This is a genomic window from Kitasatospora sp. NPDC092948, assembly GCF_044754805.1.
Lineage (GTDB): Bacteria > Actinomycetota > Actinomycetes > Streptomycetales > Streptomycetaceae > Kitasatospora.
The window spans coordinates 167,076-282,418 of record NZ_JBIVPU010000007.1 but is presented as its reverse complement, the minus strand read 5'-3'; the positions used below and the strand labels follow the sequence as shown (position 1 = coordinate 282,418).

At 73.0% G+C, this 115,343-nt stretch carries 95 protein-coding genes and 1 pseudogene (2 of these 96 cut by a window edge); 49 read left to right on the top strand and 47 right to left on the bottom strand.

Annotation, left to right across the window (positions count from 1 at the left end; all coding sequences use genetic code 11):
- A protein-coding gene (locus ACIQF6_RS22680) for a beta-N-acetylglucosaminidase domain-containing protein (protein ID WP_400897725.1) crosses the window boundary here: on the bottom strand, positions 1–3,638 show its 5' portion. It extends 175 nt beyond the left edge of the window; 3,638 of the gene's 3,813 nt are visible here — the first part of the coding sequence; it begins with the start codon at positions 3,636–3,638; the stop codon falls past the left edge of the window.
- A 365-nt stretch (positions 3,639–4,003) separates the two neighbouring features.
- Between ACIQF6_RS22680 and malQ the strand changes: the two genes are divergently transcribed.
- On the top strand, positions 4,004–6,154 hold the full coding sequence (gene malQ, locus ACIQF6_RS22675) for a 4-alpha-glucanotransferase (protein ID WP_400897723.1): 2,151 nt from the start codon (positions 4,004–4,006) through the stop codon (positions 6,152–6,154).
- A gap of 21 nt (positions 6,155–6,175) precedes the next feature.
- Positions 6,176–6,394: a hypothetical protein gene (locus ACIQF6_RS22670; protein WP_400897721.1), complete on the top strand. Its 219-nt coding sequence runs from the start codon at positions 6,176–6,178 to the stop codon at positions 6,392–6,394.
- Positions 6,395–6,549: 155 nt separating this feature from the next.
- Here the strand turns inward: ACIQF6_RS22670 and ACIQF6_RS22665 are convergent, their stop codons facing one another.
- Entirely contained in the window at positions 6,550–6,702 is a 153-nt protein-coding gene (locus ACIQF6_RS22665) for a hypothetical protein (RefSeq protein ID WP_400897719.1), read from the bottom strand.
- Between the two features lie 21 nt (positions 6,703–6,723).
- Positions 6,724–7,569, bottom strand: a complete 846-nt coding sequence (locus ACIQF6_RS22660; RefSeq protein ID WP_400897717.1) for an alpha/beta fold hydrolase — start codon at positions 7,567–7,569, stop codon at positions 6,724–6,726.
- Positions 7,570–7,636: 67 nt separating this feature from the next.
- Here ACIQF6_RS22660 and ACIQF6_RS22655 point away from each other — a divergent pair, with 67 nt between their 5' ends.
- Positions 7,637–8,152 carry a cysteine hydrolase family protein gene (locus ACIQF6_RS22655; RefSeq protein ID WP_400897715.1) on the top strand — a complete coding sequence of 172 codons (516 nt, stop codon included), beginning with the start codon at positions 7,637–7,639 and terminating at the stop codon, positions 8,150–8,152.
- A gap of 7 nt (positions 8,153–8,159) precedes the next feature.
- On the opposite strand, the gene ACIQF6_RS22650 is transcribed toward ACIQF6_RS22655, so the two are convergent.
- From ACIQF6_RS22650 to ACIQF6_RS22605, 10 genes are all read right to left on the bottom strand, one after another.
- Positions 8,160–8,549, bottom strand: coding sequence for a PPOX class F420-dependent oxidoreductase (locus ACIQF6_RS22650; protein WP_400897713.1), 390 nt, complete (start codon positions 8,547–8,549; stop codon positions 8,160–8,162).
- Positions 8,546–10,063, bottom strand: coding sequence for an FAD-dependent monooxygenase (locus ACIQF6_RS22645; protein WP_400897711.1), 1,518 nt, complete (start codon positions 10,061–10,063; stop codon positions 8,546–8,548). Before ACIQF6_RS22645 ends, ACIQF6_RS22650 begins: the two co-directional genes overlap by 4 nt.
- Complete coding sequence (locus tag ACIQF6_RS22640; RefSeq protein ID WP_400897709.1) at positions 10,060–11,643, bottom strand: MFS transporter; 1,584 nt, start codon at positions 11,641–11,643, stop codon at positions 10,060–10,062. The genes ACIQF6_RS22645 and ACIQF6_RS22640 overlap by 4 nt, the downstream gene beginning before the upstream one ends.
- Positions 11,644–11,696: 53 nt before the next feature.
- Positions 11,697–12,734 carry a 3-oxoacyl-[acyl-carrier-protein] synthase III C-terminal domain-containing protein gene (locus ACIQF6_RS22635; protein ID WP_400897707.1) on the bottom strand — a complete coding sequence of 346 codons (1,038 nt, stop codon included), beginning with the start codon at positions 12,732–12,734 and terminating at the stop codon, positions 11,697–11,699.
- Between the two features lies 1 nt (position 12,735).
- The gene (locus ACIQF6_RS22630; RefSeq protein WP_400897705.1) at positions 12,736–13,425 is read right to left on the bottom strand and encodes an HAD family hydrolase; all 690 of its coding nucleotides are present in this window, start codon (positions 13,423–13,425) and stop codon (positions 12,736–12,738) included.
- 2 nt (positions 13,426–13,427) lie between these two features.
- The gene (locus tag ACIQF6_RS22625; protein WP_400897835.1) at positions 13,428–14,393 is read right to left on the bottom strand and encodes an aldo/keto reductase; all 966 of its coding nucleotides are present in this window, start codon (positions 14,391–14,393) and stop codon (positions 13,428–13,430) included.
- Between the two features lie 70 nt (positions 14,394–14,463).
- The gene (locus ACIQF6_RS22620) at positions 14,464–15,699 is read right to left on the bottom strand and encodes a beta-ketoacyl-[acyl-carrier-protein] synthase family protein (RefSeq protein WP_400897703.1); all 1,236 of its coding nucleotides are present in this window, start codon (positions 15,697–15,699) and stop codon (positions 14,464–14,466) included.
- The gene (locus tag ACIQF6_RS22615; RefSeq protein ID WP_400897701.1) at positions 15,699–15,935 is read right to left on the bottom strand and encodes an acyl carrier protein; all 237 of its coding nucleotides are present in this window, start codon (positions 15,933–15,935) and stop codon (positions 15,699–15,701) included. Before ACIQF6_RS22615 ends, ACIQF6_RS22620 begins: the two co-directional genes overlap by 1 nt.
- A 13-nt stretch (positions 15,936–15,948) precedes the next feature.
- Complete coding sequence (locus ACIQF6_RS22610) at positions 15,949–17,004, bottom strand: beta-ketoacyl-ACP synthase III (RefSeq protein ID WP_400897699.1); 1,056 nt, start codon at positions 17,002–17,004, stop codon at positions 15,949–15,951.
- Positions 17,001–17,990, bottom strand: a complete 990-nt coding sequence (locus tag ACIQF6_RS22605; RefSeq protein WP_400897697.1) for an AfsA-related hotdog domain-containing protein — start codon at positions 17,988–17,990, stop codon at positions 17,001–17,003. The genes ACIQF6_RS22610 and ACIQF6_RS22605 overlap by 4 nt, the downstream gene beginning before the upstream one ends.
- Positions 17,991–18,317: 327 nt before the next feature.
- Between ACIQF6_RS22605 and ACIQF6_RS22600 the strand changes: the two genes are divergently transcribed.
- Together ACIQF6_RS22600 and ACIQF6_RS22595 are read left to right on the top strand one after the other, a co-directional pair.
- Entirely contained in the window at positions 18,318–21,614 is a 3,297-nt protein-coding gene (locus ACIQF6_RS22600; RefSeq protein WP_400897695.1) for a BTAD domain-containing putative transcriptional regulator, read from the top strand.
- 47 nt (positions 21,615–21,661) lie between these two features.
- Positions 21,662–22,978, top strand: a complete 1,317-nt coding sequence (locus ACIQF6_RS22595) for an MFS transporter (protein ID WP_400897693.1) — start codon at positions 21,662–21,664, stop codon at positions 22,976–22,978.
- A 19-nt stretch (positions 22,979–22,997) separates the two neighbouring features.
- Here the strand turns inward: ACIQF6_RS22595 and ACIQF6_RS22590 are convergent, their stop codons facing one another.
- From ACIQF6_RS22590 to ACIQF6_RS22580, 3 genes are read right to left on the bottom strand one after another with little or no spacing between them, the layout of a single operon-like run.
- A complete protein-coding gene (locus ACIQF6_RS22590) occupies positions 22,998–23,684 on the bottom strand; it encodes an FAD:protein FMN transferase (protein WP_400897833.1) in 687 nt (228 codons plus the stop codon).
- A 23-nt stretch (positions 23,685–23,707) separates the two neighbouring features.
- A complete protein-coding gene (locus tag ACIQF6_RS22585) occupies positions 23,708–24,202 on the bottom strand; it encodes an FMN-binding protein (protein ID WP_400897690.1) in 495 nt (164 codons plus the stop codon).
- Positions 24,203–24,216: 14 nt separating this feature from the next.
- Positions 24,217–25,575, bottom strand: a complete 1,359-nt coding sequence (locus tag ACIQF6_RS22580) for a ferric reductase-like transmembrane domain-containing protein (RefSeq protein WP_400897688.1) — start codon at positions 25,573–25,575, stop codon at positions 24,217–24,219.
- Between the two features lie 180 nt (positions 25,576–25,755).
- Here ACIQF6_RS22580 and ACIQF6_RS22575 point away from each other — a divergent pair, with 180 nt between their 5' ends.
- A complete protein-coding gene (locus ACIQF6_RS22575) occupies positions 25,756–26,460 on the top strand; it encodes a response regulator transcription factor (RefSeq protein WP_400897686.1) in 705 nt (234 codons plus the stop codon).
- A complete protein-coding gene (locus tag ACIQF6_RS22570) occupies positions 26,457–27,917 on the top strand; it encodes a sensor histidine kinase (protein WP_400897684.1) in 1,461 nt (486 codons plus the stop codon). The genes ACIQF6_RS22575 and ACIQF6_RS22570 overlap by 4 nt, the downstream gene beginning before the upstream one ends.
- A gap of 247 nt (positions 27,918–28,164) precedes the next feature.
- Here ACIQF6_RS22570 and pepN read toward each other — a convergent pair whose 3' ends face one another.
- Positions 28,165–30,729, bottom strand: a complete 2,565-nt coding sequence (pepN, locus tag ACIQF6_RS22565; RefSeq protein ID WP_400897682.1) for an aminopeptidase N — start codon at positions 30,727–30,729, stop codon at positions 28,165–28,167.
- A 159-nt stretch (positions 30,730–30,888) separates the two neighbouring features.
- Here pepN and ACIQF6_RS22560 point away from each other — a divergent pair, with 159 nt between their 5' ends.
- From ACIQF6_RS22560 to ACIQF6_RS22535, 6 genes are all read left to right on the top strand, one after another.
- Positions 30,889–32,058: an ROK family protein gene (locus ACIQF6_RS22560; protein ID WP_400897680.1), complete on the top strand. Its 1,170-nt coding sequence runs from the start codon at positions 30,889–30,891 to the stop codon at positions 32,056–32,058.
- A gap of 180 nt (positions 32,059–32,238) precedes the next feature.
- Positions 32,239–33,333: a substrate-binding domain-containing protein gene (locus ACIQF6_RS22555; protein ID WP_400897678.1), complete on the top strand. Its 1,095-nt coding sequence runs from the start codon at positions 32,239–32,241 to the stop codon at positions 33,331–33,333.
- 141 nt (positions 33,334–33,474) lie between these two features.
- Positions 33,475–34,263, top strand: coding sequence for an ATP-binding cassette domain-containing protein (locus ACIQF6_RS22550; RefSeq protein ID WP_400897676.1), 789 nt, complete (start codon positions 33,475–33,477; stop codon positions 34,261–34,263).
- Positions 34,260–35,516 (top strand): sugar ABC transporter permease, encoded by a 1,257-nt coding sequence (locus ACIQF6_RS22545; RefSeq protein WP_400897674.1) that lies wholly within the window; start codon positions 34,260–34,262, stop codon positions 35,514–35,516. The genes ACIQF6_RS22550 and ACIQF6_RS22545 overlap by 4 nt, the downstream gene beginning before the upstream one ends.
- Before the next feature lie 203 nt (positions 35,517–35,719).
- Positions 35,720–37,621, top strand: coding sequence for a 1-deoxy-D-xylulose-5-phosphate synthase (gene dxs, locus ACIQF6_RS22540; RefSeq protein WP_400897672.1), 1,902 nt, complete (start codon positions 35,720–35,722; stop codon positions 37,619–37,621).
- A 135-nt stretch (positions 37,622–37,756) separates the two neighbouring features.
- Positions 37,757–39,268, top strand: coding sequence for an ArnT family glycosyltransferase (locus ACIQF6_RS22535; RefSeq protein WP_400897670.1), 1,512 nt, complete (start codon positions 37,757–37,759; stop codon positions 39,266–39,268).
- A gap of 406 nt (positions 39,269–39,674) precedes the next feature.
- Here ACIQF6_RS22535 and ACIQF6_RS22530 read toward each other — a convergent pair whose 3' ends face one another.
- The 6 genes from ACIQF6_RS22530 to ACIQF6_RS22505 form a co-directional block, all read right to left on the bottom strand.
- Complete coding sequence (locus tag ACIQF6_RS22530; RefSeq protein ID WP_400897668.1) at positions 39,675–40,253, bottom strand: alpha/beta fold hydrolase; 579 nt, start codon at positions 40,251–40,253, stop codon at positions 39,675–39,677.
- A 107-nt stretch (positions 40,254–40,360) separates the two neighbouring features.
- Positions 40,361–42,487, bottom strand: a complete 2,127-nt coding sequence (locus ACIQF6_RS22525; RefSeq protein WP_400897666.1) for a 3-hydroxyacyl-CoA dehydrogenase NAD-binding domain-containing protein — start codon at positions 42,485–42,487, stop codon at positions 40,361–40,363.
- Positions 42,488–42,489: 2 nt separating this feature from the next.
- Positions 42,490–43,707: a thiolase family protein gene (locus ACIQF6_RS22520; RefSeq protein WP_400897664.1), complete on the bottom strand. Its 1,218-nt coding sequence runs from the start codon at positions 43,705–43,707 to the stop codon at positions 42,490–42,492.
- 263 nt (positions 43,708–43,970) lie between these two features.
- Positions 43,971–45,206 (bottom strand): HRDC domain-containing protein, encoded by a 1,236-nt coding sequence (locus ACIQF6_RS22515; protein WP_400897662.1) that lies wholly within the window; start codon positions 45,204–45,206, stop codon positions 43,971–43,973.
- 167 nt (positions 45,207–45,373) lie between these two features.
- Positions 45,374–46,102 (bottom strand): LuxR C-terminal-related transcriptional regulator, encoded by a 729-nt coding sequence (locus ACIQF6_RS22510; RefSeq protein ID WP_400897659.1) that lies wholly within the window; start codon positions 46,100–46,102, stop codon positions 45,374–45,376.
- A 384-nt stretch (positions 46,103–46,486) separates the two neighbouring features.
- Complete coding sequence (locus tag ACIQF6_RS22505) at positions 46,487–47,140, bottom strand: DUF3000 domain-containing protein (protein ID WP_400897657.1); 654 nt, start codon at positions 47,138–47,140, stop codon at positions 46,487–46,489.
- 175 nt (positions 47,141–47,315) lie between these two features.
- On the opposite strand from ACIQF6_RS22505, the gene hemE reads away from it, so the two are divergent.
- On the top strand, positions 47,316–48,395 hold the full coding sequence (hemE, locus tag ACIQF6_RS22500) for a uroporphyrinogen decarboxylase (protein WP_400897655.1): 1,080 nt from the start codon (positions 47,316–47,318) through the stop codon (positions 48,393–48,395).
- A 64-nt stretch (positions 48,396–48,459) separates the two neighbouring features.
- Here hemE and ACIQF6_RS22495 read toward each other — a convergent pair whose 3' ends face one another.
- Positions 48,460–49,437, bottom strand: coding sequence for a DUF4349 domain-containing protein (locus ACIQF6_RS22495; RefSeq protein ID WP_400897653.1), 978 nt, complete (start codon positions 49,435–49,437; stop codon positions 48,460–48,462).
- Positions 49,438–49,623: 186 nt separating this feature from the next.
- On the opposite strand from ACIQF6_RS22495, the gene hemG reads away from it, so the two are divergent.
- Together hemG and hemQ are read left to right on the top strand one after the other, a co-directional pair.
- Entirely contained in the window at positions 49,624–51,024 is a 1,401-nt protein-coding gene (gene hemG / locus ACIQF6_RS22490) for a protoporphyrinogen oxidase (protein WP_400897651.1), read from the top strand.
- Positions 51,021–51,731: a hydrogen peroxide-dependent heme synthase gene (gene hemQ / locus ACIQF6_RS22485; RefSeq protein ID WP_400897649.1), complete on the top strand. Its 711-nt coding sequence runs from the start codon at positions 51,021–51,023 to the stop codon at positions 51,729–51,731. The genes hemG and hemQ overlap by 4 nt, the downstream gene beginning before the upstream one ends.
- A gap of 94 nt (positions 51,732–51,825) precedes the next feature.
- On the opposite strand, the gene ACIQF6_RS22480 is transcribed toward hemQ, so the two are convergent.
- The 4 genes and pseudogenes from ACIQF6_RS22480 to ACIQF6_RS22465 all read right to left on the bottom strand — a co-directional run bounded on the left by ACIQF6_RS22480 (position 51,826) and on the right by ACIQF6_RS22465 (position 55,646).
- Positions 51,826–52,293 (bottom strand): hypothetical protein, encoded by a 468-nt coding sequence (locus tag ACIQF6_RS22480; RefSeq protein ID WP_400897647.1) that lies wholly within the window; start codon positions 52,291–52,293, stop codon positions 51,826–51,828.
- 81 nt (positions 52,294–52,374) lie between these two features.
- Entirely contained in the window at positions 52,375–53,139 is a 765-nt protein-coding gene (locus ACIQF6_RS22475; RefSeq protein ID WP_400897646.1) for a TIGR04222 domain-containing membrane protein, read from the bottom strand.
- Between the two features lie 80 nt (positions 53,140–53,219).
- Positions 53,220–54,275, bottom strand: coding sequence for a TIGR04222 domain-containing membrane protein (locus tag ACIQF6_RS22470; RefSeq protein ID WP_400897644.1), 1,056 nt, complete (start codon positions 54,273–54,275; stop codon positions 53,220–53,222).
- Between the two features lie 92 nt (positions 54,276–54,367).
- Positions 54,368–55,646, bottom strand: a pseudogene (locus ACIQF6_RS22465) (DUF692 domain-containing protein).
- A 199-nt stretch (positions 55,647–55,845) separates the two neighbouring features.
- On the opposite strand from ACIQF6_RS22465, the gene ACIQF6_RS22460 reads away from it, so the two are divergent.
- On the top strand, positions 55,846–56,757 hold the full coding sequence (locus ACIQF6_RS22460; RefSeq protein ID WP_400897642.1) for a GNAT family N-acetyltransferase: 912 nt from the start codon (positions 55,846–55,848) through the stop codon (positions 56,755–56,757).
- 24 nt (positions 56,758–56,781) lie between these two features.
- Here the strand turns inward: ACIQF6_RS22460 and ACIQF6_RS22455 are convergent, their stop codons facing one another.
- The 5 genes from ACIQF6_RS22455 to ACIQF6_RS22435 all read right to left on the bottom strand — a co-directional run bounded on the left by ACIQF6_RS22455 (position 56,782) and on the right by ACIQF6_RS22435 (position 62,254).
- Positions 56,782–58,845, bottom strand: a complete 2,064-nt coding sequence (locus ACIQF6_RS22455) for a restriction endonuclease (protein WP_400897640.1) — start codon at positions 58,843–58,845, stop codon at positions 56,782–56,784.
- 97 nt (positions 58,846–58,942) lie between these two features.
- The gene (msrB, locus tag ACIQF6_RS22450; protein WP_400897639.1) at positions 58,943–59,347 is read right to left on the bottom strand and encodes a peptide-methionine (R)-S-oxide reductase MsrB; all 405 of its coding nucleotides are present in this window, start codon (positions 59,345–59,347) and stop codon (positions 58,943–58,945) included.
- Positions 59,348–59,374: 27 nt separating this feature from the next.
- Positions 59,375–60,781: a UDP-N-acetylmuramate--L-alanine ligase gene (gene murC / locus ACIQF6_RS22445; protein ID WP_400897638.1), complete on the bottom strand. Its 1,407-nt coding sequence runs from the start codon at positions 60,779–60,781 to the stop codon at positions 59,375–59,377.
- Positions 60,782–60,880: 99 nt separating this feature from the next.
- Complete coding sequence (locus tag ACIQF6_RS22440) at positions 60,881–61,345, bottom strand: indole-3-glycerol phosphate synthase (protein ID WP_400897831.1); 465 nt, start codon at positions 61,343–61,345, stop codon at positions 60,881–60,883.
- 132 nt (positions 61,346–61,477) lie between these two features.
- Positions 61,478–62,254: a pyrimidine reductase family protein gene (locus ACIQF6_RS22435; protein ID WP_400897637.1), complete on the bottom strand. Its 777-nt coding sequence runs from the start codon at positions 62,252–62,254 to the stop codon at positions 61,478–61,480.
- Between the two features lie 128 nt (positions 62,255–62,382).
- Here ACIQF6_RS22435 and zapE point away from each other — a divergent pair, with 128 nt between their 5' ends.
- From zapE to ACIQF6_RS22415, 4 genes are all read left to right on the top strand, one after another.
- Positions 62,383–63,396, top strand: a complete 1,014-nt coding sequence (gene zapE, locus ACIQF6_RS22430) for a cell division protein ZapE (protein WP_400897636.1) — start codon at positions 62,383–62,385, stop codon at positions 63,394–63,396.
- 99 nt (positions 63,397–63,495) lie between these two features.
- Entirely contained in the window at positions 63,496–65,586 is a 2,091-nt protein-coding gene (gene uvrB, locus ACIQF6_RS22425) for an excinuclease ABC subunit UvrB (RefSeq protein WP_400897635.1), read from the top strand.
- 178 nt (positions 65,587–65,764) lie between these two features.
- The gene (locus tag ACIQF6_RS22420; protein ID WP_400897634.1) at positions 65,765–66,346 is read left to right on the top strand and encodes a TerD family protein; all 582 of its coding nucleotides are present in this window, start codon (positions 65,765–65,767) and stop codon (positions 66,344–66,346) included.
- A 215-nt stretch (positions 66,347–66,561) separates the two neighbouring features.
- Entirely contained in the window at positions 66,562–67,545 is a 984-nt protein-coding gene (locus ACIQF6_RS22415) for a TerC family protein (RefSeq protein ID WP_400897633.1), read from the top strand.
- A 55-nt stretch (positions 67,546–67,600) separates the two neighbouring features.
- On the opposite strand, the gene ACIQF6_RS22410 is transcribed toward ACIQF6_RS22415, so the two are convergent.
- Positions 67,601–68,254 (bottom strand): MBL fold metallo-hydrolase, encoded by a 654-nt coding sequence (locus ACIQF6_RS22410; RefSeq protein ID WP_400897632.1) that lies wholly within the window; start codon positions 68,252–68,254, stop codon positions 67,601–67,603.
- Positions 68,255–68,302: 48 nt separating this feature from the next.
- Positions 68,303–69,055: a maleylpyruvate isomerase family mycothiol-dependent enzyme gene (locus ACIQF6_RS22405; RefSeq protein ID WP_400897631.1), complete on the bottom strand. Its 753-nt coding sequence runs from the start codon at positions 69,053–69,055 to the stop codon at positions 68,303–68,305.
- A 237-nt stretch (positions 69,056–69,292) separates the two neighbouring features.
- Between ACIQF6_RS22405 and uvrA the strand changes: the two genes are divergently transcribed.
- From uvrA to ACIQF6_RS22340, 13 genes are all read left to right on the top strand, one after another.
- Positions 69,293–72,169, top strand: a complete 2,877-nt coding sequence (gene uvrA / locus ACIQF6_RS22400) for an excinuclease ABC subunit UvrA (RefSeq protein ID WP_400897630.1) — start codon at positions 69,293–69,295, stop codon at positions 72,167–72,169.
- Between the two features lie 105 nt (positions 72,170–72,274).
- Positions 72,275–72,688, top strand: a complete 414-nt coding sequence (locus ACIQF6_RS22395; protein ID WP_400897629.1) for a Rieske (2Fe-2S) protein — start codon at positions 72,275–72,277, stop codon at positions 72,686–72,688.
- Positions 72,689–72,721: 33 nt separating this feature from the next.
- The gene (locus ACIQF6_RS22390; RefSeq protein WP_400897628.1) at positions 72,722–73,483 is read left to right on the top strand and encodes a hyaluronoglucosaminidase; all 762 of its coding nucleotides are present in this window, start codon (positions 72,722–72,724) and stop codon (positions 73,481–73,483) included.
- 16 nt (positions 73,484–73,499) lie between these two features.
- The gene (locus ACIQF6_RS22385; protein ID WP_400897627.1) at positions 73,500–73,652 is read left to right on the top strand and encodes a hypothetical protein; all 153 of its coding nucleotides are present in this window, start codon (positions 73,500–73,502) and stop codon (positions 73,650–73,652) included.
- A gap of 45 nt (positions 73,653–73,697) precedes the next feature.
- Positions 73,698–75,701, top strand: coding sequence for an excinuclease ABC subunit UvrC (uvrC, locus tag ACIQF6_RS22380; protein ID WP_400897626.1), 2,004 nt, complete (start codon positions 73,698–73,700; stop codon positions 75,699–75,701).
- Positions 75,698–76,582, top strand: coding sequence for an RNase adapter RapZ (gene rapZ, locus ACIQF6_RS22375; RefSeq protein ID WP_400897625.1), 885 nt, complete (start codon positions 75,698–75,700; stop codon positions 76,580–76,582). Before uvrC ends, rapZ begins: the two co-directional genes overlap by 4 nt.
- Positions 76,583–76,720: 138 nt before the next feature.
- A complete protein-coding gene (yvcK, locus tag ACIQF6_RS22370; protein WP_400897624.1) occupies positions 76,721–77,701 on the top strand; it encodes a uridine diphosphate-N-acetylglucosamine-binding protein YvcK in 981 nt (326 codons plus the stop codon).
- Positions 77,692–78,672 (top strand): DNA-binding protein WhiA, encoded by a 981-nt coding sequence (gene whiA, locus ACIQF6_RS22365; RefSeq protein ID WP_100589697.1) that lies wholly within the window; start codon positions 77,692–77,694, stop codon positions 78,670–78,672. Before yvcK ends, whiA begins: the two co-directional genes overlap by 10 nt.
- A 231-nt stretch (positions 78,673–78,903) precedes the next feature.
- Positions 78,904–79,911, top strand: coding sequence for a type I glyceraldehyde-3-phosphate dehydrogenase (gap, locus tag ACIQF6_RS22360; protein WP_400897623.1), 1,008 nt, complete (start codon positions 78,904–78,906; stop codon positions 79,909–79,911).
- Between the two features lie 166 nt (positions 79,912–80,077).
- Positions 80,078–81,283: a phosphoglycerate kinase gene (locus ACIQF6_RS22355; RefSeq protein ID WP_400897622.1), complete on the top strand. Its 1,206-nt coding sequence runs from the start codon at positions 80,078–80,080 to the stop codon at positions 81,281–81,283.
- A 7-nt stretch (positions 81,284–81,290) separates the two neighbouring features.
- Positions 81,291–82,076, top strand: a complete 786-nt coding sequence (gene tpiA / locus ACIQF6_RS22350) for a triose-phosphate isomerase (RefSeq protein WP_400897621.1) — start codon at positions 81,291–81,293, stop codon at positions 82,074–82,076.
- A gap of 88 nt (positions 82,077–82,164) precedes the next feature.
- Complete coding sequence (gene secG, locus ACIQF6_RS22345) at positions 82,165–82,401, top strand: preprotein translocase subunit SecG (RefSeq protein WP_100589701.1); 237 nt, start codon at positions 82,165–82,167, stop codon at positions 82,399–82,401.
- Between the two features lie 141 nt (positions 82,402–82,542).
- Positions 82,543–82,878 (top strand): RNA polymerase-binding protein RbpA, encoded by a 336-nt coding sequence (locus tag ACIQF6_RS22340; protein WP_073814874.1) that lies wholly within the window; start codon positions 82,543–82,545, stop codon positions 82,876–82,878.
- A 430-nt stretch (positions 82,879–83,308) separates the two neighbouring features.
- Here ACIQF6_RS22340 and pgl read toward each other — a convergent pair whose 3' ends face one another.
- From pgl to tkt, 5 genes are all read right to left on the bottom strand, one after another.
- Complete coding sequence (pgl, locus tag ACIQF6_RS22335) at positions 83,309–84,028, bottom strand: 6-phosphogluconolactonase (RefSeq protein ID WP_400897620.1); 720 nt, start codon at positions 84,026–84,028, stop codon at positions 83,309–83,311.
- Positions 84,025–85,083, bottom strand: coding sequence for a glucose-6-phosphate dehydrogenase assembly protein OpcA (opcA, locus tag ACIQF6_RS22330; protein WP_400897619.1), 1,059 nt, complete (start codon positions 85,081–85,083; stop codon positions 84,025–84,027). Before opcA ends, pgl begins: the two co-directional genes overlap by 4 nt.
- On the bottom strand, positions 85,080–86,639 hold the full coding sequence (zwf, locus tag ACIQF6_RS22325) for a glucose-6-phosphate dehydrogenase (RefSeq protein WP_400897829.1): 1,560 nt from the start codon (positions 86,637–86,639) through the stop codon (positions 85,080–85,082). The genes opcA and zwf overlap by 4 nt, the downstream gene beginning before the upstream one ends.
- A gap of 68 nt (positions 86,640–86,707) precedes the next feature.
- Positions 86,708–87,841, bottom strand: a complete 1,134-nt coding sequence (gene tal / locus ACIQF6_RS22320) for a transaldolase (RefSeq protein WP_400897618.1) — start codon at positions 87,839–87,841, stop codon at positions 86,708–86,710.
- 97 nt (positions 87,842–87,938) lie between these two features.
- A complete protein-coding gene (tkt, locus tag ACIQF6_RS22315) occupies positions 87,939–90,035 on the bottom strand; it encodes a transketolase (RefSeq protein ID WP_400897617.1) in 2,097 nt (698 codons plus the stop codon).
- 402 nt (positions 90,036–90,437) lie between these two features.
- Here tkt and ACIQF6_RS22310 point away from each other — a divergent pair, with 402 nt between their 5' ends.
- On the top strand, positions 90,438–91,379 hold the full coding sequence (locus ACIQF6_RS22310; protein WP_400897616.1) for a heme o synthase: 942 nt from the start codon (positions 90,438–90,440) through the stop codon (positions 91,377–91,379).
- Between the two features lie 27 nt (positions 91,380–91,406).
- Here ACIQF6_RS22310 and ACIQF6_RS22305 read toward each other — a convergent pair whose 3' ends face one another.
- Positions 91,407–92,051, bottom strand: a complete 645-nt coding sequence (locus ACIQF6_RS22305) for a DUF2461 domain-containing protein (protein WP_400897615.1) — start codon at positions 92,049–92,051, stop codon at positions 91,407–91,409.
- A gap of 126 nt (positions 92,052–92,177) precedes the next feature.
- Here ACIQF6_RS22305 and ACIQF6_RS22300 point away from each other — a divergent pair, with 126 nt between their 5' ends.
- From ACIQF6_RS22300 to ACIQF6_RS22290, 3 genes are read left to right on the top strand one after another with little or no spacing between them, the layout of a single operon-like run.
- Positions 92,178–92,765 (top strand): hypothetical protein, encoded by a 588-nt coding sequence (locus ACIQF6_RS22300; protein ID WP_400897614.1) that lies wholly within the window; start codon positions 92,178–92,180, stop codon positions 92,763–92,765.
- Complete coding sequence (locus ACIQF6_RS22295; protein ID WP_400897612.1) at positions 92,762–94,003, top strand: FAD-dependent monooxygenase; 1,242 nt, start codon at positions 92,762–92,764, stop codon at positions 94,001–94,003. Before ACIQF6_RS22300 ends, ACIQF6_RS22295 begins: the two co-directional genes overlap by 4 nt.
- Positions 94,004–94,012: 9 nt before the next feature.
- Positions 94,013–94,345 carry a hypothetical protein gene (locus tag ACIQF6_RS22290; protein WP_400897610.1) on the top strand — a complete coding sequence of 111 codons (333 nt, stop codon included), beginning with the start codon at positions 94,013–94,015 and terminating at the stop codon, positions 94,343–94,345.
- A 73-nt stretch (positions 94,346–94,418) separates the two neighbouring features.
- Here ACIQF6_RS22290 and ACIQF6_RS22285 read toward each other — a convergent pair whose 3' ends face one another.
- A complete protein-coding gene (locus tag ACIQF6_RS22285; protein ID WP_400897608.1) occupies positions 94,419–95,372 on the bottom strand; it encodes a heme A synthase in 954 nt (317 codons plus the stop codon).
- Between the two features lie 235 nt (positions 95,373–95,607).
- Here ACIQF6_RS22285 and ACIQF6_RS22280 point away from each other — a divergent pair, with 235 nt between their 5' ends.
- Entirely contained in the window at positions 95,608–96,909 is a 1,302-nt protein-coding gene (locus ACIQF6_RS22280; protein ID WP_400897606.1) for a choice-of-anchor A family protein, read from the top strand.
- A gap of 53 nt (positions 96,910–96,962) precedes the next feature.
- On the opposite strand, the gene ACIQF6_RS22275 is transcribed toward ACIQF6_RS22280, so the two are convergent.
- Entirely contained in the window at positions 96,963–97,733 is a 771-nt protein-coding gene (locus ACIQF6_RS22275; RefSeq protein ID WP_400897603.1) for an ABC transporter permease, read from the bottom strand.
- Positions 97,730–98,647, bottom strand: coding sequence for an ABC transporter ATP-binding protein (locus ACIQF6_RS22270; RefSeq protein WP_400897601.1), 918 nt, complete (start codon positions 98,645–98,647; stop codon positions 97,730–97,732). The genes ACIQF6_RS22275 and ACIQF6_RS22270 overlap by 4 nt, the downstream gene beginning before the upstream one ends.
- Positions 98,648–98,828: 181 nt before the next feature.
- Here ACIQF6_RS22270 and ACIQF6_RS22265 point away from each other — a divergent pair, with 181 nt between their 5' ends.
- The 8 genes from ACIQF6_RS22265 (at position 98,829) to ACIQF6_RS22230 (ending at position 105,577) form a co-directional block, all read left to right on the top strand.
- Complete coding sequence (locus tag ACIQF6_RS22265) at positions 98,829–99,629, top strand: helix-turn-helix transcriptional regulator (protein ID WP_400897599.1); 801 nt, start codon at positions 98,829–98,831, stop codon at positions 99,627–99,629.
- The gene (gene sufB / locus ACIQF6_RS22260) at positions 99,626–101,038 is read left to right on the top strand and encodes a Fe-S cluster assembly protein SufB (protein ID WP_400897597.1); all 1,413 of its coding nucleotides are present in this window, start codon (positions 99,626–99,628) and stop codon (positions 101,036–101,038) included. The genes ACIQF6_RS22265 and sufB overlap by 4 nt, the downstream gene beginning before the upstream one ends.
- Positions 101,039–101,097: 59 nt before the next feature.
- On the top strand, positions 101,098–102,330 hold the full coding sequence (gene sufD / locus ACIQF6_RS22255) for a Fe-S cluster assembly protein SufD (protein WP_400897595.1): 1,233 nt from the start codon (positions 101,098–101,100) through the stop codon (positions 102,328–102,330).
- Positions 102,327–102,650 carry a non-heme iron oxygenase ferredoxin subunit gene (locus tag ACIQF6_RS22250; protein WP_400897593.1) on the top strand — a complete coding sequence of 108 codons (324 nt, stop codon included), beginning with the start codon at positions 102,327–102,329 and terminating at the stop codon, positions 102,648–102,650. The genes sufD and ACIQF6_RS22250 overlap by 4 nt, the downstream gene beginning before the upstream one ends.
- 7 nt (positions 102,651–102,657) lie before the next feature.
- Positions 102,658–103,422 (top strand): Fe-S cluster assembly ATPase SufC, encoded by a 765-nt coding sequence (gene sufC / locus ACIQF6_RS22245; protein WP_400897591.1) that lies wholly within the window; start codon positions 102,658–102,660, stop codon positions 103,420–103,422.
- Positions 103,419–104,681: a cysteine desulfurase gene (locus tag ACIQF6_RS22240; protein WP_400897589.1), complete on the top strand. Its 1,263-nt coding sequence runs from the start codon at positions 103,419–103,421 to the stop codon at positions 104,679–104,681. Before sufC ends, ACIQF6_RS22240 begins: the two co-directional genes overlap by 4 nt.
- Positions 104,682–104,690: 9 nt before the next feature.
- Positions 104,691–105,146, top strand: a complete 456-nt coding sequence (sufU, locus tag ACIQF6_RS22235; RefSeq protein WP_380339440.1) for a Fe-S cluster assembly sulfur transfer protein SufU — start codon at positions 104,691–104,693, stop codon at positions 105,144–105,146.
- 143 nt (positions 105,147–105,289) lie between these two features.
- Complete coding sequence (locus ACIQF6_RS22230; protein WP_051055973.1) at positions 105,290–105,577, top strand: metal-sulfur cluster assembly factor; 288 nt, start codon at positions 105,290–105,292, stop codon at positions 105,575–105,577.
- A gap of 279 nt (positions 105,578–105,856) precedes the next feature.
- Here ACIQF6_RS22230 and ACIQF6_RS22225 read toward each other — a convergent pair whose 3' ends face one another.
- Complete coding sequence (locus ACIQF6_RS22225; RefSeq protein ID WP_400897586.1) at positions 105,857–108,667, bottom strand: endonuclease/exonuclease/phosphatase family protein; 2,811 nt, start codon at positions 108,665–108,667, stop codon at positions 105,857–105,859.
- Positions 108,668–109,445: 778 nt separating this feature from the next.
- Positions 109,446–110,771 carry an MFS transporter gene (locus tag ACIQF6_RS22220; protein WP_400897585.1) on the bottom strand — a complete coding sequence of 442 codons (1,326 nt, stop codon included), beginning with the start codon at positions 110,769–110,771 and terminating at the stop codon, positions 109,446–109,448.
- 354 nt (positions 110,772–111,125) lie between these two features.
- Here ACIQF6_RS22220 and ACIQF6_RS22215 point away from each other — a divergent pair, with 354 nt between their 5' ends.
- Positions 111,126–112,709, top strand: coding sequence for a hypothetical protein (locus ACIQF6_RS22215; RefSeq protein ID WP_400897583.1), 1,584 nt, complete (start codon positions 111,126–111,128; stop codon positions 112,707–112,709).
- Between the two features lie 177 nt (positions 112,710–112,886).
- Entirely contained in the window at positions 112,887–113,993 is a 1,107-nt protein-coding gene (locus tag ACIQF6_RS22210) for a hypothetical protein (RefSeq protein ID WP_400897581.1), read from the top strand.
- A gap of 324 nt (positions 113,994–114,317) precedes the next feature.
- Here ACIQF6_RS22210 and ACIQF6_RS22205 read toward each other — a convergent pair whose 3' ends face one another.
- A protein-coding gene (locus tag ACIQF6_RS22205) for a PucR family transcriptional regulator (protein ID WP_400897579.1) crosses the window boundary here: on the bottom strand, positions 114,318–115,343 show its 3' portion. Its footprint extends 570 nt past the window's final position; 1,026 of the gene's 1,596 nt are visible here — the last part of the coding sequence; its start codon lies off the right edge, out of view; the stop codon is at positions 114,318–114,320.

The following is a 115,343-nucleotide window of genomic DNA, read 5'->3' as shown; positions in this document are numbered from 1 at the left end:
GAGGTCTGCACCCGATAGCGGGAGGCGTACGCGGCGCCCCAGTGCAGCACCGCCGTGCCCAGTCGGGTCGGCTGCGACAGCCGCAGCTGCACCCAGGCGTCGTCCTTCGCGGGGGCCGTCCAGGAGGTCGCCGGGTCGCCGTCGGCGATCGCCGAGGCCGGGGTCTTCCCGCTGTCGTCGCCCGAGGAGGACGCGGCGGCCGTCCGGGCCAGGTCCGGGCCGCCGGTCGGCGGGACCACGTGCACCTGGAGCTCCTGGCGGACCGTCAGGCCGCCCGCGGTGAACACCACCGGCACCCGGTAGGTGCCCGACGGGGTGTCGGCGGCCGCCGACACCTGCACCGGGGCGCTCGCCCGGCCGCCGCGCGGCACCGTCACGGTCGGCGCCGGCGTCACCGTCAGGCCCTTGGCGGCCGCCGGGACCTCGGCGTTCAACTGGCCGGTCAACGCGTCCGGGCGGCCCGACTCCACGGTGGCCCGGGTCTGCGTCGGCGCGGCGGCGCCCGCCACCACGTCCAGCGTCGGATCGGCCAGCGACACCCGGGCCGCGGGGACGTCCGCGTACCACGGGATCACCTGGTTGACCACCGGGGCCTCGCCGCCGGGCCGCCACACCAGGCGGAACGCGTCCACCTGGCTGCCGTCGGCGCGCAGCTCGTTGTAGCCGGGGTGGACCTGGCCGAGATCGACCCATCCGCCGTCCGGGTGACGCACCTGCATGGTCGCCTCGGCGCGAACCGTCGGGTCGGTCAGCACCGTCAGCCGGTCCAGCGGGCGGGCCGCGCCCAGCTCCACGGTCAGCGGGGCGTCGCCGGGGACGGGCGCGGCCGCCGCCCGGTACGCCGAGTCCGGGTCGCCCGACAGTACCGCGTCCGGCGAGGAGCCGGGCGCCGCGGGCGGGCCGCTCACCTCGGCGTCCACCACACCCGGCGCGCCGGCGGTGAACTCGCGCACCGCGACCGCGGTCTTCTGCCCGCCGGTGGCGCGCAGCCGCACCGCCTTGGCGACCGCGCCCGCCGGGGCGTTCGCGATCACCGTCCGCTGGTCGTGCACCGTCGCCAGCTGCTGCCAGCCGCCCGAGCCGCTGAAGTACTCCAGCACCCCGTCGTGCAGGTAGTCGTCGGCGGCCGAGGACGCGTCGGGGTCGTCGCCCTGCCCGCCCATCAGCACCGTCACCGTGCCCAGCGGCTTCGCGGTGCCCAGGTCCAGGCCGAAGCTGTCGCCGACCTGCGGCGGCGCCGACGACCAGTAGAAGGTCTGCGCGGAGCCGTCCGTCATCAGCGCCGGGCCGTGGTCGTGCGCGGTGCCCATGGTGGTGGTCGGGGAGGCCCCGGCGGTGATGCCCGCCCAGGTGTCGGCGGCCTTCACCGCCCGGTCCAGGAACGGGTCCAGCACGCCCTTGCCGACCGTCACCGGGTTCTGCTCCAGCGCCGAGCGCTGTCGGCCCAGCTCCAGCCGGGCCTGCCAGGCCGCCGCGCCGTCGCCGGCGTGCTGCGCGAGCAGCATGTCCAGTGCGGCCCGGCCCGCCGCGCCGTACGCCGCCAGCCGGGACAGCCACGGCGCGGCGTCCGCGGCCAGCGGGTCGGCGGCCAGCGTCCTCGGGGCGTCGGCCATCACCGTGAACGCGTCGCGCAGCGGCTGCGCCGCCTCCCGCAGCCGCGCCTGGTCGACCGGCGCGCCCGAGGCCGGCTCCGCGGCCGCCCAGAACCGGTCCACCAGCGGCGCCAGGTACGCCGACTCCTTGCCGCCGAGCGCCGAGGACGCGCTGTTGCCGGCCAGCGCCGCCACTGCGGCCTGCTGCGCCGGGCCGGCGGTCAGCAGCCGCAGCGCCGAGGACAGCGACCGGTCCGGCAGGTACCCGGCCGGCTGCCAGCCGAAGTCCGCGGCGGTGGCCAGCGGGATCCGGGACGCCACCGGCTGGCTCATCGCCGAGGTCAGCAGCACCGCGGAGTGCTGAGCCACCTCGGCCTCCCGGCCGTCGTAGCCGCCCAGGAACAGCCGGTCCGGCGCGGAGTCGTTCACCGGGTAGTTGTCCAGCGTCACCAGCGGGCGGTGGAACAGGTCGGCGGTCTCGTCGAGCTGGCCGCCCGTCACCTTCTTGGCGATCGCCGCGCCGCCGCTCCACACCACCTGCACGTCGGCGGGCAGCGCGGCCGCCAGCGCCGACCGGTACGGCGTCGCGCCCTGCTTCTGGAACTCCGTCGGCACCACCGACAGTGGCGCCAGCTCCGGGTGCGGCGCCACCAGCCGCTTCTGCACCGCCGCCACCACCGCGGCCTGCGCCTTCGCCGCCGACGCCGGGCCGGTGCCGAACTTCCGGCGGTCCGCGCCGCAGTGCCACTCGTCGTAGGAGACGTTCGCGAACTCCAACTGGAAGGCCCGGAAGCCCAGTTGACGCAGACCGTCGAGCTTGGCGACCAGCGCGTCCAGATCCTTGCCGGAGGAGAAGCAGAACGACTGCCCCGGGTTCACCGAGTACGCCAGCGTGACGTGGTTGTCCCGGGCCCGGCCCGCCAGCTCGGTCAACTCCCGCACCTGCTCGGCCGGGTACGGCTCGCGCCAGCGCCGCGAACGGAACGGGTCGCCGCCCGGCGCGTACAGGAAGAAGTTCTGCTTGGTGTGGCCCAGGAAGTCGATCGTCGCCAGCCGCTGCTCGGCGCTCCACGGCTCCCCGTAGAACGACTCGGCGGTGCCGCGCACCGGGGCGCCGCTCGGCCAGTCCCGCACCAGCACGCCGGGGAAGCCCCTGTCGCCCGCCGCGCCCTGCCCCTGCCCGGGGTCGATCGGGGCGAGCAGCTGCGCCAGGCTCTGCGTCGCGTAGAACGTGCCCTCGCCGTCGATGCCCGCCAGCACCACCGCGCCGTACGCGCCGCCCGCGGTGGGCAGCTGACCCGTCGCCAGCAGGTGGCCGCCCGAGGGCAGGCCGGCCAGCGCCGGCACCTCGGTGTCCTTCAGGCCCGCCGCCACCGCGAGGGCGCGCAGCGCCCGGTCGGTCGGGCCGCCCGCGCCCTCGTGCGGGCCGCCCACGAACACCACCAGCGAACCGGCCGCCGGAGTCTCGGGGGCCTCCGGAACCGTCACCACCTCGGCCGCGCCGGCCCGGTGCAGCAGTGTGCGCACCGCGTCCACCGCGGCCCGGTCCGCGCCGTCCGCCAGCACCACCGTCACCTGCCCGGGCACCGCCACCGGCTTGCCGCCCGGCCGTATCTGCTGCGGGCGCGGGAAGATCTGCGGGGCCGTCAGCGAACCCAGCGGCAGCGGCGCCTCGGCCACGGCCGGAGCGTCCCCGGCCCCGGCGGACACCGCCGGCCGGCCGCCCGGCTCCGCCGCGAAACCCTGCGCCGGGATCAGCAGCCCGCCGACCACGGCCGCCGCCGACAGCGTCGCCGCCAGCCGCAGCGCACTGCCGCGCCGGCCGGTCCGCCGCTCGGCCCGCACCGAGGCCAGCAGCGGGTCCGTGCCCTTGATGTCCGCGATGAAGCGGTCGGCGGCCTGCGGAGCGAGCTGACGGGCCGTCCGGGCCGCCGTCCGGCGCGCCGCCAGCGCGGCCGGGTGGTACAGCACCTCGCGCAGCGCCGCGCTCTGCTCCAGTTGTTGCCGCAACCGACGCCCTGCCGCCACCGACACCCGCGCCTGCACCGGAGCCTCCTCGCCCGAAACGCCCAGCTCACCGGCCCCCACTGCCCGCCCCGGCCCCCCACGGCCATCCGGCCCGACCAGCCCATCAGCTCTCCGCGTCCCTGTCAACGCCCCTGACAGCTATGTCCGTTATCGACCGGTATCGCCGTCGCCCCGAACGCCCCGACGACACCCCGACGATGACGGGGCGACACCCGGGGAGCGGATCGGCCCGGCCCGGCGGGGCCGCGGCCCGCGGCAACCGGCCGACGGCACGTTCACCCGTCCGGTGGCGGCGGCCCGCCGTGTCGGTCGGGGTCGGCGGGCGGGCGCGCGGGTAGGACTGTGGCTGTTGCGTTCGGGAGTCCGAGGACGGAGTGCGCTGGGTGGCCGCATACCTTGACCGTGAGCAGGTGGGGACCGAACAGGTGCCGGCGGAGGACAACCCGGCCGCGCCACCGGAACTGCTGGCACTGGCCCACGCGTACGGGGTGGACACCAGCTACGACGCCGGGGCCGGGCCGGTGCAGGTCGGGCCGCGCACCCTGAGCGCGGTGCTGGCCGCGCTGGGGGTGGACGCGGCGACGCCCGAACTCGCCGCCGAGGCGCTGGAGCGGCACCGCGCCGAGCAGGCCCGGCGGCTGCTGCCGCCCACCGTGGTCGCCTGGCAGGGCCGGCGCACCGCGCTCGACCTGCCGGCGGACGCCGAGGTGCGGGTGGAACTGGAGGACGGCGGCGCCTGGGAGCTGGCGCACGACCACTCCTGGTGGCTGCCGGAGGACGTCCCGCTCGGCCGGCACACCCTGCACGTGACGGCGGGCGAACGGCAGGGCCGCGCCGCGCTGATCGTCGCCCCGCCCCGCATCCCCGAACCGCAGCAGCGCGGCTGGGGCTTCCTCGCCCAGCTGTACTCGGTGCTCGGCGAGCAGTCCTGGGGCATGGGCGACCTCGCCGACCTGGCCGAACTCGCCCAGTGGGCGGGCGCCGAACTCGGCGCGGCCTTCCTGCAGATCAACCCGCTGCACGCGGGCATGCCCGGCACGCCCTCCGACCCGTCCCCGTACCGGCCGTCCTCCCGGCGCTTCGCCGACCCCGTGCACCTGCGGATCGAGGCGATCCCCGAGTACACCCGCCATCAGGAGGTCCGCGACCTGACCCACCGCGCCCGGCTGCTGCGCGAGGAGGTGCTGGAGCACGACGCGCTGATCGACCGCGACGCGGTCCGGGCGCTCAAGCAGCAGGCCCTGGAACTGCTGCACACCGTCCCGCGCGGCGTCGGCCGGGAGGCCGCGTACCGGGCGTTCGTCCGCCGCGAGGGCGAGTGGCTGGAGCGGTACGCGGTGTGGAACGCGCTGGCGGAGGTGCACGGCGCCGCCTGGCACTCCTGGCCGAAGGGCCTGCGGCACCCGGCCGACCCCCACGTGGCCGCCGAGAAGGCCGCCCTGGCGGACCGGGTCGAGTTCCACCGCTGGCAGGCCTGGCTGGTCGACGAACAGCTGCATGCCGCCCAGCGCGCCGCCACCGACGCCGGCATGCCGCTCGGCCTGATCCACGACCTCGCCGTCGGCGTCCACCCCGACGGCGCCGACGCCTGGGCGCTGCAGGACGTCCTCGCCACCGGCATCTCCACCGGCGCCCCGCCCGACGCGTTCAACGCCCACGGCCAGGACTGGGGTCTGCCGCCGTGGCGCCCCGACGCGCTCGCCGAGGCCGGCTACGCCCCGTACGCCGAACTGCTGCGGGCCGCCGCCCGGCACGCCGGCGCGATCCGGATCGACCACGTGATGGGCCTGTTCCGGCTCTGGTGGGTGCCGGTCGGCGCGCGGCCCACCGAAGGCGCCTACGTGCACTACGACGCGGAGGCGATGCTCGCCGTCCTCGCCCTGGAGGCGCACCGGGCCGGCACCGCCGTGATCGGCGAGGACCTCGGCACCGTCGAGCCCGGCGTGCGCGAACGGCTCGCCGAGCACGGCGTGCTCGGCACCTCGGTGCTCTGGTTCGAACGCGACTGGCACGCCGGCGGCACCGTCCTGCCCCCCGAACGCTGGCGGGCCGGCTGCCTCGCCACCCTCACCACCCACGACCTGCCCAGCACCGCCGCCCGGCTCACCGGCGACCACGTCGCGCTGCGCCACCAGCTCGGCCTGCTGGCCCACCCGCTGGCCGAGGAGCAGCACGCCGCCGCCGCCGAACTCGCCGACTGGCAGCGCGAGCTGGTCCGCCTCGGCCTGCTCGCCGACGGCGCGCCCGTCACCCCCGAGGCGCTGTACGCCTACCTGCTGGCCACGCCCGCCCGGCTGGTCGGCGTCTGGCTGCCCGACACCGTCGGCGACCCGCGCCCGCAGAACCTCCCCGGCACCTGGGACCAGTACCCCAACTGGCGGCTCCCGGTCGCCGACGCCGCCGGAACGCCCCGCACCCTCGACCGGATCGCCGCCGCCCCCGGCGCCGCCGCCGTCGCCCGGACGCTCGCTCCGCTGAGGGCTCCGGAGGCGGGACACGCCGACAGGCGCACCCCGCCGGGCGAGCCGCTGTAGGGGGCCGGTACCTTGGGAAACGTGGACAAGAGGAACGCAATGCGCGCCGGTGCGGTCACCGCGGCGGCCACGCTGATGATGCTGATGTCGTCGCCCGCCATGGCGCTCGTACGCGACGACGGCGACGACCCGGGCCCCGGTCTGAGCGTCGGCCAGACCCTGGGCCTGTTTGTCGCCCTCCCGATCGTCTCCTTCCTGGTGATCGCGGGCCTCTGCATGATCCCGGGCAAGAAGAAGTAATCCCGCGCAAGGCCGCTGCGCGCACCCCGCCGGGTGCGTGGAACGGCGGGGCCCCAGTGCCCCCGGGACGGAACACCGGACGCCCGGCGCTCCTCGGAGCGCCGGGCGTTCCGTCGTCCCCGGATTCGGGTCGGACGCGCGTCCCGCGAGGGTTCTCAGCGGGCGGCGGGCCCGGCGGGGATGCGCAGCGAGAACAGTTCGGTGAGGATCTCGCCCATGCTCGGGACCGGCCGGGGCGCGTCGGGGGCGGGCCGCGGCGGCGCGGGGGCGGCCTGCGGCGGGGTGGCGGGGCGAGGGTGGATCGGCATCGGAGGGTCCTTCCGGAGGAGTCAGTCGAGGCCGCGGAGGTGGTCGAGGACCAGCCGGTGGATCAGCTCGGACCACTGCGGAGGGAAGTGGTGGCCCAGGCCGGCGATCTCGGCCAGCCGGGCGTGCGGGACGGCCCGGTGCAGGGCCCGGCCGTGCGGCAGTGGGAAGACCGGGTCGTGGTGGCCGTGCACCACCAGGACGGGGGCGGCGACCGCGGGCAGCCGGGGCAGCAGCGAGGGCGCCCGGTCGAGGGCGCGCAGGTGGCGGAAGGTCGTGCTGGGGGCGGCCGCGCGCTGTTCGGCGCGTTCCACCAGGGTCCGCCAGTAGGGCTCGTCGAACGGGGCGCCGGGGCCGACCAGGACGCGCCAGCAGGCCAGTGCGGACTCGATCCGCTGCTGCGGGGTGGTGGGCGGATCGGCGGCGGTGGCGGCGGTCCAGTCGAGCATCGGGGCCAGCTGGCCGGGCAGGCCGCTGTGCCGGGCCGGGTCGGGGGAGGTGGAGAGCAGCACCAGGGAGCGGACCAGTTCGGGCCGGTCCAGGGCGAGCAGTTGGGCGGCCACCCCGCCCAGCGACTGGGCGACCACGTGCACCGGGCGCAGGCCCCGGCCGGTGATGACGTCGGCCGCGTCGGCGGCCAACTCGCCGATCTCGTAGTCCTGTTCGGACTTGGCGGAGCGGCCGGTGTCGCGGTGGTCGTAGCGGACGACGTGGTAGCCGGCGGCCACGAACAGGCGGCAGAGCAGGTCCGGCCAGACGATGCCCTGGGCGGCTCCGCCGGCGATCAGCAGGACCGTCGGACCGGCCGGATCGCCGAAGGACTCGGTCCACAGCCGCAGTCCGCTCCGATTCGGGATGAAACGTTCCATAACGCCTTCGCCGCCGCCGGTTCTGTTAGGGTGCCGATCAATTGACTGCGTTGTTGGGGAGGCTCGCATGTCCGGCGCACGCACCGCGCTCGTCCTGATCGATCTTCAGCACTGGATCGTCGGCATGCCGTGGGCGCCGACCGGCGGATCCGCCGTGGTGGCCGCCTGCGCCGCACTGCGCGAGAGCTTCGCCGCGGCCGATCCCGAGAGCGTGGTGCTGGTCCGCTACCTGCGGGCCGACGGCCGGGACGGCGGCGCCGGCGCGCCCGCCAACCAGCTGGTCCCCGCGCTCGCACCGCGACCGGGCGAGCACCTGGTCACCAAGCACGGGCTGGACGCCTTCGAGGGCACCGACCTGCACGCCCGGCTGCAGGGCCTCGGCGTCACCCGCGTGGTGGTCGCCGGGCTGTCCACCGCGCACGGAGTGGCCGCCACTGCCGCGCGGGCGGTGGCCCTGGGCTACGAGACGGTGGTCGCCGAGGACGCCACCGCCAGCCAGAGCGCGGCCGAGCACCGGCACGCCCTCGCCCGGCTCGCCGGGCTCGGCGTGCTGACCGGACCGGTCGAGCACGCCGCGCCCTGACGCGCCGTCACTGGCTGCTGGTGGCAACCGGCTTGATCACGTACACCACGCGGTGCTCGGCGTCGTGCGGCGGCCCGTCGAACTTCATGCCGTACCGGTCGGCCAGGGTCAGGAAGAACGCGCCGGTGGAGTCGTCGTCGATCCGCTCCACCGTGCCGCGCACCTCCACGTACCGGTAGGGCTGCTCCGGGTCGTTGATCGAGATGGCGACCTGCGGGTTGGCCAGCACGTTGCGGTACTTGTACCGGGTCTTGGTGTTGGTGAAGTACACGTACTCGCCGTCCCAGCTGAACCACATCGGGTTGACCTGCGGGACGCCGTCGGGCCGGATGGTCGCCAGGTGCGCGAACAGCGGGCGCTCCAGCAGGTCGCGGTGACTGTCGGGGATGATGCTCATGCTTCCACCTTGATCAGTTGACGGTTCGGTGCCGGCGCGGCGGGCGCGGGCAGAGGACGGAACAGCTCGGCGAGCCGGGCCGCGATCGGGCCGGGCGCCCGGTCCACCCGGTCCACGTACCCATCGGGGCGGACCAGAACCAGCGCCTCGCCGCGGCGCTGACGGCCCATCACCTTGATGTCGAGCACCTCGGCCAGCTGCTCCCGGTGCCGCTCCAGCAGGGACCGCACCTCGGGGCGGTCCTGGCCGTAGACCAGCAGGGTGTAGCGCAGGTCGTCGAGCTCGCCGCGCAGCGGCAGCGGCACCATGGTGCCGGAGCGGTAACCGGCCAGCGGACGCTCGGCGCCCCGCGCGGGGCGGTAACGGGTGCGCAGGCCGGCCAGCCACGGGATGTACGCCAGGTCGAACAGCCGCAGGGCGGAGGCCAGTCGCAGCGTGTTGTCGCGCAGTGCGACCTGCCAGCCCTTGCGGAGCAGCCAGATCCTGGTCTGCACGTCGGCCTGCTTGACCACGGCCCGGGCGACCTGGCCGCGCTCGTCGGCGTAGGTGTCCAGCAGGTCCTCGGTGGCCCGGCCGTGCCACACCAGGGCCAGCTTCCAGGCCAGGTTGTGGGCGTCGGTGACGCCGGTGTTCAGGCCCTGGCCGCCGGCCGGGCTGTGGATGTGCGCGGCGTCGCCGATCAGGAAGGTCCGGTCGACCCTGGTGCGGTCGGCGTGCCGGGCGTGCACCGAGAAGACGCTGATCCACTCCGGGTCGCTGAGCGCGATGCCGCCGGGCCCGCGCTCGTCGACCAGGGCCTGCACGGCCGCCAGGTCGATGTCCTCCTGGGTGAGGCCGGCCGGGGCGGAGGTGAAGATCCGCCACCGGCCGCCGGGCAGGCCGCAGGTGACCAGGATGCCGCGCGGGGAGCAGAAGTAGTGCGTCATCCGGTGGTCGAGCTCGGTGTCCACCGTGACGTCGGCGACCACGAAGCGCAGCTCGTAGGTGGAGCCCTCGAAGCCGATGCCGAGCCGGCCGCGGACCCGGCTGCTCGCGCCGTCGGCGCCGATCAGGTAGGCGAACTCCTCGACCCGTTCGGTCCCGTCGGGGTACCGCAGGGTGGCCCGCACCCGGTCGTCGAGCTGCTCGAAGTCGAGCAGTTCGGTGCTCCACTCGGCGCCGCCGCCGACCGATTCGAGGTTGCGCCGCAGCAGCTCCTCGACGTCGGGCTGACGGCAGATCAGCGGCTGCGTCGCCGGACGGTACCGCAGGTTCGCGATCACCTTGCCGTCCGAGTAGTAGCGCATCTGCGACTGCGGCAGCGCCCGTTCGGCGAGCAGGTCGTCGCCGCCGACCCGGCGGAGCAGCTCCAGGGTGCGCGGCCACAGGCCGAGCGCCTTGGAGAGCGTGCTCGGGCCGTCCGCCTTGTCCACGCAGCGGTTGGGGACGCCGCGCCGGGTCAGTTCGGTGGCGATCGCCAGGCCGGCCGGGCCGGATCCGGCGATCAGCACCGGGAGGGTCTGGGCGGAGCTCATCGGCCGGCCTCCACCGGGGTCGGGAGCTCGATGTCCTCAACCGGGGCGACGTCGGCCGCGGGGCGCTCGCGCAGCATCACGCCGACCACCACCGCGCTGACCGCGCAGATCACGGTGACCGTCCACAGCACGGTGTGCAGGCCGCCGGTGTAGCTGCCGGTCAGCATGCCGAGGAAGTCGGTGCGGCCCTGGCCGGTCAGGCCGTCGGCGGCGCCCGTCAGGTTGCCGCTGACCACCTGGTTGGCGAGGGCGCCGGGTTCGGCGCCGGCCGGGCCGGCGGCCGACGACAGGCCGTCGGCGATCCGGTTGCCGGTCGAGTTGAGCAGCACCGCGCCCATCACGGCGATGGCGATCGCCTCGCCCGCCAGTCGCATGGTGTTGAACATGCCCGCGGCGGCGCCGGCCTGGGCGGGCTCCACCGAGGTGATCGCCACGCCGTCGACCAGGCCGGCGGTCACGCCCATCGCGGTGCCGAGCAGCAGCAGCGGGCCGACCAGCGAACCCACCGAGGAGTGCGCGTCGATGACGGTCAGCCAGAGCGCGCCGACCGCGGCCAGCACCAGGCTGCCGCCGAGCACCAGGCGGGTGGACAGGCCCTGCTTGACGAGCCGGCTGATCAGCAGCGGCATCACCAGCACCGGCAGGGTGAGCAGCATCATGGTGGCGCCGGCGCCGTCGGTGCCCATGCCGGAGACCGAGGTGAAGTAGGTGGGCAGCAGCACCAGCAGGCAGACGAAGCCGAAGGAGAGCGCGACCGGGATCAGCGAGACCGCCATGAACCGGGGGTGGCGGAACAGCGCGAGGTTGAACATCGCCTGCTCCTGGCGGCTCTCGACGACGACGAACAGCGCCATCAGGGCGAGCGCGGCGACGAACAGCGCCAGCGTGACCGGGTCGGCCCAGCCCTGCTCGGGGCCCTTGACGATGCCGAACATCAGGCAGAACAGGCTGAGCGTGAAGGTCACCGTGCCGGCCCAGTCCACCTTGGTGGCCGCCGGGTTGCGGGACTCCTGGATCAGCGGCACCGCGATCAGCACCAGCACCGAGATCACCAGGTGCGAGACGAACACCGACCGCCAGCCGAAGGCGTTGACCAGCAGACCGGCCGAGGACGGGCCGAGCGCCAGGCCGGCGCCGGCCGAGGAGCCGAGGATCGCGAAGGCCCGGCCGAGCGCGGGGCCCTCGAAGGTGGTGGCGAGGATCGCGGCGCCGGAGGTCATCACGGCGGCCGCGCCGATCCCGGCGAAGGTGCGGGCCACGTCCAGCACCAGGATGTCCGAGGTGACCGCGCTGACCAGGGTGGACAGGGCGAACAGCACGGTGCCGCCGGCGAACAGGCGGCGCCGGCCGAAGATGTCGGCCAGCGAGCCGCAGGCCAGCATGAAGCAGGCGAACGCCAGGTTGTAGGCGTTCACCACCCACTGCAGCGGGGCGAGTTGGACGTGCAACTCGGTGGAGATCTGCGGCAGCGCGACCGAGCTGCCGGTCAGCGACGCCGGGAGGACCAGGACGGCCAGGCAGACCGCGACCAGAGTGATCGTCGGGTGGCTGCGCCGCGCCGACGGGGGAGCCGAGCTCATGGGTGATGCCTTTCGAATGGGTGTCGCGTGAAGTCGGGAGGGGGAGCGGGGGATCAGCCGGCGGGCCGGGCGACCACCGCGCAGGTGAAGCCGAAGCCGCCGCCCGCGGAGATCGCCAGCGCGATCTCGCCGGGGGCCAGCAGCTCCTGCTCGACGATCGCGGCCAGGTTGGCGGGCAGGTCTCCGGCGCCCAAGTGGCCGGTGTGGGTGCCCAGTTCGACGATCTCGGCCTTGGTGAGGCCCTCGACCGCCGGGTGGTAGGTCTCCCGGCGGACCTTGATGCCGACCCGGGGCAGGGCCAGCAGCCGGATCCGGGAGTCGTCGAGCTCGATGCCGGCCTCGGTCAGGCTCTCGGTGACGACCTGCTGGAGGGCGGCGTGCACCCCCTGGTAGAAGCCGTCCAGGCCGTTGTCGGTGATGTACGCCTTCTTGGTGCGCCGGACGTCGATCCGGTCGCTGATCGCCCGGGTGACCGGGGTGAACGGGTCCCGCCCGCGGTGCAGGCCCTCGGCCGCGGAGACCGCCGCGCTGGACAGGCCCAGCAGGGTCAGCTCGTCCGCCGCGTCGTCGCGGTGGTGCAGCAGCAGCGCGGTGGCGCCGTCGCCGTAGAAGACGCCGTAGTCGCCGGCCCAGCGGTCGAAGCCCTCGTCCGGGAACCGGTCGCCGGTGGTGACCAGCGCCGCCCCGACCGACGGGTCGGCGAGCAGCCGGGCGGCCGCGGCCTCCAGGACGGTGCCGCCGCCGTTGCACATCACCTGGACGCCCAGCGGCACGCCGGAGACGGCGCCGAGCCGGTGGGCGACGTAGTGCGCGGGCGACCAGAAGTCGTGGCCCTGGTGGTGGATCCAGGCGTGCGCGGTGAACCCGAGCCGGGAGCCCTCCCAGCCGGCCGCGGCGAGCGCCCGCTCGGCCGCGGCGACCGCCATGTCGGGCGCCGACTCCTCGACGGCGACCGGCACTTCGGCGACGCCGGTGTTCAGCACGTCCTCGTCGGTGATCCGGCCGCGCTGCACGGCGTCCGCCGCGGTCTCGACGGTCGTGGGCAGCCAGCTCCTGACCGCCCGGATTCCCAGTCCGTTGCCGAGTCGCACTTCAGTTCCCCCTGGTGGTGAAGGCAGATGTGGTGAGGGCGGGTGTGCCGATCCCCGGCAGCCGGCGCCAGCCGGACGCGGCCGGGTGGCCGGTCAGCACCGGGTCGTCGCCGACGATCCCGGGCCGGCCGACGGCGAGCAGCAGCGGCAGGTCGCTGGCGTGGTCGCCGTACGCGGCGCAGTCCTCGGGCGCCGCGCCCAGGTGGGCCATCAGATCGCGGGCGGCCTGCGCCTTGCCCTCGCCGATGGCGGTGGAGAGCACCTCGCCGGTGTAGCGGCCGTCCACCACCTCGGGGGTGGTGCACAGCACGTGGGCGCCGCCGAGGTGTTCGGCGACCGGGTCGAGGCAGGCCCGGAACGAGCCGGAGACCAGCGCCACGGCGCAGCCCTCGGCCCGCAGCCGCGCCAGTTCCCGCACGGCCGGCTCGTGCAGCAGCCCGCCGGCGGCCAGCCGCTCGGCGAACCAGCGGCGGCCGGTCTCGGCCAACTCGGCCTCGGAGAAGCCCCGGTAGGCCCGGTAGTAGCGGCGGTTGGTCTCCTCCCGGGGGACCCCGGCGGCCGCGAGCGCGGTCAGCTCGTCCTCCACCGCGCGGTGCTCGGCGGGGAGGGCGAACTCCAGGAAGGAGAACATGGACTTGACGGTGATCAGCGTCTCGTCGACGTCGAAGAAGGCGATCGCGGTCCCGGTCACCGTCAGTACCTGCTTCCCATAGCGGCCGGAACGGTGTCCAGCGCCGTCAGGTCCTCGGCGGTCAGCACCACGTCGGCGGCGGCGGTGTTCTCCCGCAGGTAACGGGAGTTCTTGGTGCCGGGGATCGGCACCACGTGCTCGCCCTGGGCCAGCGTCCAGGCGATCGCCACCTGCGCGGGGGTGGCGGAACGCCGGTCGGCGACCTCCCGGATCACGTCCACGATCCGCTGGTTCGCGGCCATCGCGTCCCGGCGGAAGCGCGGGCTGACGGACCGGAAGTCGCTCTCCTCGAACTGGCTGGCGTGCAGGGTACCGGTCAGGAAGCCGCGGCCGAGCGGGGCGAACGGCACGAACGCCGCGCCCGCCGAGGCGCACCAGCCGACGATGCCGCCGCCCTCGCCCGCCAGGGCGTCGCGGGTCCACAGCGAAAGCTCCGACTGGACCGCCGCGACCGGGTGGAGGGCGTGCGCCTCCCGGGCCTGCTCCACCGTCACCTCGGAGAGGCCCAGGTGGCGCACCTTGCCCGCGGCGACCAGTTCCGCCATCGCGCCCCAGGTCTCCGCCAGCGGCACCGCGGGGTCGAGCCGGTGCACGTAGTACAGGTCGATGACGTCCGTGCCGAGCCGGCGCAGGCTCGCCTCGACGGCGCCGCGCAGGTACGCCGGGGAGGCGTCGCGGTGTGCCCGACGGGCCTCCAGGTCGTCCATGACCAGGCCGAACTTGGTGGCGACCACCACCTCGTCGCGGCGCCCGGCGACGGCCCGGCCGAGCAGGCTCTCGTTGTGGCCGGCGCCGTACAGGTCGGCGGTGTCCAGCATGGTCACGCCGAGGTCGAGCGCCTCGTTGATCACCTCGACGGAGCGCCGGTCGTCGCGCTCCGACTCCTGGTAGAGCCAGCTCATGCCCATGCAGCCGAGGCCGACCGCGCCGACGTCGAGCCCGGTCTTCCCCAGGCTCCTGCGCCGAATCATCCGTCAGTTCCTTTCCGTGTCAGGTGTTTCCGTGCCGCCGCGCCGCGCCGCGGTGTCCGGCCGGGCCTCAGGCCGCAGCGAGGACCAGGGCGGCGTTGTGGCCGCCGAAGCCGAGCGAGGTGCTCACCGCGACCTCCAGCGGGGCGGCGGCCTGCTGCCCGGTGACCAGGGCCAGGTCGATCTCCGGATCGACCGTCTCCAGGTTGGCCGTGGGCGGGACGACGCCGTCGCGCAGGGCGAGCGCGGTGAACGCCGCCTCGACCGCGCCGGCCGCCGCCAGCGGGTGCCCGGTGACGCCCTTGGTCGAGGTGACCAGCGGGCGGTCGCCCAGCACCCGGCGCAGCAGCCGCGCCTCGGTGACGTCGCCGATCGGCGTCGAGGTGCCGTGCGCGTTGACGTGGTCCACGTCCTGCGGGGCGATCCCGGCGTCGGCCAGGGCGGCCCGCAGGGCGCGCTCCATGCCGGCGCCGGTCGGGTCGGGCGTGGTGGCGTGGTGGGCGTCGGTGGACGCGCCGAAGCCGATCACCTCGGCGTAGCGCGCGGCGCCGCGGGCCCGGGCGTCGGTTGTGCGCTCCAGCACCAGGATTCCGGCGCCCTCGCCGGCGACGAAGCCGTCCCGGCCGGCGTCGAAGGGCCGGGAGGCGGTCAGCGGGTCCTCGCGGCGGCCGGACAGGCCGCCCATCCGCTGGAGCCCGGTGATGGTGCCGGGGGTGAGCGCCGATTCGGAGCCGCCCGCCAGCACGACGTCGCAGATCCCGGCCCGCAGCAGGTCGCGGGCCAGCCCGATGGCGTTCGAACCGGAGGCGCAGGCGGTCGCGGTGACCATGCTCGGCCCCAACGCCCGGCAGTCGATGGCCAGATGACCGGCCAGCATGTTCGACATGCCCATCGGGACGGTCAGCGGGGAGACCTGGGACGGGCTCTCCTCCAGCAGGGTCCGGTGCTGGCGCTCCCAGGTGGTCGTGCCGCCCAGCGAGTTGCCGACGATCACGCCGACCCGGGTGCCGTCCCAGGTCTCCGGGTCGAGCCCGGCGTCGGCCAGCGCCTCCCGGGCGGCCACCACGGCCAGCTGGGTGAACCGGTCGAGCCGCCAGGCGGTGCTGCGGCCGAGCAGTTCCCCGGCGTCGAAGTCGGGCACCCGGCAGCTGAAGTCGACCGGGAGGCCGTCCAGTTCGGGGTCGCGGGTGGCGGTGGGCCGGCCGGACCGGACCCGGTCCCAGCTGGCCCGGACGCCGATCCCGGCGGCGGTCACCAGGCCGAGCCCGGTGATCGACACCCCGAAGCGTTCGGTGGAGGGTGTCATCAGAGCTGGTCGCCGCTCTGCTCGATCATCGCGACGGCCTTCTCGATGGTGGTGTCCGCGGTGAGCGCCCAGTCGTCGAGGTCGATCCCGAAGGCCTTGTTGATGACCATGGTGAGTTCGATCAGGGCCAGCGAGTCCAGCTTGAGGTCCTGGAACGAGGTGTCCTCGGTGACCTGGTCGGCGGCGATGCCGAGGTGGGTGCCGAGCAGTTCGGTGAGCTTGTCCTGGGTGTTCATGGGGTTGCCTCTCTCAGATCCGGGCGCCGGCCGCCGGGCCGGTCAGGGTTCGGTCGGTCAGGCCCGGCAGCGGGCGGACCGTCAGTTCGGGGAGGACCAGGCCGGTCGCGCCCCAGGTGAGTCCGCCGCCGAAGCCGCAGAGCAGGGTCCGCTGGCCGGCGGCGAGTTCGCCGGAGTGGACGGCGTCCACCAGGGCCAGCGGGACGGAGGCCGCGACCGTGTTGCCGACCCGGTCGAGGTTGACCACGATCCGTTCGGCGGTCAGGCCGAGTTCGCCGCCGACGGCGGTCAGGATCCGGACGTTCGCCTGGTGCGCGACCAGCCGGTCCACCGCGTCCAGCGGCCAGCCGATCCGTTCGGCCAGCCGGCGCGAGGAGTCGGCCATCCGGGTCACCGCGTTGCGGAACACCGGGCGGCCCTGCATCGCGAAGTACAGGTCGTCCCGGTCGGTCAGGCTCGCGGCGGGCTGCGCGGAGCCGCCGCCGGGGACGGTGATCAGGTCGGCCTGGCTGCCGTCGCTGCCCAGGTCGAAGCCGAGCAGCGCGCCCGGCTCGGCGGCGTCGCCGGCCCGCAGCACCACCGCACCGGCGCCGTCGCCGAAGATCGCCCGGGTGGTGCGGTCCTCGGGGTTGAGGATGGTGGAGAAGGCGTCGGCGCCGATCACCAGCGCGCTGCGGGCGGTGCCGCCCGCGATCAGGCCCGCGGCGGTGGCCAGCGCGTACACGAAGCCGGTGCACACCGCGGCGACGTCGAACGCCGGGATGGGGCCGAGTCCGAGTCGGTTCGCCACGGTGGGCGCGGTGGCCGGGCACGGGTGGTCGGGGGTGCTGGTGGCCAGCACCAGCACGTCCACTCCGTCCACGCCGGCCGATTCGAGGGCGCGCCGGCCGGCGTGCACCGCGAGGTCCGAGGTGGCGGTGCCGGGCTCGACCACGAAGCGCTCGCGGATGCCCGTGCGGGTGGTGATCCATTCGTCGGTGGTGTCGAGCTGCTCGGCGAGCTGCTCGTTGGTCACCCGCACCGGCGGGATCCAGCCGCCCAGGCCGGTGAGCACTGCGGCGCGGGTCATCGGGTTCTCCGCAGGGCCGCCGGGACGGTCGCGGTGTCCACGGTGCCGGTCGCGATCTCCGCGCCGTCCTGGTGGAAGACCACGTTCCAGCGCTGCCCGTCGCCGGCCGGGCCGGCGGGCGTCGCGGTGACCGTGGTCGGCGTGTCCAGTTCGGCGAAGCGGCCGAACGACAGGTCGAAGCCGGTCACGGTGGTGGCCTCGGCGGGGTGGCCGAGCACCTGGGAGCCCGTCAGCAGGCAGAGCTGGCGGGCGGCTTCGGTCAGCACCATGCCCGGCAGGTGGTCCTGCGCGTGGTCGAACATGCTCGGGTTGTCGGAGGGCAGCCGGATCCCGGCCGTCACCGCGGTGCCGTCGCGGACCGGGTCGATCAGCAGCGCGTTCAGCGGGTCCTGCCGTCCGACCGAGGCCGGGGTGACGGTCGCCGTCGTGGCCGGCAGCTGGTCGGAGGAGAGCACCGGCGAGGTGCGCCGCCCGGTCCGCAGCCGCTGGTAGAGCGCGCTGGAGAGGTAGCCGACCTCGATGTGCACCTCGCCGATCAGCCGGTCGGCGGCCGAGAAGCGGATGTCGTAGCCGACCGAGCGGGCGGTCGGGGAGCCGCCGTCCGGGCGGTCGGCGGTGACCAGCATGGTCAGTTCGGCCGGGTCGCCGGCCCGCATCCCGAACAGCCCGGGCAGGCTCATCGTCCAGGACTTCAGGATGAACTTGGTGTCGTCGTCCACGCCCAGGTGGACGTGCGCGCCGTAGGTCTCGGCCTGCCGCGCGCACTCCAGCAGCAGCATCGGGTCGACCGTCACGTGGCCCGCGTGGTCGGTGAAGTACGAGTGGGAGGAGGGGAGTTGAGCGCCCGCCAGATACCCGTTCGAGTCGACGCCGACGCTGTCGGTGAGAAACACCTCCGACAGTGCGCGCCGGTGCAGCAGTCGCCGGTCGACCGTGCGGTCGAAACGGAGACCTTCCGCCTCGGTGGCGCCCCCGGTCCCGGTCATTACCGTCATCGCGTTGAATACCCCTCTTCTGAAAGCACGGTGCACCCCCAGCACCGTTCGAGTCCGATCCGGTTGTCGGCCGGGGCGGACGACAACGAAGCTACGGAGCGGTCCTTTCATCTCGCTGACAGCACATGTCAGCGACGCTCGGTGAGCGCGGAACAGCGGAGAGTCGACACAGGTGGGCACCCGGGTACCAGGCAGTAACCCCCTGGTCGCCCCCCATTGCAGGCAGCTACACTCGACCGCGCACTGCCAAGTGCACACGGGGGCGAAGGACACGGGGGGAACTGTGGGGACGACGCGGGGCGACCGAGGCGCGCCGGTTTGAGCGCCGGGGGCCGGGCCAATGAGTTCCGGGTCCTCGGGCCGCTCGACGTCTGGGTGGCCGGGGCGCATGTGGCGGTCGATTCCAGAAAGCTGCGCATTCTGCTCGCCGCGCTGCTGCTCCAGGCCAACTCGGTGGTCGAACTCGACCGGCTGGCCGAATTCCTGTGGGAGGACCGGAGACCGGCCAACCCGCGGGCGGCACTGCACACCTACGTGCGGCGGCTGCGGATGCTGCTCGGCGACACCGGCCTGGTGGCCACCGCCAGCACCGGCTACAGCATCGAACTCGGCGAGGACGAACTCGACCTGTTCCGCTTCCGCCGGCTGGTGCGCACCGCGGAGCGGGCCCCCGAACCGGCCGAACGGGCCCGGCTGCTGACCGAGGCGCTGGCCGTCTGGCGCGGCCCGGCACTGGCCGACATCCCCTCCGACTCGCTGCGGCTGGAGGAGTACGAGGGGCTGGAGGAGGAGCGGCTGACCGCCCTGGAGGCGCGCTTCGAGGCCGAGTTGATGCTCGGCCGGCACGCCTCGCTGATCAAGGACCTGCGGGCCTCGGCGATCGACAACCCGCTGCGCGAGCGCTTCTGGGAACTGCTCATGCTGGCCCTCTACCGGGCCGGCCGGCAGGCCGAGGCGCTGGAGATCTACCAGCAGGTGCGCCGCCGGCTGGTCGAGGAGCTCGGCATCGACCCGGGCGAGCGGCTGCAGGCCCTGCACCACGGCATCCTGGAGTCGGACCCCAGCCTGGCCGCGCCCGACACCGCCCCCGCCGAGCCCGGCCCGGCCGCCGCGGTGCCCGCCCAACTGCCGCCCGGCGCCCTCGGGTTCGTCGGCCGGCAGAAGCTGGCGGAGCGGATCGCCCGGGTGCTGCCGCCGGTCCCGTCCCGCACCGGGGTGCCGATCGTGGTGCTGTCCGGGCCGCCCGGCGTCGGCAAGAGCGCCCTCGCCGTGTCGGTCGGCCGCGGACTGCGGCAGTCCTTCCCGCACGGGCAGCTCTACGTCAACCTGCGCGGCTACGACCGGCTCGGCCAGGACCCGCCACTGGCCCCCGAGCAGGTGCTCGCCCAGTTCCTGCGGAGCCTGGGCGTCCCGGCCAAGCAGATCCCGGTGGAGCTGGACGAGCAGGTCAACCTGTACCGCTCCCGGCTGGCCGGGAAGAACGTGCTGATCGTGCTCGACAACGCGGCCAGCGTCGAACAGGTGATGCCACTGGTGCCCGGCGAGGCCGGCTGCTCGGTGCTGGTCACCAGCCGGCACCGGCTGCGGGTGCTGGTCGCCAGCCAGGGCGCCCAGGTGATCCAGGTCGACACGCTCAGCCCCGCCGAGTCCTGCGAACTGATCGACGGCATGCTGCGGCAGGCCGGCGTGGCCATCGACCCGCAGGTGGTGCCCGAGGTGGCGCAGCTGTGCGCGCACCTGCCGCTGGCGCTGCGGATCGCCGCCGCCAACCTGATCAACGCGCCCGGCGGGCAGACCGGCGAGTACCTGGACAACCTGCGGCGCGGCAACCGGCTGGCGGCGCTCGCCGTCGAGGACGACATGAGCTCCGCGGTGGCCGGCGCGATCGCGCTGTCCTACGACGCCATCGACCCGGACGGCCAGGCGATGTTCCGGATGGCCGGACTCTTCCCCGGCGCCGAGTTCGCGGCCAACGCGGTCGCCGTGCTGGCCGACACCAGCGCCGCGCAGGCCCGCGCCACGCTGAACCGGCTGGAGGCCGCCAACCTGCTCCAGCAGCACGCCCCCGGCCGCTACCAGTTCCACGACCTGCTGCGGGAGTTCGCCTGCGAGCGGGCGTTCGCCGAGACCACCGCCGAACAGCGGGCCAAGGCCCTGGAGCGGCTCGGCCAGTGGTACCTGGTCGGCGTGCGCAACGCCGTCGACGACCTGCACACCGAGTTCGTCCGGCTGGCCCTGCCGGCCGGCATGCCGGCCGCCGCCGAGGCCCCGCAGTTCGCCGACGAGAGCCAGGCCACCGCCTGGCTGATCGCCGAACGCCGCAACCTGATGGCCTGCGTCCGGTTCTTCGGCGCCGAGGGCCCGCACTACCTGTCCTGGTACCTGGCGGACGCGCTGCGCGGCTTCTTCTGGACCGGCAAGTACCGCAGCGAGTGGGACGAGGCCGCCCGCACCGGCCTGACCGCCGCCGAGCAGGGCACCGACCAGCACGGCATCGCCTCGATGCACCGCAGCCTCGCCAACCTGCACAACACCCTCGGCGACTACCGGCGGGCGATGGCGCACCACCGGCAGAGCATGGCCGCGCACCGCGAACTCGGCATGGTCGAGGAGGTCGCCGCGACGCTCAACAACCTCGGCCTCGCGCACCTGAGCCTCAGTCAGCTCGACGAGGCCGAGCAGGCCGCCGGGGACGCGCTGGCGATCGCCCGGGAGAGCGACTTCCCGCGGATCGAGGCCGCCGCGCTCGGCCTGCTCGGCTCGATCCACTGGACCCGCGGCAACATGGCCGAGGCCGACGCGGCGATCACCGCCTCGCTGGCCGCCGCCGACCGGCTGGGCCTGCACCACATCGCCTGCTACGGGCTGCGCAACCTGGGCATGGTCCACCAGGCCGTCGGCGACCCGGCCGGCGCCCGCGGCTACTTCCGCCGGGCCCTGGACATCTCGCAGCGGATCGACTCGCTGTACGACCGCAGCATCGCGCTGTACGGACTGGCCCTGGTCGAGCACGACTTCGGCCGGCACGCCGAGGCGATGGAGGCCGCCCGGCAGGCCCTCGCCGCGTTCCAGGAGTGCGGCGACCGCACCTGGGAGGTCGAGACGCTCTGCACCATCTCGCTGATCGCCCAGGGCCTCGGCGAGCCGGTCGAGTCCGCCCGGTACGCGACCACCGCGGTCGAGGCGGCGCGGCAGATCGGCTACCCCGACGGCGAGGCGCACGCGCTGGCCCGACTGGCCGTCACCTCGTACACCGACGGCTGCGTCCGGGAGGCCGCCGCCTACGCCGAGGCCGCGTCCGGGCTGATCGACGCCAGCGCCAGCCGGATCACCCAGGGCCGGGTGCTCGTCCAACTCGTCCCGGCCCTGCTGGAGTTCGGCGACCCGCAGGCCGCCGACGAGCACGCCCGACGGCTGCTCGCGGTGTCCGAGGGCAGCGGCCAGGCGCTCGGCACGGCCCGGGCCAAGCAGGCCCTGGGCACGCTCGCCGCCGGTCGCGGCGAGACCGAACAGGCGCGCGTCCTGCTGACCGACGCGTTCACCGTTCTCGCGGAGGTCGGCATCCCGGAGGCCGAGACCGTCCGGGCGCTGCTCCGCACCCTTCCCTCGTGCTGACAACGTCGTCGGCCGCCGCCAGGCCAAGTGATCCCTCGGAGGATCCCGTGTACCCGACGCACACCCTGCCAGCAGCGGACGAGTCCCATCCGGAGACCGCCCGGCGGCCCCGGCCGCGCCGCTCCGGCGTGCCGATCGCCTCGATCGGCAACGCCCTGGAGTGGTACGACTGGAACGCCTACGTCGCCTTCGCCGTCCTGATCGGCCCGACCTTCTTCCCGCACGCGAGCCCCGGCGCCGCCCTGCTGGACACCCTCGCGGTGTTCGCGGTCGGCTTCCTCTTCCGCCCGCTCGGAGCGGCACTGATCGGCGCGTTCAGCGACCGGCACGGCCGGCGGGCCGCGCTGACCCTGTCGGTGCTGCTGATGAGCGGCGGCAGCCTGCTGGTCGCCGTCACCCCCTCCTACCAGCGGATCGGCCTGGCGGCGCCGCTGCTGCTGGTGCTCGCCCGCGCCGTCCAGGGCATGTCCTCGGGCGGCGAGGTCACCGCGATGAGCACCTACATCAACGAGATCGCCCCCGCCGGCCGGCGCGGCCTGTGGTCCAGCGCGATCTACGTCTCCACCACCCTCGGCACCCTGGCCTCCACCCTGCTCGCGGTGGCCCTGCGCGACACCCTGACCCCCACCCAACTGCACGACTGGGGCTGGCGCCTGCCGTTCGCCCTCGGCGCGCTGTTCGGCCTGTACGCCTGGTACCTGCGCCGGCGCGCCGACGAGAGCGCGCTGTTCGAGGCCGCCGCGCCCGAGCGGGTGCGCCACCCCGCGCTGGAGGTGCTGCGCCGCCACCCGGCGGCCACGTTCCGGGTGGTCGGCTTCACCGTCGGCACCACCGCCGTCTACTACACCTTCGCCGCCTACCTGCCGGTCTACGCCCAGCAGACCCAGCACGTCCCGGCCCGGTCCGCGCTGTGGGCCGCGGTGCTCGCGCAGGTGCTGTTCGTGCTGGCCATGCCGCTGTTCGGGATGCTCTCGGACCGGTACGGCCGCCGTCCGCTGCTGCTGGTCTTCGGCGCCGGGTTCACCGTGCTCTCCCCGGCCCTGTTCGCGCTGCTCGGGCACTCCGCGCTGTCGCTGTTCGCGGTGATGTCGGTGGCCCTGCTGCTGTTCGGCTGCTGCGCCGCCGCCGCGCCCTCCGCGATGCTGGAGATGTTCCCGACCGCGGTCCGCTCCAGCGGCATCGGCCTGTCCTACTCGCTGACGGTGGCGCTGTTCGGCGGCACCGCGCCCTACCTGATCACCTACCTGTCGGCGCGCGGCCTGGCCCGCTGGTTCCCCTGGTACGTCTCGCTGCTGGCGCTGGTCAGCACCGTCGCGTTCGTGCGCTACCGGGAGACCGCCGACGTGGACCTGGCCGCGGTCTGAGCCCGCGGCCGCCCGGCGGTCACGGCAGGCCGGGAGTCTCCTCCTGCCGCCCGTCCGGGTGGACCAGCAGCGCCGGAACGCCCCTCGCGGTGAGCCACTCGAGGGCGTGCGGCATCGCGAAGGCCGCGGTGGCCAGGGCGTCCAGGTGCGCGAGGCGGTCGCCGACCAGGGTGAGCGAGGCGTAGGACGTCGCCGGACGGCCGGTGTGCGGATCGACGATGTGCGGGCCGCGCTCGGCCGTGCCGGAGGTGGCGACGGCCAGGTCGTGGCCGGCGACCACGCGGGCCACGGCGCCGGGGCGGTGCGGATCGGCGATGCCGATCCGCCAGGGGCCGCCGGCGGTCTGCACGTCGCCGCCGCCGCTGACGCAGTGCTGGACGGAGCCCGACTCGCGCAGCGTCCGGGAGGCCTCCTCGACGGCCCAGCCCTTGACCCAGCCGCTCGGGTCGAGGCGTCCGCCGGGCGTCGCGGTGAAGTAGCCGTCGGTCTCGGCGGCCAGCTCCGCGCAGCGCTCCAGCACCTGCCCGACCTCCGGGTCGCACGCGGCGAGTTCGAGCTCGCCGCGCCCGAGCCGGCTGATCTCGCTCTCCGGCCGGTACGGCGAGAACACCGCGTCGATCCGGTGCAGGCGGGCGACGATCCGGGCCAGCGCGTCGGCGGTGCGGGGGCCGGGGTCGCGGACGGTGAACGAGAAGACCGTCCCCATCACGTGCTCGACATGGGCGGCGGTCACTTCTTCGCCGCCTGGTCGAGGGCGCTCTGCAACGAGCGGGTGTAGCCGTCGCTGGTGTAGGTGGCGCCGGAGACCACGTCGATGTGCGCGCTCTGCGCGTCCATCGCCTCCTGGTTGAGCTGCGGGACGGCGTAGCTGTTGATCTCCTGGTCGCGGCGGTCCCGGTTGGGGTACTGGATCACGTCGATCTTGCCGATCGCGCTGCCGTTCATGGTGACCCGCACCTGCACCGGCCCGTACCGGGTGTTGATGGCGCTGCCGGTGACGGTCCGGGCGGCGCCACCGGAGGCGGCGCCGGTCGACGGCGCGGACGACGAGGGCGTCTGCCCGGTGCTGCCGCCGCTGCCGCCGCTGCTGCCGGTGCCGCCGGTCGCGGGGGAGACGGGGGAGGAGGAGATGGCGGCCGCGGTGGACGGGTCGTGCGGCTTCAGGGAGAGCAGCAGGACGACCCCGGCGGCGGTCGCGGAGGCGGTGATGACGGCTCGGCGCATGGCGGTGGGGGCTCCTAGAAGACGAAGGACTCGTGGTGGATGCGGGACGGCCGGACCCCGGCGGCGCGCAGCACGCGGACCGCCTCGGCGGTGAACGCCTCCGGCCCGCACAGGTAGACCTCGTGCCGGCGGAGGTCCGGCACCAGCCGGTCCAGCGCCGCGCCCAGGTCGCCGACCTGCTCGCGGCTGCCGAGCAGCTCGTGCACCCGCTTGCCCCGGCTGCCCGCGGCGACGGCCGCCAGCTCGTGGCGGAACAACAGGTCCTCGGGCCGCCGGGCCCGCTGCACGAGGGTCAGCCGCCCGGGCAGCGACTCGAACAGGGCGCGCAGCGGGGTGATGCCGACGCCCGCGCCGAGCAGCAGCACCGGCCCGCCGTGGCGGCGCCGCGCGGTGAACGCCCCGTACGGGCCCTCCGCCCGGACGGGCGTGCCGGGGGCGAGGCCGGCCACCGCGGCGCTGTGCGCGCCCAGGCCCTTGACGGTGAAGCGCAGGAAGTTCGGGTGCGGGGGAGCGGACATCGAGTAGGGGTTGGCGGCCCAGCGCAGCTCCGGGGTGAGGAACTGGAGCCGGAAGAACTGGCCGGGCTCGGCCCGCAGTTCGTCCAGGTGGCGGCCGGTCAGGAAGACCGAGACCACGCCGGGCCCCTCGGCCCGGACCTCGGCGACCCGCAGCCGGTGCCGGCGGTCGCGCAGGAACGGCCGCAGCAGCCGGTACCAGCCGAGGACGGCGGCGGTGCCGAGGTACAGCAGGTACCAGAGGGCCTTCGCCTTGTTGTCGGCCAGGTCGGCGCCGGTGGTGAGCTGGTGGCCGAAGCCGAGCGCGACGGCCAGGTAGGTGGCCAGGTGCAGGTAGTACCAGGCCTCGTAGCTCAGCCGGCGGCGGGCGGCCCGGGCGGAGACCGCGCCGGTGCCGAGGATCAGCAGGGTGGCGGCGGTGGCCTTCAGCATGTCGGGGAAGTCGAGGACGATCTCCACGCCCTGGTTCCACAGGCCCTGGCCGCTGGTCAGCGCGTAGCCCCAGACGACGGTCAGCACGTGCACGGTGATCAGCGACACCAGGTAGCGGCCGCCGAAGGCGTGCCAGCGGGCCATCCGGTCGGCGCCGACCTCGCGTTCGAGCACCGGTATGCGGGCCATCAGCAGCAGCAGGACCGGTGCGGCGTAGCCGGCCAGCAGGCCGGTGATCCGGCCGGTGCCGGTCAGCCAGTCCGCGGCGCCGGCGATCCGCGGGGTGTCGATCCACCACAGCGCGAGCACGCCGAGCGCGCCGAACGCGATCAGGGCGAGCGCGCCGTGCCGGACGGCGTCCGGGGGCAGGCTCCGGCGCGGGGCGGCGCGGCGGGCGGCCCGGGTCGAGGCGGTCAGTGCGGTCAACGGGCGCCCTCCTTCGTCAGTGCACCGCCACCGTGACACCGGAAGCTCTCAATTCCCTATGAAAGGACGCCGCTCCGGGACCGCGATGGCGGCGTTTGCGCTGGTCGCCGGGGCTGCACCCGACACGACGCAGTCGGATGATCTCACCGCTTTCTCATGCCGGAACGCAAGAATGGGCCCATGCAGCACGCGGACACCCCCTGGCGGGTCCTGGTGGTCGACGACGAACCCGACCTGGTCGAGGTGATCTGCGGCGCCCTGCGGTACGAGGGCTGGCAGGCCCGCGGCGTCACCGCCGGCCTCGACGCCGTCACCGCCGCCGCCGACTGGCACCCGCACGCCATGGTGCTCGACGTGATGCTGCCCGACTTCGACGGCCTGGAGGTGCTGCGCCGGGTGCACCGCACCGACCCCGAGGTGCGGGTGCTGTTCCTGACCGCCCGGGACGCCGTCGAGGACCGGATCGCCGGCATCTCCGCCGGCGGCGACGACTACGTCACCAAACCGTTCAGCCTGGAGGAGGTCGTGGTCCGGCTGCGCGGACTGCTCCGCCGCACCGCCCCCGCCGGCCCGGCCGCCCCCGGCGCCCTCACCGTCGGCGACCTGCACCTGGACCCGGTGGCCCGGGAGACCAGCCGCGGCGGCGAGGCCGTCGACCTCAGCCCCACCGAATTCGCCCTGCTGCGCTACCTGATGGAGCACCCCCGACAGGTGCTCAGCAAGGCGCAGATCCTGGACGCCGTCTGGTCCTACGACTTCGGCGGCCAGGCCCACGTGGTCGAGCTGTACATCAGCTACCTGCGCCGCAAGATCGACGCCGGCCGGCCACCGATGATCCACACCGTGCGCGGCGCCGGCTACGTGCTCAAGGCGCCCACCGGATGAGGGCCGTCGGGCGGCCCCGCACGCTGCGCGGACGGCTGGTGGCCGGCGTGCTCGCCCTGCTCGCCGTGATCTGCGTCGGCGTCGGCATCGCCACCGGCTGCGCACTGCGGCACTTCCTGGTCGACCGGATCGACCAGCAGCTCAACGCGTCCGGCGGCCGCTACGCCGCCAGCCTCGAACACCCCGGCGACAGCGGCCACGACACCCGCGCCCAGTCGCCCGGCACCTTCGGCGCCCGCCTGCTGAACGGCACGGTCACCCACGCCGCCGTGGTCGGCGGCATCCCGCCCGGCGACGACGACCCCGTCCCGATCGCCGGCAGCGGAGGCGGCGACGCCGCCGTCCCGCTCACCGACCAGGACGTGCGCACCCTGCGCACGCTCCCGGTGAACGGACACCCCCGCGACCTCACCCTCTCCGCGCTCGGCCACTACCGGGCCGCCGCCGTCGCCGGCCAGGACGGCGACGTGCTGATCACCGGCCTGCCGCTGCACCCCCTCGACGAGACCGTGCAGCGCCTGCTGCTGATCGAACTCGTGGTGTTCGCGGGCGCGCTGGCCGTCGCCGCCGTCGCCGGGACGTTCGGCGTCCGGCTCGCCCTGCGCCCGCTGGATCGGGTGGTGGCCACCGCCGAACGGGTCTCCGCACTGCCGCTGGCCAGCGGCGCCGTCGACCTCGGCGAGCGCGTCCCGGACGCCGACCAGGGCACCGAGGTCGGCCGGGTCGGCGCCGCGCTGAACCGGATGCTCGGCCACATCGGCGACGCGCTGACCCGCCGTCAGGACGTCGAGCAGCGGCTGCGCGCGTTCGCCGCCGACGCCAGCCACGAACTGCGCAACCCGGTGGCCGCCGTCCGCGGCCACGCCGAACTCGCGCTCCGCCACCCCGGGCCGGTGCCCGAACCGGTCCGGCACTCGCTGGAGCGGATCACCGCCGAGTCGCAGCGGATGGGCACCGTGGTCGAGGACCTGCTGCTGCTCGCCCGGCTCGACGCGGGCCGCCCGCTGGCCGTCGAGGACGTCGACCTGACCCGGATCGCGCTGGACTGCGCCGCCGACGCGAGGGCCGCGGCGCCGCTGCACCGCTGGCTGCTGGAACTGCCCGCCGAACCCGTCACCGTCCCCGGCGACCCGCACCGCCTCGGCCAGGTGGTGGCGAACCTGCTGGCCAACGCCCGCACCCACACCCCCGACGGCACCGAAGTCACCCTCCGCCTGGAGACCGCCGCCGACCAGGTCGTCCTCACCGTCGCCGACAACGGCCCGGGCATCCCGCCCGAACTCCTCCCCCACGTCTTCGAACGCTTCGTCCGCGGCGACCCCACCCGCTCCCGCCGCACCGGCTCCACCGGCCTGGGCCTCGCCATCGTCGACGCGGTCGTCCACGCCCACGGCGGCACGACAACGGTGCTCAGCGCACCGGGCGGGACGGCCTTCCGGGTGACCTTGCCGGGGTGAACCACCGGGGAGCGCACCACCAGGGGCGCGGGGAACTGCGCGAAGCGGAAGGCACCCCACCGCAAGATCGCGACGCAGGACAATGACCTGCACGTGATCGCGACCTCGCGGACGTGACGTGCGCTCGTCGCGCAGTTCTCCCCCCAGCCCTGGCGGGCCGGGAGGCACGCCCACGCACCCCTGGTGGTGAACGCACCGGGGCCCGGGAGAACGTGTCTGTCCCCCCGGACCCCTTACCGACCCCGCGTCAGCGGTCGGCGGACTGCGCCTTCAGCGCCCGCTCGACACCCGCACGGGCCTCGACGACCTGGCGCCGCAGCGCCGGCGCCGGCTCGGCCGAGGCCAGCCAGGCGTCGGTGGTGTCCAGGGTGGCCTGCGAGACCGCGTACGCGGGGTACAGGCCGCCGATGATCTGCTGCGAGATCTCGTGGCTGCGGGTCTCCCACACCTGCTTCACCGAGGCGAAGTACTTCTCGGTGTACGCCGCGAGCAGGTCCCGCTGGTCGGGCTGCTGGAAGCCGGCGATGACGGCCTCCTGGACGTAGTTGGTCAGGTTCTCGGACTCCACCACGGACGCCCAGGCCTCGGCCTTGGCCTCGGCGGTCGGGCGGGCCGCCCGGCAGGTGGCGGCGTGCTCCTGGCCGGAGGAGGTGTTGTCGCGGGCGAGCTCCGCGTCGATCGCGGCCTCGTCGGCGCGGCCGGTGGCGACCAGGCGGCCGAGCAGGGTCCAGCGCAGCTCGGTGTCGACGGCCAGGCCCTCGACGGTCTCCGAGCCGTCCAGCAGCCCGGCGAGCAGCGCGAGCTGACCGTCCGTCCGGGCGGAGCCGGCCAGCGCGCGGGCCCAGGCGAGCTGGTGGTCGCTGCCGGCCGGGGCCTCGCGCAGCGCCGTCTCGGCGGCGGCCGCCCAGCGCTGGAGGCCGCTCTCGCGCCACGCCGGGTCGGCGTACAGCTCCAGGGCGAGCTTGACCTGGCGGTGCACCGACTGGACCACGCCGATGTCGCTCTCGCGGCGCAGGCCGGACAGCGCCAGCGACAGGTAGTCGCGGGTGGCGAGTTCGCCGTCGCGGGTCATGTCCCAGGCGGAGGCCCAGCACAGCGCGCGCGGCAGCGAGTCGGTGAAGTCGCCGAGGTGCTCGGTGACGACGGCCAGCGAGTCGGTGTCGAGGCGGACCTTCGCGTAGGACAGGTCGTCGTCGTTGAGCAGCAGCACGGCGGGCCGCTGACGGCCGGTCAGCTGCGGGACCTCGGTGCGCTCGCCGTCCACGTCGAGCTCGATCCGGTCGGTGCGGACCAGGTCGCCGTCGACCAGCTCGTACAGGCCGATGGCGATCCGGTGCGGGCGCAGCACGGCCTCGCCGCGGGCGCCGGCGGGCAGCGCCGGGGCCTCCTGGAGGACGGCGAACGACTCGATGACGCCGTTCGCGTCGACGGCCAGCGACGGCCGCAGCACGTTGATGCCGGCGGTCTCCAGCCACGCCTTGGACCAGGTGCGCAGGTCGCGGCCGCTGGCCTCCTCCAGGGCGCCGAGCAGGTCGGTGAGGCGGGTGTTGCCCCAGGCGTGGCGCTTGAAGTAGGCGCGCACACCCTGGAAGAAGGCGTCCTGGCCGACGTACGCCACCAGCTGCTTGAGCACCGAGGCGCCCTTGGCGTAGGTGATGCCGTCGAAGTTGACCTGGACGTCCTCCAGGTCGTTGATCTCCGCCATGATCGGGTGGGTGGACGGCAGCTGGTCCTGCCGGTACGCCCAGGTCTTCATCTGGTTGGCGAAGGTGGTCCAGGAGTGCGGCCACTTGGAGCCGGGGGCCTCGGCCTGGCAGACCGCCTCGGCGAAGGTGGCGAACGACTCGTTCAGCCAGAGGTCGTTCCACCACTCCATGGTGACCAGGTCGCCGAACCACATGTGGGCGAGCTCGTGCAGGATGGTCGCGGCGCGCAGCTCGTAGGAGGCGTCGGTGACCTTCGAGCGGAACACGTACTGGTCGCGGAGGGTGACGGCGCCCGCGTTCTCCATCGCGCCGGCGTTGAACTCCGGGACGAACAGCTGGTCGTACTTCGCGAACGGGTAGGCGAAGTCGAACTTGTCCTGGAAGTAGTCGAAGCCCTGCTTGGTGACGGCGAAGATCGCGTCCGCGTCCAGGTACTCGCGCAGCGAGGGGCGGCAGTAGACGCCGAGCGGCACGCGCTGCGCGCCGTTCTCGTAGCTGTCGAACACGCCGACGTAGGGGCCGGCCACCAGCGCGGTGATGTAGCTGGAGATCCGCGGGGTGGGCTCGAAGGTCCACACCCGGGTGTCGCCGTCGCCGGTGGGCTCGGGGGTCGGCGAGTTGGAGATCACGACCCAGCCGGCCGGGGCGGTGACGGTGAAGGCGAAGGCGGCCTTCAGGTCGGGCTGCTCGAAGCTGGCGAACACCCGGCGGGCGTCCGGGACCTCGAACTGGGTGTAGAGGTAGGTCTCGCCGTCGGCCGGGTCGACGAACCGGTGCAGACCCTCGCCGGTGTTGGTGTAGGCGCAGTCGGCGACGACCCGCAGCTCGTTCTCGGCGGCCAGCTCGGGCAGCGCGATGCGGCTGTCGGCGAAGTTCTCCAGCGGCAGCGAACGGCCGTTGAGGACGATCTCGGCGACGGCGGGGGCGACCAGGTCGATGAAGGTGGAGGCGCCGGGCTCGGTGGCAGTGAACCGGACCACGGTGGTGGACCGGAACGTGCCGCCCTCGCGCGCCGAGCTCAGGTCGAGCTCGATGTCGTACGCGTCCACATGCAGGAGTGCGGCCCGGGTACGGGCCTCCTCACGGGTCAAGTTGGTGCCAGGCACGCAGGACTCCTTCGTCAGAGCTTGGTTACCGGGCATCCTCCCACGTGCGTAACGATCCGTGTTCGTACTTGACGGGCCCTCCGATCGGTACCGGAGCATAGAGTTCAGAAGTTGAAGCTGGACTTTGGACGAACGCAAGTGCGCCCTGGAGGGTGGAACATGTCGACGGACACACCGGGATCGCAGTCCTCGCTGCACCGGGCGAATCTCGAACGGGTGCTGCGGGCGGTGCGGATGGCCGGATCGCTGACCCAGGCCGAGATCGCCCGGGGCACGGGGCTGTCGGCCGCGACGGTGTCCAACATCGTCCGGGAGCTCAAGGAGTCCGGCACCGTGGTGGTCGCCGACACCTCCTCGGGCGGCCGCCGGGCGCGCAGCGTCTCGCTGAGCGGGGACGCCGGGATCGTGGTGGGCGTGGACTTCGGGCACACCCACCTGCGGGTGGCGGTCGGCAACCTGGCGCACCGGGTGCTGGCCGAGGAGAGCGAGCCGCTGGACGTGGACGTCTCCGCCCAGCAGGGCTTCGACCTGGCCGAGCGGATGGTGGCGCGGCTGCTGGAGCAGGCCGGCTTCCAGAACGACAAGGTGATCGGCGTGGGCCTGGGCGTGCCCGGCCCGATCGACCAGGAGACCGGCGAGCTCGGCTCGACCGCGATCCTGCCCGGCTGGACCGGCGTGATGCCCGGGCAGGAGCTGGCGCAGCGGCTGGGCATGCCGGTGCACGTGGACAACGACGCCAACCTGGGCGCGCTGGGCGAGCTGGTCTGGGGCGCCGGGCGCGGCCTGGGCGAGCTGGCGTACATCAAGGTGGCCAGCGGCGTCGGCGCCGGCCTGGTGATCAACGGCCAGATCTACCGCGGCCCGGGCGGCACGGCGGGCGAGATCGGGCACATCACGCTGGACGAGGCGGGCCCGGTGTGCCGCTGCGGCAACCGCGGCTGCCTGGAGACCTTCGTGGGCTCCCGCTACCTGCTCAACCTCTTGAACGCCAACCACCCGGGCGAACTGACCCTCGGAAAGGTGGTGCAGCTGGCCCAGCAGGGCGATCTGGGCTGCCGCCGGGTGATCGCCGACGCGGGCCGCCAGATCGGCATGGGCGTGGCCACCCTGTGCAACCTGCTCAACCCCCGCCGGGTGATCCTGGGCGGCGACCTGGCCGAGGCCGGTGAGCTGGTGCTTTCCCCGATCCGGGACTCGGTGGCCCGGTATGCGATCCCCAGCGCCGCCCGTCAGCTGTCGGTGGTCCCGGGAACGCTCGGGGGCCGTGCCGAGGTGCTCGGGGCGCTCGCCCTGGTGATGAGCGAGATGGGGGAGACGGGCGGGCTGTGAGTGGCCTCCCGGGGATCCCCGGGTGACCGTCAGGCCTCGGTTGAGCTTTCAGGAAGATAACGAAAGGGTCTGAATCCCGAGGCCTGAGGCTTTACTTATTGACGACAAGCTCGGTGACGGGGTTGACTCCTGCCCACCTCGCCGCAACGTTGCGGCTCTGTCAGGGAGGCACCCCCCACCATGAACGCAATGATGCGTCGCGTTGTCGTCGGCACCGCCGCTGTCTCGATGGCTCTGACCATGGCCGCCTGCGGCAAGGCCGGCAGCGACAAGAAGGACAGCGCGGCCTCCGGCAACAACAAGTCGATCGGCCTGCTGCTGCCGGAGAACGCCTCCTCGACCCGCTACGAGTCCTTCGACAAGCCGTTCATCGAGGCGAAGGTCCACGAGCTCTGCTCCGACTGCAAGGTCGAGTACTCCAACGCCGAGGGCTCCGCCTCGAAGCAGAAGCAGCAGTTCGACACCCTGATCGCCCAGGGCGTCAAGGTGATCATCCTGGACGCGTTCGACGCCAAGTCCACCCAGTCCTGGGTGAAGGAGGCCGCCGACAAGGGCGTCAAGGTCATCGCGTACGACCGCCTGGCCACCGGCCCGGTCTCCGCGTACGTCTCCTTCGACAACGAGAAGGTCGGCGAGCTCCAGGGCCAGGCCCTGGTCGACGCCCTCGGCGCCAAGGCCGCCGACGCCAACATCGTGATGATCAACGGCGACGACGCCGACCCGAACGCGGGTCAGTTCAAGGCCGGCGCGCACAAGGTGCTGGACAGCAAGGTCAAGAAGGTCGTCTACGAGCAGAGCGGCGAGTGGAAGCCCACCGTCGCGGGCCAGAAGATCGGTGCCGCGATCTCCTCGCTCGGCAAGGACGGCTTCCAGGCCGTCTACTCCGCCAACGACGGCATGGCCGGCGCGATCATCACCCAGCTGAAGGCGCAGGGCGTCAACGTTCCGGTCGGCGGCCAGGACGCGGGCCTGGACGCGATCCAGCGCCTGGTCTCCGGCGACCAGGCCTACACCATCTACAAGGCCTACAAGCCGCTGGCCGACGCGGCCGGCGAGCTCGCGGTCGACCTGCTCCAGGGCAAGGACATCAAGGGCGTCGCCACCTCCACGGTCGACAGCGACACCGACAAGGGCATCCCGGCCAGCCTGCTGGAGCCCAAGGTCGTCACCAAGGCGAACATCAAGGACACCGTCCTCGCCGACAACCTGTACAAGGTCTCGGACATCTGCACCGCCGACTTCGCCGCCGCCTGCACCGCGGCCGGCCTGCAGTAATTCCCGCCCGGCGGGGGCTTCCTGACCGATCGGAAGCTCCCGCCGGCCCCTTTGTGCCCAGCAGTCCCACCCCGCGTGCCCGGCCTTGGCACGCGGGTCGCCCGTGCCGGAAACGTCAGGTCCGACACGGAACTCAAGGAGATGGTTCACGTGACAGGCGCACCCGTACTGGCGTTGCGCGGGGTCTCCAAGCGCTTCGGCGCCGTCCAGGCGCTCACCGACGTGCAGCTGGAGGTCCACGCGGGCGAGGTCGTCGCCCTGGTCGGCGACAACGGCGCCGGAAAGTCCACCCTGGTCAAGACCATCGCGGGCGTCCACCCGATCGACGAGGGCGTCATCGAGTGGGAGGGCAGGCCGGTCACCATCGGCCGCCCGCACGACGCCCAGACGCTCGGCATCGCCACCGTCTACCAGGACCTCGCCCTGTGCGACAACCTCGACGTGGTCGGCAACCTGTTCCTCGGCCGCGAGCTCAAGCGCTTCGGCGCCCTGGACGAGGTCGCCATGGAGAAGCGCGCCCGCGAACTCCTCGACACCCTGTCGATCCGCATCCCCAGCGTCCGTATCCCGATCGCCGGCCTCTCCGGCGGTCAGCGCCAGGTGGTCGCGATCGCCCGCGCCCTGGTCGGCGACCCGAAGATCGTCATCCTGGACGAGCCCACCGCCGCCCTCGGCGTCGAGCAGACCGCCCAGGTCCTCGACCTGGTCGAGCGGCTGCGCGAGCGCGGCCTCGGCGTGATCCTGATCAGCCACAACATGGCCGACGTCAAGGCCGTCGCGGACACCGTCGCGGTGCTCCGCCTGGGCCGCAACAACGGCAGCTTCGAGGTGGCCGGCACCTCGCACGAGGAGATCATCTCCGCCATCACCGGCGCCACCGACAACGCGGTGACCCGTCGTCAGGCCCGTATCGCGGAGGACGCCAAGTGAGCACCGAGACCCCCACCACGCCCACCCCGCCCGCCGTCGACCCGCGCCTGCTGGTCCGCAAGGAGGGCCTGGCCGGCTACTTCGAGGAGTTCGGCCGCAAGGTCCGCGGCGGCGAGCTCGGCTCGCTGCCGGTCGTGATCGGCCTGATCATCATCGCCGCGATCTTCCAGTGGAAGACCGGCTCCTTCCTCAACGCCGACAACATCACCAACATCACCAAGTGGATCGTCGGCCCCGGCCTGATCGCCACCGGCGTGGTCTTCGTGCTGCTGCTCGGCGAGATCGACCTCTCGCTCGGCTCGGTGGCCGGCGCCACCGCCGCGATCTCCTCGGTGCTGGCCGTCCGCCAGGGCGTCAACGAGTGGCTGGCGGTGCTGATCGGCATCGCGTGCGCCGTCGCCATGGGCGCCCTGCACGGCTTCTTCTTCTCGAAGATCGGCGTGCCGGCGCTGCTGGTCACGCTGGCCGGCATGCTCGCCTGGAGCGGCCTCCAGGACCTGGTCATCGGCAAGCTCGGCACCGTCAACAACCTCAACGACGGCGTCATCGCCAACCTGGACACCTACTTCCTCGGCGACGGCGACATCATCTGGGCCTGGCTGGCCGCGATCCTCGCCATCGCGCTGTTCGCCGCCGGTCAGCTGCTCGACGCCCGCCGCCGCGCGGCCGCCGGCCTGCCGGCCCGCCCGATCGCCGAGATCGCGCTGCGCACCGGCGTGCTCGCCGTGGTCGTGCTGCTGGTCGCCTACATGTTCAACCAGGACCGCGGCCTGCCGCTGCCGCTGGTGCTGTTCGTCGGCATCGTCGCGATCGCCGACTTCGTGCTCCGCCGCACCACCTACGGCCGGCAGATCTTCGCGGTCGGCGGCGGCATCGAGGCGGCCCGCCGGGCCGGCATCAACGTCGCCTGGGTGCGCACCTCGGTGTACATGATCTCGGCCGGCCTGGCCGGCTTCGGCGGCCTGTTCATCGCCTCCCAGCAGGGCTCGGCGGACAAGGGCCTCGGTGGCGCCAACATGCTGATGAACGCCATCGCGGCGGCCGTCATCGGCGGCACCAGCCTGTTCGGCGGCCGCGGCAAGACCTGGTCGGCGCTGCTCGGCATCCTGGTCATCCAGTCCATCACCACCGGCCTGGACATGGTCCACGCCCAGCAGGCCATCCAGTACATGATCACCGGCGCGGTGCTGCTCGCCGCGGTGGTCCTGGACTCGGTCTCCCGCCGCACCCAGAAGTCCAACGGACGCGGCTGACCCGGCACCACCCGCAACCGCGCGACCGGCTCCACCCCTTATATCGGGGCCGGTCGCGCGGTTCGGCGCTTTCCCGCCCCTGCCACCCGAAAGTGGGTCGGGGTTGCCCGCCGCACTGCGCCCGGGTAATGGACATTAGACTCAAGCGGGGCGTACGCCCTCCGGGCCCGAGCGGGCGCGAGAACTTGGACGAGGAGGAACGGGTGGCTCTGCTGACCCGTATTCGGGGACCGCGCGATCTCGATCGACTCACCCCCGCGCAGCTCGCGGAGCTCGCGGAGGAGATCCGCGGCTTCCTGGTGGAGGAGGTCTCCAAGACCGGCGGCCACCTCGGACCCAACCTCGGCGTGGTCGAGCTGACCCTCGCCATGCACCGGGTCTTCGACTCGCCGCGGGACCGGATCCTGTTCGACACCGGTCACCAGAGCTACGTCCACAAGCTGCTGACCGGCCGTCAGGACTTCTCCCGGCTGAAGATGAAGGGCGGCCTGTCCGGCTACCCCTCGCGCGCCGAGTCCGAGCACGACGTGATCGAGAACTCGCACGCGTCCACTGTCCTCGGCTACGCCGACGGACTCGCCAAGGCCAACAAGATCCAGGGCCACAAGGACCGCCCCGTGGTCGCCGTGATCGGCGACGGCGCGCTCACCGGCGGCATGGCCTGGGAGGCGCTGAACAACATCGCCGACAGCCAGGACCTGCCGATCGTCATCGTCGTCAACGACAACGAGCGGTCCTACTCGCCGACCATCGGCGGCCTCGCCAACCACCTCGCCACCCTGCGCACCACCCAGGGCTACGAGCGCTTCCTGTCCTGGGGCAAGGACGCCCTCCAGCGCACCCCCGTGGTCGGCCAGGCGATGTTCGACACCCTGCACGGCGCCAAGAAGGGCCTGAAGGACTTCATCGCCCCGCAGGGCATGTTCGAGGACCTCGGCCTGAAGTACCTCGGCCCGATCGACGGCCACGACCTTCAGGCCCTGGAGTCCGCGTTCACCAAGGCCCGCAACTTCGGCGGCCCGGTCATCGTGCACTGCATCACCGAGAAGGGCCGCGGCTACCACGCCGCCGAGAACAACGACGAGGACCGCTTCCACGCGGTCGGCGTGATCCACCCCGACACCGGCCTGCCGGTCAAGACCTCCGGCAAGGACTGGACGTCGGTGTTCGGCGAGGAGATGGTCGCGCTCGGCCGCGAGCGCCGCGACCTGGTCGCCATCACCGCCGCCATGCTGCACCCGGTCGGCCTGGCCCCGTTCGCCAAGGCCTACCCGGAGCGGATCTTCGACGTCGGCATCGCCGAGCAGCACGCCGCCGTCTGCGCCGCCGGCCTGGCCACCAACGGCCTGCACCCCGTCGTCGCGGTCTACGCGACCTTCCTCAACCGGGCCTTCGACCAGGTCCTGATGGACGTCGCGCTGCACAGGCTCGGCGTCACCTTCGTGCTCGACCGGGCCGGCGTCACCGGCACCGACGGCGCCTCCCACAACGGCATGTGGGACATGTCGATCCTCCAGGTCGTCCCGGGCCTGCGACTGGCCGCCCCGCGCGACGCCGAGCAGGTCCGGCTCCAGCTGCGGGAGGCCGTCGAGGTCGCCGACGCCCCCACCGTGGTCCGCTACTCCAAGGGCAACGTCGGCCCCGCGGTGCCCGCCGTCGGCACCGTCGGCGGCATGGACGTGCTGCGCCGCCCCGAGGCCGACTCCGCGGACGAGGCCGCCGACGTGCTGATCGTCTCGGTCGGCGCGATGGCCCCGACCTGCCTGGAGGTCGCCGAGCTCCTCGCCGAGCAGGGCATCAGCAGCACCGTGGTCGACCCGCGCTGGGTCAAGCCGGTCGACGCCGCGCTGCCCGGCCTGGCCGCCCAGCACCGCCTGGTCGTCACCGTCGAGGACAACGGCCGGGCCGGCGGCGTCGGCTCCGCGATCGCCCAGGCGCTGCGCGACGCCGACGTGGACGTGCCGCTGCGCGACTACGGCATCCCGCAGGAGTTCCTCGACCACGCCTCGCGCGGCGAGATCCTCGAGGAGATCGGGCTCACCGCGTCCGCCCTCGCCAAGAAGATCGAAGCCGTGGTCAGCACCCGCTCCTTCGCCCGGAGCTGACCGCCCGCACTCCCCTCAGCGCACCGTCACGGGGCCGCCTTTTGGCCCTGTGACGGTGCGCTTATTGTCGGACAGTCACACTCATTAGTGGACTGCCACTGACTACGCCCGTTCACGCCCGGTAGGTTGTCACCCGTGCCCCTCACCCTTACGAGCAGCCTCCGTGCCTTTGCCGAGCGCTTCCCAGAGCGCCTCCGCACCGGGTACTGGACCAGACTGGTCCCGCTGCTCGCCGTGCTGGCCACACTGACCCACCTGCCCTCCTTCCTGCGCCCCGTGTGGAGCCCCGACGAGGGCTACCTCGCCACCCAGGCCCGGATGCTCGCCGACGGCGGCGTCCTCTACGACACCGTCGTCGACCGCAAACCCCCGCTGCTGCCCTGGCTGTACGAAGCCTGCTTCGCGATCTTCGGCTCCGCCTCGCTCTGGCCGCTGCGCACCCTCGCGATCGTCGCCCACCTGACCACCGCGATCCTGCTCGCCTCGCTCGCCCGCGGCCGCTGGGGCGACCGGGCCGGCCGCTGTGCCGGCGTCCTCTACCTGCTGGTCTCCATCGGGCTCTCGCCCGAGGACACCCAGGCCGCGACCTTCGAAGTCTTCATGCTGCCCGCGATGGTCGCCGCCTTCCGCTACGCCGAGCGCCGCCGCTGGCTGGCCGCCGGCATCGCGGTCGCGCTCTGCTCGCTCACCAAGCAGACCGGCGGCGCCGTCATGCTCCCCGTGCTCTGGATGCTCCTCCAGGACACCCGCCGCCGCGGCGTTCGCTGGCCCCCCGCCCTCGCCAAGATCGGCTTCGGGTTCGCCCTGCCGATAGCGCTGGTCGCCGTCATCCTCACCAAGCCCAAGGGCTTCCTGTTCTGGGTCGTCACCGGCTCCGGCGACTACGCCGGCCTCGGCAACTGGCCGCAGATGATCGGCCGCGCGCTCGGCAACTCCGCCATCCTGATGAGTGCCGGCCTGGCCTTCCTGCTGCCCTTCGCGCACCGCCTGTGGCTGCGCCACCGCCGACGACCCGTCCCCGCCCGCGGGCCCGAACACGGCTCCACCGTCGACCTGTGGATGTGGCTGACCTCCTCGGTGATCGCCGTCTCGGTCGGCTTCCACTTCTTCGGCCACTACTACCTCCAGCTGATGCCCCCGCTGGTCCTGCTCGGCGTCGGCGCGGTCGCCACCTCCGCCGTCCGGTGGAAGCCCGTCCTGGTCTACTCCGCCCTCGCCTGCAGCTTCTTCTGGGGCCTCGCCGTCCTCTGGCCCGGCCAACGCCTCACCCAGACCACCGAGGTCGCCACCGCCGTCGCCGCCCAGACCACCCCCAAGGACACCGTCCTGGTCTGGGGCATGCACCCCGAGCTCTACTGGCTCGCCGACCGGCGCCCCGTCACCCGCTACCTCACCGCCGGCTTCCTCACCAACTTCAGCGGCGGCAAGGGCGACGAGAAGGTCGGCGAACAGTACTCCGTCGCCGAGGCCTGGCAGACCTTCGACAACGAGATCTCCACCAACGGCTTCCCCGAAGTCGTCGTCGACGACTCCGGCACCGCCCCCTACCAGCCCGACATGGTGCCCCGCATCGCCACCCTCCTCGACGCCCACTACGAGGTCGTCGGGGTCACCGGGGACACCGTCATCTACCGGCTGAAGAAGTAGCCGGACACACCCTCGAAGCGGTCGTCGCGGCCGGGACACTGCCGCGCGCCGCCACCGCCGACCTCCCCGACGCCCACGGCGTCCCGCCCGGCCGGGGCCTCGCGCTGCTGCCGAGGACGGACGACCTGCACGACGCGGTGCCGGACCGCACGCCCGCCCTGCCCGGCCTGCGGAAGTTCCCCGGCGGCCCTCCACCGGACCCTCGCCGCCCGGTCCGCGACCGGCCCCGTCGGGCACGCCGAGGCGGACTTCTGCGGCGGCGCCGGCCCGCAGGCCGCCGCCGCCCGGGAGCGCGGCGCCCTCGTCCTCGGCCCGATCTCCGAGGCCCTGCGCCGCCTCGGCGCCCGCACGGACGGGCACCCCGACGAGTTCGCCGCCGTCGGCCTCGGCCTCTCCTGACCCTCGGTCAGCACCCCGCCGCGAAAGCCGCCAGCGCCGCCACCAGCCCCGCCGGCCGGAACAGCGGATGCGGCGGCTCCGGGCATCCCGGCAGCTCCACCGCCCCCGGGACGTGTGCCAGCAGCCCGTCCGCCGTCCGCCGCTGGTGCACCGGGTTCTCCGGCACCGCCGGCAGCACGGCCACCGGCATCCGAAGACCCGTCAACTCCTCGTCCGCGACCCCGCGCAGCACCCCGCCCGCCAGCAGCGGCGCCAGCTCGGCGGGCAGCCGACCGTCCACCCGCGCGTCCCCCGCCGTCGCGGGCCACGCCAGCACCAGGCCCCGCACCCGCTCCGGCACCGCGAGCGCCAGCCGCACCGCCGCCGAGCACCCGTTCGACCCGCCGACCAGCACCACCGGCCCGTCCGGCAACCCCGCCGCCAGATGCTCCGCCTCCGCGGCCCAACTCCCCGCCCGCATCGCCCGATCCGGCGCCCACACCGTCAGCCCCGCCCCCCGGACCCCGGCCACCACCCCGGTCCGCCCCCAGAACCGCTCGGCATCCATCCCGTCGTCCCACAACCCACCGTGCACCAGCACCAGCACCGCTCACCGACTCCCTTCACGCGGAAACCCGGCAGCATACAACGCCGACGGGCGGCACCCCCGTCCCGAAAGGGAGAGGGTGCCGCCCGGCGGTGGAGCGGGGGGTGTCAGGCGGGGACCGAAGCCAGGCCCGGGGCCAGGAACTTCTTGCCGTTGACGCGCTCGGAGACGCCCTCGCGGTCGAGGTAGGGGGTGATGCCGCCGAGGTGGAAGGGCCAGCCGGCGCCGGTGATCATGCACAGGTCGATGTCCTGTGCCTCGCCGACGACGCCCTCGTCGAGCATCAGGCCGATCTCCTGGGCGACGGCGTCCAGGGCGCGGGCGCGGACCTGGTCCTCCGTCAGGACGGAGTCGCCGAAGGTGAGGAGGGCGAGGACCTCGGGGTCGAGGACCTGGGCGCCGTCCTGCCAGATGTAGAAGCCGCGCTTGCCGGCCTCGACGACCTTGCCGAGGTTCTCGGAGACGGTGAACCGCTCCGGGAACGCGCCGTGCAGCGTCTCGGAGACGTGCAGGGCGATGGCCGGGCCGACCAGTTCGAGCAGGGCGATCGGGGACATCGGCAGGCCGAGCGGCTTCACCGCGGCCTCGACGGTCTCGAACGGGGTGCCCTCGTCGATGATGTTCTGGATCTCGCCCATGAAGCGGGTCAGGATGCGGTTGACCACGAACGCCGGGGCGTCCTTGGTGAGCACCGCGGTCTTCTTCAGCTTCTTGGCGACCCCGAACGCGGTGGCCAGCGAGGCGTCGTCGGTCTTCTCGGCCCGGACGATCTCCAGCAGCGGGAGGATCGCGACCGGGTTGAAGAAGTGGAAGCCGACCACGCGCTCCGGGTGCTGGAGCTTGGAGGCCATCTCGGTGACCGACAGCGAGGAGGTGTTGGTGGCCAGGATGGTGGTCGGCGAGACCACCGCCTCCAGCTCCGCGAACACCTTCTGCTTGACGCCCATCTCCTCGAACACGGCCTCGATGACGAAGTCCGCGTCGCCGAACGCGACGGCCTTGTCGAGGTGGCCGGAGACCAGGCCCTTCAGCTTGTTGGCCTTGTCGCCGCCGATGCGGCCCTTCGCCAGCAGCTTGTCGATCTCGCCGTGGACGTAGCCCACGCCCTTGTCGATGCGCTCCTGGTCGATGTCGGTGAGCACCACCGGCACCTCCAGGCGGCGCGCGAACAGCAGCGCCAGCTGGGACGCCATCAGACCGGCGCCGACCACGCCGACCTTGGTGACCGGGCGGGCCAGCGACTTGTCCGGCGCACCGAACGGCCGCTTCGCGCGGCGCTGCACCAGGTTGAAGGCGTACAGGCCGGCGCGCAGCTCGCCGCTCATGATCAGGTCGGCCAGCGCGGCGTCCTCGGCGTCGAAGCCGGCCTGCAGGTCGCCGTCCTTGGCCTGCTGGATGATGTCGAGCGCCTTGTACGCGGCCGGGGCGGCCCCGTGCACCTTGGCGTCGGCGACCCAGCGGCCCCACAGCACGGCGTCGTCCCACGCCTTGCCGCGGTCGAACTCCTCGCGCTCGACGACCACGTCGCCCTTGAGCACCCGGGCGGTCCACAGCAGCGACTGCTCCAGGAAGTCGGCCGGCTCGAAGATCGCGTCGGCGATCCCCAGCTCGAACACGTCCTTGCCCTTGAGCTGCTTGTTCTGGGCCATCGAGTTCTCGACGATGACCTTGACCGCCTTGGCCGGACCGATCAGGTTCGGCAGCAGCGTGCAGCCGCCCCAGCCGGGCACCAGGCCGAGGAAGACCTCGGGCAGCGAGAACGCCGGGACGCCCGCGCTGACGGTGCGGTAGGTGCAGTGCAGGCCGACCTCGACGCCGCCGCCCATCGCCGCGCCGTTGTAGAACGCGAAGGACGGGACGGGCAGCGCGGCGATCCGCTTGAAGACGTCGTGGCCGCCCTTGCCGATGGCCAGCGCGTCCGAGTGCTCCTTGAGCACCTCGACGCCCTTGAGGTCGGCGCCGACCGCGAAGATGAACGGCTTGCCGGTGATCGCGACCGCGACCACCTTGCCGTCGGCGGCCTCCGCCTCGACCTGGTCCAGCGCCTCGGACAGCTTCGCCAGCGAGCCCGGGCCGAAGGTGGTCGGCTTGGTGTGGTCGAAGCCGTTGTCCAGGGTGATCAGCGCCAGCTTGCCGGCCTGCAGCGGCAGGTCCAGGTGGCGCACGTGCGCGGTGGTGACGACCTCGCCGGGGAACAGTTCGGCGGCGCGCTGCAGCATCTCAGTGGTGCTCATGGTCACTTACCACCCTCGAAGTGCGGGTTCTCCCAGATCACGGTGCCGCCCATGCCGAAGCCGATGCACATGGTGGTCAGGCCGTAGCGGACGTCCGGGCGCTGCTCGAAGCGGCGCGCCAGCTGGGTCATCAGCCGCACGCCGGACGAGGCCAGCGGGTGGCCGAACGCGATGGCGCCGCCGTATGGGTTGACCCGCTCGTCGTCGTCCGCGATGCCGTAGTGGTCCAGGAACGCCAGCACCTGGACGGCGAACGCCTCGTTGACCTCGAACGCGCCGATGTCGTCGATGGTCAGGCCGGCCTTGGCCAGCGCCTTCTCGGTCGCCGGGACCGGGCCGATGCCCATCACCTCGGGCTCGACGCCCGCGAACGCGTAGCTCACCAGGCGCATCTTGACCGGCAGGCCCAGCTCGCGGGCCACGTCCTCGGCGGCCAGCAGCGAGGCGGTCGCACCGTCGTTCAGGCCCGCCGCGTTGCCCGCGGTGATGTTGCCGTGCGGACGGAACGGGGTCTTCAGGCCGGCCAGCGACTCCATGGTGGTGCCCGGGCGCATCGGCTCGTCCGTGGTCGCCAGGCCCCAACCGGTCTCGCCGATCTCGGGGTTGGTGTTGCGGATCGCGATCGGCACCAGGTCCGGCTGGATGTCGCCGTTGGCGTACGCCTTCGCCGCCTTCTCCTGCGAGCGCACAGCGTACGCGTCGCAGCGCTCCTTCGTCAGGTGCGGGAAGCGGTCGTGCAGGTTCTCCGCGGTCATGCCCATGAACAGGGCGGACTCGTCGACCAGCTTCTCCGAGACGAACCGCGGGTTCGGGTCCACGCCCTCGCCCATCGGGTGCCGGCCCATGTGCTCCACGCCGCCGGCCACGACCACGTCGTAGGCGCCGAACGCGATGCCGCCCGCGGTGGTGGTGACGGCCGTCATCGCGCCCGCGCACATCCGGTCGATCGAGTAGCCCGGAACGGACTTCGGCAGACCGGAGAGCAGCGCGGCGGTGCGGCCGATGGTCAGGCCCTGGTCGCCGATCTGGGTGGTCGCCGCGACAGCGACTTCGTCGATCCGCTCGACCGGCAGGCTCGGGTTGCGGCGCACCAGCTCGCGGATGCACTTGACGACAAGGTCGTCCGCCCGCGTCTCGTGGTACATGCCCTTCGGGCCGGCCTTGCCGAACGGGGTGCGGACGCCGTCGACGAAGACGACGTCCCTCGCGGTACGAGGCACGGGGGCTCTCCTCCCAGGGGGATGGCGATGAGCGCGCACAGGAGCGGCGCTGCTGCACGACCAATCTACCCACGAGTAACAACGGCAGGCAAGGAGATGAAGGACGCGTTCCCGAGCAGCGCACAACCAGGGGCGCGGGGAACTGCGCGACAAGCGCAGACCACGTCCGCAAGGTCGCGATCAAGTGCAGGTCATTGTCCTGCGTCGCGATCTTGCGGACGTGGTGCGTTCCCCTTCGCGCAGTTCCCCGCGCCCCTGTTTGCTTACTCGCCTGCCGTTTTGAACGCCTGCGCGATCGCCGGAGCGACCAGCTCCGTCTGCCAGGCGCGGGCCCCCAGGGCCCGCAGCGCGTCGGAGACGGCCGTCGCGTCCGCCTGCGCCGGCGGCTCCCAGGAGACGCGACGGACCAGGTCGGGCGTGATCAGGTTCTCCGCCGGCAGGTGGTGCTGCTCGGCGAGCGCGGCGACAGCCGCCCTCGCGCCGGTGAGGCGGGCCGCGGCGACCGGGTCCTTCTCGGCCCAGGCGCGGGGCGGCGGCGGCCCGTCGTGCGGGGCGGTCGCGGAGGGCAGTGCGGCCTCCGGAATCTCGCGGGCGCGTTCGATCGCGGCCAGCCACTGGTCGAGCTGACGCCGGTTCACCCGGGGGCCGAAGCCCTGGACGGCGATCAGCGCGGGCGCGTTCAGCGGCATCGCGAGGGCGGCGTTGACGATGGCGGCGTCGGCGAGGACCCGGCCGGGGGAGACGTCGCGTTCGCGGGCGATCCGGTCGCGGGTCTGCCAGAGTTCGCGGACGGCGGCGAGCTGCCGGCGGCGGCGGACCTTGTGCAGCTGGGAGGTGCGCCGCCAGGGGTCGACCCGCGGGGCGGGGCGGGGTGCGGCGGCGAGGGCGGCGAACTCCTGGTGGGCCCAGTCGAGCTTGCCCTGCCGGTCGAGTTCGTTCTCCAGCGCGTCGCGCAGGTCGACCAGCACCTCGACGTCGAGCGCGGCGTAGCGCAGCCAGGGCTCGGGCAGCGGGCGGGTGGACCAGTCGACCGCGGAGTGCTCCTTGGCGAGCGAGAGGCCGAGGACGTTCTCGGTCATCGGGCCGAGGCCGACCCGGGGGAAGCCCGCGAGCCGGCCGGCGAGTTCGGTGTCGAACAGCACGCCGGGGTGCATGCCGACGTCGAACAGACAGGGCAGGTCCTGGGTGGCGGCGTGCACGACCCACTCGGTGTCGTGGATGGCGTCGTCCAGCGCGGACAGGTCGGGGCAGGCGATCGGGTCGATCAGCGCGGTGCCCGCGCCCTTGCGGCGCAGCTGGATCAGGTAGGCGCGCTGGCCGTAGCGGTAGCCGGAGGCGCGTTCGGCGTCGACGGCGACGGGGCCGCTGCCGGTGCGGAAGGCGGCGATGGTGGCGGCGAGCGTCTCGGGGTCCGACACCACCGGTGGGAGTCCGTCCCTGGGTTCGAGGAGCGGAACCGGGGCGATCTCTTCTGGGATGGAGGCTACGGCGTCGGTCACCCCCCTAGGTTACGTCGTGTGCCGCCGCCGGGAGTGTTGTCCGACTGGTCGGACCATGTTCGGACCTGCGGCAGGGGTCGGCGGGCGGGGTGACGGGTCGTCGGCGGAGCGAACGGGAACGGCCCGGAGGAAACGTTCCTCCGGGCCGCCACCAGGGACGATGCGGGTCAGTGGATGATGCCGGTACGCAGTGCCACCGCGACCATGCCGGCCCGGTCGCCGGTGCCGAGCTTGCGGGCGATACGGGCCAGGTGGCTCTTCACGGTGAGCGCGGACAGGCCCATCGCGACGCCGATCGCCTTGTTCGACTGGCCCTCGGCGACCAGCCGCAGCACCTCGACCTCGCGGCCGGACAGCTCGCGGTAGGCGGACGGCTGTGCACCGGGCGCGCCGGGAGCACCGGGGGCGGCACCGGGCTGGCCGGGGGCGCCGTGCATGCCGGGGTGGTGGTGGGGGATCCCGGGACGGCGCATCCGGCCGGCCAGGCCGGCCCCGATCGGCAGTCCGGGGCGGCCGGGCATCGGCATGCTGGTGCGGGTGCCGGTGACCACGTAGCCCTTGACGCCGCCGGCCAGGGCCGAGCGGACCGCGCCGATGTCGTCGGCGGCGGACAGCGCCAGACCGTTGGGCCAGCCCGCGGCGCGGGTCTCGGCCAGGACGGTCAGGCCGGAGCCGTCGGGGAGGTGGACATCGGCGATGCAGATGTCGCGCGGGTTGGAGATCCGGGGCCGGGCCTCGGCGATCGAGGAGACCTCGATGACGTCACGGACGCCGAGCGCCCATAGGTGCCGGGTCACCGTGTTCCGGACCCGGGGATCAGCGATGACCACCATGGCGGTGGGCTTCGTCGGACGGTAGGCGACCACGTTTGCGGGGTGCTCAAGAAGGACCGACACCTGGGGCCTCCTGCAGGGAGTGGCGGACGGAACCCCGAGGGGGCGGTCGGAGTGTTCCGCGTCTGGAAAGGGTCACTGACACCTTCGGCATCAACCGTGACCGGCTTTAGCGGGTGATCACGATCTGGTGAGTAACAATACGGACAAATCGCGCATACGACCGGTGCGACGTGCCCAGAAATCGCACGGATTCGATCGATCTTGGCGACCGGATGATCGGAAACGGTCGGGTAGTCGACCGGGAGCGTCTACGAAGTCGCACTCCGTCAGCCCTGCGGGTGGTCGCCGGACCGGGGCGTGCGACTGTCCCCCCGGGGTGTCTACGGGGGGTGGGCGGTGCGGACAGCCGTGCGAGCGCCGGCGCCGGACGGAACCGGTGGGCGGTCAGTGCGGGTTGCGCGGCCGGCGGCGGGCCGGCATCGGCACCACGCCGCCGAGCCCGCCGGAGTCCGCGGCCGGCGGCGGGGACGACTGGGCGGGCGGCAGCCCGGCGCACACGCACAGCAGGTCGGCCCAGGCGGCCAGGTGCCGGTCGAAGCGGCGGTCGGCGGGCGTCCAGGACGCCCGCAGCTCGATCTCGGTGGAGGCGCCGCGCTCGGCCAGCCCGCCGAAGTACTGCGAGTGGCACCTGGTCACCGTGCCGCTCGGCTCGGCGAACCGGGCGCCGTGCGCCTGAAGGGCGTCCATCAGCCAGCTCCAGCCGACCTCGGACAGCAGCGGGTCGCCCGCCATCTCCGGCTCCAGCTCGGCCCGGGTCATCGTGACCACCCGGAAGTCGCCGTCCCACGCCTCCGGCGCGGACGGGTCGTGCAGCAGTACCAGGGTGCCGTCGGCCAGCTCCTCGCCGTCCACCTCGACCGAGGCGGACAGGGCGAAGGCGTGCGGGGCCAGCCGGCGGGGGGCGGGCTGAGGGGACAGCCGTACCTCGGGGCGCAGCCGCGCCCCGGTCAGCGCCTCGACCGCCTCGCGGAACTCGATCGGCGCCGACTCCCTGCCCGTTCCTCCACCCTGTGCGGATTGCCCGCCGACCGCTGCCATGTCCGGAAGCCTAGGTGGCGCGGGCCCGCAATCCGAGCACTTTCGTTCCTCCGGCGTGCCGAAATTCCGGAAATCGGCCAGGCCGGGACCGCTGTCCGGCCCGGGGGTGTCCGAGGTGTCCGTTTTGCCTGGTCGGCGGCCGGGAGGGGAGCGCTCGCATGCGAGGATGTGACGCGTGAGTGAGACCCCCGCAGCCCAGTCCGGTCAGCGGCCCCGCGGCGCCGCGTACGACTCCGTCTTCCTGCGCGCCGCACGCAACGAGCCGGTGCCGCACACCCCCGTGTGGTTCATGCGGCAGGCCGGGCGCTCGCTGCCCGAGTACCTGAAGGTGCGCGAGGGCGTCCCGATGCTCGACGCCTGCATGCGGCCCGAGCTGGTCAAGGAGATCACCCTGCAGCCGGTGCGCCGGCACAAGGTGGACGCGGCGATCTTCTTCTCCGACATCGTGGTCCCGCTCAAGGCGGTCGGCATCGACGTGGAGATCAAGGGCGGCGTCGGCCCGGTGATCGCCAACCCGATCCGCACCAAGGACGACCTCCAGCGGCTGCGCCCGCTGGAGCCGGACGACATGCCGTACATCACCGAGGCGGTCGGCCTGCTGGTCGACGAGCTCGGCGCCACCCCGCTGATCGGCTTCGCCGGCGCCCCGTTCACGCTGGCCAGCTACCTGATCGAGGGCGGCCCGTCGAAGTCGTACGAGAACACCAAGGCGATGATGTACGGCGCGCCCGAGCTGTGGGCGGAGCTGGTCGACCGGCTCGCGCAGATCACCTCGGCGTTCCTGAAGATCCAGATCGAGGCGGGCGCCTCGGCGATCCAGCTGTTCGACTCCTGGGCGGGCGCGCTCGCCCCCGACGAGTACCGCCGCTCGGTGATGCCCGCCAGCGCCAAGGTGTTCGACGAGGTCGCGCCGTACGGGGTGCCGCGGATCCACTTCGGAGTCAACACCGGTGAACTGCTCGGCCTGATGGGCCAGGCCGGTGCGGACATCGTCGGTGTCGACTGGCGGGTCCCGCTGGACGAGGCCGCCAACCGGGTCGGCCCCGGCAAGGGCCTGCAGGGCAACCTCGACCCGGCCGTGCTGTACGCCCCCACGCACGTGGTGGAGACCAAGGCCCGCGAGGTGCTGCACGCCGCCCAGGCGCTCGGCGGCAGCCACCACATCTTCAACCTCGGCCACGGCGTCATGCCGACCATGGACCCGGACGCGCTGACCCGCCTGGTCGCCTTCGTCCACGAGGCCAGCGCCCGCTGACGCTCCGCCACGGCCCGGGGCCCGGCACCGCCGTTCGCGCGGTGCCGGGCCCCGGGCCGTGGTGTCAGTCCTCCGCTCCGGCCGTCGGGGGCTGCTGCGGCGGGGCGGGGAAGTCCTCCCGGACGGGGGCCGACGGGCGCGGGCGGCGCGGGTGGGTGCGGCGGCGGCGGAGCAGGAGCCAGGCGAGGGGGGCCAGCACCAGCAGGAACGGCGCACCGGCGGCCAGCACCACCAGCAGGCCGTGCAGCACGGCGACCAGGGCGTGCCAGCCGCCCCTCAGGGCGTGGCCGACGGAGGCCCAGAAACCGTCCTTGTGCTCGGCGACCGCACCGGTGGGGCGCTGATCGTCCGTCAGCAGGTCGAGCGTCACGGTGGACAGCGAGGTGCGGGAGGTCAGCTCCTGCTGCTGGTGCTCCAGCGACTCCAGGTCGGACTCACGGCGGGTCAGCTCGGACTCCAGCGACACCACGTCGGCCAGCGTCCTGGCGTCCGCCATCAGTGCCCGGACCCGGTCCACGCTGGCCCGCATCGACGTGATCCGGCTGTCGACGTCGGCGATCTGCCCGGTCAGGTCCTCGGACTGGCTGTCCATGGTGAGCTGCTGCCCGAGGCCGGCCAGCGCGTCCACGGTCCGCTGGTACGACTCCGAGGGCACCTTCAGCGTCAGGGTGTCCGCGGCGCCGGCGCCCGCGGCGCGCCGGCTCTCGCCCGCCACGTAGCCGCCCGCCTGACCGACCAGGTCCACGGCCCGGTCGCGGGCCGCCTCCAGGGCGTCCACCTTGACCGTCATCCGGGCCTGGTAGGCGATCTGCCGGTTCACCGGCTGCCCGCTCGCCCCGGCCGACGGCACGGCCGTGACAGCGCCCGCACCGCCCGCTCCCGCCGCCTTTCCGCCGGCGGCCGGTGCGACGGCCGGCGCCGCGTTGCCGGCCTTGCCCGCGGCCGCCGAGTCGCCCGTGCCCCCGCCCGCGCTGCACCCGGCCAGCAGCAGCACCGCCGCCAGGACGCCGGCCGCCCCCGCTCTGCGCACCCGTACTCCCATGCCAGTCCCTCCCCGTGCTCGTCGTGGCGGACCGATCGCCCGCCCCTCCCGCACTGTGACGTGCAGGACCGCGCACCGGACCCGCGCCGCCGGTACCGGACCGATCACACCTCGGCCTCACTGCGGTCTCGGGACGGCAAGCAGGCCGATTCCGGATTCCGGATAAGGGCTGGAAGACTGCGGGACATGGCGAAACCTCACGTCGTGGTGATCGGTGGCGGCGTCGCGGGCCTGGCCGCGGCCGCCTTCCTCAGCGACCGGCCGGTGCGGGTCACCGTGCTGGAAGCGTCCGACCGCTTCGGCGGCAAACTGCGCGGCGGGGAGGTCGGCGGCGTCCGGGTCGACCTCGGCGCGGAGTCGATGCTGGCCCGCCGCCCCGAAGCCGTCGAGCTGGCCCGGAAGGTCGGCCTCGGCGACCGGCTGGAGCCGCCCACCACCGCCAAGGCGTCGATCTGGACCCGCGAGGGCCTGCGCCCGATGCCCGGCGGCCAGCTGATGGGCGTGCCCGGCGACCTGGACGCCCTGAAGGCGTCCGGCGTGCTCACCCCCGAAGGCCTGGAGCGGGCCGCGAACGAACAGCCCGCCGAGATCGGCGACGACGCCGCGATCGGCGGCTACCTCGCCGCCCGGCTCGGCCGCGAAGTGGTCGACCGCCTGGTCGAACCGCTGCTCGGCGGCGTGTACGCCGGGCACGCCGACGAGATCTCGATGCGCGCCGCCGTCCCGCAGCTGCTGGCACTGGCGCAGCGCGGCGGCTCGCTGACCGAGGCCGTCCGCGACCTCACCGCCCGCTCGACCGCCACCGGCCCGGTCTTCCAGGGCCTGCGCGGCGGCCTCGGCACCTTCCCCGACGCCATCGCCGCCCACGACCGCGCACACGGCGCCGAACTGCTCACCGGCCACGCCGTCGAGGCGCTGCGCCGCACCCCCGACGGCTGGCGGATCACCGCCGCCGGACGGCAGCTGCACGCCGACGCCGTGGTGCTGGCCGTCCCCGCCCCGCACGCCGCCGCCCTGCTCGCCGCCGACGCGCCGGACGCCGCCGCCGAGCTGCGGGAGATCGCGTACGCCTCGATGGCGCTGGTCACGCTCGCCTTCCGGCGTGCCGACCTGGCGGACAGCCCGCTCGTCGGCAGCGGCTTCCTGGTGCCGCCGGTGGACCGCCGCAACATCAAGGCGTCCACCTTCTCCAGCAACAAGTGGGGCTGGCTGGACCGCTCCGCGCCGGACGCCTTCCTGCTGCGCACCTCGCTCGGCCGGCACCGCGAGGCGGCCGCGCTCCAGCTGGACGACGCCGAACTGGTGGCCCGTTCGCTGGCCGACCTGCACACCGCCGTCGGCCTGCGCGCCACCCCCTACGACCATGCCGTCACCCGGTGGACCGACGGTCTGCCGCAGTACCCGGTCGGCCACCTCGACCGGGTCGCCCGGATCCGCACCCGGCTGGACGCGCTCGGCGGCATCGCCGTCTGCGGCGCAGCCTTCGACGGCGTCGGCATCCCCGCCGTCGTCGCGAGCGCCCGCCGGGCCGCCGACGTCCACCCCGTCACCGGAACCGCCTACGCAGAAGGGACAATGGGCTCATGACCGAAAGCACTGAGCAGCCCGTGAAGAAGAAGGCCCGCGACCTCAACCAGGTCATCCGCTACACCATGTGGTCGGTGTTCAAGCTCAAGGACGGCCTCCCCGAGGACCGTTCCGCGCTGGTTGCCGAGGTGGACGCCCTCTTCGAGCAGCTCGACGCCAAGGACGTCACCATCCGCGGCACCTACGACGTGTCCGGCCTGCGCGCCGACGCCGACCTGATGATCTGGTGGCACGCCGAGAACTCGGACGACCTGCAGGAGGCGTACAACCGCTTCCGCCGCACCGAACTGGGCCGCCGCATGGAGCCGGTCTGGTCGAACATGGCGCTGCACCGCCCCGCCGAGTTCAACAAGTCGCACATCCCCGCGTTCCTCGCCGACGAGCGGGCCCGCGAGTACGTGTGCGTCTACCCGTTCGTCCGCTCCTACGAGTGGTACCTGCTCCCCGACGAGGAGCGCCGGGCGATGCTGTCCGAGCACGGCCAGATGGCCCGCGGCTACCCGGACGTCCGCGCCAACACCGTCGCCTCGTTCGCGCTCGGCGACTACGAGTGGCTGCTGGCCTTCGAGGCCGACGAGCTGCACCGGATCGTCGACCTGATGCGCGACCTGCGCCCGTCCCGCGCCCGGCTGCACGTGCGCGAGGAGGTGCCGTTCTTCACCGGCCGCCGCAAGTCGGTCGGCGACCTGGTCGCCGGCCTGTTCTGACCGGGCCGCCCCGCAAGGGCTGCCCCGCCGGGCCTGTTCCGACAGCCGTCACCGCGCCCCGCGCGGCGGCGGCTGTCGGCGTTCCCGGGTGCGGTCACGCCGGGGCGTTCTCCAGGTCGTCGATCACCAGGTCGGGCACCCGCACCTGGTAGTCGACCGGGAGGGTGGAGCCGTCGCCCCAGTGCTCGGTGAGCAGCACGGTGGTGTGTCCGGCTCCGCTGTCGCCCTGGGCGACGGTCCAGCTGTCCGGGACGTTCTGCGCCCGGAAGACCGGGTCGGCGTCGTGGGTCTGCGCCCACTGGTCGAGCCGGGCGTTCAGGTCGGCGGTCAGGTACTTCTGCCGGACCATGCGGGCCGACTCGGGCGAGCCGTTGAGGACGGCGTTGCGGTAGTCGGAGAAGAACGTGTCCACCCGCCGTTCGACGGGCGTCGGAAAGCCGTGCAGCTTCACGCTGCTGGAGGACTCGGGCAGTTCGACGGCGAGCGCCGCCGGGCCGGGGGCCGACAGGCCGGCCAGCGAGAGGGCGAAGACCGCCGCGGTGGCGGTGCGGAATCGAATCATGCCGACGAGTCTGCGAGCGGCCGGCGGCTCTCCCCGGGCAACGCGCTGACGGGGCGCCGGAAATCGGCCCGGGCAGTCCCGCTAACGGTGGCTCAGCGCCGCCCGCAGGCGCGGGTCCTGGACGGCCTCGGGGCCGCGCATCGCGACGGCGGTGAGCAGGTCGTCGGCGGTGCCCGGCCGGCAGACGTGCGGCCAGCGCAGGGTGCGCAGCAGGCGCTGCCCGGCGGGCGCCGCCCAGGCGGTGTAGGCGTGCACGTCGACCCGGGCCATCATCAGGGTGCCGCCGGTCAGCACCAGCGGCAGCGAGTACCAGGCGACGGCCGTCCGGGCCAGCTCCCCGTCGCCGGCCGGCACCACCGTGAGCAGCAGCATCGCGACCGCCGCGAGCAGTGCGTACCGGACGTGCCGGACCGCCCGCAGCGCCCGGTCCCGGACCTCCGCCGGCGTGGCCAGCCCGGCCAGCGCCAGCCGGTCGCCGATGTCCCGGACGGTGGGGTGGGCGGCCAGCGCCGCCTTCAACTGGGCGGTGCGGCACTGGCCCTCGGGGCCGATCTCGGTGATCAGCGCCCGTTCGAGCCGGCCCCGGCCCTGCGGGTCGACCACCGTGGTCCACCCGGTGTGCGCGAGGTGCAGCCGGCCCAGCCCGGCCATCCGGACCAGGGCCAGATCCACCACCCGGCCCGGTCCGCCCGCCAGGTACGCGGTCTCGTACAGGCCGATCCCCGAGGTCCGGTCGGCCGTCGGCAGGTGCTCGACGAGGGCGTCGGCGATCGCGGCCACCCGGACCAGGCGCAGACAGGACAGCACCGCGGCGACACAGGTCGGGATCAGCAGCAACACCCACATGGTGTTTGTTCTAGTCCTGCGTGCGCGGCAAGCGGAATGGATCGACCTGCCGCGATACCGAACTGTGACACGGCTTCACCTCAGGAACCGCAGCCCCCGCCGCCGCAGCCGGACCCGCACGAACTGGACGAACCGCACGAACTCGACGACCCGCAGGAGTGCGAGGAGCCACCGCAGGAGTGCCCGCCCGAGTGCCCGCCCGAGTGCCCCGAGTGCCCCGAGTGCCCCGAGTGCCCGGTGTGCCCGCCGGAGTCCGACGATCCGCACCACGCCCCGCCCGCGGCCACCGCTCCGGCATCCGTGCCGCCGCCCGAGCGCGCCGAACGCCCCGCCTTCACCAGGGCGGCCGGCCGGGCGGCGCCGCCGCCGTCGAACGCCTCGCGCAGCGTCCGGTACTTGGACGAGGCCAGCGCCGCCGCCCCGTCCAGGGCGAACGCGCCGACCAGCGCGGCGTGCTCCCGGTCCACCTCGTGCGGACGCCACGGGCTGCTGCCGTGCATCAGCCGCAGCTGGCGCTCGCCGGCGGGCGTGATCCGGGACTTCGGCGGGCGCCCGACCACCAGGTGCACCACGGCGACCACGGCCAGCGCGCCGAACGCGAAGAACGGGGGAGTGCTCTCGTCCCGACCCGGCCCGGTCAGCCACTGGACGGTGGCGGCCGTGCCCAGCACCACGGTGAGCACCAGCGCGAGCACCACCAGCCGGCGGGCCCGCCAGGCCGCCCGGAGCGCGTCGGGGCGGCGCAGCAGGCCTCGGGCGGCCAGGGCGTCACCGAGCCGCTGCACGTTGGGGCTGCCCAGCACGGAGGCGCGCAGCACGGACAGGTCCCGCCCGGTGCGGCCGCCGACGGCGGTGATCAGCACGGTCTCGACGGCGTCGCGCGGCGCGGTGTCGGTGACCGTCACCCGGTGGGCCCGGGAGATCACCACCCGGCCCTCGCGTTCCATCCGGACCAGCGCGGTGTCCACCGCCCGGGCCGGACCGCCGGCCAGGAACGCGGCCTCCAGCAGCGGCATGCCGTTCCCGGGCAGGCCTTTCGGATCGGTGACCCGGCGGCAGCGCCGGTCGAAGACAGTGGCGACGGCCATGGCCAGGGCGACCACGGTCAGGGCCACGACGAACTGGGTGTTCCACATTCCCCCGAGATCCTTTCGTGCGGTGGTGCGAGACACGCCGATGCGGCGGTTACGGCGGTGCGGCGGTGCGACAGATGCGGTGTCCGCGGCGGCTACCGGTGGTCCCGGGCGGTGCGGCGCGGCAGCAGGCGGGGCCGGCGGCGCGCGGTCGGGTGGAGCAGGCGGTGCAGTGCCGGGTGCCACGGTGCGGTGGGTGCGGTGTCCAGCGCCCAGGCGGCGAAGGCGCGGGCGTCGGCCCGGTAGCCGCCGGTGAGCGGGCGGTCGGTGGCGTAGCGGCGGAACAGTGGGGCGAAGTCCGGGCCGAGGAGTTCGGGCAGTTCGGGCATCAGGTGCCCGACGGTCTCCCGGCGCTTGGCGAGCAGGCCCTCGGCCTGGATGCGCAGGTGGGCCGGGTCGAAACCGGCCGGAGCGGGGCCGCCGGCCACCAGTGCGGTCAGCAGTTCCTCCTGACGGGCGGCCAGGTGGCGGCGGGCCAGGGCGAGTTCGGCGTCGGCACGGTCACGGATCAGGTACTCGTCCAGTTCGGACACGGTCGGGCTCCTCCCGGTGGTCGCGGGCCGTGCGGTGGACCCGGCGGACGGCGTCGAGTTCGGCGGACAGTTCGGCGGGCGGCGGGTAGGCGCCGTCCCGCTCCAGCAGCACCCCGGGCGGATCGGTGCGCTCGCACAGTGCGGCGAGCACCTCCAGCACGGGGGCGGTGACGGGGTGGGTGTGGGTGTCGTGCCAGACGCCGTCGCGCTCCACCCCGCCCGCGACGTGCACGTAGGCGACGGCCTCCAGCGGCAGCCGGTCGAGTTCGGCGGCCGGGTCGACGCCCAGGTTGACCCGGTTGGTGTGCAGGTTGGCGACGTCCACCAGCAGGTGCACGCCGGTGCGTTCGACGAGCTCGGCGAGGAACTGGGCCTCCGTCAACTCGTCGCCCGGCCACGCCAGGTGCGCGGCGATGTTCTCCAGCGCCAGCGGCACCGGCAGTTCGCGCTGGGCGATCCGCACATTGGCGGCCACCACCCGCAGCGCCTCCCGGGTACGCGGCACCGGCAGCAGGTGGCCCGCCTCCAGGCCGCCCGCCCGGACGAACGCCAGGTGCTCGCTGACCAGCGGCGAGCCGAGCGCCTCGGCGACCGCGGCCAGCCGGGCCAGCCGCGCCGGATCGGGTTCGGCGGCGTCGCCGAGGCCCAGCGAGACGCCGTGCGGGACGACGGTGACGCCCCGGCCCCGCAACTCCGCCAGCGAGGGCGGCAGATGGTCGGCGCAGACGTTCTCGGCGACCACCTCCACCCAGTCCAGACCGGGCAGCCGCTCCACCGCGGTGTCGATCTCGGGGCGCCAGCCGAGCCCCGTGCCCAACTGCGGAATTCCGTGCGAGGACATATTCCACCCCTTCCCGCCGGGCCTTTCGACGGCCTCGACTCCCCCTTGCCGAGGGTGTATCCGGCCGGGGGCGGTGCCAAGCGGGACAACGGAAACTCAGAGCTGAACTTGAGCTTTCCCACCCGCTGAACGGGCCGGTCCGCGGGTGGGGGGAAATTCAGCGGCGCGCAGGCGAACGACTGACTAACGTGACACGCCTATGACATCGATGCCGTACCACATCCGCCCGTTCGCCCCCGAGGACGCCGCCGGGGCCACCGAGGCCTACCGGGCCGGTCGACCGCACCTGGTCATCACGCCCGAGGTGACCAACTGGCTCGTCGGTCTCCCGCACTACCACCTGCTGGTCGCCGAACGCGCCGGACAGGTGGTCGGCTCCGCGCGGTTCGGCCCCGTCACCGAGAGCACCACCCCGCACCAGGGCTTCCTGAACGTCAGCGTGCTGCCCGAACACCGCGGCACCGGCATCGGCACCGCGCTCGTCACCGCCGCCGAACGCGAACTCGCCGCGCTCGACGTCCACGACGTCCACGGCTGGGCGGACGGCACCCCCGAGGCGCTCGGCTTCGCCGCCGCGCGGGGCTACCGCCGGGGCCGCCGCGCCCAGTTCGCCGGCCGCGACCTCACCGCCCCGCTGCCGCCGCTGCCGCCCACCCCGCCCGGCGTCGAACTGCGCACCGCCGCCGACTTCCTGGACGACCCGTACCCGGTCTACCTGGTCGACATCGACGGCACCCGCTCCGAGCCCGGCGACCTGGTCCTGGAGGACCAGTCCTACGAGAGCTGGCTCGCCGAGATCTGGCACCGCCCGGACCAGGACCACGCCCTGACCACCGTGGTCCTCGACCGCGGCGAGGCGGTCGCCTTCTCCGCGGCCCAGACCGACGGCCGCGGCGCCTACTGGTCCTCCTTCACCGCGACCCGCTCCACGCACCGCGGCCGCGGCCTGGCCAAACTCGCCAAGGCGCACGCGCTCCACCGCGCGCAGGCACGGGGCCTGACGGCGGCCTACACCAACAACGACGGGGACAACGCGCCGATGCTCGCCATCAACGACTGGTTCGGGTACCGGGTCTGCGCGGAGGAGTGGAAGCACAGCCGGACGCTGTAACGCAGGGGCTGCCCGCCCCCGGGGTCACTCCACCTGGACCCCGTGTGCGCGGGCCAGGCCCGCCAGGCCGTCGGACCAGCCCTGGCCGACGGCGCGGAGCTTCCAGCCGTCGGCGGGGTGGCGGTAGAGCTCGGCGACCAGCATCGCGGAGATCGCCGGGTCGGTCGGTGGGCGGAAGGTCCAGCGGCCGGGGCCGACGGTGAGGTCGACGGCCGGGTCGATCAGGTCGGCGCAGGTGGCGGTGGTGTCGGTGTCGAGGTTGACGGACACGGCGACCCGGTGGATCGCCGCAGGCAGCCGCTCGGTGCGGACCACCGCACTCGCGTCGCCGGGCTCCAGGGTGACGGCCCCGCCGGCCGCGGTCGGCTGGTGGTAGAAGACGAAGTCCTCGTCGGTCCGCACCTTGCCGCCGGCGTCGAGCAGCAGCAGCGTCAGGTCGGCGTCCGCGCCGCCGGCCCGGAACCGCACCCGCACCTCGCCGTCCGGCAGCACGGTGTTCTGACCCGGCGTCAACTCCACGGCCGGGCGCTGCACGGGGACCGGGGCGGGGCCCAGCCGGCCGGGGAGGCCGTGCTCGCGGAGCAGGCCGAGCAGCATCGGGCCGTCCACCAGGGTGAGCGGCTGGCCCTCGGCGTGCTTGCGCGAGCCCGGGCCGAACTTCGACGTGGTGACCAGGATGCCGCGGTTGGCGCCCTGCCGGCGCATCGTCGACTCCAGGTCGCGGACGGCGCTGGGGGAGACGGTGTGCCGGTAGCGCTTGGCCTGGATGACGATCTTCCCGCCGGTGATCGGGTCCGGGTCCTCGGCCAGCACGTCCACGCCCTCGTCGCCGCTGCGGGCGGTGGTGCTGGTGCGGAAGCCGCGGCGGCGGAACAGCTCGGCGATCAGCTTCTCGAACTCGATCGGGTCCATCGCGAACAGGTCCGGCTCCTCGCCGTCCCCGGCCGAGGTCGCGGCGGCCGGGATCTCGGCCACCGTGTCGGCCTTCTCCGGCCGGGCGGACAGCCGCCCGCCGAGCGCGTCCAGCAGGCAGTCCAGCGGGGCGACCCGGTCCAGCGCCAGTTCGGCGAAGGTCTCCCGGTCCGCCTCCACCGCCAGCAGGCAGCGGTCGCCCTGCCGACCGGTCGCCGGGTCCGGGGCCACCACCACGCCGTTCAGCCCGACCGAGGCGATCAGGCCGCCGGTGTCGGCCCGGAACACCTCCGCCAGCACCCGCAGCGCGCACTGCGCCAGCACCTCGCGGTAGAGCTGCTTGCGCTGGGTGGCCGGCCGGGCCACCTCGTCCTCCCGGTCGTCGGACCGGACGTAGCGGTACCGGCCGACCGTCGGCACCACGTCGAACGGCGGCAGCTCCCAGCGCACCACCAGCCGGCGGGTGTCCGCGTCCCACGAGGCCTCGCCGTCGGTGGGGAAGCCGTCCGGCCAGTCCTCCCGCCAGTCGACGACCGCCTCGAAGTACTCGGCGACCGCCGCCGCCTCGCCCGCCCGCAGCCGCTCCGCGAGCTGCCCGGCCTGCGCGCTCTGCCCGACCAGCAGCCGGTGCCGCTCGGCCGCCCACGCGTCGTACTGGGCCCGGTAGTCCGCGAGTTGACGCTGCCGCTGCTGCTCGGCCGCCCACGCCGCCTGCCAGTCGTACTCGAACCTGGCCCGGGCGTGCGCGGCCTGCTCCTCCCACTGCCGGCGCGCCGCCGGGTTGAACGCCTGGGCACCCGTCAACGGCGGCACCAGGTACCAGTTCTGATCGGGCATCGGCACCGGAGCGCCCAGCGGGCCCGGGTCGAACGGCGGGATCGCGCCCTGCCCGCCCCGGCTCTGCTCCGCCAGCGAGAACCCCGGGCCGGCCAGCCCCGCCGCCAGCACCCCGCGCAACTCGGCGACCCGGTCGTCCAGTTCGGCCGTCCGCCGGGCCGCATCCGCGTCCCGCTGCTGCTGGTACGTCTTCAGCGCCTCGCGCTCGCCCCGCGCAGCCGCCCGCTGCGCCTCGCGCTGCGCCCGCTCGTGGTCCCGCTGCTGCGCGGCCGCCGCCCTGCGCTGCGCCTCCGCGCGTTGGTGCTGGGCACGCTGCGCCTCCGCCAGTACCGACCACATCCCGGAAGACCGCCGCCGCGCCACGCCCGCCCCACCCACGTCCAGACCGATCCGAAGAGAGCGATCAGTCTTCCACGGGGGGCGGGCGTGCCGCGCCCTACTCGGCGGGCCGCAACCGCAGTGAGATGGAGTTGATGCAGTACCGCTGGTCGGTCGGCGTGTCGTAGCCCTCGCCCTCGAAGACGTGCCCGAGGTGGCTGCCGCACTTCTTGCAGCGCACCTCGACCCGGCGCATCCCGAGGGTGCTGTCCTCCAGGTACTCCACCGAGTCCCCGGCCAGCGGGGCGTAGTACGACGGCCAGCCGCAGTGCGACTCGAACTTCGTCTCGCTGCTGAACAGTTCCGCGCCGCACGCCCGGCAGCTGTACACGCCGACCGTCTTCGTGTCGGTGTACTCGCCGACGAACGGGCGCTCGGTGCCGGCCTCGCGGAGCACGTGGTACTCCTCGGGCGTCAGCTCGGAGCGCCACTCGGCGTCGGACTTCTGGACCTCGTAGCTCACGGCACTCTCCCGGGCTCGCCGTTCGACTCAGACAGCAGGTGCAACGTCCGCCAGGGCGGCCAGAATTTCCGGGCCCAGGTTGGTGACGTCGCCCGCGCCCATGGTCAGCACCAGGTCGCCGGGCCGGGCCAGCGCGGCCAGCACGGCGGGCGCGGCGGCGAACTCGTGCTCGGCCCGGACGTCCGCGCCGGCCCGGCGGGCCGCGTCGATGATCAGCTCGGCGGTGACGCCGGGGATCGGGTCCTCGCGGGCCGGGTAGATGTCCAGCACCACCGAGGCGTCGGCCAGCGCCAGCGCCTGCCCCATCTCCTCGGCCAGCTGCTGGGTGCGGGAGAACAGGTGCGGCTGGAACACCACCAGCACCCGGCCGGCGCCCGCCGCCTCGCGGATCGCCTCCAGGTCGGCGGCCATCTCGGTCGGGTGGTGCGCGTACGAGTCGATCACCTGCACGCCGCGGGCCTCGCCCTTCAGCTGCAACCGCCGCCGCACACCGGTGTACGCGCCGAGCGCCTTCGCCAGCCCGTCCGCCGGAACGCCCAGCGCGACGCCCGCGGCCAGCGCCGCCACCGCGTTGTGCGCGTAGTGCCGGCCGGGCACCGAGACGGTGAACGCCAGCCGCTCGCCGCCCAGTTCGACCGTCACCTCGCTGGTCATGCCGCGCGCCGCCACCGACAGCACCCGCACGTCCGCGTCCTCGGCCGCGCCGACCGTCACCACGTTCAGGCCCTCCCGGCCGGCGACCCGGCGGGTCAGCTCGCGGGCGCCCTCGTGGTCGGACGACACCACCAGGGTGCCGCCGGGGACGATCCGGGCCACGAAGGTCTCGAAGGACTCGTAGATCTCCTCCATCGACGCGTAGTTGGCGTGGTGGTCCAGCTCCACGTTCAGCACGATCGCCACCTCGGGCGCGTACTTGTGGAAGCTGCGGTCGCTCTCGTCCGCCTCCGCGACGAAGATCTCGCCCGCCCCGTGGTGCGCGTTCGACCCCGGCAGGTCCAGGTCGCCGCCGATCGCGTACGAGGGCTCCAGGCCCAGCTCGCCCAGGCTGACCGCCAGCATCGACGTGGTGGTGGTCTTGCCGTGGGTGCCCGCCACCGCGAGCGCCCGACGGCCGCCCATCAGCGCCGCCAGCGCGTCCGAGCGGTGCACCACCGGGACGCCGCGCTGCTGCGCCGCGACCAGCTCCGGGTTGTCGGCGCGGATCGCGCTGGAGACCACCACGCTGCTGGTCCCGGCCGGCAGGTGCTCCGCCGCGTGGCCGACGAACACCGTCGCGCCCAGCTCGCGCAGCGCCCGCACGGTCTCCGACTCCTTGGCGTCACTGCCCGAGACGGTCGCCCCGCGCACCGCGAGGATCTTCGCCAGACCGGACATGCCGGCGCCGCCGATGCCGATGAAGTGCGGGGCGTGCAGGTCGTGCGCGGCGTCGTTCAAGGCTGGCTCCGTACTGGCGAGGAGGCGGAAACGGGTCGTCCCGTGCGCTGCGTGTGGCTACAGGCGCACGGGACGATTCTGCCCTAATCGGGAGGGCGGTCAGGAGTCGCTGGCGAACAGCTTGAGTACGGGGACACCGACCTCGTGCCGGGCGCGGGAGGCCCAGTCCCGGTGGAAGAACTCCTCCACGAAGTGCGGCGACGTCAGCACCAGCACCTCGTCGGCCCGGTTCTCCTCCACCACCTCGCGCAGCCGGACCAGCGGCTGCTGCTCGACCACCTCGCCGACCGCCTCCGCGCCGGCCCGCCGCAGGTGCCGCAGGCTGTGCTCCAGCGACTCCCCGGCCAGCGTCGGCCCGTTGCCGTCGTGCTCGTCGTGCTCGTGCACCGCCTGGTCAAGATGGCCGAGGGCCACATCGTCCAGGGCACGCAGCAGTTCGTCCTGCTTGCCGCGCGGCTGCATCAGGACGACGAAGGACACCTGTTCGTCGCCGTGGAGGGTGGTGACCAGTTCCACGTCGGCGTCGGAGAGTGCCTTCTCGATCATCAGTACGGTCTTGAACACGTGAGTCCCTTCGGTGGTACGGGCCCCCGGGTCCGGCATCCACATCCCTCCTTCATAGTGCCCGGAGGAAGGATTCCTCACGCTGCACACGCGCCACACGGAACACGTGGTCCACATCGGTCAGGAAGTGGCTCAGGTGAGGGCGGGGTCGCTCGGGGACCGGTCCGGATCGGTCGGCCGCAGATAGCGGGTGAAGAGGAAACCTTTCTCCTCGATCAATGACACCAGCCGCATCCGCCGGACGTCCGCCGCTTGCGGGCCGTTCACGATCCTCGGTGAATCACCGCCCGTCACCAGCGGGGCCACCGAGAGGCACAGCTCGTCCAGCAGGCCGTCCGCCGCGAGCCGGCCGAGCAGCCGGGGACCGCCCTCCGAGAGCTGGCGGCGCCAACCACGCTCCGTGAGCGCGGCGAGAGCCTTCGGCAGATCCACCGAACCCGTGCCCGCGACGATCACCTCGGCGACCTCGGCGGTCCGCGCGAGCTTCTCGGCAGGGGCGTCCGAGACGGTGATCACCACCGTCGGCACCAGCGGCTCGGTGAACAGCGGCGCCGAGAGGTCGAGCTCCAGACTCCGCGACACCACCGCGATCACCGGCGCCGGCAACTGCCCCGCCGCCCGCCGCCGCTCGGCGAACTCCTTGCGCGCCCGCCCCGGCCGGTACCCCTCCGCCCGCACCGTCTCGGCACCCACCACCACCACGTCGCACAGCGCCCGCAGCACCCCGAAGATCCGCTTGTCCGCTTCGCTGGACAGCCCGTCCGAGAGCCCGTCCAACCGGGCCGCACCGTCCAGCGACGCCACCATGTTCGCCCGCAGCCAGGGGGTCCCGACGGGGTACGCGTACGCCTCGGCCAGCCAGTCGAGGGTGCCGGGGGTGCCGGGGGTGTTGCCGATCAGTTGCTCCATGGCTCAAGTCTTGCAGCGAGGAGTGTGGTCAGGTGGGCGCGAGTCTCCCCGTCCTCGGGTTGTGCTCCCGCTCACCTGTACGCTTGTTCTCCGTGTCTGCACCTGCCTCGGAGTCCGAAATCAGTACCGTGACAGCCCTCGCCTCTCGGCGGCCGGTGGTTCCGGCCGAGCGGCTGGTGGCCGAGATGGTGCCGCCGCCGCGGTTCGCCGGGGTGAGCTTCGGCAGCTACCTGCCGGATTCGTCGCAGCCGAGCCAGTACGAGGCCGTGCAGATCCTGGAGGGCTTCGCGGCGAGCCTGAACGCGGGGGCCGAGCCGGCCAGGCGCGGGTGGTTCCGGCGGTCCGCGCCGGCGCCGAGCGGGCCGGCGGGGATCTACCTGGACGGCGGGTACGGCGTAGGAAAAACGCATCTGCTGGCGTCGCTCTGGCACGCCGTCCCGGGCCCGAAGGCGTTCGGCACGTTCGTCGAGCTCACCAACCTGGTCGGTGCGCTGACGTTCCAGGGCGCGGTGAAGACGCTGAGCTCGCACCGGCTGCTGTGCATCGACGAGTTCGAGCTGGACGACCCGGGCGACACGGTGCTGGTGTCGACGCTGCTCAGCCGCCTGGTGGAGAACGGCGTCAAGCTCTGCGCGACCTCGAACACGCTGCCCGAGAAGCTCGGCGAGGGCCGGTTCGCCGCCGCCGACTTCATGCGGGAGATCCAGGGCCTGTCCGCGCACTTCCGCCCGGTGCGGATCGACGGCCAGGACTACCGCCACCGCGGCCTCCCGGCCGCCCCGCCGCCGTACACCGACGCCGACGTGACGGCCCGCGCGGCCGCCGCCCCGAACGCCTCGCTGGACGACTTCGACACCCTGCTGGAGCACCTCAAGGAGGTGCACCCGAGTCGCTACGGCGCCCTGCTGGACGACGTCGGCTCGGTCTTCCTGCGCGGCGTGCGCCAGGTCGACGACCAGGCCACCGCGCTGCGCCTGGTGGTGCTGGCGGACCGGATGTACGACCGGGAACTGCCGATCACCGCCTCCGGCGTGCCGTTCGACAAGGTGTTCACCGAGGACATGCTCCGCGGCGGCTACCGCAAGAAGTACCTCCGGGCGGTCTCCCGCCTGGTCGCGCTGGCCCGGGACTCCGCCAAGTAGCCGGCGCGGCCCTGCCGTACCGGGCCGTGCCCGGCAGCGAGCGCCGCCGCCAGCCGGAACGGCTCTCGGACTGTCGGTGGCCGGTCGTACCGTGGAGGCGTGCGTCCCATCACGAGTATTGAGCGGTCCGTGGCGCCTTTCGAGGTCGTCAGCCCCTACCAGCCCAATGGTGACCAGCCGGCGGCCATCGCCGAGCTGGAGCGCCGGATCCGCGCCGGGGAGAAGGACGTCGTCCTGCTCGGTGCGACCGGTACCGGCAAGTCGGCCACCACTGCGTGGATGATCGAGAAGTTGCAGCGGCCCACGCTGGTGATGGCGCCGAACAAGACGCTGGCCGCCCAGCTGGCGAACGAGTTCCGGGAACTGCTGCCGAACAACGCGGTCGAGTACTTCGTCTCGTACTACGACTACTACCAGCCCGAGGCGTACGTCCCGCAGACGGACACGTACATCGAGAAGGACTCCTCGATCAACGAGGAGGTCGAGCGGCTGCGGCACTCCGCGACCAACAGCCTGCTGACCAGGCGGGACGTCGTGGTGGTCGCGTCGGTGTCGTGCATCTACGGTCTCGGCACGCCGCAGGAGTACGTCGACCGGATGGTGCGGCTGAAGGTCGGCGAGGAGGTCGACCGGGACGCGCTGCTGCGCCGCTTCGTGGACATCCAGTACACCCGCAACGACCTGGCGTTCAGCCGCGGGACGTTCCGGGTGCGCGGCGACACCGTCGAGATCTTCCCGGTGTACGAGGAACTCGCCGTCCGGATCGAGATGTTCGGCGACGAGATCGAGGCGCTGTACACGCTGCACCCGCTGACCGGCGAGGTGATCAGCCAGGACGACTCGATCTACGTCTTCCCGGCGTCGCACTACGTGGCCGGCCCGGAGCGGATGGAGCGGGCGGTCAACGACATCGAGCAGGAGCTGGAGCAGACCCTCGCCCGGATGGAGAAGCAGGGCAAGCTGCTGGAGGCCCAGCGGCTGCGGATGCGCACCACGTACGACATCGAGATGCTCCGTCAGATCGGCACCTGCTCGGGCGTGGAGAACTACTCGATGCACTTCGACGGCCGCGAGCCGGGCTCGCCGCCGAACACCCTGCTCGACTACTTCCCCGAGGACTTCCTGCTGGTCATCGACGAGTCGCACGTGACGGTCCCGCAGATCGGCGCGATGTACGAGGGCGACGCCTCGCGCAAGCGCACGCTGGTCGAGCACGGGTTCCGGCTGCCGTCGGCGATGGACAACCGGCCGCTGAAGTGGGAGGAGTTCCAGGAGCGGATCGGCCAGACCGTGTACCTGTCGGCCACCCCCGGCAAGTACGAACTGGCGCGCGGCGACGGGCAGGTGGAGCAGATCATCCGCCCGACCGGCCTGATCGACCCCGAGGTGATCGTCAAGCCGACCGAGGGCCAGATCGACGACCTGGTGCACGAGATCCGGCAGCGGGTGGAGAAGGACGAGCGGGTGCTGGTCACCACGCTCACCAAGAAGATGGCCGAGGACCTCACCGACTACTTCCTCGGTCTGGACATCCGGGTCCGCTACCTGCACAGCGACGTCGACACGCTGCGCCGGATCGAGCTGCTGCGCGAACTGCGGGCCGGCGAGTACGACGTGCTGGTCGGCATCAACCTGCTGCGCGAGGGCCTGGACCTGCCCGAGGTGTCGCTGGTGGCGATCCTGGACGCCGACAAGGAGGGCTTCCTGCGCTCCGGCACCTCGCTGATCCAGACCATCGGCCGTGCCGCGCGAAACGTCTCCGGCCAGGTGCACATGTACGCCGACAAGATCACCCCGGCGATGGACCTGGCGATCTCCGAGACCAACCGCCGGCGCGCCGTCCAGCAGGCGTACAACGAGGAGCACGGGATCGACCCGCAGCCGCTGCGGAAGAAGATCGGCGACCTGCTCTCCACCATGGCCGGCGAGGACGTGGACACCGAGCAGCTGCTCGCCACCGGCTACCGGCAGCAGGGCAAGGGCAAGGCCGCGGTGCCGTCGCTGGGCATCGACCGCAAGCCCGCCAAGAGCCTGCCCGCGGCCGAACTCGCCGACCTCATCCAGGACATGACGGACCGGATGCACACCGCCGCCGCCGAGCTGCAGTTCGAGGCGGCGGCCCGGTTGCGCGACGAGGTGAAGGAGCTGAAGCGCGAGCTGCGGCAGATGCGCGAGGCCGGCATGGCCTGATCCGGGTGGTCCGAAACGGCCGTCATGTCGTGGTTCTGCCACAGTCCCGCCGTCCCCGACCGGGGCGGCGGGACGGCAGCGTAGGGTGGTCCGGGACCGGCGTGGGGCCAGGACGCACCTGACAGGGCCGGTCGTGTGCGAGCGGCCCGGGGGAACCCGGAGGAATGGGGTGGTCGGGGTGTCGGTGAGCCTGGCGAAGGGACAGAGCGTCAGCCTGGAGAAGTCCAGCGGCGGGACTCTGAGCGTGGTCCGGATGGGCCTGGGCTGGAAGTCCGCACCGGGCAAGCGCGGGTTCTTCAGCCGCCGCCCGAAGGAGATCGACCTGGACGCGTCGGCCCTGCTGTACGACGGCACGGTGATGAGCGACGTGGTGTTCTTCTCGCACCTGGTCAGCAACGACGGCTCGGTGCAGCACACCGGCGACAACCTGGTCGGCGGCGCCGGCGCGGGCGGGGACGACGAGAGCATCCTGGTCGACCTGACCAAGGTGCCGCGGCGGGTCACCCAGATCGTGTTCACCGTCAGCTCGTACAGCGGCCAGAACTTCCTGGAGGTGCAGAACGCGCACTGCCGGCTGGTCGACGAGACCACCGGCAGGGAGCTGGCCCGCTACGAGCTCACCGGCGGCGGCACCCACACCGGGCAGATCATGGCCAAGGTGGAGCGGGACGGCGCGGGCTGGAAGATGACCGCGATCGGCGCGCCCGCCACCGGCCGCACCTTCCGGGACATGCTGCCGTTCATCGAGCCCTTCCTCTAAGCCTCTCTTTACCTTCTTTACCTCCCCTTGGCGTTCCTGTTACTCTCGACGGGAACGGAGGGGAGTATTCCCCGTACAGCGACCCCGTCATCACGGATGCCCCTCGCGGCATCCCGGGGCGCTGGCCGTGCGGCGCCGACCGATGGGCGCGCCGTGCGGCGGAAGAGACCTCCGGCAGTGACGATGTTGTTCGCCAAGCTGCCGGAGGAGCAGTCATGGACGTTTCCGCAGGCCTGTGGGCCGGCACTGTCGCGGTGCTGGCCCTGTTGATCGTGGCCGATTTCTTCATCGGCGGCCGCAAGCCGCACGAGGTCTCCCTCAAGGAGGCCGGGGTCTGGACCGCGGTCTGGGTCGTGCTGGCGGTGCTGTTCGGCGGGTTCCTGTGGTGGTACGGCGGCGGGCAGCCGGCCGGGGAGTTCTTCGCCGGGTACATCACCGAGAAGTCGCTCAGCGTCGACAACCTGTTCGTGTTCATTCTGATCATGGGCAAGTTCGCGGTGCCGAAGATCTACCAGCAGCGGGTGCTGATGTTCGGCGTGATCATCGCCCTGGTGCTCCGGACGGTCTTCATCGCCGGCGGCGCGGCGCTGGTCTCCAGCTTCTCCTGGGTGTTCTTCATCTTCGGCGGGTTCCTGATCTGGACGGCCTGGAAGCTGCTCAAGGAGGCCCGGGCCGAGGAGGAGGACGAGGCGGACTTCGAGGAGAACCGGCTGCTCAGGGCGGTTCGGAAGCGCGTCCCGTCCACCGACCGGTACCACGGCACCAAGCTGTTCGTCCGGGAGAACGGCCGCCGGCTGATGACCCCGATGCTGATCGTGATGATCGCGATCGGCACCACCGACGTGCTGTTCGCGCTGGACTCGATCCCCGCCATCTTCGGTCTCACCCAGGACCCGTACATCGTCTTCACCGCCAACGCCTTCGCGCTGATGGGCCTGCGGCAGCTGTACTTCCTGATCGGCGGGCTGCTGAAGAAGCTGGTCCACCTGTCCTACGGCCTGTCGGTGATCCTGGGCTTCATCGGCGTGAAGCTGGTGCTGCACGCGCTGCACGAGGCCGGCGTGCACGTCCCGGAGATCAGCATCCCGGTGTCGCTGGGCTTCATCCTGCTGACCCTGGCGGTCACCACCGTCACCAGCCTGGTCGCCGCGCGCAGGCAGGGCGACGGCTCGGACCGGCCGGAGAAGATCGACGCCTGACGGCAGGCGTGACGAGGGCCCCCGCCGGGAAGGCGGGGGCCCTCGTCGTACGTGCTCACCAGCCGCGTTCGCGCCACTCGGGCAGGTGCGGGCGCTCGGCGCCCAGCGTGGTGTCGTTGCCGTGGCCCGGGTAGACCCAGGTCTCGTCCGGGAGGACGTCGAAGATCTTCGCGTTGACGTCCCGGAACAGCGAGTCGAAGGCGGCCGGGTCGCCCCAGGTGTTGCCCACCCCGCCCGGGAACAGGCAGTCGCCGGTGAACAGGTGCGGGTGGCCCTGCGGGTCGTCGTAGACCAGCACGATCGCGCCGGGGGTGTGGCCCACCAGGTGGCGGACCGTCAGCTCGATCTGCCCGACCCGGAGCACCGAGCCGTCCTCCAGCGGGACGTCGGTGGGCACCTCGATGCCCTCCGCGTCGATCCGGCCGGCCGCGGTGCGCGCTCCGGTCGCGGCGACCACCTCGGCCAGCGCGCCCCAGTGGTCGTGGTGCCGATGGGTGGTGACCACCATGGCCAGCCGGCTGCCCACGGTCTCCAGCAGCACCGGGGCGTCGGCGGCCGCGTCGATCAGCAGCTGCTCGTCGGTGGCCCGGCAGCGCAGCAGGTAGGCGTTGTTGTCGTACGGTCCGACGGCCACCTTGGTGATGATCAGGTGGGCCAGCTCGCGGACGTCCGGCGCGCCGCCGACCTTGACCGCTCCGTGGTACGTCATTCCGTCGCTCCTCGCTGCCGCTGGGGGTGTCCCGTCAACTGCTGTCAATCATCCCATCGGGGGCAGCGCGGGCAGGGCGGTGCGCGCGTCGACCAGGCCCTCGTGGCCGCGGTGCACCTGGAGGCCGTCGCCGTCCGAGCGCCCCGACAGCCAGCCGGCCAGCGCCCGCACCGGGCCCTCGACGGTCAGCTCCGGCTCGCCCGCGCCGCCGAGCCGGGTCTCCAGGCCGGCGTCGTCGGCGATCAGCCGGACCGTCGGGAGGCCGTCGAGAGCGCCGAAGTGGGTGCTCAGGCGGCGGAACTCGGCGATCGCGAACGCCTCCGGCCAGTGCGCCGGGGTGTAGCCGGCGTTCAGGTCGACGTGGTGGTACTCCAGTTCGGCCAGCCGCTTGCCGGGCAGCTGCCAGGCCGGGAAGGTGTAGCCGGAACGGTGGGTGAGGACGGCCTGCCAGTGCTCGGGGGCGAGCAGCCGGGCGGCGTCCACGAACCGCTGCTGGCTGTCGCGGACGTCGGCCAGCTGGACGTCCAGCGGCCGGCCGGAGTCGGCCTCGATGTCGGCGTCCCGGCTGGCGGGGGTGGCGTACTGGGGGATGTCCTCGCCGGTGCGGGCGCCGGTCAGCAGGTTGACCAGCGAGTCGGCGTTGCGGGCGATGTGCGCCAGCACGTGGCCGCGGGTCCAGCCGGGCAGCGCGGACGGTTCGAACACCTCCTCGGGCTTCAGCTCGGCCAGCGTGTGCAGCAGGATCTCGGTGCTCTCGACAGTGGCCTGCAGCTGCTCGGCAGCGGTGGTCTCGTCGCTCATCGGGTGGTGCCTTTCGACGGTCGGTGGAGCGGTTCCAGGCGGTTCTCGACCGCCCCAGGCCGTTGCCGGGGGCGGTTGTCAGTCGTTGACGCTACCGTCGGGCGCGGGTGCCGTTCACTCCTTCGGGTGGACCCCGCTGGACAGTTCGATATTCGAACAGATGAGCTAGTACGCTGGCGGGCGCATCCTGGAAGAAGCAGACCTCAACATTCGACCCGGAGAAAGGCGCCAGAAGCAGTGGCAGACCGCCTCGTCGTCCGCGGTGCACGCGAGCACAACCTCAAGAACGTCTCGCTCGACCTGCCCCGGGATTCCCTCATCGTCTTCACGGGCCTCTCCGGGTCCGGCAAGTCCTCGCTGGCTTTCGACACGATCTTCGCCGAGGGCCAGCGGCGCTACGTCGAATCGCTGTCCTCGTACGCCCGGCAGTTCCTCGGGCAGATGGACAAGCCCGACGTCGACTTCATCGAGGGTCTCTCCCCGGCCGTTTCGATCGACCAGAAGTCCACCAGCCGCAACCCGCGGTCCACCGTCGGCACCATCACCGAGGTGTACGACTACCTGCGCCTGCTGTTCGCCCGGATCGGCAAGCCGCACTGCCCGCACTGCGGCCGCCCGATCGCCCGGCAGTCGCCGCAGGCCATCGTCGACAAGGTGCTGTCGCTGGACGAGGGCACCCGGTTCCAGGTGCTCAGCCCGGTGGTCCGGGAGCGCAAGGGCGAGTTCGTCGACCTCTTCGCCGACCTCCAGTCCAAGGGCTACGCCCGGGCCCGGGTGGACGGGCAGACCGTCCAGCTGACCGAGCCGCCCACGCTCAAGAAGCAGGAGAAGCACACCATCGAGGTGGTCATCGACCGCCTCACCGTGAAGGCCGGCGCCAAGCGCCGCCTCACCGACTCGGTGGAGACGGCCCTCAAGCTGGCCGGCGGCATGGTGGTGCTCGACTTCGTCGACCTGGCGGAGGACGACCCCGAGCGCGAGAAGATGTTCTCGGAGCACCTCTACTGCCCCTACGACGACGTCTCCTTCGAGGAGATGGAGCCGCGGTCGTTCTCCTTCAACTCCCCGTTCGGCGCCTGCCCCGACTGCTCGGGCCTGGGCAACCGGATGGAGGTCGACCCGGAGCTGGTCGTCCCCGACCCGGAGAAGTCGCTCGACGAGGGCGCCATCCACCCGTGGTCGCAGGGCGCCACCAAGGAGTACTTCCAGCGCCTGGTCGACGCGCTGGCCGGCGAACTCGGCTTCCGCACCGACATCCCGTGGGCCGGGCTCCCCGCCCGGGCCCGCAAGGCGCTGATGTACGGCCACAAGACCCAGGTCGAGGTGCGCTACCGCAACCGGTACGGCCGCGAGCGCTCCTACACCACCGCGTTCGAGGGCGCCGTCCCGTTCGTGACGCGGCGGCACTCCGAGTCGGAGAGCGACTCCAGCCGGGAGCGCTTCGAGGGCTACATGCGCGAGGTGCCCTGCCCGACCTGCAAGGGCACCCGGCTCAAGCCGGTGGTCCTCGCGGTCACCGTGATGGACAAGTCCATCGCCGACGTCTCCGCCATGTCGATCAACGACTGCGCGGACTTCCTCGGCGCGCTCCGCCTCGACGCCCGCGACAAGAAGATCGCCGAGCGGGTCCTCAAGGAGGTCCTGGAGCGGCTGCGCTTCCTGGTCGACGTCGGCCTCGACTACCTGTCGCTGAACCGCGCGGCCGGCACCCTGTCCGGCGGCGAGGCCCAGCGCATCCGGCTGGCCACCCAGATCGGCTCCGGCCTGGTCGGCGTGCTGTACGTGCTGGACGAGCCGTCCATCGGCCTGCACCAGCGCGACAACCACCGCCTGATCGAGACCCTGGTCCGGCTGCGGGACATCGGCAACACCCTGATCGTCGTCGAGCACGACGAGGACACCATCAAGACCGCCGACTGGATCGTCGACATCGGCCCCGGCGCCGGCGAGCACGGCGGCAAGGTCGTGCACTCCGGCTCGCTCAAGGAGCTGCTGAAGAACGACGAGTCGCTCACCGGCCAGTACCTGGCCGGCAAGCGCGGCATCCCGATCCCGGCCGCCCGCCGCCCGCGCGACAAGAAGCGGCAGATCGTGGTGCACGGCGCCCGCGAGCACAACCTCAAGGACGTCACCGTCGCCTTCCCGCTGGGCACCTTCACCGCGGTGACGGGCGTCTCCGGCTCGGGCAAGTCGACGCTGGTCAACGACATCCTCTACACCCACCTGGCGCGCGAGCTGAACGGCGCCCGCAGCGTCCCCGGCCGGCACACCCGGATCACCGGCACCGACCTGGTCGACAAGGTGGTGCACGTCGACCAGTCGCCGATCGGCCGGACCCCGCGCTCCAACCCGGCCACCTACACCGGCGTCTTCGACCACGTGCGGCGGCTGTTCGCGGAGACCCAGGAGGCCAAGGTCCGCGGCTACCTGCCCGGCCGGTTCTCGTTCAACGTCAAGGGCGGCCGCTGCGAGAACTGCTCCGGCGACGGCACCATCAAGATCGAGATGAACTTCCTGCCGGACGTCTACGTCCCCTGCGAGGTCTGCCACGGCGCCCGCTACAACCGGGAGACGCTGGAGGTCCACTACAAGGGCAAGTCCATCTCCGAGGTGCTCGACATGCCGATCGAGGAGGCCCTCGACTTCTTCGAGGCCGTCCCCGCGATCGCCCGGCACCTGCGCACCCTCAAGGAGGTCGGCCTCGGCTACGTCCGCCTCGGCCAGCCCGCCACCACCCTCTCCGGCGGCGAGGCCCAGCGGGTCAAGCTCTCCGCCGAACTCCAGAAGCGCTCCACCGGCCGGACGGTCTACGTCCTCGACGAGCCCACCACCGGCCTGCACTTCGAGGACATCAGCAAGCTGATCAAGGTCCTGGAGGGCCTGGTCGACAAGGGCAACACCGTCATCGTCATCGAGCACAACCTCGACGTCATCAAGACCGCCGACTGGCTGGTCGACATGGGCCCCGAGGGCGGTTCCGGCGGCGGCGGCGTGGTCATCGAGGGCACCCCGGAGGAGGTCGCGGCCTCGACGGCGAGCCACACCGGCAAGTTCCTGCGGGACATCCTGCCGGGCGTCTCGGACGCGACGCCGGTGAAGCGCAAGAAGAAGTAGCCGCCGCGTACGGTCGGTCCGCCCGGGGAATGCGGGGTTCCCCGGGCGGACCGCGTTGTGCGTGCTACGTTGCTGGCGCCCTACCCCGCACCGAGGAGTCCTTCCATGTCCGAGCCCGTCGCGTCCCGCCGTACCGTCCTCTGCTGCGCGGCCGTCGCGCTGGCGGGCGCCACGGCTGCCGGCTGCTCGGCCTCCACCGGGAAGAAGACCGAGACCTCCTCCGGCCCCGTCGAGCTCGGCGCGGCCTCGGAGGTCCCCGTCGGCGGCGGCAAGGTGTACCGGGAGCAGGCCGTCGTCGTCACGCAGCCGACCGCCGGCGAGTACAAGGCGTTCAGCGCGAAGTGCACGCACGCCGGCTGCCTGGTGAACGGCGTGGTCAAGGAGCAGATCCAGTGCCTGTGCCACGGCAGCCGCTTCGGGATCTCCGACGGCGCCGTGCAGGACGGCCCCGCGCCGAAGCCGCTGCCCGAGTACCCGGTGTCGGTGCAGAACGGGAAGCTGCAGGTCACCAAGGGCTGACACATCACCGATCAACAACAGGGGGGAACGAGAATGAAGCGTCGACTTTTCCTGGGCGGATTCACCGCGGGCGCGGTCACCGTCGCAGTGGGCGGAGCGGAGAGCGCGAGCGCGGCGACGTCGGTGACGGTGTTCGACGGGCAGGTGAACGCGCAGAGCTTCTACGGCAACGGCCAGGACGGGCAGGCGGCGTTCTTCAAGACCGCGTCGACCGCGAACAACACCACCAACCCGGCGAACAGCAACGCGCACGCGCTGGTGGTGTACCAGGCGGGCACCAACGGCGGCGGCACCGCGATCAACGCGGTGTCCGACAACCCGGACACCTCCGCGATGTACCTGACCGGCACCGAGAAGGGCCGGGGCACGCTGAAGATCGCGCACAAGGGCTACGCGGACGGCTCCGACCAGGCCGCGGCCGCGCTCTCCATCGACCTGCAGACCGCGGGCACCGCCGCCCAGGGCATCTACCTGACCGCGACCAACGGCCCCACCACGGGCAGCCTGATCGCGCTGCGCAACAACCCCGGCGTGGACGACTTCATCGTCCGCGCCAACGGCCTGACCGGCATCGGCGTCAGCCGGGGCGACATGCCGCGCGCCCAGCTGCACGTCACGCAGAACACCTCCGCGGCGGCCGGCCTGCTGGTCGAGGGCACCGTGCGGGTCGGCGACGTCGCCACCGCCCCGGGCGGGGTGGACTCCAAGGCCGGCGGCGGCTCCCTGTTCGCGCAGGGCGGCGCGCTGTACTGGCGCGGCTCCGCGGGCACCGTCACCAAGATCGCCTCGGCCTGAGCGAGGAGCGCGGACCATGCAGCTGACCCCGGAAGAACTGGTGCGGGAGTTCCAGGACGCCGTCCTGGAGCTCTACTTCGCCCGTAAGCGGATTGCCGTGCTGGAGGCGGACAACGCCGAACTCAGGGCACAACTCGCCGTCGCCGTGGCCCGGGAGGAGTCCGACTGACGGCACTCGCGCCGCAGCGTCACCGGCAGTCGGTACGGTAGGAGCATGGCTGACCCGTCGACCTACCGTCCGGCTCCGGGGGCGATCCCGCTCTCGCCCGGGGTGTACAAGTTCCGTGACGCGCACGGGCGGGTCATCTACGTCGGCAAGGCGAAGAACCTGCGGCAGCGGCTGTCCTCGTACTTCCAGGACGTCGCGAACCTGCACCCGCGCACCGCGACGATGGTGACCACCGCGGCGTCGGTGGAGTGGACGGTGGTGTCCACCGAGGTCGAGGCGCTGCAGCTGGAGTACTCCTGGATCAAGGAGTTCGACCCGCGGTTCAACGTCAAGTACCGGGACGACAAGAGCTACCCGGAGCTGGCCGTCACCCTGAACGAGGAGTTCCCGCGGGTCCAGGTGATGCGCGGGGCGCACAAGAAGGGCGTGCGTTACTTCGGCCCGTACGGGCACGCGTGGGCGATCCGCGAGACGGTCGACCTGCTGCTGCGGGTGTTCCCGGTGCGGACGTGCTCCAACGGCGTGTTCAAGCGGGCCCAACAGGTCGGCCGGCCCTGCCTGTTGGGCTACATCGGCAAGTGCGCGGCGCCCTGCGTGGGCCGGGTGGACGCCGCCGAGCACCGTGAACTCGCCGAGGAGTTCTGCGACTTCATGGCCGGCCGGACGGGCAACTACCTGCGTCGGCTGGAACTGCAGATGCAGGAGGCCGCCGCCGAGATGGAGTACGAGAAGGCGGCCCGGCTGCGCGACGACCTGGGGGCGCTGCGCCGCGCGATGGAGAAGAACGCGGTGGTGCTGGGCGACGGCACCGACGCGGACCTGCTGGCGGTCGCCGAGGACGAACTCGAAGCGGCCGTGCAGATCTTCCACGTCCGCGGCGGCCGGGTGCGCGGCCAGCGCGGCTGGGTGACCGACAAGGTCGAGGACGTCGACACGGCCGGTCTGGTCGAGCACGCGCTGCAGCAGCTGTACGGCGCGGGCACCGAGCAGGTGCCGCGCGAGGTGCTGGTCCCGGCGCTGCCCGGCGAGGCCGCCCACGAGTGGCTGGCCGGCCTGCGCGGCGCCCAGGTCGACCTGCGGGTGCCGCAGCGCGGCGACAAGAAGGACCTGATGGAGACGGTGCAGCGGAACGCCCAGCAGGCGCTGGCGCTGCACAAGACCAAGCGCGCCTCGGACCTGACCACCCGCAGCCGGGCGCTCCAGGAGATCGCCGAGGCGCTGGAGTTGGACTCGGCGCCGCTGCGGATCGAGTGCTTCGACATCTCGCACCTGCAGGGCGACGACGTGGTGGCGTCCATGGTGGTGTTCGAGGACGGCCTGGTCCGCAAGAGCGAGTACCGCCGGTTCCAGATCAGGACCTTCGAGGGGCAGGACGACGTCCGCTCGATGCACGAGGTGATCACCCGCCGGTTCCGCCGCTACCTCCAGGAGCGCGAGCAGACCGGCGAGTGGGCCGTCCCCGAGGAGGCCGTCGACGGCGACGAGGGCCTGACCGACGAGAACGGCCGCCCGAAGCGCTTCGCCTACCCGCCGCAGCTGCTGGTGGTCGACGGCGGGCAGCCCCAGGTCGCCGCGGCGCGGCGGGCGTTGGACGAACTGGGCATCGACGACATCGCGGTGTGCGGCCTGGCGAAGCGGCTGGAGGAGGTGTGGCTGCCGGGGCAGGACGACCCGGTGGTGCTGCCGCGTTCCAGCGAGGGCCTGTACCTGCTGCAACGGGTCCGTGACGAGGCGCACCGGTTCGCCATCACCTATCAGCGCTCGAAGCGGGCCAAGCGGCTCACGGCGGGGGAACTGGACTCCGTCCCCGGCCTCGGCGAGACTCGCCGCCGGGCCCTGCTGAAGCACTTCGGTTCGCTGAAGAAGCTCCGGGCGGCCACCGTCGACGAGTTGTGCGAGGTCCCGGGGATCGGGCGCCGGACCGCCGAGACTGTTGCCGCAGCCTTGGCCTCCCGTACACCTGCCGCATTCGCGGTCAACACCGCGACCGGCGAGATCATCGAAGACAGTAGCGCCACAGCAGCACCGAGAAGCAGGGAAGAGACGTGACTGTGTCCAACGGGGGAGAGACCACCCCCGAGCTGGTGATCATCTCCGGCATGTCCGGGGCGGGCCGTTCCACCGCGGCCAAGTGCCTGGAGGACCTCGGCTGGTTCGTGGTCGACAACCTGCCGCCGGCGCTGATTCCGACCATGGTCGACCTGGGGGCCCGCTCGCAGGGCGCGGTGCCGCGGATCGGCGTCGTGGTCGACGTGCGCGGCCGCACGTTCTTCGACGACCTGCTGACCTCGCTGGAGGAGCTGGAGAAGCGCGGCGTCCGGCTGCGGGTGGTGTTCCTGGACTCCTCCGACGACGCCCTGGTCCGCCGATTCGAGTCGGTGCGCCGCCCGCACCCGCTGCAGGCCGACGGCCGGATCGTCGACGGCATCGCCCAGGAGCGCGAGCTGCTGCGCGAACTGCGCGGCGAGGCCGACCTGGTGGTCGACACCTCGAACCTGAACGTGCACCAGCTGCGCGCCAAGATGGACGCCCAGTTCGCCGGCCAGGACGAGCCGGAGCTGCGCGCCACCGTGATGTCGTTCGGCTTCAAGTACGGCCTGCCGGTCGACGCCGACCTGGTGGTGGACTGCCGCTTCCTGCCGAACCCGCACTGGGTGCCGGAGCTGCGGGCCCGTACCGGAACCGACCCGGACGTGGCAGAGTACGTGTTCCAGCAGCCCGGAGCACAGCCGTTCCTGGACGGGTACACCGAGCTGCTGCGGATCATCACCGAGGGCTACCGCCGCGAGGGGAAGCGTTACATGACGCTTGCCGTAGGCTGCACCGGAGGCAAACACCGCAGCGTCGCGATGTCCGAGCAGCTGACGAAGCGTCTGATCGCGGACGGAGTCGAGACGGTGCTGGTCCACCGGGACATGGGCCGGGAGTAGCGGCCGGGAAACCCCCCGTCACCGCCGCCCCGGCCGAGCACGAGACAGGAACATGGGGTCGGCGTGACGGGATACGTGCCAGCGCGGCAGCAGCTCCGGACCAGACCTGCCGACCGGGCCTCCGGGTCGCGTCCCGGTGTGCCGAAGATCGCCGCGCTGGGCGGCGGCCAGGGCCTGTCCGCGTCGCTGTCCGCGCTGCGCCGGCTGACCACCGAGCTGACCGCCATCGTCACCGTCGCCGACGACGGCGGCTCCAGCGGTCGGCTGCGCACCGAGCTCGGCGTCCTGCCGCCCGGTGACCTGCGCAAGGCGCTGGCCGCGCTGTGCGGGGACGACGACTGGGGCCGCACCTGGTCCGAGGTGATCCAGCAGCGTTTCACCGGCACCGGCGAGCTCGGCGGCCACGCGGTCGGCAACCTGCTGATCGTGGCGCTGTGGGAGAAGCTCGGCGACCCGGTGGAGGCGCTGAACTGGGTGGGCCGGCTGCTGAACGTGCAGGGCCGGGTGCTGCCGATGTCCGCGGTGCCGCTGGACATCGAGGCGCTGGTGCGCGGCCACGACCCGCTGCGGCCCGGCGAGGTGTCGGCGGTGCGCGGCCAGGCCGCGGTGGCGGTGACGCCGGGTACGGTGCAGTCGATCCGCCTGCTGCCGGACGAGCCGCCCGCCGTCCCGGAGGCCGTGCAGGCCGTCCTGGAGGCGGACTGGGTGGTGCTCGGCCCCGGTTCCTGGTTCACCAGCGTGCTGCCGCACCTGCTGGTGCCGGAGCTGGCGAAGGCCCTCGTGGAGACCCGGGCCCGCCGGCTGCTGACCCTCAACCTGGCGCCGCAGCCCGGCGAGACCGAGGGCTTCACCCCGCAGCGCCACCTGGAGGTGATCGCCGACCACGCTCCGGACCTCGCGGTGGATGCGATCCTGGTGGATGAGCGGGCTGTCAGCGGAGGAGCTTTCGGGCTCGCCGACCTGACGGGCCTGGAGCAGGCCGCGAAGCGGATGGGCGCCGCCCTGGTGCTCGACCCGGTGGCCCGTGCCGACGGCACCCCGCGACACGACCCGGAGCTCTTGGCCGCGGCGTACGACCGGATTTTCCGGACTCATGGAAGGATCGGCCCATGGCGATGACGGCAGCGGTGAAAGACGAGATCTCCCGGCTTCCCGTCACCCGTGCCTGCTGCCGCAAGGCGGAGGTTTCGGCGATCCTGCGTTTCGCGGGCGGACTGCACATTGTGAGCGGCCGCATCGTGATCGAGGCGGAGCTGGACACCGGCATTGCGGCACGGCGGCTGCGCAAGGACCTCCTGGAGATCTTCGGACACTCCTCGGATCTGGTGGTGATGGCCCCCGGCGGGCTGCGTCGCGGCAGCCGGTACGTGGTGCGGGTGGTGAAGGACGGCGAGCTGCTGGCCCGGCAGACCGGGCTGGTGGACGGGCGCGGACGGCCGATCCGGGGCCTGCCCCCGGCGGTGGTGTCCGGCGCGACCTGCGACGCGGAGGCCGCCTGGCGCGGCGCGTTCCTGGCGCACGGCTCGCTCACCGAGCCCGGCCGCTCCTCCTCGCTGGAGATCACCTGCCCGGGCTCGGAGGCGGCGCTCGCCCTGGTCGGCGCGGCCCGCCGGCTCGGCATCCCCGCCAAGGCCCGCGAGGTGCGCGGCGTGGACCGGGTGGTGATCCGCGACGGCGACGCGATCGGCGCACTGCTCACCCGGCTCGGCGCGCACGAGTCGGTGCTGGCCTGGGAGGAGCGCCGGATGCGCCGCGAGGTCCGGGCCACCGCCAACCGGCTGGCCAACTTCGACGACGCCAACCTGCGCCGCTCGGCCCGCGCCGCGGTCGCGGCCGGCGCCCGGGTCGCCCGCGCGCTGGAGATCCTCGGCGAGGAGGTGCCCGAGCACCTGGCGGCGGCCGGCGCGCTGCGCATGCAGCACAAGCAGGCCTCGCTGGAGGAGCTCGGCGCGCTCGCCGACCCGCCGCTGACCAAGGACGCGGTGGCGGGCCGGATCCGTCGCCTGCTGGCGATGGCCGACAAGCGCGCCGCCGAACTCGGCCTGCCCAACACCGAGGCCAACCTGACGGAGGAGATGGCCCTGAGCTGACCGGCCGTCGGCCTCCCGGAACGCAACCCCGAAGGGGCGTGCGGAGCATGACGCGGCATCCGCCGCGGACAAGCCCGCGCGCTCCTTTCGGCCATCTGGGCCCTTGCGCCCTACCGGTGAGGCGATGTGCCTTGCGACACTTGGGGGAGGTAGGGTCAGCAGTGGTCGGGGAAACCCAAAATTTCACCCCCGTCGGGCTCCGGCCCGGCGTACCTGTTAGGAGATCGGTTCGTGACGATCCGGGTAGGCATCAACGGGTTCGGCCGCATCGGCCGCAACTTCTTCCGTGCGGTCAAGGCCCAGGGCGCGGACATCGAAATCGTCGGTGTCAACGACCTGACCGACACCAAGACGCTGGCTCACCTGCTCAAGTACGACACCACTCTCGGTACCTTCCCCGGCGAGGTCTCGCACACCGAGGACACCATCACCGTCGATGGTCACACCTTCAAGGTCACCGCCGAGCGTGACCCCGCGAACCTCCCCTGGGCCGAGCTGGGCGCCGACATCGTCGTCGAGTCCACCGGCATCTTCACCAAGGCCGAAGGTGCGAAGAAGCACCTGGCGGCCGGCGCGAAGAAGGTCATCATCTCGGCGCCCGCCTCCGGCGAGGACATCACCGTCGTGCTGGGCGTCAACGACGACAAGTACGACGCGGCTGCGCACCACGTCATCTCCAACGCCTCCTGCACCACCAACTGCGTGGCGCCGATGGCGAAGGTTCTCGACGAGAACTTCGGCATCGTCAAGGGCCTGATGACCACCGTGCACGCCTTCACCAACGACCAGGTCACCCTGGACTTCCCGCACAAGGACCTGCGTCGCGCCCGCGCCGCCTCGCAGAACATCATTCCGACCTCGACCGGTGCCGCCAAGGCCACCGCCCTGGTCCTCCCGCAGCTGAAGGGCAAGCTGGACGGCACCTCGCTGCGCGTCCCGGTCCCGACCGGCTCGATCACCGACCTGGTGGTCACCCTGGAGCGCGAGGTCACCAAGGACGAGGTCAACGCCGCGTTCCAGAAGGCCGCCCAGGAAGGCTCGCTGAAGGGCATCCTGGCGTACACCGAGGACCCGATCGTGTCCTCGGACATCGTGAACGACCCGCACTCCTGCATCTTCGACTCCCAGCTGACGATGGTTCAGGGGAACCAGGTCAAGGTGCTCGGCTGGTACGACAACGAGTTCGGCTACTCGAACCGCCTCGTCGACCTGGTCGCCGTCGTCGGCGAGCAGCTCTGACTCCCAGCGGTAGCTGACGTGACGTAAGGGGCAGGGCCCGGACGGCTGTCACCGCCGACCGGGCCCTGCCGCTGCGCCCACCCTCGTCCGTCCTACCTCTTTTCCGGTGTGTGACCCGCTGCCCCGTGTCGCCGCCTGCCGACCCATCCCCCTGAGGAGCAAGACCGTGAAGACGATCGAAGACCTGGAGGTCTCCGGCAAGCGGGTGTTCGTCCGCGCCGACCTCAACGTGCCGCTGTCCGGTGACACCATCACCGACGACGGCCGGATCCGGGCCGTCGCGCCGACCATCGCCAAGCTCGCCGAGCGCGGCGCCCGGGTGGTCGTCGCCTCGCACCTGGGCCGCCCGAAGGGCGAGCCGGACCCGAAGTTCTCGCTCGCGCCGGTGGCGGTCCGCCTCGGCGAAATCCTCGGCCGCCCGGTGAGCTTCGCCACCGACACGGTCGGGGACAGCGCGAAGGCCACCGTCGCCGCTCTCGGCGACGGCGAGGTCACGCTGCTGGAGAACCTGCGCTTCAACGCCGGCGAGACCTCCAAGGACGACGCCGAGCGCGGCGCGTTCGCCGACGAGCTGGCCGCCCTGGCGGACCTGTACGTCGGCGACGGCTTCGGCGCGGTGCACCGCAAGCACGCCTCCGTCTACGACCTGCCCGCCCGCCTGCCGCACGCGGTCGGCGACCTGATCGCCACCGAGGTGGGCGTCCTCAAGCGCCTCACCGAGGACGTGGCCCGCCCGTACGTGGTGGTGCTCGGCGGCTCCAAGGTCTCCGACAAGGTCGGCGTGATCGAGAACCTGCTCGGCAAGGCCGACCGGATCCTGATCGGCGGCGGCATGATGTACACCTTCATCGCCGCCCAGGGCCACGGCGTCGGCGCCTCGCTGCTCCAGGAGGACCAGATCCCGGTCGTCCAGGACTACCTGAAGCGCGGCGCCGAGCAGGGCGTGGAGTTCGTGATCCCGCTGGACACCGCGGTGTCCGGCTCGTTCCCGGACGTCAAGGGCGGCGCCCCGGTGGACGACTTCGCGGTGGTCGACGTGGACGCCATCCCGGACGGCGCGCTGGGCCTGGACATCGGCCCGAAGACCGCGCAGCTGTTCGCGGAGAAGATCGCCGACGCAAAGACCGTGTTCTGGAACGGCCCGATGGGCGTGTTCGAGCACCCGGCGTTCGCGGACGGCACCCGGGCGGTCGCCCGGGCGCTGGTCGACTCCGACGCGTTCACCGTGGTCGGCGGCGGCGACTCGGCGGCGGCGGTCCGCACCCTGGGGTTCGACGAGGCGAAGTTCGGACACATCTCGACCGGCGGTGGCGCGAGCCTCGAGTACCTGGAGGGCAAGACCCTTCCCGGTCTCGCCGCCCTGGAGGACTGAGAGAGACATGACTGAGCGTCTCCCGCTGATGGCGGGCAACTGGAAGATGAACCTCGACCACTTCGAGGCCATCCGCCACGTCCAGAAGCTGGCGTTCTCGCTGGCCGACAAGGACTACGCGGCCGTCGAGGTCGCGGTGCTGGTCCCGTTCACCGACCTGCGCTCCGTGCAGACCCTGGTCGACGGCGACAAGCTGAAGATCAAGTACGGCTCGCAGGACATCTCGCAGCACGACGGCGGCGCCTACACCGGTGAGGTGTCCGGCCCGATGCTGGCGAAGCTGAAGTGCGCCTACGCGGTGATCGGCCACTCCGAGCGCCGCCAGTACCACGGCGAGAACGAGGAGATCGTCAACGCCAAGGTGAAGGCCGCCTACCGCAGCGGGATCACCCCGATCCTGTGCATCGGCGAGCCGCTGGAGATCCGCAAGGCCGGTACCCACGTCGAGTACACCCTCGGGCAGCTGGACGGCGCGCTGGACGGCGTCCCGGCCGGCGACGCGGAGAGCATCGTGGTCGCCTACGAGCCGGTCTGGGCGATCGGCACCGGCGAGGTCGCCACCCCCGAGGACGCGCAGGAGGTGTGCGGCGCGATCCGGGCCCGGCTCGGCGAGCTGTACGGCACCGAGCTGGCCGACAAGGTCCGTGTCCTGTACGGCGGTTCGGTGAAGTCCTCGTCGGCGGCCGGCCTGATGGCCAAGCCCGACGTGGACGGCGGACTGATCGGCGGCGCCTCGCTCGACGCCGACGAGTTCGTCAAGATCGTGCGCTTCCGTGACCAGGCAGTAGGCTAACGCCGCCGCAGCAACGTAGGCTTTGGGGCCGGACCGCGTAACGCGGGCCCGGCCCCTTCGCCGAAGATTCGAGAGAGTTGGTCCCGTCGTGGTTCTCGGGTTCGAGATTGCGCTGATCGTCCTCAGCGTTCTGATGATCATGCTGGTGCTGCTGCACAAGGGCAAGGGCGGCGGTCTGTCCGACATGTTCGGCGGCGGCGCGATGTCCACCGGCGGCGGCTCCGCCGTGGCCGAGCGGAACCTGGACCGCATCACCATCGTGATCGGCCTGGCCTGGTTCGCCTGCATCATCGTGCTCGGGCTGCTGCTCAAGGGCAGCAGCTGACGGTCACGACTGACGCCGACAACTGACAGGAAGTCGGCGGGCGGTGGTGGCACAGCCTTAACTGCCGCTTACACTAGGACGACTTCGCCACCGTCCGCCCAGCCGCGGCCGGACGGCACCAGCACGCAGGGGAGTCAGACCGTGGCAAGTGGCAACGCGATCCGAGGCAGCAGAGTCGGTGCCGGCCCGATGGGGGAGGCGGAGCGCGGCGAGTCCGCCCCCCGCAACCGGATCTCCTTCTGGTGCGCGAACAAGCACGAGACGCGCCCCAGTTTCGCCGCGGAGGCGGCCATCCCGGACACCTGGGACTGCCCCCGCTGCGGGTTCCCGGCCGGCCAGGACGAGCACAACCCGCCCGCCCCGGCCCGCAACGAGCCCTACAAGACGCACCTCGCGTACGTGCGCGAGCGGCGGACGGACGCGGACGGCGAGGCGATTCTCGCTGAGGCGCTGGCCAAGCTGCGCGGCGAGATCTGAGCCGTACGGCAACGCGAAAGCCGCCCACCTGGGGAGTTCTCCGGGTGGGCGGCTTTCTGCTGTGGCGGTCCCTTCGGGGGAGCGCACCTGAGATGGCGAAAGCCGCCGGGGGGTTGGATTTCCCCGGGGTGGGCGGCTTTCCGGTTGTCGCGTTCCCCTTCGCGCAGTTCCCCGCGTCCCTGGCGGGGCGCGAGTGTTGCGGTGGAGCCGCCCACCCGGGGATTGGAGTTCTCCGGGTGGGCGGCTTTCCGGTTGTCGCGTTCCCCCTTGCGCAGTTCCCCGCGTCCCTGGTGGGGCGCGGGGCTGGGGCCGGCTCCCTGGCGGGGCGCGGTCTGCGGGTGGTTCCCCGGCGGGGGGCGGAAGTTGACGGGGTGTTGGGGCACGTCACCCGGCGGGGTGCCGGGTGGGCGTGCGGGGTTCTGACGGTGGGTCAGGACAGGTTGGCGGCTGCCGATTCGTCCAGGAGCCAGAGGGTCTTCTCGGTGCCCTTGACCGCGCCTGCCGGGGCCGTCTCCGCGTCCTGGGTGGTGCGGGCGAGGGCGACGGCGTCGGCCTTGTCGGGGCCGGCGGCGAGGAGCCAGGTCTGGCGTGCGGTGCGGAGGGTGGGCAGGGACAGCGAGATTCGCGTCGGCGGGGGCTTCGGCGAGTCGTGGACGGCGACGACCGTGCTGCCGGTCTCGCGGACCCCGGGGTGGCCGGGGAACAGCGAGGCGACGTGCGCGTCCGGGCCGACGCCCAGGAGCAGGACGTCGAAGACCGCGCCGACCGCGGCGAGTTCTCCGGCGTAGCGGGCGGCGGCGTCCTCGGGGGAGGCGCCGTCGTCCGCGGGCATCTCGTGGATGTGGGCGCCGAGCGGGCGGACGGCGTCCAGGAACGCGGCGGCCTGGACGGCGTTGCGGTCCGGGTCGCCGGCCGGGAGGTAGCGCTCGTCGCCCCACCAGAGGTGGACCTGCGCCCAGTTCACCGCGTCGCGCGCCGGGTGGGCGGCGAGCGCGGCGAGCAGGGCGTTGCCGTTGCGGCCGCCGGTGAGCACCAGGTGGGCGGTGCCGCGGGCGGTCTGCGCGTCGATCGCGGCGGTGATCAGCCGGGCGGCGGCCGCCTCGGCGAGCAGCGCCGGGTCGCGGTGGACCAGGACCAGGTTGTCGCTCACTGGGCGCTCTTCTTGCGGGCGGCGGCCTTCTTGGTGGCGGCGGGCGGCTCCTGCTCGCCGGCCGCGTGCTCCTCGAGGTGCGCCTGCTCGACGGTGCCGCCGGGGCCCGCGTGCTCGACTCCGGCGATCCGTTCGCGCAGCCGGTCCACGGGGGTGCGGACGGCGGTGGCGTAGATGTCGTCGGGGTCGAGGCGGCGGAGTTCCTCGGCGATCAGCTCGGCGGTGTCGCGGCGCTTGAGCGCGACCATGCGGTCGGGCGCGCCGGGCATCGACAGGGTGCCGAGCAGGCCGTCGGGGCGGTCCAGGACGATGTCGCCGTCCTTGGTGCGCAGCGTGACGGCGGTGATGCCGGGGCCGCCGGTGACGACCCGTTCGACCGGCACCCGCAGGCGGTTGTGCAGCCACAGGCCGAGCAGTTCGACGCTGGGGTTGTACGACTCGCCCTCGACCACCGCGGCGGTGATCTTGACGTCGCGCTGGTCGAGCGCGGCGGCCAGCATGGAGCGCCAGCCGGTGATCCGGGTCCACGCCAGGTCGGTGTCGCCGGGGGTGTAGCCGCTGGCCCGCTGGGCGAGCTGGCCGACCGGGGACTCGGCGGTGACCGCGTCGGTGATCCGGCGCTGGGCGAGCGCGCCGAGCGGGTCCTGGGCGGGGTTGAGCGGCGCGTTGTCCGGCCACCAGACCACCACGGGGGCGTCGGGCAGCAGCAGCGGCAGGACCACGGACTGGGCGTGCGAGGCGAGTTCGCCGTGCATGCGCAGGATGACGGTCTCGCCGCTGCCGGCGTCGCTGCCGACCAGGATCTCCGCGTCCAGCCGGGTCTCGGCCCGGGCGCGGGGCGAGCGGCCGGCCCGCTTGATGACGGCCAGGGTCCGCGAGGGGTGCTCGCGGGAGGCGTCGTTGGCGGCCTTCAGAGCGTCGTACGCGCTGCCCTCGTCGGTCACGATGACCAGGGTCAGCACCATGCCGGCGGCGGTCGAGCCGCTGGCCCGGCGGGCGTCCATCAAGGCAGCGTTGATCTTGCTGGACGTGGTGTTGGTCAGGTCGATCTTCATGGCCGGCGCCAGCTCCTGCCGTCTCGTGCGAGCATCTCGTCCGCCTCGACCGGGCCCCAGGTGCCGGCCGGGTACTGCGCGGGCTTGCCGTTGGCGTCCCAGTACTGCTCGATCGGGTCGAGGATCTGCCAGGACAGCTCGACCTCCTGGTGCCGCGGGAAGAGGTTGGCGTCGCCGAGCAGGACGTCCAGGATGAGGCGCTCGTACGCCTCGGGGCTGGACTCGGTGAACGACTCGCCGTAGGCGAAGTCCATGGTGACGTCGCGGACCTCCAGCGCGGTGCCGGGGACCTTCGAGCCGAAGCGCACGGTGACGCCCTCGTCCGGCTGGACGCGGATCACCAGGGCGTTCTGGCCGAGCTCCTCGGTGGCGTAGGAGTCGAACGGCAGGTACGGGGCGCGCTGGAAGACCACCGCGATCTCGGTGACCCGGCGGCCCAGCCGCTTGCCGGTGCGCAGGTAGAACGGCACGCCCGCCCAGCGCCGGTTGTTGATCTCCAGCTTGATGGCGGCGAAGGTGTCGGTCTTGGAGTCCGGGTTGATGCCGTCCTCGTCCAGGTAGCCGACCACCTCCTCGCCGCCCTGCCAGCCGGAGGTGTACTGGCCGCGCACGGTGTGCTTGCCCAGGTCGGCGGGGAGCTTGACGGCGCTGAGCACCTTCAGCTTCTCGGCGACCAGCGCCTTCGGGTGGAAGGACGCCGGCTCCTCGATGGCGGTCAGCGCCATCAGCTGGAGCAGGTGGTTCTGGATGACGTCACGGGCCGAGCCGATGCCGTCGTAGTAGCCGGCCCGGCCGCCGATGCCGATGTCCTCGGCCATGGTGATCTGCACGTGGTCGACGTACGACCGGTTCCAGATCGGCTCGAACATCTGGTTGGCGAAGCGCAGCGCCAGGATGTTCTGGACGGTCTCCTTGCCCAGGTAGTGGTCGATCCGGAAGACCTCGTCGCGGGGGAAGACCTCGTGGACGATCCGGTTCAGTTCCTGGGCGCTCTGCAGGTCGTGGCCGAACGGCTTCTCGATGACCGCCCGCCGCCAGGAGCCCGGCTGCGGGTCGGTCAGGCCGTGCTTCTTCAGCTGCTGGACCACGGTGGGGAAGAACTTCGGCGGCACCGACAGGTAGAACGCGAAGTTGCCGCTGGTGCCCTGCGCCTGGTCGAGTTCCTCGATGGTGCGGCGCAGGGTGTCGAAGGCGTCGTCGTCGCCGAAGTCGCCCTGGACGAACCGCATGCCCTTGGCGAGCTGCTGCCAGACCTCCTCGCGGAAGGGGGTGCGCGCGTGCTCCTTGACGGCGTCGTGCACCACCTGCGCGAAGTCCTCGTCGGCCCACTCGCGCCGGGCGAAGCCGATCAGCGAGAAGCCCGGCGGCAGCAGGCCGCGGTTGGCGAGGTCGTAGACGGCCGGCATCAGCTTCTTGCGCGACAGGTCGCCGGTGACGCCGAAGATCACCAGGCCGGACGGGCCGGCGATCCTCGGGAGCCGGCGGTCGGCAGGGTCCCGCAGCGGGTTGACGGGCTGGTCGAGGGTGTCTCCCCCGACCGGCTCCGTGCCCTCCACGTCCGGGTACGGCTGGGTGTTGCTCACTGTGGTGTGCTCCGCTTTCCGTTCGGTTTCGTGAGCGGGAGTCAGTTGTCGCCGTGCGACTGGAGCGCGGCGGTGACGGTGTCGAGCAGCTCGTTCCAGGAGACCTCGAACTTCTGCACGCCTTCCTCCTCCAGCACCCGGACCACGTCGTCGTAGTCCACGCCGGCCGCGGCGACCGCGTCCAGCACGGCCTTGGCGTCCGCGTAGTTCGGGGTGATGGTGTCGCCGGTGACCACGCCGTGGTCGTCGGTGGCGTCCAGGGTGGCCTCGGGCATGGTGTTGACGGTGCCCGGGGCGACCAGCTCGGTCACGTACAGGGTGTCCGGCAGGCTCGGGTCCTTGACGCCGGTGGACGCCCACAGCGGACGCTGCGGCTTGGCGCCGGCCGCCTCCAGGGCCTGCCAGCGGGCCGAGGCGGGCTTGCTGCCGTCGACCGAGCCGTACACCTCCTCGTACGCCTGGTAGGCGAGGCGGGCGTTGGCGACCGCGGCCTTGGAGCGCAGGGCCTTGGCCTCGCCGCCGACGGCGTCCAGGCGCTTGTCGATCTCGGTGTCCACCCGGGAGACGAAGAACGAGGCGACCGACTCGACCTGCGAGATGTCCAGGCCGGCGGCCTTGGCCTGCTCCAGGCCGGTCAGGTGGGCGTCGATGACGGCCTTGTAGCGCTCCAGCGAGAAGATCAGCGTGACGTTGACGCTGATGCCCTTGGCGAGCACGGCGCTGATCGCGGGCAGGCCGGCCAGCGTGGCGGGGATCTTGATCAGCACGTTCGGGCGGTCGACCAGCCACCACAGCTGCTTGGCCTCGGCGATCGTCGCGGCGGTCTCGTGGGCGAGGCGCGGGTCGACCTCGATGGAGACCCGGCCGTCCCGGCCGTTGGAGGCGTCGTACACCGGGCGCAGCACGTCGGCGGCGTCCCGGACGTCCGAGGTGGTGATCATGCGGACGGCCTCGTCGGTGGTGACCTTGCGCACCGCGAGGTCCTCCAGCTGGCGGTTGTAGGCGCCGTTGCCGGCGATCGCCTTCTGGAAGATGGTCGGGTTGGTGGTGACGCCGACGACGTGCTTCTCCTGCACCAGCTCGGCCAGGTTGCCGGAGTTCAGGCGCTCCCGGCTGAGGTCGTCCAGCCAGATCGCCACGCCTTCTTCGCTGAGGCGGTTCAATGCGTCGGTCATGGTGCTTCAGTCCCTCTTCTTCTGTTCTTCGTACGTCTGCGGTGGAGTCCTGGGGTCCGGCCCGGGGGAGTGCGGTCCCCCGGGCCGGACGTGACCGCTAGCGGGAGACGGCCTCGACCGTGCGGAGCGAGGCGCGGGCCGCGCCCGCGACCGCCTCCGCGGTGATGCCGAACTCCTGGTAGAGCACCTTGTAGTCGGCGGAGGCGCCGAAGTGCTCCAGGCTGATGATCCGACCGGCGTCGCCGACCAGCTCGCGCCAGCCCTGGGCGATGCCCGCCTCGACCGAGACCCGGGCCCGGACGTTCGGCGGCAGCACGCTGTCGCGGTACGCCTGGTCCTGCTCGTTGAACCACTCCACCGACGGCATCGACACCACGCGGGTGGGGGTGCCCTCGGCCTGCAGCGCCTCGCGGGCCTGCATCGCCAGCTGCACCTCGGAGCCGGTGCCGAGCAGGATCACCTTGGGCTCGCCGCCCTCGGCCTCGGCCAGCACGTAGCCGCCCCTGGCCGCGCCCTCGGCGGAGCCGAACACCTCGCGGTCGAAGGTCGGCACGCCCTGCCGGGTCAGCACCAGGCCGACCGGGCCGGGGTGGCTGGTCTGCCGCTCCAGCACCGTCCGCCACACCACGGCGGTCTCGTTGGCGTCCGCCGGGCGGACCACCGCGAGGCCGGGGATGGCGCGCAGCGCGGCCAGGTGCTCCACCGGCTGGTGGGTCGGGCCGTCCTCGCCGAGGCCGATCGAGTCGTGCGTCCAGACGTAGACCACCGGCAGCTTCATCAGCGCGGCGAGCCGGACCGCGGGGCGCATGTAGTCGGAGAACACCAGGAAGGTGCCGCCGTAGATGCGGGTGCGGCCGTGCAGCGCGATGCCGTTCATCACGGAGCCCATGGCGTGCTCGCGGATGCCGTAGTGAACGGTGCGGCCGTACGGCGAGGCGCTCTTGAGCGGGTTGCCCTCCGGAAGGAAGGAGGACTCCTCGTCGATGGTGGTCAGGTTGGACTCGGCGAGGTCCGCGGAGCCGCCCCACAGCTCGGGGATCAGCTTGCCGACGGCCTTCAGGGTGTCGCCGGAGGCCTTGCGGGTGGCGACGTCCTTGCCGGCCGGGAAGACCGGGACGGCCTTCTCCCAGCCGTCGGGCAGCTCGCCGATCTGGATCCGGTCGTACTCGGCGGCGCGCTGCGGGTTGGCGGCGCGCCACTCGCGCAGCTGCTCCTCCCAGGCGGTGCGGGCGGCCTGGCCGCGCTGCACGACCTCGCGGGCGTGCGCGACGACCTCGTCCGTCACCTCGAAGGTCTTCTGCGGGTCGAAGCCCAGCACCTTCTTGGTGGCGGCGATCTCGGCGTCGCCGAGGGCCGAGCCGTGCGCCTTGGCGGTGTCCTGGGCGTTCGGCGCGGGCCAGGCGATGATGGTGCGCATCGCGATGATCGACGGCCGGCCGGTCTCCGCCCTGGCGGCCTCCAGCGCGGCGGCCAGCGCGACCACGTCGATGTCGCCGTCGGCCTTCGGGACGACCCGCTGGACGTGCCAGCCGTACGCCTCGTAGCGGGCCAGCACGTCCTCGGAGAACGCGGTGGCGGTGTCGCCCTCGATGGAGATGTGGTTGTCGTCGTACAGCGCGACCAGGTTGCCCAGCTTCTGGTGGCCGGCCAGCGAGGACGCCTCGGCGGAGATGCCCTCCTGGAGGTCGCCGTCGGAGACGATCGCCCAGACGGTGTGGTCGAACGGCGAGGTGCCGGCCGGCGCGTCCGGGTCGAACAGGCCGCGCTCGTAGCGGGCGGCCATCGCCATGCCGACCGCGTTGCCGACGCCCTGGCCGAGCGGGCCGGTGGTGGTCTCCACGCCGGCGGTGTGGCCGTGCTCGGGGTGGCCGGGGGTGCGGCTGCCCGCGACCCGGAAGGCCTTCAGGTCGTCCAGCGACAGTCCGTAACCGGACAGGAACAGCTGGGTGTACAGCGTGAGGGAGGTGTGCCCCGGCGAGAGCACGAAGCGGTCGCGGCCGACCCAGGTCGGGTCGGTCGGGTCGTGGCGCAGGAAGCGCTGGAAGACGAGGTAGGCGGCGGGGGCCAGCGACATGGCGGTGCCCGGGTGCCCGTTCCCCACCTTCTGCACGGCGTCCATGGCCAGGACCCGGGCCGTGTCCACGGCACGCTGGTCCAGCTCGCTCCACTCGAATACGTTCGGCGTCGTGCTCACCCTGACTCAGGGCTCCTTCCGGAATTTTGTAGAAGTGTCACCCCGTGAAGGGGACCGGTCGGCCACGCCGCTGTGGCTGGTGCCGATCACGGAGGGTTGATCCCGCTTCTCTGTGCGAGCCTACCGTTTGCGGGGCACCTCACCCTGCGTGCCGGGCAACGAGGATCGGCGGCGTCGCATTCCCCTGGCGGGACGTCAACTCCTCTGTCCTACATTCACCCGTCAGGGGAGGGTTTGCCCGTCCGAGGCGTAAGACGCGCACGAGCACGGCTCGCCGGGGGACCCCGGGGCGGATCGGGAGATATGGAGCGTCTATGGTTGCGTGGTACGCGCAGCGCGGACGGTGGGCACCCTGCGGGTCTCCAGGACGCCTGTGGAAGTTCATCGACTGTTGAGGTGTCCGTGACCGCCGTCGAATCCCGCCCCGCCGGGGTGGTAGGGACGAGCACCGCACGCCGGCCGTTCGGGGCCCGCATCGGGGCCTTCGTCGCCCTCACCAAACCGCGGATCATCGAGCTGCTGCTGATCTCCACGGTGCCGGTGATGTTCCTGGCCCAGGGCGGCGTGCCCAACCTGTGGCGGGTCCTCGCGGTGGTGGTCGGCGGGTACCTGTCCGCCGGCGGTGCCAACGCGCTCAACATGTACATCGACCGCGACATCGACGCGGTGATGTCCCGCACCGAGCGCCGCCCGATCGTCACCGGCATGGTCTCCCCTCGGGAGGCCGTCGTCTTCGGCGTCACGCTGGCCGTGGTCTCCACCGTCTGGCTCGGCGTCCTCGTCAACTGGCTCTCCGCGGCGCTCGCACTGGCCGCCCTGCTGTTCTACGTGTTCGTCTACACGCTGGGCCTCAAGCGGCGCACCGCGCAGAACGTCGTCTGGGGCGGCATCGCCGGCTGCATGCCGGTGTTCGTCGGCTGGGCGTCCGTCACCAACTCGCTGTCCTGGTCGGCGCTGCTGCTGTTCCTGGTGGTGTTCTTCTGGACGCCGCCGCACACCTGGGTGCTGTCGATGAAGGTCCGCGACGACTACGCCCGGGCCGGCGTGCCGATGCTCCCGGTGATCCGCGGCAACATCGGCGTCGCCAAGCAGGTCGTCGCCTACTCCTGGGTGATGGTGGCGACCTCGATGCTGCTGTGGCCGGTCGCGCACACCAGCTGGCTGTACCCGGTCACCGCCGCCGTGCTCGGCGTGCTGTGGATGAAGGAGGCGTACGCGCTCCAGTCGCGCGCCAAGGCCGGCATCGTGGGCGCCAAGCTCAAGGAGATGCGGCTGTTCCACTGGTCGATCACCTACCTGACGCTGCTGTTCCTGGAAATCGCGATCGACCCGTTCCTGGGCTGACACCCCACCTCTTCGAACCCCTCGGCCTCAGCGCGGCGCAAGCCCGCTGGGGCCGACGTGGTTCTCCAGCCATTCGTGCAGCGGGGCCGCCGCGTGCAGGAAGCCGGTGACCCGGCCGTACGCCTTCGCGGTGCCCAGCCAGGCCGCCGGCTCCCACTCCTGCCAGGCGATCAGGCCCTTGTGCCGCAGCAGCTCGATCCGCGGGTGGTCCTTCGGGTACCCGCGCGGCGCGGTCTTCAGGCTGTCCCGGCCGACCACCTCGGGCCCCGCGGCGCGCACCGCCGCCACCACCCGCTCCAGCTCCGCGCCCGGCACGTCCTCGGCGACCGCGGCGCGGTAGGCCGCCAGCTGGTCGCTCGCCAGGTGGTAGTAGCCCAGCCCGCAGGCCAGCCCGTCGGCGGACAGCTGCACGTACCCGCCGGACTCCAGCACCGCGCCGATGTGCGTCTTGTACGGGGACTTGTCGGCCGAGAACCGGACGTCCCGGTTCGGCCGGAAGACCTTCCCCGGCCCGAACTCGGGCTCCAGCCGGGCCAGCAGCGCCTCCATCGGGGCCCGCACCTGCTCCTCGTACCGGGCGCGGTGCGCCGTCCAGAACGTCCTGGAGTTGTCGGCCTCCAGGTGCTCGTAGAACTCCAGCGCCTCGGCCGGCCAGCCACGGAAATCGGTCACGGGGCCAGTATTCACGCTGCGACGGGGAGGTTCCGTGACGACGGGTGACGTTTCGTCAGCGGAAATCGTTTCTCCCGTAGGGTCGGCGACCGCCGCGACCCTGTCGTCGTCTTTCGGGGGAAACCGATGCCGCTGCCGTCCGTCGTCCTGTCCGGACACCTGTTCCTGTCCCGGGAACCCGCCGAGCTCGCCGAACGCATCGGCGCGTTCGCCGAACCGCCCACCCGGATGCTGCTCGGCGCGGACGGGCTCACCACCACCCTGCTGGCGGCCTGGATCCGCGGGCCGGTGCGGGTCGGGTCCGCCGACCACCTGCGGGTGGCGGCCGGCGCGGCGCCGCCCGGGGCGGCGGGGCTGCTGCGGGCCGGCCCGGACGAGGAGCTGATCGTCCGCCGCTCGGTGCTCACCGGCGGCGGCGCCGAGCTCTCCCGCAACGTGGTGGTCGCCCGGCCGGTGCTCTCCGCCGCCGCCGAGCAGTGCCTGACCGACACCGGGGCGCCGATCGGCGCCGCCCTCCAGGCCTCCGGCACCGGCCACCGGCGCACCGTGCTGGACGCCGGGGTGCGGGACTGGGACGGCGCGGACGCCGCGTACAAGACCTACCTGATGTGGCACGGCCCGCAGCCGCTGGCCGTGGTCACCGAGACCTTCGACCCGGCCGTGGTGCCCGCCGCGTCCGTCGCCGCCCTGCTCGCCGCCGGAGGCCGCCGATGACCCCCCGCACCACCACCGTCGCGATCGTCGGCGCCGGGCCCGCCGGGCTGGTGCTCGCGCACGTGCTGCACCGCGCCGGGATCGCCGTCACCGTCCACGAGCGGCTGTCCCGGACGGCCGTGGAGGGCGCCGCCCGGGCCGGGGTGCTGGAGCACCGGGTGGTCGAGTACCTGCGGGCGCTCGGCCTGGCCGACCGGCTGACCGCGGAGGGCGAGCGGCACGGCCGGTGCGAGTTCACCTGCCTCGGCGAGAACGTGGCGGTCGACTACGGCCTGCTGTCCGGCGGAATCCGGCATTGGGTGTACCCGCAGCAGCTGCTGCTGCGCGACCTGATCGCCGCCTACGAGCAGGCCGGCGGCGCCATCGCGTTCGACCGCCCGGTGCGGGGCGTCACGGTCGACGCCGACGGCCGCCCGGTGCTGGACACCGCCGACGGCCCGCTGCGCGCCGAGTACGCGATCGGCTGCGACGGCGCGCACAGCACCGTCGCCGCGGCCTTCCCCGGCGGCGCGGGCGGGCTCGGACGCCGCTACCCGTACGACTGGCTGACGGTGCTGGCCCGGATCTCCCGGCCGGTCGAGCAGATCCGCTACGCGGTGCACGCCGACGGGTTCGCCGGGATGATGCCGCGCACCGCCGACGTCGGGCGGTTCTACCTGGAGGTGCCCGCCGGGGAGGAGCCGGCCGGCTGGGACGAGCCGCGGATCCGCGGCGAGCTGTACCGGCGGCTGGAGCTCGGCGGCGACGACCCCGTCCTCGGCGAGCTGCTGGAGACCGGCATGCTGCGGATGCGCGGCCGGGTCGCCGCCCGGATGCGGGCCGGCCGGCTGCTGCTGGCGGGGGACGCCGCGCACACCGTCACCCCGTCCGGCGCGAAGGGCCTCAACTCGGCGGTCGCCGACGCCGCCGACCTGGCGGGCGCCCTGCTCGCCGAGCTGCCGGGCGGCGACGGCAGCGCCCTGGACGGGTACCAGCGGCGCCGGTCGGACGCCGCCTGGCGGACCCAGGAGTTCTCCGAGCAGCTGCTCGACCTGCTCCACCTGCCCGCCGGGCTGAGCCCCGAGGAGCGCGCCTTCGCGCTGCGGCTGCGGCTGGAGCGGATCCGCCGGATCGCCGTCCCCGGGCCGGAGGGCGCCGCCTTCGCGCTGGCCTACGCGGGCGCCGGCGAGCTGCCGCTGCCCGCCATGTGGCCGTCGGCACAGGGCGGCGCCGTCGCCACCGGCGCTACCGGTCGGTAGCATGCGGGCATGACCAGCGCAGAGACCGCCACCACCGCCGCGCCGGACGCCCGCGTCGAGCGCCGCGCCAAGCGCCTTGCCAAGCACCTGAGCAGCTTCGCCGCGCAGCACGGCGGCCACGCCGACGGCGTCGTCGAGTACGTCGGCCGCACCGCCACCCGGATCGTCGTGGTCGGCGCGGACGGCGCCTGGGGCGACCAGGTCGCCCCCAGCTACGCGATCGGCCGCCGGGCCGCCGAACTCGCCGGGCTCACCCTGCACGACAGCTTCGAGGGCGAGCTGGGCCTGAAGGTGAAGACCGGCCCGTACGAGTGGAAGCGAATGGCGGGCATCCAGATCTGAGGGCCGTCGGCCCCGGACACGACAGGAGCGCGGACGGTCGTCCGCGCTCCTGTCGTGCGTTCGGGGGTGCCGCTCAGGCGACCAGTTCGGTCGACGGGGCGGTGGCCTGCGCCGGGATGCCGGCGCGGCTGCGCAGGGCCAGCGGGATGCGCAGGGCGGCGGCCCAGACCAGGGCGGCGCCCAGCATGTGCAGGCCGACCATGATCTCCGGCGCGTCGGTGAAGTACTGGACGAAGCCCAGTACGCCCTGGATCATCAGCAGGCCGAACAGCTCGCGGACCCGGGCGCGGGCGGCCGGCGGGGCCTTCACGGCGGAGAACACCAGCAGCGCGGCCAGCGTCAGGCCGACCGAGAGGAACACCAGGTCGGCGTGGGCCTGGGTGAGCCGGTCGTAGTCGAACGTGGTGATCCGGGGGGTGCCGGCCGAGCCGGGGTGGTGGCCGGCGCCGGTGACCAGGGTGCCGACCAGGGCGAGCGCGCCGATCGACGCCACCAGCACCTGCGCGAAGCGGTGGATCGCCGGGGCGACCAGCAGCCGCGGCTCGCCGTCGCCCTCCTTGGCCCGCTCCCAGCCGAGCACCGCCGTCCACAGCAGGCCCAGCGAGGCCACCATGTGCAGGCTCACTACGTACGGGTTGAGGTGGGTCAGCACCGTGATGCCGCCGATCACCGCGTTCGACATCACCAGCCAGAACTGCGCCCAGCCGAGCTTGGTGAGCGAGTGCCGCCACGGCTTGGAGCAGCGGGCGGCCAGGATGAACCAGCCGACGGCGGCGCACAGCACATAGGTGAGCATCCGGTTGGTGAACTCGATGACGCCGTGGATGCCCATCTCGGGGGTCGGCGTCAGGCTTTCGCCGGTGCAGCGGGGCCAGGTGGTGCAGCCGAGGCCGGAGTCGGTCAGCCGGACGGCGCCGCCGGTGACCACGATCACCACGCTCATCACCAGGGCGGCCATGGCCGCCCGGCGGACGTGCTGCGGGCTCGGGTGCCAGCGCTCGGCGAGGAGGGAGAACGGGTTGGTCACCGGACCATCGTAGGCGGGCTTACGCGGTGACCCGGCGGTGGGCGCGGTGGGCGGCCCGCTCCGCGCGTAGAGGGGGACATATCGGGGGACGCGCGGACAGATCGGGCGATTTCGAGCGTGTCGGTCAATGGTCTTGACCTCTTCACCAAATGGCCGCAAGAGTGCGACTTGGTCCATACCTTTCACCGGTTGGGCTCCATCCCACCTGTCCGCATCCACCCGCGGAGTCCTGCACATGCGCAAGTCCATATCCGCTGCCGCCGTGGCCCTCGGCGGCTCCCTCGCCCTCGCGGCCCTGGTCGTTCCCACCCCCGCGACCGCCGCCCCCGGCGAGGGCACCTGCCTCAGCCTCGGCGTCGCCGGGAAGTACGGCGAGTTCATCGAGGGCGACGACACCCACAGCCCCGACGCCGAAGGCGCGGTCGCGATCGGCGGCAACGCCGACTTCAGCCGCGGCGGCTTCACCGTCGGCAACGAGCTCACCGCCGCCGAGGTGGCCGCGCTGCCCGGCGGCCACGCGCTGGTGATCGGCGGCAACCTGATCCAGAAGGGCGCCCACGTCCAGGTGATGAAGGGCAAGGGCGTGGTGGCCGGCCAGGTGGTCGGCGGCGGCCAGCTGGAAGGCGTGGCCAAGGGCGCCTCGCCGATCGACTTCGCCGCCGAGTTCGCCAAGCTGCGCGCGCTCTCCGCCGAGCTGGCGAAGACCGCGGGCGCGGCCCCGGTCGCCGACGGCCGGAAGCTGACCTTCACCGGCGCCGACGCCAAGGCCAACGTCTTCACGGTGTCGGCGGACACCCTGCAGAAGGCGAACGAGATCTACCTGAAGGTCCCGGCCGGCTCCTCCACCGTGATCACCGTCACCGGCGGCTCCTACGACCAGACCAAGGCGCCCACCAGCTCCTTCTGGATCTGGGACAACGCCAAGAAGACCTACGTGCTGGACGACAAGCTGCAGTCCGCGGACGGCGGCGCCGAGCGCGCCAAGCTGCTGTGGAACTTCCCTGCCGCCACGAAGATCGTCAAGCACAGCGGAAACGCCTGGCCGGGCAGCATCCTGGCCCCCAACGCCGCGTTCGACCTCGGCAGGGGCGGTCCGGTGAACGGCTCGGTGTGGGCGAAGTCGCTCACCGGCAGCGGCGGCGCCGAGACCCACCACTACCCGTTCTCCGGCTGCCTCCCCGGCACCACCGTGCCGCCGACCTCGCCGTCCGGGACGCCGTCCCCGTCGGCGTCCCCGTCCACCGGCACCGGCGGGTCGGAGAGCCCGTCGCCGTCGAGCAGCGCCTCGACCCCGGGCGGCACCGAGTCACCCGGCCCGAGCGACTCGGCCGGACCGTCGGAGAGCGCCCCGGCCGGGGCCACGCCCTCCCCGTCGGCGAGCCACGGCGGCCCGGGCGGCGGCGGCCACGGCGGCGGGCTGGCGTTCACCGGCGCCGAGGGCCTGGTGCCGCTGACCATCGGCGGCGCCGCGGTGCTCGGCGCGGGCGGCGCCCTCGTCTACAAGGCGCGCCGCAAGAAGGCCGCAGCCTCCTCCTGACCCCCGAGCGGGCCCCCGGCCCCGGCCCCCGGCGGAGGGCCGGGGCCGGGGGCCTACTCCCAGCGGAAGAAGCGGGCCGCGGCAGCCAGGCCGAGGACCGACCAGACGGCCAGGATGCCGAGGTCGGACCAGGGCATGCCGTGGCCCAGCTGGAGGACCGAACGCAGGCCGTCGGAGAGCGCCGAGATCGGCAGCAGCTCCAGCACCGGGCGCACCGCGTCCGGGAACTTGGCGAGCGGGACCACCACGCCGCCGGCCAGCAGCAGCAGGACGAAGACCAGGTTGGCGCCCGCCAGAGTGGCCTCCGCGCGCAGCGTGCCCGCCATCAGCAGGCCGAGGCCGGAGAACGCGGCGGTGCCGAGCACCAGCAGCAGCAGCACGGCCAGCGGGTTGCCGTGCGGCGACCAGCCGAGCGCCAGGGCGATGCCGGAGAGCAACAGCACCTGGAGCAGCTCGGTGACCAGCACGCAGCCGGTCTTCGCACTGAGCAGCGCCCAGCGCGGCAGCGGCGTCGCGCCGAGCCGCTTGAGGACGCCGTAGCGGCGCTCGAAGCCGGTGGCGATGGCCTGGCCGGTGAAGGCGGTGGACATCACGGCGAGCGCCAGCAGGCCGGGGGCGAGGAAGTCGACGCGCTTGCCGGGGCCGTCCACGGCGACCACGTCGACGGCTGAGAACAGCACCAGCAGCACGGTGGGGATGACCACGGTGAGCAGCAGCTGTTCGCCGTTGCGCAGCAGCATCCTGGTCTCCAGGGCGGTCTGCGCGAGCAGCATCCGGCCGACCGCCGCGGCGCCCGGGCGGGGGGTGAGGTCGGTGGCGGTCATCGCAGGTCCCGTCCGGTCAGGTCGAGGAAGACGTCTTCGAGGCTGCGGCGCTGCACCGCGAGCTTGTCGGGCATCACCCCGGCCTCGGCGCACCAGCCGGTGACGGCGGCCAGCAGGGCGGCGTCCAGGGCGGCCTCGACGCGGTACGAGCCGCGGGAGGGCTCGGCGACCAGGGCGGTGTCCGGGAGGACCTTGCGCAGGCCGGCGAGGTCCAGGCCGGCGGGGCCGTCGAAGCGCAGCTGGGCGTCGGAGCCGCGCAGCGCGTCGGGGGAGCCCTGGGCGATGACCCGGCCCCGGTCGACGATCGCGACGTCGTCGGCGAGCTGCTCGGCCTCGTCCATCTGGTGCGTGGTGAGGACGACGGTGACGCCGGCGGCGCGCAGTTCGGCGACCAGGTCCCAGGTGGCGCGGCGGGCCTGCGGGTCGAGGCCGGCGGTGGGCTCGTCCAGGAAGACCAGCTCGGGGCGGCCGACCACGGCCATGGCGAGGGCCAGGCGCTGCTGCTGGCCGCCGGAGAGCCGGCGGTAGGCGGTGCGGCCGCAGGAGTCCAGGCCGAGGCGCTCGGCGAGCGGGCCGACGGGCAGCGGGTTCGCGTACAGCTTCGCGGTGTGGTTCAGCATTTCGAGGGCGCGCGCCCCGGCGTACACGCCGCCGGACTGGAGCATCACGCCGATCCGGGGCTTGAGCTGCCCGGCCTGCGCGACCGGGTCCAGCCCGAGGACGCGGACGGTGCCGGCGTCGGGGCGGCGGTAGCCCTCGCAGGTCTCGACGGTGGTGGTCTTGCCCGCGCCGTTGGGGCCGAGCACCGCGGTGACGGTGCCGCGCGCGATGGCCAGGTCCAGGCCGTCCACGGCGGTCTTGTCGCCGTACCGCTTGACCAGTCCGGTCACCTCGACGGCGGGGTCTGCATGCATACCGGCGAGTGTAGGAGCAGCTCACGCCCGTTTTCAGGTAAGGCATGCCTTCCGTGACGGAGGCCACCGGTGAGACCGGGGTCACGGCTTGTTTCCCGCCGACGAATTAAGCAACAATCGTGTTGTGAAAAACAATCGCGAGCATGATGCTCAGCGGGAGCCCGAGGCTCCCGACTGTGCCGTGCCCGCGACTGCGGCCGAAGCCCTCCTGCTGGACGGGCACCGGGCCACCCGGGACCGGGTCGCCCGGTCGATTCTCGACCACGGGCCGTCCTCGGCGGCCGACCTGGCCGGCCGCCTGGGCCTGACCACCGCCGCGGTGCGCCGCCACTTGGACGGCCTGACCGCCGCCGGGCTGGTCGAGTCCCGCGAGCAGCGGGTCTACGGCAGCCGCGGCCGGGGCCGTCCGGCGAAGGTGTTCGCCCTGACCGACGGCGGGCGGGACGCCTTCTACCAGGCCTACGACCAGCTCGCCGCGGATGCGCTGCGCTGGATCTCGGAGGCCGCCGGCGGCGGCGAGGCGGGCGAGCAGGCGGTCGCCGCCTTCGCCCGGGCCCGGCTCGCCAAGCAGGGCGAGAAGTACCAGGGCGCGGTCGAGCAGGCCGACGCCCAGCAGCGCGCCGAGGCGCTCGCCCAGGCCCTGAGCGCCGACGGGTACGCTGCCACGGTGCGGCGGGTCCCGTCCGCCGCCGCGGCGCCCGCCGCCCCGGCCGGCGCCCAGCTCTGCCAGCACCACTGCCCGGTCGCGCACATCGCCGAGCAGTTCCCGCAGCTCTGCGAGGCGGAGACCGAGGTCTTCTCGCAGCTCCTGGGCACCCATGTGCAACGGCTGGCCACCATCGCCCACGGCGACGGGGTCTGCACCACGTATGTGCCGGCATCCGGTGCCGCACCGTCGTCCTCCCGGACGCCCGGTGCCGTGCCGCCTGCCGGTACGTCCCCCAACGAAACCGGCTCCACCGCGCGGAGGAACCTCGCATGACTGACATCGCACACCCCGAGCTCGAAGGTCTCGGCACGTACGAGTACGGCTGGGCCGACTCGGACGCGGCCGGTGCCGCCGCCAAGCGCGGCCTGAGCGAAGAGGTCGTCCGCGACATCTCGGCGAAGAAGAACGAGGCCGAGTGGATGCTCAACCTTCGCCTCAAGGGTCTGAAGCTGTTCGGCAAGAAGCCCATGCCGACCTGGGGCTCCGACCTGTCGGGCATCGACTTCGACAACATCAAGTACTTCGTGCGCTCGACCGAGAAGCAGGCGGAGTCCTGGGAGGACCTGCCCGCCGACATCAAGGCCACCTACGACAAGCTGGGCATCCCGGAGGCGGAGAAGCAGCGCCTGGTCGCCGGTGTCGCCGCCCAGTACGAGTCCGAGGTCGTCTACCACCAGATCCGCGAGGACCTGGAGGAGCAGGGCGTCATCTTCCTGGACACCGACACCGCGCTGAAGGAGCACCCGGAGCTCTTCAAGGAGTACTTCGGCACCGTCATCCCGGTCGGCGACAACAAGTTCGCCTCGCTGAACACCGCGGTCTGGTCCGGCGGATCGTTCATCTACGTGCCGAAGGGCGTGCACGTCGACATCCCGCTGCAGGCCTACTTCCGGATCAACACCGAGAACATGGGCCAGTTCGAGCGGACGCTGATCATCGTCGACGAGGACGCCTACGTCCACTACGTCGAGGGCTGCACCGCGCCGATCTACTCCTCGGACTCGCTGCACTCCGCGGTGGTCGAGATCATCGTCAAGAAGGGCGGCCGCTGCCGCTACACGACCATCCAGAACTGGTCGAACAACGTCTACAACCTGGTCACCAAGCGCGCCGTGGCGTACGAGGGCGCGACCATGGAGTGGGTCGACGGCAACATCGGCTCCAAGGTCACCATGAAGTACCCGGCCGTCTACCTGATGGGCGAGCACGCCAAGGGCGAGACGCTGTCGATCGCCTTCGCGGGCGAGGGCCAGCACCAGGACGCCGGCGCGAAGATGGTCCACATGGCGCCGAACACCTCCTCGCACATCGTCTCCAAGTCGGTGGCGCGCGGCGGCGGCCGGACCTCCTACCGCGGTCTGATCGAGATCGGCGAGGGCTCGCACGGCGCCAAGTCGAACGTGCTGTGCGACGCGCTGCTGGTCGACACCGTCTCCCGCTCGGACACCTACCCGTACGTGGACGTCCGCGAGGACGACGTGTCGATGGGCCACGAGGCGACCGTCTCCAAGGTCTCCGAGGACCAGCTCTTCTACCTGATGAGCCGCGGCCTGAGCGAGACCGAGGCGATGGCGATGATCGTCCGCGGCTTCGTCGAGCCGATCGCGCGCGAGCTGCCGATGGAGTACGCGCTGGAGCTGAACCGGCTGATCGAGCTGCAGATGGAGGGCGCGGTCGGCTGACGTGCCGTCAGCCCCCGTCGTCCGTCGACCGTTTCCGAAAGAGAGCAACACGAACAGCCATGGCTGAGCAGAACACCCCCGGCTCCACCACCGCCGGTTCGATCGAGGTGGGCACCGCCGGCGCCGGCGCGCAGCTCGCCGGCCCGGGCACCGGCCGCGAGAGCGTCCGGCAGCCGATCGACGCCCGGGTCGCGGTCAAGCCGTCCTTCGACGTCAACGACTTCCCGGTGCCGACCGGCCGCGAGGAGGACTGGCGGTTCACCCCGATGCACCGCCTCGCCGGTCTGCACGACGGCACCGCCGTGGACGCCGTCCGCGGCGAGGACAAGATCGAGCTGGGCCTGCCGGAGGGTGTCACCTCCGAGCTGGTCGGCCGCGACGACGCCCGCGTCGGTAAGGCCGGCACCCCGGTGGACCGGGTCGCCGCGCAGGCGTTCAGCGCCTTCGAGCAGGCCCTGGTGGTGACCGTCCCCAAGGAGACGGTGCTGACCGAGCCGGTCCGGATCGACGTGCACGGCGAGGGCGGCGTCCGCTTCGCCCACGTGGTGATCGAGGTCAAGCCGTTCGCCGAGGCCGTCGTGGTGCTGAACCACTCCGGCACCGGCACCCGCGCCGCCAACGTCGACCTGCTGGTCGGCGACGGCGCCAAGCTGACCTTCGTCTCCGTCCAGGACTGGGAGCGGGACGCGGTGCACGCCGCCCAGCACAACGCGCTGGTCGGCCGGGACGCCACCTTCAAGTCCGTGGTGGTCACCTTCGGCGGCGACGTGGTGCGCCTGCACCCGCGGGTCTCCTACGCGGGCCCCGGCGGCGAGGCCGAGCTGTTCGGCCTGTACTTCGCCGACGCCGGCCAGCACCTGGAGCACCGCCTGATCATCGACCACGACACCCCGCACTGCCGCTCCAACGTCGCCTACAAGGGCGCGCTGCAGGGCGAGGACGCGCACGCGGTGTGGATCGGCGACGTGCTGATCCGCGCGGCCGCGGTCGGCACCGACACCTACGAGCTCAACCGCAACCTGGTGCTCACCGACGGCGCCCGGGTCGACTCGGTCCCCAACCTGGAGATCGAGACCGGCGAGATCGTCGGCGCCGGCCACGCCTCGGCGACCGGCCGCTTCGACGACGAGCAGCTGTTCTACCTGCAGTCCCGCGGCATCCCGGCCGACGAGGCCCGCCGCCTGGTGGTGCGCGGCTTCTTCGCGGAGCTGGTCCAGCAGATCGGCGTCGCCGAGATCCAGGACCGCCTGATGGAGAAGATCGAGGCCGAGCTGGAAGAGACGGTCGCATGAGCGCCGGCTACGTGCGTGCCTGCGCGCTGAGCGTGCTGCAGGAGGACGTGCCGAAGAAGGTCGAGCTGAACGGCGTCCCGGTGGCGGTCGTCCGCACCGACGAGGGCGTGTTCGCGATCAACGACATCTGCTCGCACGCCAACGTCTCGCTCTCCGAGGGCGAGGTCGAGGACTGCATGATCGAGTGCTGGCTGCACGGCTCCAGCTTCGACCTGCGCACCGGAAAGCCGTCCGGGCTGCCCGCGACCAGGCCGGTCGCCGTCTACCCCGTAAAGATCGAAGGGGACGATGTGCTCGTCTCCGTCAACCAGGAGAACTGAGTACCCCATGGCAACGCTTGAAATCCGCGACCTGCACGTCTCCGTCAACGCCGAGGGCGGCCCGCGCCAGATCCTCAAGGGCGTCGACCTGACGGTCAAGCAGGGCGAGACCCACGCGATCATGGGTCCGAACGGCTCCGGCAAGTCCACCCTGGCCTACTCGCTGGCCGGCCACCCGAAGTACACCGTCACCGGCGGCCAGGTGCTGCTGGACGGCGAGGACGTGCTGGAGATGTCGGTCGACGAGCGCGCCCGGGCCGGCGTGTTCCTGGCCATGCAGTACCCGGTCGAGGTCCCCGGCGTCTCGGTCTCCAACTTCCTGCGCACCGCCGCCACCGCCGTCCGCGGCGAGGCCCCCAAGCTGCGGCTGTGGGTCAAGGAGGTCAAGGAGGCGATGGCCGCCCTGCAGATGGACCCGGCGTTCGCCGAGCGCAACGTCAACGAGGGCTTCTCCGGCGGTGAGAAGAAGCGCCACGAGATCCTCCAGCTGGAGCTGCTCAAGCCGAAGATCGCGATCCTCGACGAGACCGACTCCGGCCTGGACGTCGACGCGCTGCGGATCGTCTCCGAGGGCATCAACCGGGTCCGCTCCACCGGCGAGGTCGGCACCCTGCTGGTCACCCACTACACCCGCATCCTGCGCTACATCCAGCCCGACTACGTGCACGTCTTCGCGGGCGGCCGGATCGTCGAGTCCGGCGGTGCCGAGCTCGCCGACAAGCTGGAGGAAGAGGGCTACGAGAGCTACGTGAAGGGCGGCGCTTCCGAGTGACCCACTCCCATCTGACCGGACTCCTGGACACCGACGCGATCCGCAAGGACTTCCCCGTCCTGTCGCGGGTGCTGCACGACGGCAAGCCCCTGGTGTACCTGGACAACGCGGCGACCTCGCAGAAGCCGCGCCAGGTGCTGGAAGCGCTGAACGCCTACTACGAGCAGCACAACTCCAACGTCCACCGCGGCGTGCACGTGCTGGCCGAGGAGGCCACCGCGCTGTACGAGGGCGCCCGGGACAAGGTCGCGGCGTTCATCAACGCGCCCAGCCGGAACGAGGTGATCTTCACCAAGAACGCCTCGGAGTCGCTCAACCTCGTTGCCAACATGCTGGGTTGGGCCGACGAGCCGTACCGGGTGGACGCCGACTCGGAGATCGTCATCACCGAGATGGAGCACCACTCCAACATCGTGCCGTGGCAGCTGCTGGCGCAGCGCACCGGCGCGAAGCTGAAGTGGTTCGGGCTGACCGACGAGGGCCGGCTCGACCTGTCGAACATCGACGAGCTGATCACCGAGAAGACGAAGATCGTCTCCGTCACGCTGGTGTCCAACCTGCTGGGCACGGTCAACCCGGTGGAGACCATCGTCCGCAAGGCCCAGTCGGTCGGCGCGCTGGTCGCCATCGACGCCTCGCAGGCCGCCCCGCACGCCGTCCTCGACGTGCAGGCGCTGGAGGCCGACTTCGTCGCCTTCACCGGCCACAAGATGCTGGCCCCGACCGGCATCGGCGTGCTGTGGGGCCGCCAGGAGCTGCTGGAGGACCTCCCGCCGTTCCTCGGCGGCGGCGAGATGATCGAGACCGTCACCATGGGCTCGTCCACCTACGCCCCCGCGCCGCACAAGTTCGAGGCCGGCACCCCGCCGATCGCCCAGGCCGTCGGCCTCGGCGCCGCCATCGACTACCTGTCGGCGATCGGCATGGAGCGCGTGGCCGCCCATGAGCACGCGATCACCGCCTACGCGATCGAGCGCCTCAACGAGGTGCCCGACCTGCGGATCATCGGCCCGCGCACGGCCGTCGACCGCGGCGCGGCGATCTCCTTCACGCTCGGCGACATCCACCCGCACGACGTCGGGCAGGTGCTCGACGAACAGGGCATCGCCGTCCGGGTCGGCCACCACTGCGCGCGGCCGGTCTGCCTGCGGTACGGAATTCCGGCGACCACCAGGGCGTCGTTCTATCTGTACTCCACGCCCGGTGAGGTGGACGCGCTGATCGACGGCCTCCACCACGTCCGCAACTTCTTCGGCTGAGGTGGTCGCATGAAGCTCGACTCGATGTACCAGGAGATCATCCTGGACCACTACCGCAACCCCCACGGCAAGGGGCTGCGGGACGGCGACGCCGAGGTGCATCACGTCAACCCGACCTGCGGCGACGAGATCACCCTGCGGGTGAAGCTCGACGGCGCGGTCGTCCAGGACGTCTCCTACGAGTCGCAGGGCTGCTCGATCAGCCAGGCCTCCGCCTCCGTGCTCAACGACCTGGTGGTCGGCAAGACGGTCGGCGAGGCCCAGCAGGTCCAGGAGGCGTTCCTGGAACTGATGCAGAGCAAGGGCCAGTCCGAGGGCGACGAGGAGATCCTCGAGGACGCCGTCGCCTTCGCCGGGGTCTCCAAGTACCCGGCCCGGGTCAAGTGCGCCCTGCTCGGCTGGATGGCCTGGAAGGACGCCACCGCCAAGGCGCTGGCCGGCCACCCCGAGATCACCACCGACTGACGCTCCGTTAGGACACTTGATACATGAGCGAGAACGAGACCCCCGAGGTCGTCGAGGCCACCGAGGCCTCCGCGGCCGAGGCCGTGGCGGTCGACAGTCCCGGTGCGTTCACCACCGCCGGCACCGTCTCCACCGAGGACCTCATGGAGGCCCTGATGGACGTCGTCGACCCCGAGCTGGGCATCGACGTCGTCAACCTGGGCCTGATCTACGGCCTGCACATCGACGAGGACGACACCGCCACCGTCGACATGACCCTCACCTCCGCGGCCTGCCCCCTCACCGACGTGATCGAGGACCAGGCCCGCACCGCCACCGACGGCCTGGTCAAGGACCTGCGCATCAACTGGGTCTGGATGCCGCCGTGGGGCCCCGACAAGATCACCGACGAGGGCCGCGACCAGCTGCGCGCACTCGGCTTCAACGTCTGACCGACCGCCAGACGTGCCTGAAGGGGCGGGATCCGACGGATCCCGCCCCTTCACGCATGCCCGTTCCCGGACCGGACCGGAATCCGGACCCACGACCTCCGGGACGGGCGGCGGCGAGCCGGACCGGACCGCGACGGCGGACGGGCACGAGCGGGAGACCCGGCGGACGGCGCGACCCTCCAGCAGTGGGCCCGCCGCCCGACGGCGAGCGCCATGGGCCGGAAGATCCGACGCCCCGCCGGCCGCGAGCGGGCCGACGGGGCGTCAGGACGGCGGCCGCTACGGGCGGGTGAAGGGCCAGACGGTCTCGGCGGAGGACAGCCCCGCCAGGTCGGTGGCCGTCACCCGCAGGGTGTGCGGGCCCGGGGCGAGCGCGCCGACCTGGACGGACAGCGTGTTGTGGAGGGCGTCCGCGGTGACGGCCGGGCCGTCGTCCAGCCGGTAGGTGAAGGACGCCACCCGGCCGCGGTCGTCGGTGGCCCGCAGCAGCAGCTGCGCGCCGGTCACCACGGCCGGGTCGGGAGCGGTCAGGTCGGTGCCGCGGTTGCGGTCGGCGAGCAGCGTGCCGTCGGCGAAGCGGTACAGGTTGACGGCCGGTTTGCCGGTGTACACCTGGGCCTGCGTCAGGTCGGCGAGGTCGCTGAGGGCGCCCGCCGGGCGGACCGGACGGGAGCCGGCGAAACCGCCCGCGCCGTCGCCCGCGTACAGGAAGGCGCTGCCGGCCGTCCAGCGGACCAGCAGGTCGTCGCGGCCGTCGCCGTTGAAGTCGCCGCCGGTCACCGAGGCGGCGTCCGACCAGGCGACCGCGCTGCCGCCCGCCACCACCTGCACGCCCGGGCCGAAGGCCGTCCCGGCGAACGGGTAGCGGAACAGGCGGCCGTCGGCGAGACGCACCACCAGGTCGGCGCGGGACGGGTCGCCGAAGCGCCCGGCGGTGGTCTCCACCACCTGCGACCAGTCCAGGCCCGCCGGTGCGACCTGGGTGTACGACTGGTAGCTGCCCAGCGCACCCGGGGTGCCCCGGTACAGCCGCGCACCGGTGGCGCTCCAGGCCAGCAGGTCGGGTGCGCCGTCGCCGTCGAAGTCGGCGGCGGTCAGCGCGGTCGCCCAGTCCCAGGACCCGGCGATCGCCTGGTCGCCGCCGAAGGTGCCGGTGCCGGTGCCCGCCTTCACCTTGAAGAAGCGCGGACGGCGGGCCAGCAGGTCGGCGGTGCCCGCGCCGTCGAAGTTCGCGGCCAGCACGTCCGAAGCGGTCGCCCAGTACCCGGCGTCCGACCACTTCTGCACCAGCGGGGCGCCGAACAGCGCGGGGGCGGTGCCGGTGGACGGCAGGAACTCGCTCTGGCCGATCGCCACCGGGCCGGCCGTGGCGTGGTCGTACATCCACGTCACCACCAGGTCGGTGAGCTTGTCGCCGTTGAAGTCGCCGGCCGTCAGACGCTCCGCGCCCAGCCAGCTCTGGCCCGGGTACTTCGTCCAGTCGCGGCCGTCGGTGACCTGCGTGCCGGTCGGGTAGCTGTCGTCGCCCGCCGCCGGGTACAGCACCAGGGTGCCGTCGGTGCGGCGCACCAGCAGATCGGCGCGGCCGTGGCCGGTGAAGTCGCCGACGACCAGGTCCGCGGTGTCGGGCAGCTTGGCGTTGCCGCCGGGCAGCACCGAGTACGCCACCTGGTCCACGCTGTACTGGCCGTTCGCGTCGCGGATCACCTTGCGGGCACTGAAGTGCTGGTCGGCCCAGCGGACCACCAGGTCGTTCTCGCCCGCGCCCAGGACGTGGCCGACGGCCAGGTCCTGCGCGTTCTGCAGACCGCCGGGGACGGTCAGCGGATGCGCGGGGCCGATGCCGCCCGCGCCGTCGCCCTCGTAGACCGCGGCCGTACCGTCGGCGAGGCGCACCAGCAGGTCGGCGTTCCTGCCGTCGTGGAAGTAGCCGACGGTCATCGCCAGCGGGCCGGTCCAGCCGGTGGCGAGCTGCCGGGGTGCGCCGAACGCGCCCTTGCCGTTGCCCGGGTACAGCAGCACGGTCCCGTTCGCGAAACGCATCACCAGGTCGTCGACGCCGTCGCCGGTGAAGTCACCGGCGGCGCGGTCCACGGCGTTCGCCCAGTCGTTGCCGCTGCCGATCACCGTCGGGTCGTTGAACACCAGCGGCGCGGCCGGGGCCAGCGTGTCCGGGACGAGCGGCAGGACGGCCCGGTACATCAGGTGGTCGGACAGCGGCTTGCCGTCCGGGCCGGTCACCTGCACGGTCTCCGGGCTCTGCGCCGGACCGAAGCCCGACGGGTCGGAGAACAGGTAGTCGAACTTGCGGGTACCGGCGGTCGGCTTCCCCGAACGGCACAGCCGCAGGCCCTTGCAGGCCGGGGAGAACGCCGAACGGTCGCGCTCCTCGGCCTCCGACATGGTGCCCGTGCCGTCCTGCGCCAGATAGAGGATCCCCAGGTTCGGGTCGGCAGGGTCGGCGTTGAAGTCGCCCGCCAGCACCGCGGGGCGGCCCTGACCCCAGCCGCGCATCCGGTCCACCAGGGTGGGCAGGCCCGACGCGCGCAGGCCACCGAGACCGGAGTCCAGGTGCGCGTTGCACGACTGGACGGGAGTGCCGCCCGGGGCGTTCAGGTTGGCGCAGATCAGCGGCCGCGGCTCGGCGCTCGGCAGCACGGGCTGCAGCACCAGGTCCTGGAACACCGCCCCCGAATTCGCCCGCACCAGCATCGCCGCGCCGAACGAGGTGCCGTCGCCGCCCCACTTCACGCAGCCGGTCTGACCGGACGTCAGCGAGACGGCCTTCAGATAGTGCACCGAGTAGCCCGTCAGCCGGGCCTGCAACAGATCCGCCTGCCCGGCACAGACCTCCTGGAGGTCCACCACGTCCGCGCCGTAGTCGGTCACCGCCTTCGAGAGCGTGTCCGCCCAGGCCGCCGGCGCCAGCCCGGACTGGCAACTCGACTGCCCGCACACGTTGTACGTCGCCACCTTCAGCGCCTGCGCCGCCTGCGCCCGCCCGGGCAGCAGCAGCACCGCGGCCACCGCCGCCAGCGCCGCAACGGCGGCCAGCGGCCGCCGAGCCACACCGAAACCGTGCTCCGCCATCGCCCCCCCTCGCTCGATCGTTCGACCGCGCACTCTAGCGGCGCAGACGGACACGGGGGAGGAGCCGCCTGCGGCGGGCGGTTGCGCCGGGGAGGGGGATGCCTGCGGCGGCGGGGGTGACGTGTGTGTGGGTGGGGTTGCCTGCGGCGGGTGGTTGCGCTGGGGGAGGAGCCGCCTGCGGCGGGTGGTTGCGCCGGGGAGGGTGATGCCTGCGGCGGCGGGGGTGACGTGTGTGTGGGTGGGGTTGCCTGCGGCGGGTGGCTGCGCCGGGGAGGGGATGCCTACGGCGGGGGGTTCGCCCGACGGAGGCGGGTGGTTGCGCCGGGGAGGGTGATGCCTGCGGCGGCGGGGGTGACGTGTGTGTGGGTGGGGTTGCCTGAGGCGGGCGGTTGCGCTGGGGGTGGGGTCGCCTGCGGCGGGGGGTTCGCCCGACGGAGGCGGGTGGTTGCGCCGGGGTGCTTGCGGCGGCGGGGGTGACGTATGTGGGGGGTGGGGTCGCCTGCGGCGGGTGGCTGCGCCGGGGAGGGGATGCCTACGGCGGGGGGTTCGCCCGACGGAGGCGGGTGGGTGGGCGAGGCCGGGGCCTGCGGTGCGTGGTCGGTTGCGAAGCGCTGTGGGGCGGTGGCTTCCCGGCTTCCGTCCCGTCGTTCTCCGGGCGGGAGGGCTGTCGGTGGTGGGTGGGCGAGGCCGGGGATGCCTGCGGCGCGTGGTCGGTCGCGTTGCGGCGCAGGCGTCCACCGGTTTCTGTTCCGTCGTTGTGTCGGTGCCCGGAGGGCGGTCAGTGGCGGCGGCGCAGGACTGCGGCGGCCAGGGCCAGGGAGGCGGTGGCGGCGAGCAGGGCGAAGGTGGTGACGGCGGGGAGGAGGCCGTAGGCGCGGGTGAGGGCGCCGACGGCGATGATCGGGGCGGAGGAGCCGAGGTAGACGATCACCCAGAGGGCGGAGAGTTCGCTGCCGCGGCGGGCCGGGTCGAGGGCGGCGACGGTGGTGGTGAACAGGGAGCGGAAGGCGATGCCCTGGGAGACGCCCGCGATCACACTGCCGACGAACAGCAGCGCGGCGGTGTCGGTGGCGGCGGCCGCCGTGAGCAGGCCGAGGCCGCCGGCCAGGCCGGCCAGGCCGGCGGCGACGACGGCCCGGTCGGAGGTGGGCGGGACGAGGAGCTGGGCCGCGGCCGATGAGCCGAGGAGGAGGGCCGCGACGGCGGCGCCCGCCATCCGGGAGTCGGTGTGCAGCAGGGTGCCGGCGAACGCCGGGGCGAGCGCCAGGTAGACGCCGAAGACCGCGTACGAGACGAAGCCCGCGCCGGAGGCGAGCAGGAACTCGCGGCGGCCCGAGCGGGGCAGCCGCAGCCGCTGCGGGCGCAGGTGCGCCGGGGTGGTGATGCGCGGCGGGGAGGCCGGCGGGCGGACCGAGCCGGGCATCCGCGGGTGCACCAGGGCGAGGGGGATGCAGAGGGCGAGCAGCGCGCCCGCGTGCCCGAGGAACAGGCCCGGCAGCGGGTTCGCGCCGGAAGCCATGGCCGCGCCGACCAGCGGGCCGAGTGCGACGCCGCCCGCCGAGCAGGCCAGCGTCAGCTTCGCGGCGAGGGTGGGCCGGTCGGGCAGCAGGTCGCCGAGGGCGGCGCCGGCCGCGCCCGTGGACAGGCCGACCGCGACGCCCTGGACGGCGCGTCCGGCGGCCAGCTGCCAGAACGAGCCGGCGGTGGCGAAGACCACGTCCCCGGCGGCGGACAGTGCCACCGCGGGCAGGATCAGCGCGCGGCGCCCCAGGTGGTCCGACCAGTGGCCGACCGCGGCCAGCACCGGGACCAGGGCGAACACGTACACCGTGAACAGCACGGTGGTGTCGAGCGGGGTCAGGCCGAGCCGCTGCTGGAGCGTCGGATAGAGCGGGGTGACCAGGTTGGCGCCGATCAGCATCAGCAGCAGGGCGGCGGCCACCAGGCCGACGCGGATGCCGCGCAGCGCGTTCCAACGGCTGATCGCGGAGAGCTGGAGCTGCGCCCGCGGGGCGAGTTCCAGGGGAAGCAGGGCCTCCGACAGTCGGCGGCCGGCGTACTGAGCGGTGCTCAGGCCGGGGCCGGCGGGGGAGAGGTCCGCCATGGCAGGGATCTCCTGTGGCCGGGCGCCGCCGGGCGCGACCAGGCCGGGGTGGGGCATGGCGGCAGGGCCCGGACGGTGCGGGTGTGCACATGAAAGGGGGTCGGAGCCTCGTCGCTCCGGGGGCGCACGCGCGGGGGTGTGCGCGACGCCCTCCGAAGGATACGTGTACGGGCTACTCGTTCGGCCGCACCACCCCACTCGTTCGGGGGGACGCCCGCGCAGGTCACGTGTCCGGTGGTGGCTGCCGATACGCTGGGTTGACGGGTCGACACTCCGGCCCGCGCCGCCGAAGACCCGCCGGCTCGCCCAGCGGGGGGCGGCGTCCTCCGACGAACCTGCGGGAGATCGCGCGCGATGGCCGGACGAAGCCGGAACACCCCTGAGCAGCAGCCGTCCGACGCCGAGGGCCTGCTGCCCGCCGACTACGACCTGGCGGAGCTGTACGGCTCGCAGAGCGGCGACGAGGACCCCGACGACACCGCGGTGCTGATCCCGACGATCGCGCTGCCCACGGACCGCGAACTCGCCGACGCGGCGCTCGCCGTCCCGCTGATCGCCCAGGTGGTCGCCCTGGCCCGCTGGGTCGACCCGCACCGCGACGTCGACGAGCACGGCGACCTCGGCCCGGAGGACCGGGTCCGGGCCGCCCGGATGCTCGGCATCGAGGACCCGACCGAGGAGGACGTGATCGAGGCGATGCGCGCCTGGGCACTGGCCTGCGACCTCGGCGCGGTGGAGACCGGCACCACCGAGGGCGGCGCCCACATCGCCGTCCCCGGCCCCGACCTGCCGGCCGTCGAGGCCGGCGACCCGGCCGCCGTGCTCGGCCTCTGGTTCGAGGCCGCCGAACTGGTCCGCGAACTCGCCGCCGAGGCCGAGTCGGTGGACCCGGACGTGGTCGAGGGCAGCGAGCGCGACGACCCCGAGGGCCTGGCCGAGGTCGAGGACGCCCGGGAGCAGGCCGCCGAGATCCTCGACGAGGCACTGCACGTGCTGTACGAGGCCACCGCGTTCGCCGAGCCCGGCGCCGAGACCGTGCCGCTCGGCGTGCTGGCCGCGCTGCTGGTCGTCCCCGAGGGGGAGGAGCCCGACGAGGAGATGCTCGGCGAGATCACCGACCTGATGGTCGTCCTCGACCCGATGCTCGCCGACCTCGCCGAACTCGGCCTGGTCGAGCACACCCCGATCGACCCCGAACTGTTCGAGGAGGAGGACGACGACGCCGAGGCCGCCGAGGCCGACCGGCCGCTGACCGACGAGGACGCCGCCCGCTTCGGCACCGTCCGGCTCACCCCGCTCGGCCAGTACGCGGTGCGCGAGTGGCTGATCGCCGACGGCTTCGACGCCCCGCTGGTCGGCGACCTCGCCGAACTCGACGGCCCCGCCCTGCTGCGCGCCCTCGCCGAGAACGGCGCCCAGCTCGCCGAGCCCGAGCTCAAGGCCTGGCTGGCCGCCCGGGAGGACGCCGACGCCGCCGCCCGCGAGCTGCTGTCCGGCGGGCAGGGCCACGACGTGCAGTCGCCGGTGCGCCGCTACTACTGCGTGATCGCGCTGAACGAACTCGGCGACAGCGCCGTCCCCGCCGTCCGGGAGGTCGTCGACGCCCCCGAGCTCGGCGGCCTGGCCCGGGAGTGGCTGCGCGCCCGCGGCGAGGACGTCGAGGCCGCGGACCGTCCCGTCGCGCTGTGGCGGGTGGTCGACTCGGTGGCCGCCGTCCTGCTGCTCACCGCGGGCGAGGGCGGCCGGCTCCAGGCGCTGGTCGCCGACCTGCCGGTGACCGACAACCCGGCCAGCTACTTCGGCGAGGTGTGGCGGGTGCCGCACCCGCTGACCGTCGAGGTGCTGGAGGTCGTCGGCGCGCTCCACCTGGACCGGAAGGTCGCCAAGGAGGCGCGGCGGGCCGCGATCAAGGCCCGTTCGCTGCGCGCCCGGGGCTGACGGCAACCGGGGCGTGCTCCCGCCGCGTCCTCCTGTCGGAAGACCGCCGCCCAGCTGATGGATCGACAGGTTCCGCTGGCCGTATGGTGGGGCGACGCCGGGCCCGCCCGGTGGCAGGACGCGCCGGGCCCGCCCGGCGGCAGAACGGTGTGGCGAGTGCCGGGGGTGCGGCGAGTAATGAAGAGGCAGCCTGCGAGCGGGCCGTGGGAGATCGAGGAGGTCTACGCGGACCAGGAGGCGTACAGCCGGCGGGTGATGGCCGAAGCCGGGTTCCCGGTGTTCGGCTGGGAGCACCGCGCGGGCGGCCTGCCCGGGCGGGACGTGCTCGCCGAATTCGGCATCGACAACGGTGAACTCGGCTGGGTGGAAGTCCGTTCCGGCGACTGGACCTCCGCCGACGGCCCGTACGTCACCATCCGCACCTACTGCCCCCATGCGGAGCTCGCCGAGCCGCTGCCCGACCTGGAGGACGTGGTCGAGGACGAGCGCGACCGGGTGTACGACCACCTCGGCATCGACGAGGGCGACACCCCCGGCGGCGTACGGGCCCTGCGCGAGTGGATCACCGTCGACGGCGACCCGCGCGCCCTGCAGATCCACGAGGACCGGCGGCCCGGCGCCGGCACCGTCTGGGCCGGCCGGCTGTGGATGGACGGCGCGACCGTCACCGTCACCGGGCGCGGCGTGCCGCCCGGCGCGATCGAACTGCGCCGGATCGCCGACTTCGAGCAGTACATCATCGGCCGCACCGCACTCCTGCGGACCCTGGCCGCCCGCCGGCCCGCCGAGCCCGTGCCCGCACCCCGGCCGACCCCCGGCGAGCTCGGGCTGCGCGCCCACCGCGAACTGGTCGAGCACGGCATCGCCCGGGCCACCGCGGTACAGGCCCAACTGCGGGCCGGCCGCTCCGCCCGACTGCCCCGGCACCTGCGCGGCGACGACCGCAAGGCCCGCTGGGAGGCCGTGGTCCGCCAGCAGATGTGGCTCGCCTCGGAGACCGAGGCCGAGGCCGACACCGCCGTCACCTCGATGGTCAACCACCTCGGCCGGCTCGCCCACCACGTGGACTGGCTGACCGGCACCGCGGAGGGCTCCGCCGCGGTCGAGGAGGTGGTGCGGTACACGGTGTTCGCCAGCGAGGTGCCGAGTCTGCCTGCGCAGCGGGCGTGGGAGCGGCTGTGGGCGGGAGGGACGCCGGAGCTGCCGTCCGGCACGGAGGACGCGTGGCTGACGGCGTGGGAGCAGTGGCGGGTGGAGCGGACGCAGCACAGCGCTCGGAGGTAGCGGCCGCCCGGGGCGGGGGTGCTCTCCTTCGGGCGGATCTTGCGCTCCGGGGTGGTTGCTCGCGCAGTTCCCCGCGCCCCTGTCGGGGCGCGGGGTTTCTGCGTGAGAGGGAGAGTTCGGCCTGCGGCCGGCCAGGGGTTGGCTTGAGGTCGGCGGGGTGCGGGGTTTCGGTGGGGGAGAGAGGCTTCGGCCTGCGGCCGGCCCTGGGGTTGGCTTGAGGCCGGCGGGGCGGGGTTTCTGCGGGGAAAGAGGGTTCGGCCTGCGGCCGGCCAGGGTTGGCCTTGAGGTCGGCGGGGGGCGGGGTTTCGGTGGGGGAGTGGCCGGTCAGGAGTCGGAGAGGCGGAGTTGGAGCATGGCCAGTAGGCGCTGTTGAGGCTGTGTCAGGTCGAGGCCCGTCAGTTGTTCCGCTCTCCGGACGCGGTATCTGAGGGTGTTGGGGTGGATGTGGAGGGCGTCCGCCGCCGTGCGGACTTCGCCGAGGGCGTCGAGGTAGGCGAGGACGGATTCGGCGAGGCGGGTCTGGTGGCGGGTGTCGTAGGCGGTGAGGGCGGTGAGGCGGGGGTCGCGGAGTTCGGGGCGGTCGTGGAGGAGCGCGAGGACTTCGGAGACCAGGACTTCGGCCTGGACGTCGTGCAGGGCGGCGACGTCGGGGACGACGCCGCCGCGGCCCATCGCGTCGAGGATGCGGTCGGCCTGGGCGCGGGAGGCGGGGACGTCGGCGAGGCCGGGGACGGTGGGGCCGATGGCGGCGCGGAGCGGGATGCCGAGGTGGGTGCGGGCGGCGTCGACGGTCTCCTGGGCCCAGTCGCGGAGGGCGGACTGCGGGAGGCCGGGCGGGAGTTCGGGGAGCAGGACGTAGATGCGGGAGTCGACCGGGGCGAGCAGGGCGCCGCGGTGGCGGGCGGCGGTGTGGACGGAGATCAGGCCGGTGACTTCGTCGCGGGTGAGTTCGGCGTCGCGTTCGGTGGTGGCGGCCGGGGCGTAGGCGAGGACGGTGGCGGGGCGGCGCAGGTCGAGGCCGAGGTGGGTGGCGAGCGACTGGGGGCCGGTGGAGCCTTCCAGCAGGCCGGTGAGCAGGGTCTGGGTGAGTCGGGCGTCGGCCGACAACTCGCGGCGGCGGCGCACCAGTTGGCCGGCGGCGACCCGGGCGGCGCCGACCAGGGCGCGGTCGGCGGTGGCGGTGAGCGGGCGGGCGCCTTCCTGGACCCAGATGGTGCCGAGCGGCTGGGCGCCGGAGCGGATCGCGATGGCGAGGCGGCGGCGGATGCCGAGCTCGGGGTGGGCGGCGATCTCGATCGCGCCGTCGGAGCCGCGCAGGTGGGAGAAGACGCCCCATTCGCGGAGCTTGGC

What these genes read in the sequence shown, in the direction of transcription:
- tal (WP_400897618.1), bottom strand. Translation starts at nt 87,841, where the DNA reads ATGACCGACGCATTGAACCGCCTCAGCGAAGAAGGCGTGGCGATCTGG.
- ACIQF6_RS22555 (WP_400897678.1), top strand. Translation starts at nt 32,239, where the DNA reads ATGAACGCAATGATGCGTCGCGTTGTCGTCGGCACCGCCGCTGTCTCG.
- sufC (WP_400897591.1), top strand. Translation starts at nt 102,658, where the DNA reads ATGGCAACGCTTGAAATCCGCGACCTGCACGTCTCCGTCAACGCCGAG.
- ACIQF6_RS22655 (WP_400897715.1), top strand. Translation starts at nt 7,637, where the DNA reads ATGTCCGGCGCACGCACCGCGCTCGTCCTGATCGATCTTCAGCACTGG.
- ACIQF6_RS22640 (WP_400897709.1), bottom strand. Translation starts at nt 11,643, where the DNA reads ATGAGCTCGGCTCCCCCGTCGGCGCGGCGCAGCCACCCGACGATCACT.
- ACIQF6_RS22270 (WP_400897601.1), bottom strand. Translation starts at nt 98,647, where the DNA reads ATGCATGCAGACCCCGCCGTCGAGGTGACCGGACTGGTCAAGCGGTAC.
- ACIQF6_RS22480 (WP_400897647.1), bottom strand. Translation starts at nt 52,293, where the DNA reads ATGATTCGATTCCGCACCGCCACCGCGGCGGTCTTCGCCCTCTCGCTG.
- ACIQF6_RS22215 (WP_400897583.1), top strand. Translation starts at nt 111,126, where the DNA reads ATGGCCGGACGAAGCCGGAACACCCCTGAGCAGCAGCCGTCCGACGCC.
- sufD (WP_400897595.1), top strand. Translation starts at nt 101,098, where the DNA reads ATGGCTGAGCAGAACACCCCCGGCTCCACCACCGCCGGTTCGATCGAG.
- ACIQF6_RS22605 (WP_400897697.1), bottom strand. Translation starts at nt 17,990, where the DNA reads ATGACCGGGACCGGGGGCGCCACCGAGGCGGAAGGTCTCCGTTTCGAC.
- ACIQF6_RS22615 (WP_400897701.1), bottom strand. Translation starts at nt 15,935, where the DNA reads ATGAACACCCAGGACAAGCTCACCGAACTGCTCGGCACCCACCTCGGC.
- ACIQF6_RS22415 (WP_400897633.1), top strand. Translation starts at nt 66,562, where the DNA reads ATGGACGTTTCCGCAGGCCTGTGGGCCGGCACTGTCGCGGTGCTGGCC.
- sufB (WP_400897597.1), top strand. Translation starts at nt 99,626, where the DNA reads ATGACTGACATCGCACACCCCGAGCTCGAAGGTCTCGGCACGTACGAG.
- ACIQF6_RS22560 (WP_400897680.1), top strand. Translation starts at nt 30,889, where the DNA reads ATGTCGACGGACACACCGGGATCGCAGTCCTCGCTGCACCGGGCGAAT.
- ACIQF6_RS22660 (WP_400897717.1), bottom strand. Translation starts at nt 7,569, where the DNA reads ATGGAACGTTTCATCCCGAATCGGAGCGGACTGCGGCTGTGGACCGAG.
- ACIQF6_RS22280 (WP_400897606.1), top strand. Translation starts at nt 95,608, where the DNA reads ATGCGCAAGTCCATATCCGCTGCCGCCGTGGCCCTCGGCGGCTCCCTC.
- ACIQF6_RS22590 (WP_400897833.1), bottom strand. Translation starts at nt 23,684, where the DNA reads ATGGGGACGGTCTTCTCGTTCACCGTCCGCGACCCCGGCCCCCGCACC.
- ACIQF6_RS22570 (WP_400897684.1), top strand. Translation starts at nt 26,457, where the DNA reads ATGAGGGCCGTCGGGCGGCCCCGCACGCTGCGCGGACGGCTGGTGGCC.
- ACIQF6_RS22385 (WP_400897627.1), top strand. Translation starts at nt 73,500, where the DNA reads ATGCAGCTGACCCCGGAAGAACTGGTGCGGGAGTTCCAGGACGCCGTC.
- ACIQF6_RS22225 (WP_400897586.1), bottom strand. Translation starts at nt 108,667, where the DNA reads ATGGCGGAGCACGGTTTCGGTGTGGCTCGGCGGCCGCTGGCCGCCGTT.
- ACIQF6_RS22295 (WP_400897612.1), top strand. Translation starts at nt 92,762, where the DNA reads ATGACCCCCCGCACCACCACCGTCGCGATCGTCGGCGCCGGGCCCGCC.
- ACIQF6_RS22645 (WP_400897711.1), bottom strand. Translation starts at nt 10,063, where the DNA reads ATGAGCTCCGCCCAGACCCTCCCGGTGCTGATCGCCGGATCCGGCCCG.
- ACIQF6_RS22460 (WP_400897642.1), top strand. Translation starts at nt 55,846, where the DNA reads ATGACATCGATGCCGTACCACATCCGCCCGTTCGCCCCCGAGGACGCC.
- ACIQF6_RS22455 (WP_400897640.1), bottom strand. Translation starts at nt 58,845, where the DNA reads ATGTGGTCGGTACTGGCGGAGGCGCAGCGTGCCCAGCACCAACGCGCG.
- opcA (WP_400897619.1), bottom strand. Translation starts at nt 85,083, where the DNA reads ATGAAGATCGACCTGACCAACACCACGTCCAGCAAGATCAACGCTGCC.
- ACIQF6_RS22435 (WP_400897637.1), bottom strand. Translation starts at nt 62,254, where the DNA reads ATGGAGCAACTGATCGGCAACACCCCCGGCACCCCCGGCACCCTCGAC.
- ACIQF6_RS22210 (WP_400897581.1), top strand. Translation starts at nt 112,887, where the DNA reads ATGAAGAGGCAGCCTGCGAGCGGGCCGTGGGAGATCGAGGAGGTCTAC.
- ACIQF6_RS22610 (WP_400897699.1), bottom strand. Translation starts at nt 17,004, where the DNA reads ATGACCCGCGCCGCAGTGCTCACCGGCCTGGGCGGCTGGATCCCGCCG.
- ACIQF6_RS22250 (WP_400897593.1), top strand. Translation starts at nt 102,327, where the DNA reads ATGAGCGCCGGCTACGTGCGTGCCTGCGCGCTGAGCGTGCTGCAGGAG.
- ACIQF6_RS22585 (WP_400897690.1), bottom strand. Translation starts at nt 24,202, where the DNA reads ATGCGCCGAGCCGTCATCACCGCCTCCGCGACCGCCGCCGGGGTCGTC.
- sufU (WP_380339440.1), top strand. Translation starts at nt 104,691, where the DNA reads ATGAAGCTCGACTCGATGTACCAGGAGATCATCCTGGACCACTACCGC.
- hemG (WP_400897651.1), top strand. Translation starts at nt 49,624, where the DNA reads ATGGCGAAACCTCACGTCGTGGTGATCGGTGGCGGCGTCGCGGGCCTG.
- ACIQF6_RS22525 (WP_400897666.1), bottom strand. Translation starts at nt 42,487, where the DNA reads ATGAGCACCACTGAGATGCTGCAGCGCGCCGCCGAACTGTTCCCCGGC.
- ACIQF6_RS22405 (WP_400897631.1), bottom strand. Translation starts at nt 69,055, where the DNA reads ATGAGCGACGAGACCACCGCTGCCGAGCAGCTGCAGGCCACTGTCGAG.
- ACIQF6_RS22550 (WP_400897676.1), top strand. Translation starts at nt 33,475, where the DNA reads ATGGTTCACGTGACAGGCGCACCCGTACTGGCGTTGCGCGGGGTCTCC.
- ACIQF6_RS22290 (WP_400897610.1), top strand. Translation starts at nt 94,013, where the DNA reads ATGACCAGCGCAGAGACCGCCACCACCGCCGCGCCGGACGCCCGCGTC.
- ACIQF6_RS22220 (WP_400897585.1), bottom strand. Translation starts at nt 110,771, where the DNA reads ATGGCGGACCTCTCCCCCGCCGGCCCCGGCCTGAGCACCGCTCAGTAC.
- ACIQF6_RS22650 (WP_400897713.1), bottom strand. Translation starts at nt 8,549, where the DNA reads ATGAGCATCATCCCCGACAGTCACCGCGACCTGCTGGAGCGCCCGCTG.
- ACIQF6_RS22620 (WP_400897703.1), bottom strand. Translation starts at nt 15,699, where the DNA reads ATGACACCCTCCACCGAACGCTTCGGGGTGTCGATCACCGGGCTCGGC.
- hemQ (WP_400897649.1), top strand. Translation starts at nt 51,021, where the DNA reads ATGACCGAAAGCACTGAGCAGCCCGTGAAGAAGAAGGCCCGCGACCTC.
- ACIQF6_RS22495 (WP_400897653.1), bottom strand. Translation starts at nt 49,437, where the DNA reads ATGGGAGTACGGGTGCGCAGAGCGGGGGCGGCCGGCGTCCTGGCGGCG.
- uvrC (WP_400897626.1), top strand. Translation starts at nt 73,698, where the DNA reads ATGGCTGACCCGTCGACCTACCGTCCGGCTCCGGGGGCGATCCCGCTC.
- ACIQF6_RS22665 (WP_400897719.1), bottom strand. Translation starts at nt 6,702, where the DNA reads ATGCCGATCCACCCTCGCCCCGCCACCCCGCCGCAGGCCGCCCCCGCG.
- ACIQF6_RS22575 (WP_400897686.1), top strand. Translation starts at nt 25,756, where the DNA reads ATGCAGCACGCGGACACCCCCTGGCGGGTCCTGGTGGTCGACGACGAA.
- ACIQF6_RS22275 (WP_400897603.1), bottom strand. Translation starts at nt 97,733, where the DNA reads ATGACCGCCACCGACCTCACCCCCCGCCCGGGCGCCGCGGCGGTCGGC.
- ACIQF6_RS22230 (WP_051055973.1), top strand. Translation starts at nt 105,290, where the DNA reads ATGGAGGCCCTGATGGACGTCGTCGACCCCGAGCTGGGCATCGACGTC.
- ACIQF6_RS22395 (WP_400897629.1), top strand. Translation starts at nt 72,275, where the DNA reads ATGTCCGAGCCCGTCGCGTCCCGCCGTACCGTCCTCTGCTGCGCGGCC.
- ACIQF6_RS22300 (WP_400897614.1), top strand. Translation starts at nt 92,178, where the DNA reads ATGCCGCTGCCGTCCGTCGTCCTGTCCGGACACCTGTTCCTGTCCCGG.
- ACIQF6_RS22470 (WP_400897644.1), bottom strand. Translation starts at nt 54,275, where the DNA reads ATGTGGAACACCCAGTTCGTCGTGGCCCTGACCGTGGTCGCCCTGGCC.
- ACIQF6_RS22390 (WP_400897628.1), top strand. Translation starts at nt 72,722, where the DNA reads ATGAAGCGTCGACTTTTCCTGGGCGGATTCACCGCGGGCGCGGTCACC.
- ACIQF6_RS22410 (WP_400897632.1), bottom strand. Translation starts at nt 68,254, where the DNA reads ATGACGTACCACGGAGCGGTCAAGGTCGGCGGCGCGCCGGACGTCCGC.
- ACIQF6_RS22475 (WP_400897646.1), bottom strand. Translation starts at nt 53,139, where the DNA reads ATGTGGGTGTTGCTGCTGATCCCGACCTGTGTCGCCGCGGTGCTGTCC.
- whiA (WP_100589697.1), top strand. Translation starts at nt 77,692, where the DNA reads ATGGCGATGACGGCAGCGGTGAAAGACGAGATCTCCCGGCTTCCCGTC.
- ACIQF6_RS22505 (WP_400897657.1), bottom strand. Translation starts at nt 47,140, where the DNA reads ATGGCAGCGGTCGGCGGGCAATCCGCACAGGGTGGAGGAACGGGCAGG.
- tpiA (WP_400897621.1), top strand. Translation starts at nt 81,291, where the DNA reads ATGACTGAGCGTCTCCCGCTGATGGCGGGCAACTGGAAGATGAACCTC.